At 59.8% G+C, this 97,907-nt stretch carries 82 protein-coding genes; 49 read left to right on the top strand and 33 right to left on the bottom strand.

What is annotated here, in order from left to right:
* Window positions 1-138: 138 nt before the first annotated feature.
* From PMI30_RS10890 to cpaB, 5 genes are all read right to left on the bottom strand, one after another.
* Complete coding sequence (locus PMI30_RS10890; protein ID WP_008011294.1) at window positions 139-1,029, bottom strand: type II secretion system F family protein; 891 nt, start codon at window positions 1,027-1,029, stop codon at window positions 139-141.
* On the bottom strand, window positions 1,026-1,910 hold the full coding sequence (locus tag PMI30_RS10895; protein WP_008011292.1) for a type II secretion system F family protein: 885 nt from the start codon (window positions 1,908-1,910) through the stop codon (window positions 1,026-1,028). The genes PMI30_RS10890 and PMI30_RS10895 overlap by 4 nt, the downstream gene beginning before the upstream one ends.
* Window positions 1,911-1,921: 11 nt before the next feature.
* Window positions 1,922-3,202, bottom strand: coding sequence for a CpaF family protein (locus PMI30_RS10900; RefSeq protein ID WP_008011290.1), 1,281 nt, complete (start codon window positions 3,200-3,202; stop codon window positions 1,922-1,924).
* Complete coding sequence (locus PMI30_RS10905; RefSeq protein WP_008011288.1) at window positions 3,199-4,404, bottom strand: AAA family ATPase; 1,206 nt, start codon at window positions 4,402-4,404, stop codon at window positions 3,199-3,201. Before PMI30_RS10905 ends, PMI30_RS10900 begins: the two co-directional genes overlap by 4 nt.
* Before the next feature lie 89 nt (window positions 4,405-4,493).
* Entirely contained in the window at window positions 4,494-5,423 is a 930-nt protein-coding gene (cpaB, locus tag PMI30_RS10910) for a Flp pilus assembly protein CpaB (protein WP_008011286.1), read from the bottom strand.
* Between the two features lie 324 nt (window positions 5,424-5,747).
* On the opposite strand from cpaB, the gene PMI30_RS10915 reads away from it, so the two are divergent.
* Window positions 5,748-5,945: a Flp family type IVb pilin gene (locus tag PMI30_RS10915; protein WP_007907481.1), complete on the top strand. Its 198-nt coding sequence runs from the start codon at window positions 5,748-5,750 to the stop codon at window positions 5,943-5,945.
* 84 nt (window positions 5,946-6,029) lie between these two features.
* Window positions 6,030-6,431, top strand: coding sequence for a response regulator (locus PMI30_RS10920; RefSeq protein ID WP_007907484.1), 402 nt, complete (start codon window positions 6,030-6,032; stop codon window positions 6,429-6,431).
* A gap of 126 nt (window positions 6,432-6,557) precedes the next feature.
* On the opposite strand, the gene PMI30_RS10925 is transcribed toward PMI30_RS10920, so the two are convergent.
* Both PMI30_RS10925 and PMI30_RS10930 read right to left on the bottom strand, forming a co-directional pair.
* Window positions 6,558-7,346 carry a response regulator transcription factor gene (locus PMI30_RS10925; RefSeq protein WP_008011284.1) on the bottom strand — a complete coding sequence of 263 codons (789 nt, stop codon included), beginning with the start codon at window positions 7,344-7,346 and terminating at the stop codon, window positions 6,558-6,560.
* A 124-nt stretch (window positions 7,347-7,470) separates the two neighbouring features.
* Window positions 7,471-7,941 carry a prepilin peptidase gene (locus PMI30_RS10930; protein WP_008011283.1) on the bottom strand — a complete coding sequence of 157 codons (471 nt, stop codon included), beginning with the start codon at window positions 7,939-7,941 and terminating at the stop codon, window positions 7,471-7,473.
* A gap of 75 nt (window positions 7,942-8,016) precedes the next feature.
* Between PMI30_RS10930 and PMI30_RS10935 the strand changes: the two genes are divergently transcribed.
* A complete protein-coding gene (locus PMI30_RS10935) occupies window positions 8,017-8,457 on the top strand; it encodes a TadE/TadG family type IV pilus assembly protein (RefSeq protein ID WP_008011281.1) in 441 nt (146 codons plus the stop codon).
* Entirely contained in the window at window positions 8,454-11,222 is a 2,769-nt protein-coding gene (locus PMI30_RS10940; RefSeq protein ID WP_008011280.1) for a PAS domain-containing sensor histidine kinase, read from the top strand. The genes PMI30_RS10935 and PMI30_RS10940 overlap by 4 nt, the downstream gene beginning before the upstream one ends.
* Here PMI30_RS10940 and PMI30_RS10945 read toward each other — a convergent pair.
* The 5 genes from PMI30_RS10945 to PMI30_RS10965 all read right to left on the bottom strand — a co-directional run bounded on the left by PMI30_RS10945 (window position 11,192) and on the right by PMI30_RS10965 (window position 15,741).
* Entirely contained in the window at window positions 11,192-13,174 is a 1,983-nt protein-coding gene (locus tag PMI30_RS10945) for a TadG family pilus assembly protein (protein WP_008011278.1), read from the bottom strand. The two genes, PMI30_RS10940 and PMI30_RS10945, sit on opposite strands and share 31 nt — an antisense overlap.
* Window positions 13,175-13,439: 265 nt before the next feature.
* Window positions 13,440-13,997, bottom strand: a complete 558-nt coding sequence (locus PMI30_RS10950) for a DUF4136 domain-containing protein (protein WP_008011275.1) — start codon at window positions 13,995-13,997, stop codon at window positions 13,440-13,442.
* A 53-nt stretch (window positions 13,998-14,050) separates the two neighbouring features.
* On the bottom strand, window positions 14,051-14,677 hold the full coding sequence (locus PMI30_RS10955) for a DUF4136 domain-containing protein (protein WP_008011274.1): 627 nt from the start codon (window positions 14,675-14,677) through the stop codon (window positions 14,051-14,053).
* A 12-nt stretch (window positions 14,678-14,689) separates the two neighbouring features.
* On the bottom strand, window positions 14,690-15,439 hold the full coding sequence (locus PMI30_RS10960) for a methyltransferase domain-containing protein (RefSeq protein WP_008011271.1): 750 nt from the start codon (window positions 15,437-15,439) through the stop codon (window positions 14,690-14,692).
* Entirely contained in the window at window positions 15,439-15,741 is a 303-nt protein-coding gene (locus PMI30_RS10965) for a MazG-like family protein (RefSeq protein ID WP_008011269.1), read from the bottom strand. Before PMI30_RS10965 ends, PMI30_RS10960 begins: the two co-directional genes overlap by 1 nt.
* 193 nt (window positions 15,742-15,934) lie before the next feature.
* On the opposite strand from PMI30_RS10965, the gene PMI30_RS10970 reads away from it, so the two are divergent.
* Window positions 15,935-16,228 (top strand): hypothetical protein, encoded by a 294-nt coding sequence (locus tag PMI30_RS10970; protein ID WP_008011267.1) that lies wholly within the window; start codon window positions 15,935-15,937, stop codon window positions 16,226-16,228.
* Between the two features lie 160 nt (window positions 16,229-16,388).
* Window positions 16,389-17,729 (top strand): MATE family efflux transporter, encoded by a 1,341-nt coding sequence (locus PMI30_RS10975; protein WP_008011266.1) that lies wholly within the window; start codon window positions 16,389-16,391, stop codon window positions 17,727-17,729.
* Window positions 17,730-17,753: 24 nt separating this feature from the next.
* Here PMI30_RS10975 and PMI30_RS10980 read toward each other — a convergent pair whose 3' ends face one another.
* The 6 genes from PMI30_RS10980 to PMI30_RS11005 all read right to left on the bottom strand — a co-directional run bounded on the left by PMI30_RS10980 (window position 17,754) and on the right by PMI30_RS11005 (window position 24,530).
* The gene (locus PMI30_RS10980; protein ID WP_008011259.1) at window positions 17,754-18,551 is read right to left on the bottom strand and encodes a DUF4123 domain-containing protein; all 798 of its coding nucleotides are present in this window, start codon (window positions 18,549-18,551) and stop codon (window positions 17,754-17,756) included.
* Window positions 18,548-19,870 carry a contractile injection system protein, VgrG/Pvc8 family gene (locus tag PMI30_RS10985; protein ID WP_008011257.1) on the bottom strand — a complete coding sequence of 441 codons (1,323 nt, stop codon included), beginning with the start codon at window positions 19,868-19,870 and terminating at the stop codon, window positions 18,548-18,550. The genes PMI30_RS10980 and PMI30_RS10985 overlap by 4 nt, the downstream gene beginning before the upstream one ends.
* Window positions 19,871-20,103: 233 nt before the next feature.
* Window positions 20,104-22,017: an arginine decarboxylase gene (speA, locus tag PMI30_RS10990; RefSeq protein WP_007907445.1), complete on the bottom strand. Its 1,914-nt coding sequence runs from the start codon at window positions 22,015-22,017 to the stop codon at window positions 20,104-20,106.
* A 217-nt stretch (window positions 22,018-22,234) separates the two neighbouring features.
* Entirely contained in the window at window positions 22,235-22,606 is a 372-nt protein-coding gene (locus PMI30_RS10995; protein ID WP_008011256.1) for a translation initiation factor Sui1, read from the bottom strand.
* A gap of 283 nt (window positions 22,607-22,889) precedes the next feature.
* The gene (locus tag PMI30_RS11000) at window positions 22,890-23,459 is read right to left on the bottom strand and encodes an NUDIX hydrolase (protein ID WP_007907443.1); all 570 of its coding nucleotides are present in this window, start codon (window positions 23,457-23,459) and stop codon (window positions 22,890-22,892) included.
* A 3-nt stretch (window positions 23,460-23,462) separates the two neighbouring features.
* Entirely contained in the window at window positions 23,463-24,530 is a 1,068-nt protein-coding gene (locus tag PMI30_RS11005; protein ID WP_008011254.1) for a DUF2333 family protein, read from the bottom strand.
* Between the two features lie 289 nt (window positions 24,531-24,819).
* On the opposite strand from PMI30_RS11005, the gene gcbA reads away from it, so the two are divergent.
* The 8 genes from gcbA (at window position 24,820) to accC (ending at window position 33,829) form a co-directional block, all read left to right on the top strand.
* Complete coding sequence (gene gcbA, locus PMI30_RS11010; protein WP_008011252.1) at window positions 24,820-26,490, top strand: diguanylate cyclase GcbA; 1,671 nt, start codon at window positions 24,820-24,822, stop codon at window positions 26,488-26,490.
* Between the two features lie 51 nt (window positions 26,491-26,541).
* Complete coding sequence (locus tag PMI30_RS11015; protein WP_008011249.1) at window positions 26,542-28,488, top strand: methyl-accepting chemotaxis protein; 1,947 nt, start codon at window positions 26,542-26,544, stop codon at window positions 28,486-28,488.
* A 198-nt stretch (window positions 28,489-28,686) separates the two neighbouring features.
* On the top strand, window positions 28,687-29,025 hold the full coding sequence (locus tag PMI30_RS11020; RefSeq protein ID WP_008011247.1) for a polymorphic toxin type 44 domain-containing protein: 339 nt from the start codon (window positions 28,687-28,689) through the stop codon (window positions 29,023-29,025).
* The gene (locus tag PMI30_RS11025; RefSeq protein ID WP_008011245.1) at window positions 29,003-29,461 is read left to right on the top strand and encodes a hypothetical protein; all 459 of its coding nucleotides are present in this window, start codon (window positions 29,003-29,005) and stop codon (window positions 29,459-29,461) included. The genes PMI30_RS11020 and PMI30_RS11025 overlap by 23 nt, the downstream gene beginning before the upstream one ends.
* A 156-nt stretch (window positions 29,462-29,617) precedes the next feature.
* Window positions 29,618-31,357 carry a protein-disulfide reductase DsbD gene (locus PMI30_RS11030; protein ID WP_032835688.1) on the top strand — a complete coding sequence of 580 codons (1,740 nt, stop codon included), beginning with the start codon at window positions 29,618-29,620 and terminating at the stop codon, window positions 31,355-31,357.
* Between the two features lie 132 nt (window positions 31,358-31,489).
* A complete protein-coding gene (gene aroQ / locus PMI30_RS11035) occupies window positions 31,490-31,942 on the top strand; it encodes a type II 3-dehydroquinate dehydratase (RefSeq protein WP_007907431.1) in 453 nt (150 codons plus the stop codon).
* Between the two features lie 49 nt (window positions 31,943-31,991).
* Window positions 31,992-32,453 (top strand): acetyl-CoA carboxylase biotin carboxyl carrier protein, encoded by a 462-nt coding sequence (gene accB / locus PMI30_RS11040; RefSeq protein WP_007907430.1) that lies wholly within the window; start codon window positions 31,992-31,994, stop codon window positions 32,451-32,453.
* A 17-nt stretch (window positions 32,454-32,470) separates the two neighbouring features.
* Complete coding sequence (gene accC / locus PMI30_RS11045; RefSeq protein WP_008011241.1) at window positions 32,471-33,829, top strand: acetyl-CoA carboxylase biotin carboxylase subunit; 1,359 nt, start codon at window positions 32,471-32,473, stop codon at window positions 33,827-33,829.
* Here accC and PMI30_RS31315 read toward each other — a convergent pair.
* Entirely contained in the window at window positions 33,826-34,050 is a 225-nt protein-coding gene (locus PMI30_RS31315; RefSeq protein WP_157173033.1) for a hypothetical protein, read from the bottom strand. The two genes, accC and PMI30_RS31315, sit on opposite strands and share 4 nt — an antisense overlap.
* Before the next feature lie 106 nt (window positions 34,051-34,156).
* On the opposite strand from PMI30_RS31315, the gene prmA reads away from it, so the two are divergent.
* The 7 genes from prmA (at window position 34,157) to PMI30_RS11080 (ending at window position 43,850) form a co-directional block, all read left to right on the top strand.
* Window positions 34,157-35,035, top strand: coding sequence for a 50S ribosomal protein L11 methyltransferase (gene prmA, locus PMI30_RS11050; RefSeq protein ID WP_008011239.1), 879 nt, complete (start codon window positions 34,157-34,159; stop codon window positions 35,033-35,035).
* Between the two features lie 30 nt (window positions 35,036-35,065).
* A complete protein-coding gene (locus PMI30_RS11055) occupies window positions 35,066-36,286 on the top strand; it encodes a DUF3426 domain-containing protein (RefSeq protein WP_008011237.1) in 1,221 nt (406 codons plus the stop codon).
* Window positions 36,287-36,471: 185 nt separating this feature from the next.
* A complete protein-coding gene (gene dusB, locus PMI30_RS11060; RefSeq protein WP_007907421.1) occupies window positions 36,472-37,482 on the top strand; it encodes a tRNA dihydrouridine synthase DusB in 1,011 nt (336 codons plus the stop codon).
* Complete coding sequence (gene fis, locus PMI30_RS11065; protein ID WP_007907419.1) at window positions 37,479-37,799, top strand: DNA-binding transcriptional regulator Fis; 321 nt, start codon at window positions 37,479-37,481, stop codon at window positions 37,797-37,799. Before dusB ends, fis begins: the two co-directional genes overlap by 4 nt.
* 82 nt (window positions 37,800-37,881) lie before the next feature.
* Window positions 37,882-39,489, top strand: a complete 1,608-nt coding sequence (gene purH, locus PMI30_RS11070) for a bifunctional phosphoribosylaminoimidazolecarboxamide formyltransferase/IMP cyclohydrolase (protein WP_008011234.1) — start codon at window positions 37,882-37,884, stop codon at window positions 39,487-39,489.
* Window positions 39,490-39,677: 188 nt separating this feature from the next.
* Window positions 39,678-40,973 (top strand): phosphoribosylamine--glycine ligase, encoded by a 1,296-nt coding sequence (gene purD, locus PMI30_RS11075; protein WP_008011232.1) that lies wholly within the window; start codon window positions 39,678-39,680, stop codon window positions 40,971-40,973.
* A 99-nt stretch (window positions 40,974-41,072) separates the two neighbouring features.
* On the top strand, window positions 41,073-43,850 hold the full coding sequence (locus tag PMI30_RS11080) for a hybrid sensor histidine kinase/response regulator (protein WP_008011230.1): 2,778 nt from the start codon (window positions 41,073-41,075) through the stop codon (window positions 43,848-43,850).
* 79 nt (window positions 43,851-43,929) lie between these two features.
* On the opposite strand, the gene PMI30_RS11085 is transcribed toward PMI30_RS11080, so the two are convergent.
* The 3 genes from PMI30_RS11085 to PMI30_RS11095 all read right to left on the bottom strand — a co-directional run bounded on the left by PMI30_RS11085 (window position 43,930) and on the right by PMI30_RS11095 (window position 46,337).
* Window positions 43,930-44,625: a hypothetical protein gene (locus PMI30_RS11085; RefSeq protein WP_008011229.1), complete on the bottom strand. Its 696-nt coding sequence runs from the start codon at window positions 44,623-44,625 to the stop codon at window positions 43,930-43,932.
* A gap of 56 nt (window positions 44,626-44,681) precedes the next feature.
* Window positions 44,682-45,488 carry a hypothetical protein gene (locus PMI30_RS11090; RefSeq protein WP_008011226.1) on the bottom strand — a complete coding sequence of 269 codons (807 nt, stop codon included), beginning with the start codon at window positions 45,486-45,488 and terminating at the stop codon, window positions 44,682-44,684.
* A 177-nt stretch (window positions 45,489-45,665) separates the two neighbouring features.
* Entirely contained in the window at window positions 45,666-46,337 is a 672-nt protein-coding gene (locus tag PMI30_RS11095; protein ID WP_008011225.1) for a hypothetical protein, read from the bottom strand.
* Between the two features lie 291 nt (window positions 46,338-46,628).
* Between PMI30_RS11095 and PMI30_RS11100 the strand changes: the two genes are divergently transcribed.
* Window positions 46,629-47,240, top strand: a complete 612-nt coding sequence (locus PMI30_RS11100; protein WP_008011223.1) for a MarC family protein — start codon at window positions 46,629-46,631, stop codon at window positions 47,238-47,240.
* 69 nt (window positions 47,241-47,309) lie between these two features.
* On the opposite strand, the gene PMI30_RS11105 is transcribed toward PMI30_RS11100, so the two are convergent.
* The 6 genes from PMI30_RS11105 to cobG form a co-directional block, all read right to left on the bottom strand.
* The gene (locus PMI30_RS11105; RefSeq protein WP_157173032.1) at window positions 47,310-54,338 is read right to left on the bottom strand and encodes a TcdA/TcdB pore-forming domain-containing protein; all 7,029 of its coding nucleotides are present in this window, start codon (window positions 54,336-54,338) and stop codon (window positions 47,310-47,312) included.
* Between the two features lie 126 nt (window positions 54,339-54,464).
* Window positions 54,465-61,541: a TcdA/TcdB pore-forming domain-containing protein gene (locus PMI30_RS11110; RefSeq protein WP_008011219.1), complete on the bottom strand. Its 7,077-nt coding sequence runs from the start codon at window positions 61,539-61,541 to the stop codon at window positions 54,465-54,467.
* A gap of 563 nt (window positions 61,542-62,104) precedes the next feature.
* Entirely contained in the window at window positions 62,105-63,808 is a 1,704-nt protein-coding gene (cobJ, locus tag PMI30_RS11115; RefSeq protein ID WP_008011217.1) for a precorrin-3B C(17)-methyltransferase, read from the bottom strand.
* Complete coding sequence (locus PMI30_RS11120; protein WP_030128260.1) at window positions 63,808-64,539, bottom strand: precorrin-2 C(20)-methyltransferase; 732 nt, start codon at window positions 64,537-64,539, stop codon at window positions 63,808-63,810. The genes cobJ and PMI30_RS11120 overlap by 1 nt, the downstream gene beginning before the upstream one ends.
* The gene (locus tag PMI30_RS11125) at window positions 64,539-65,165 is read right to left on the bottom strand and encodes a precorrin-8X methylmutase (RefSeq protein ID WP_008011216.1); all 627 of its coding nucleotides are present in this window, start codon (window positions 65,163-65,165) and stop codon (window positions 64,539-64,541) included. Before PMI30_RS11125 ends, PMI30_RS11120 begins: the two co-directional genes overlap by 1 nt.
* A complete protein-coding gene (cobG, locus tag PMI30_RS11130) occupies window positions 65,158-66,480 on the bottom strand; it encodes a precorrin-3B synthase (RefSeq protein WP_032835686.1) in 1,323 nt (440 codons plus the stop codon). The genes PMI30_RS11125 and cobG overlap by 8 nt, the downstream gene beginning before the upstream one ends.
* A gap of 144 nt (window positions 66,481-66,624) precedes the next feature.
* On the opposite strand from cobG, the gene PMI30_RS11135 reads away from it, so the two are divergent.
* The 26 genes from PMI30_RS11135 to ureC all read left to right on the top strand — a co-directional run bounded on the left by PMI30_RS11135 (window position 66,625) and on the right by ureC (window position 92,568).
* The gene (locus PMI30_RS11135) at window positions 66,625-67,836 is read left to right on the top strand and encodes a bifunctional cobalt-precorrin-7 (C(5))-methyltransferase/cobalt-precorrin-6B (C(15))-methyltransferase (protein ID WP_008011211.1); all 1,212 of its coding nucleotides are present in this window, start codon (window positions 66,625-66,627) and stop codon (window positions 67,834-67,836) included.
* On the top strand, window positions 67,829-68,926 hold the full coding sequence (locus PMI30_RS11140) for a cobalt-precorrin-5B (C(1))-methyltransferase (protein ID WP_008011209.1): 1,098 nt from the start codon (window positions 67,829-67,831) through the stop codon (window positions 68,924-68,926). Before PMI30_RS11135 ends, PMI30_RS11140 begins: the two co-directional genes overlap by 8 nt.
* On the top strand, window positions 68,923-69,651 hold the full coding sequence (locus tag PMI30_RS11145) for a cobalt-precorrin-6A reductase (protein WP_008011208.1): 729 nt from the start codon (window positions 68,923-68,925) through the stop codon (window positions 69,649-69,651). Before PMI30_RS11140 ends, PMI30_RS11145 begins: the two co-directional genes overlap by 4 nt.
* A gap of 194 nt (window positions 69,652-69,845) precedes the next feature.
* The gene (locus tag PMI30_RS11150; protein WP_008011206.1) at window positions 69,846-70,148 is read left to right on the top strand and encodes a type II toxin-antitoxin system RelE/ParE family toxin; all 303 of its coding nucleotides are present in this window, start codon (window positions 69,846-69,848) and stop codon (window positions 70,146-70,148) included.
* A 3-nt stretch (window positions 70,149-70,151) separates the two neighbouring features.
* Window positions 70,152-70,442: an addiction module antidote protein gene (locus PMI30_RS11155; protein WP_008011204.1), complete on the top strand. Its 291-nt coding sequence runs from the start codon at window positions 70,152-70,154 to the stop codon at window positions 70,440-70,442.
* 99 nt (window positions 70,443-70,541) lie between these two features.
* On the top strand, window positions 70,542-70,940 hold the full coding sequence (locus PMI30_RS11160; protein WP_008011202.1) for a DUF2946 domain-containing protein: 399 nt from the start codon (window positions 70,542-70,544) through the stop codon (window positions 70,938-70,940).
* 48 nt (window positions 70,941-70,988) lie between these two features.
* Window positions 70,989-71,468, top strand: coding sequence for a copper chaperone PCu(A)C (locus tag PMI30_RS11165; protein ID WP_008011201.1), 480 nt, complete (start codon window positions 70,989-70,991; stop codon window positions 71,466-71,468).
* A 21-nt stretch (window positions 71,469-71,489) separates the two neighbouring features.
* Window positions 71,490-71,927, top strand: a complete 438-nt coding sequence (locus tag PMI30_RS11170; protein WP_008011198.1) for a DUF2946 domain-containing protein — start codon at window positions 71,490-71,492, stop codon at window positions 71,925-71,927.
* Window positions 71,928-72,191: 264 nt separating this feature from the next.
* Window positions 72,192-74,309 carry a TonB-dependent copper receptor gene (locus PMI30_RS11175; protein ID WP_008011197.1) on the top strand — a complete coding sequence of 706 codons (2,118 nt, stop codon included), beginning with the start codon at window positions 72,192-72,194 and terminating at the stop codon, window positions 74,307-74,309.
* Between the two features lie 146 nt (window positions 74,310-74,455).
* Window positions 74,456-75,835 (top strand): PepSY-associated TM helix domain-containing protein, encoded by a 1,380-nt coding sequence (locus PMI30_RS11180; RefSeq protein WP_008011195.1) that lies wholly within the window; start codon window positions 74,456-74,458, stop codon window positions 75,833-75,835.
* A gap of 150 nt (window positions 75,836-75,985) precedes the next feature.
* The gene (locus tag PMI30_RS11185; protein WP_008011192.1) at window positions 75,986-78,106 is read left to right on the top strand and encodes a TonB-dependent receptor; all 2,121 of its coding nucleotides are present in this window, start codon (window positions 75,986-75,988) and stop codon (window positions 78,104-78,106) included.
* Between the two features lie 142 nt (window positions 78,107-78,248).
* Window positions 78,249-79,037: an ABC transporter ATP-binding protein gene (locus tag PMI30_RS11190; RefSeq protein ID WP_008011189.1), complete on the top strand. Its 789-nt coding sequence runs from the start codon at window positions 78,249-78,251 to the stop codon at window positions 79,035-79,037.
* Window positions 79,034-79,981, top strand: coding sequence for an ABC transporter substrate-binding protein (locus tag PMI30_RS11195; RefSeq protein ID WP_008011187.1), 948 nt, complete (start codon window positions 79,034-79,036; stop codon window positions 79,979-79,981). Before PMI30_RS11190 ends, PMI30_RS11195 begins: the two co-directional genes overlap by 4 nt.
* Window positions 79,978-80,988, top strand: a complete 1,011-nt coding sequence (locus tag PMI30_RS11200) for a FecCD family ABC transporter permease (protein ID WP_008011186.1) — start codon at window positions 79,978-79,980, stop codon at window positions 80,986-80,988. Before PMI30_RS11195 ends, PMI30_RS11200 begins: the two co-directional genes overlap by 4 nt.
* Window positions 80,989-81,490: 502 nt before the next feature.
* Entirely contained in the window at window positions 81,491-81,862 is a 372-nt protein-coding gene (locus tag PMI30_RS11205; RefSeq protein ID WP_008011184.1) for a DUF6124 family protein, read from the top strand.
* Window positions 81,863-82,266: 404 nt separating this feature from the next.
* Window positions 82,267-83,532, top strand: a complete 1,266-nt coding sequence (gene urtA / locus PMI30_RS11210) for an urea ABC transporter substrate-binding protein (RefSeq protein WP_008011182.1) — start codon at window positions 82,267-82,269, stop codon at window positions 83,530-83,532.
* Window positions 83,533-83,697: 165 nt separating this feature from the next.
* On the top strand, window positions 83,698-85,200 hold the full coding sequence (gene urtB, locus PMI30_RS11215; RefSeq protein WP_008011180.1) for an urea ABC transporter permease subunit UrtB: 1,503 nt from the start codon (window positions 83,698-83,700) through the stop codon (window positions 85,198-85,200).
* Entirely contained in the window at window positions 85,200-86,279 is a 1,080-nt protein-coding gene (urtC, locus tag PMI30_RS11220; protein ID WP_008011177.1) for an urea ABC transporter permease subunit UrtC, read from the top strand. The genes urtB and urtC overlap by 1 nt, the downstream gene beginning before the upstream one ends.
* Window positions 86,276-87,145, top strand: coding sequence for an urea ABC transporter ATP-binding protein UrtD (gene urtD, locus PMI30_RS11225; RefSeq protein ID WP_007907372.1), 870 nt, complete (start codon window positions 86,276-86,278; stop codon window positions 87,143-87,145). Before urtC ends, urtD begins: the two co-directional genes overlap by 4 nt.
* A 155-nt stretch (window positions 87,146-87,300) precedes the next feature.
* Window positions 87,301-87,999 carry an urea ABC transporter ATP-binding subunit UrtE gene (gene urtE, locus PMI30_RS11230; protein WP_007907370.1) on the top strand — a complete coding sequence of 233 codons (699 nt, stop codon included), beginning with the start codon at window positions 87,301-87,303 and terminating at the stop codon, window positions 87,997-87,999.
* 30 nt (window positions 88,000-88,029) lie between these two features.
* Window positions 88,030-88,869, top strand: a complete 840-nt coding sequence (locus PMI30_RS11235) for an urease accessory protein UreD (protein WP_008011176.1) — start codon at window positions 88,030-88,032, stop codon at window positions 88,867-88,869.
* Between the two features lie 140 nt (window positions 88,870-89,009).
* A complete protein-coding gene (gene ureA / locus PMI30_RS11240; RefSeq protein ID WP_007907366.1) occupies window positions 89,010-89,312 on the top strand; it encodes an urease subunit gamma in 303 nt (100 codons plus the stop codon).
* A 9-nt stretch (window positions 89,313-89,321) separates the two neighbouring features.
* Window positions 89,322-89,855 (top strand): GNAT family N-acetyltransferase, encoded by a 534-nt coding sequence (locus tag PMI30_RS11245; RefSeq protein WP_008011174.1) that lies wholly within the window; start codon window positions 89,322-89,324, stop codon window positions 89,853-89,855.
* 5 nt (window positions 89,856-89,860) lie between these two features.
* Entirely contained in the window at window positions 89,861-90,394 is a 534-nt protein-coding gene (locus PMI30_RS11250) for a GNAT family N-acetyltransferase (protein WP_008011173.1), read from the top strand.
* Window positions 90,394-90,702: an urease subunit beta gene (locus PMI30_RS11255; RefSeq protein WP_008011171.1), complete on the top strand. Its 309-nt coding sequence runs from the start codon at window positions 90,394-90,396 to the stop codon at window positions 90,700-90,702. The genes PMI30_RS11250 and PMI30_RS11255 overlap by 1 nt, the downstream gene beginning before the upstream one ends.
* Before the next feature lie 165 nt (window positions 90,703-90,867).
* Window positions 90,868-92,568 (top strand): urease subunit alpha, encoded by a 1,701-nt coding sequence (ureC, locus tag PMI30_RS11260; protein ID WP_008011170.1) that lies wholly within the window; start codon window positions 90,868-90,870, stop codon window positions 92,566-92,568.
* Between the two features lie 166 nt (window positions 92,569-92,734).
* Here ureC and PMI30_RS11265 read toward each other — a convergent pair whose 3' ends face one another.
* Window positions 92,735-93,040 (bottom strand): chaperone modulator CbpM, encoded by a 306-nt coding sequence (locus PMI30_RS11265; RefSeq protein ID WP_008011168.1) that lies wholly within the window; start codon window positions 93,038-93,040, stop codon window positions 92,735-92,737.
* A gap of 24 nt (window positions 93,041-93,064) precedes the next feature.
* Window positions 93,065-94,012, bottom strand: coding sequence for a DnaJ C-terminal domain-containing protein (locus PMI30_RS11270; protein WP_007907355.1), 948 nt, complete (start codon window positions 94,010-94,012; stop codon window positions 93,065-93,067).
* Window positions 94,013-94,308: 296 nt separating this feature from the next.
* Here PMI30_RS11270 and PMI30_RS11275 point away from each other — a divergent pair, with 296 nt between their 5' ends.
* Entirely contained in the window at window positions 94,309-95,583 is a 1,275-nt protein-coding gene (locus tag PMI30_RS11275) for an Hsp70 family protein (RefSeq protein ID WP_008011165.1), read from the top strand.
* Between the two features lie 136 nt (window positions 95,584-95,719).
* Here the strand turns inward: PMI30_RS11275 and PMI30_RS11280 are convergent, their stop codons facing one another.
* The 3 genes from PMI30_RS11280 to PMI30_RS11290 form a co-directional block, all read right to left on the bottom strand.
* Complete coding sequence (locus PMI30_RS11280) at window positions 95,720-96,733, bottom strand: AI-2E family transporter (protein WP_008011163.1); 1,014 nt, start codon at window positions 96,731-96,733, stop codon at window positions 95,720-95,722.
* 166 nt (window positions 96,734-96,899) lie between these two features.
* Window positions 96,900-97,205, bottom strand: coding sequence for a PsiF family protein (locus tag PMI30_RS11285; RefSeq protein WP_008011162.1), 306 nt, complete (start codon window positions 97,203-97,205; stop codon window positions 96,900-96,902).
* A gap of 72 nt (window positions 97,206-97,277) precedes the next feature.
* Window positions 97,278-97,907, bottom strand: a 630-nt coding sequence (locus PMI30_RS11290) for an AraC family transcriptional regulator (protein WP_008011160.1), incomplete at its 5' end; no start/stop codon positions are given.

The raw sequence follows: 97,907 nt of genomic DNA, 5'->3' as shown, positions 1-97,907 counted from the left end.
GGGGGCTTGCCCCCGTTGGGCTACGAAGTAGCCCCAAAATCTCTGATGTACCAAAGATCTTGTGAGTGCTACGCACTCAAACGGGGCGATGCGGCGTTCCGACAAGCCCCCTCGCCACAGGGATCGCCGCTGTGCCTTTCAATGATGAAAGGCCCGGGCCAGAGCGCTGAAGCTGGGGCCGGCCAGTACGATCAGCAACGCGGGGAAGAGAAACAACATCATCACCACAGACATTTTTGCGGACATCTTGGAGATGTATTCCTGCAAGCGTGTCAGGCGCCGGTCATCGAGCAGTAGTTTGAGCCCCAGCAGTGATTTCATGGCGCCGCCGCCCTGGTGGATCAATTGCTGAAGAATCACGCAGGTGTCGGTGAATTCGTCCACCGCCAGCAACTGGGTGGCCTTGTTCAGTTCTTCGCCCAGTTCCAGACCGGAATCGACCCGGGTCAGAATCAGGCGCAGTTCATGGGTCAGGACCGGCAGTAATTGTTTGCCTTCGATGCTCAACACTCGCAGCGACTGTTCCACCGCCATGCCGGATTCGAACAGGATGCGCAGCAGTGGAATGAAGGTCGAAATCTCGATCGCCAGTTGTCTTTGCCGACGGTACGCGGCGGCGGCCAACAAGCGTTTGGGCAGCAAATAACCGAGGGCGGTAGCGAAGGCCGGGGTGATCCAGTGGTTGTTCACCTGCGGGAAGAACACACTCTGGATCAACAGGCTCAGGAACAACGCGAGCACCGGTATGCCGATCTGGCAGGCGGCGAACAGCGAGCGTTGCCGGGCGCTGCGCCAGCCGAGGCGGTTGAGCAGCATTTGGGTTTCGTTGTCCAGTTTGACCGAGCGCTGGCCGATGCGGCTGTCGCCCAGCACTTGCAGCCAGTGACTGACGCGATGGTCGCTCAGCGGTTTGCCGTCCAGTCGTTGAGCCACCTGGCGAGCACGCCGATGTTGGTCCAGCAGCCCACTGAGCAGCAACAGCGTGGCCGCCAGAAACAACAGTGCGCTGATCAGCAGGGCTATTTTCATACGCTACGCAACATGCGCCACAGCGCCAGGCAACCCACGACCTGCAGGCCGAACGCGGTCGCGAGCATCATTTGCCCCGAGCTGCTGTTCCACATGGCGAGCAGGTATTTCGGATTGGACAGCAAGAAGTAGGCGGCAAGCCCCACGGGCATCAGGGCCAGCACTATCGCCGTGATGCGGGTTTCGCCCGTCATGGCGCGCAATTGGCGCGCAGCCTGGTCGCGTTCGCGGATCATTTTGATCAGGTTCTCAAACAGCTCACTGGCATTGCCGCCGTAGCGGTGATTGACCTTCAGGCCCAGCGCGAACAAGCGAAACTCGTCTTTCTCGTACAGTTCGGCGAAGTCCGTGACAGCGTCAGGCAGGCTGACGCCCAAGTGCACGTTGCGCTGAACCCGGCCCATGGCGTTTTTAAGTGGGTCTTCGGCGGCGTCGATGGCGACCAGCACCGCATCGGCCAGGGTGCGTCCGGACTTCAGACTGCGCACTGTGTGATCGAGCAATGGCGGCAGTTGTTCGATCATGCGCTTGAGCCGGCGCTGATAGCACCAACTGATGTAGAGCCTCAGAGCCAGAGGTGGCATCAGCAACAACACCAACAAACCGATCCAGCTTGCGAGGGCAAACCCCAGCAAAATGCCCACGGCCCAGAGCAACAGCCACAACCCCAGGCGTTCGGTGGGACGACCGAGGCCGGCGCGTAGAAAGGCTCGTTCCAGGCCAGCCCAGGATGATTTCGCCACCGCCAGTTGCGGTTGTCCCTGCATCAAGCGACCGAGGGTTCGATCGATGCCGGTCTGGCGCAAACCGTTGTAGAACAAACGGATCGACAAGCCCAGCAACGTCAGGCAAATCAGGATGAGCAGCGCCGGTTTGAGCATGCCGTGACCCTTCAGTGCGATAAGGGAGAGAGCGCCGCCTCGCGGCGTAGTTTATCGCCGGCGGGGTTGACCGCCTCGCGCAGAAAACCGAAACCGGTGCGTCGGTCAAACTTGAATAGCGTATTGGTCACATAGATGTCATCACGAATACCCACGACCTCCACCACTTCGCTGACGCAGCGGCGGCCATCAGGCAGGCGCGTCAGTTGAATCACCACGTCCAGTGCCGCACAGATCATTTGCCGCAGAGTGCGTTCGGCGATGGTGCGTCCGGTCAGGCCCACCAAGGTCTCCAGGCGCAGCAGCGCGTCCTGGGCATTGTTGGCGTGCACAGTGCTCATGGAGCCGTCGTGCCCGGTGTTCATTGCAGTGAGCACGTCGACCACTTCGACGCCGCGAATTTCGCCGAGGATGATCCGGTCCGGGCGCATCCGCAGCGCGTTGCGAATCAGGTCGCTGGCCTTCACTTCGCCGTGGCCTTCGGCATTCGGCGGTCGGGTTTCCAGGCGCACCACGTGAGGATGGCCGAGTTGCAGTTCGGCGACGTCTTCGATGGTGACCAGGCGTTCGTGAGGGGCGATCAACTGGCTGAGAATGTTCAGCAGCGTGGTCTTGCCGGTGCCGGTACCGCCGCTGACAAGGATGTTGCAACGCTTGCCCACGGCCTCCTGAATAAATTCAAAGATTGCCTGGTCGATGGTTTGCATCGCCATCAGATCGGAGCTTTTGAGCATGTCCTTGCGGAATTTTCGAATCGACAGGCACGGGCCATCGAGGGCAATGGGCGGGATGATCGCGTTGACCCGGCTGCCATCGGGCAGGCGCGCATCGACCATCGGCGACGACTCGTCGAGCCGTCGGCCCAGAGGCGCAAGAATCCGTTGCATCACCCGCTCGACGTGGTGATCGTCGATGAATCGCAGGTCACTCAGGTGCAACACACCCTCGCGTTCGACGAACACCCGGTGCGGGCCGTTGACCAGAATCTCGGTCACGGTCGAGTCACGCAGCAACACCTCCAGCGGGCCGAAACCGGTGAGCTCGTCGACGATTTCCTCAGCCAGTCGCTCCATCTCATAACGGGAAATCGCCAGGTGCAGACGGGCGATGTACTCGGCAACTTTGTCGATGACGAACTGCGACAGCATTTGCCGCGAACCTTCCAGCAGGTTTTTCCCGGACTCTTCGATGGCGTCGATGATGTAGCGATGCAGCACCAGTTTCAGGCCTTCGTGGTCGGTATTGCCGGCCGGCCCATGGGAGGGCGCACCGAAGAGTTTTTCCCCGCTCATTGCGCGCCCCTCAATCGGTCAAACCAGCCAGCCTTGGGTTTGTCCAGGTCTTCGGAGCGTTTGGCCAGTCGTTCGCCGAGGGCGCGCAGGCTTTGGGTCAGGTTTTCGCGCGGGGCCAGCTCGAACAGGCTCACCCCCTGATTCTTGGCGTTGAGCCGTACTTCCGGGCTGTAGGCAAGGACCGCCATAACCTCCATGCCAAAGCTTTTGCTCAACGTGTCGGAGTCTGGCGCGACGTTGCGCAGATAGCGGTCCACCAGCAACCTGGCGTGGTCGAGCTTGAGGCCTTTTTCGCGCCAGCGGCCGAGCACCTCAAGGTTGCGTCGGCAGTCGAGCACATTCTGATCGGTGTACCACAGCAACTTGTCGCAATGGCTGACGAAGGTGCGCAATGCTTCGCTGTCCGACTGGCCCGTGAGGTTCACCACAATGTGCTGGAAATGTTGACGCAAGGCGCTGAGCAGCATGTACAACTCGGCGGCACTGGTCTGCTCCAGCGGTTCGTCGTTGCTGGCGTAGGCGAGAATCCGCAGCCCGGCGTCACAGGTAGTGAAGGCGCTGTCGATCAGCGTCGCGTCGAGGCGCCTCAGATGTCGCAACGCATCGCCAAAATGAAACGAGCTCTCCAGCCCCAGCAACGCAAGGCTGTCGCCACGCGGCAGGCCCAGATCCAGCAACAGTGTCTGCTGACCGCTCTTTTGCACCACGTGCGCCAGGTGGTTGGCGAGCAACGCCCCGTCGGCATTGCTCTGCGCACCGTAAAGCACGGTCAGGCCACCCTGTTGATTCTGTTGCATATTCGGCGTCACGGTCGGCAGGCGTTTGCTCAGGCGTCGCACCAGCCCGGCAACTTCACTGGAACGCGAGCCGTAAGAGACGAAATCCCGCGCGCCGGCACGCATGGCGTTGAGCACGAGTTGGTTGTCCATGCCGTCGCCCAACGCAACGATCGCCAGCATCGGTTTGGCTTCCAGGGCACCCTCGATCAACGCGCTCTGGGCCACCACATGTTCACGGTCCAGACCCACGAACACCAGGCTGGCGAAGGTCACGTCCACCAGCGTCAAGAGCTCGTCGAGGTTGCCGCCACCGGCGCTGATCACTCGGCCCAAAGGGGCAAGCGCACCTTGCAACCACTCGAAGTCGGTGCTGTTACGCGTGATCGCGAGGAACGTCTGACTCAGGTTCTGGGGCTGGCTCATTGCGATAATCCACCGCATGTATCGACGCAGCCGTTGTCGAGCAAGTACTGCGTGAAACGTCTGCGCATAGAGAAGCGTCCTCGCTCGATTCAGGGCGTTTGTTGGGTGACTTCATTGCCGCGGATGACTTCCACACTCGTCTTGCGCGGTGCTGCGCCGCCGCTTATGGGTTTGGGTGTGCCGGCCAGGGCCAGTTGACTGAACTGCACCAGTTCGCGATTGGCACTGGCCAGGCTCGCCTTTGAATCGCGGTTGCCGGCCCAGTATTGGTTCAGGCGTTTTTCCTCGGCGCTGCGCACGGCCAGGCGCAAAACCCCGACCTGAGCCGCGAGCATCAGGCGACTCAAGAGGGGTTCGGGGACGGCGAGCAAAACGGTGCGGGCGCTGGCGCGCTGCTGTTCCTGCTTGAGTCTTTCTTCGTTGCTACGCGCCGGGTTGGCAGGCAGCCCATCGTTCATCAGCCCCAACTGGTCGCCGACACCGAGCACCCGCAACGCCGGAACCACGACCTGGGCCGATTGCTGGAGGTTGTTGGTGTCCATGCGCAGAAACAGCAGGACGTCGACATAGTCGCCGGGGCTCAGTTGACCGCCGACATTGACCACGTCATCCGCCGCCACGGCGAGGGCGCGCTCATCGGGGCGGATCATTCGCGCCAGCGCCCCGCCGGTTTCGAAACTTTCATCATTGAGCCAACTGCCGGCAGTCAGCGTGCGCCAAGGCATACGGCCAATGGCTTGGTCGAGACGGGACAGGCTGCCGGCCGGGGCGGCACGGAGTTTTTCCAGGGTCACGTCGGCGGCGGTGATTTGTTCGTACGGTGCTATGTCACGCAGCAACACAACCACCGGCTGGCGGGTCGGGTCGTCCGCCGGCGACAGTATTGGGGCCGATGATGTGCCAGGTTGCGCGACGGATTCGGGTGCCGGTTGGCGACTCAACACCAGCCCCCAGTAACCGGCAATGATGGCGCCTACCAGAAACAGCCCGGCCAGGCCCATGGTGACGCGACTGTTCATGAAGGCTCTCCCTTTCCTGCTGCGTAACGCCCCCCAAGAGTTCTAACGAGATGACTTCGCAATCAGGCAGCTACGAACATGGAACTATTTCGCTATTTGACGGTAGCGCAGGTAGAGCAAAAAGCCATTACAGGTCGGTAAATATCTGACAAAAGTAACGGTTTGAAGCCAAAAGCACTGTTTCATGACGTCAGTGAACGGGTTACTACTTAAGTATTAATAGGTTCTTACAGTTGTTGGTCTTGGGTTTGCCGACAATGCTGATGCTGGCATAGGGGAATCATGTTGCGGCCGTGCAACATCCGCTGTCATAGGAGACACGTCATGTCCTTTATTAAAGTTGTTCAGAAGATCAAATCCGAATTCGTTTTTTACAGAGGCCTGGCCAAAGACACTGAAGGTGCTTCGGGTATCGAGTACGCGATTATTGCGGGTATGGTGGCCGTTGCGCTGGCAGCATTTGCGACACCCATCGCCACGAGTGTCACCGCAATGTTCACCACCATTTCAGCTGCGCTTTGATTTTAAGGCTGGCTATAGGCAGTCATTTGCCAATCCCGCAAAGGGCTTCTAACGTCAAGGCTTAGTCCATTGCAGGTGTTACCCATGAACGCTCCAGCGCTCCTTCGCCAACAGCTTCTTCTGGTCGACGATGAGGAGGATGCGTTACTGGAACTGGCCGAGTTGCTGGAGGGCGAGGGCTTTACTTGTTTTACGGCAACGTCGGTCAAGCTCGCCCTTCATCATTTGACTTGTCATCCTGATATTGCGCTGGTGATTACTGATTTGCGGATGCCGGAGGAGAGTGGCATGTCGTTGATCAAGCGGTTGCGTGAGCATACGGCTCGTCAGCATTTACCGGTGATTGTGACGTCGGGGCATGCGGATATGGATGATGTGAGTGATATGTTGCGGTTGCAGGTGCTGGATTTGTTTCGCAAGCCGATTTATCACGTGCGGTTGTTGGAGACGTTGAATAATTTGTTTCCAGGGGTGGTTAGTTCCTGATCCTGGCGTGTGGTGTACATATCCGTTACCGCAGCAACGGATATGTACTCAGTCAACAAAATACAGGTCGGCTGTCAGGCCGCCTTCGCGAGCAAGCCCGCTCCCACAGTTGATCAGCGTACTCGACTAGTGCGCAGTAAGCCGCCGCCCACCAGCATTACCAGGCGACAACGCCAACGCCACTTGCGTGCGGTTATGCATATGCGTCAACCGCAACACCTGCGACACATAAAGCTTCACCGTGTTCTCGGTAATCCCCAACTCACACGCGATCTGATAATTGGTCTGCCCCTTGCCCACCAACCGCGCCACCTCCAACTGCCGCGGCGACAGCTGATTGAAAACCGCCGGCATCTCCACCCGCTCCGCCTCACTGAATGCACCGCCAGCCGAATCCGACAAAGGCTCAGAGGACGGCCCCCGACGAACCTTGTCCAGATCCTGATACAGCTCATCGATCGACTCACAAAGGTACTGCAGCTTCTGACTCAAATGCCCCAACTGCAGGTTTTTCTGCCGCTCCTGCAAGACCACTTCCTGGCGCCGCAAACCTTCGAGCAACTCATCCAGATCAATCGGTTTCTGATAGTAGTCGGCGAACCCGGCGCGCAAGGCCTTGATCACGTCCTGCTTGTCTGCGCGGCCGGTGAGCATGATCGCCTCGAATGCCCGATGCTTGCCGGACAACCGTTGTAACGTCTGAACGAGCTGAATGCCATCCATGTCAGGCATCCGCAAATCACAGAGCACCAGGCCGATATCCTCATATTCAGTGAAACGCTCGATCGCCTGCTTGCCAGACTGGCAAGGAACACAGCGATAACCATTGCGCTCGATGAACTCGCAAAGTTCTTCGACAATCAATGGTTCGTCATCGACCACAAGGACTTTTATTGCCGAGATAAGCTTGTTCACGTGTCACTCCATGCCAAGTATGGCTTGACCGTTCCTGTACCCACTACCCACAGGCTGTACAACAACTGTTTTGAAAGTAGACGCACTTTCCAACTATGTACATAGAACGAGTATTGCCCGGCGACTAATGCATCCAGACCAGAGTGAGCAACATGCCCACCAAAACGAATGGCGCAAAGGGCTGTTTTTTTGACGTTCCTGGTCCCAGGTAACGAAGACGTTCTCTAAGCCCCTGCCCCATATACAGCCAGAGTCTTGGCGCCAACAGCAGCCAGAATGCACTGGCCAATCCGGCGCCGATGAAGCCGCCGAGCAGGTGCATACCGTCCGTCGCAAGGCCCAGCGTCGCCATCAGTTTCACGTCGCCTGCCCCCAGACGTCTCAACGCATAACCGGGCAAGGTGAAGGCCAATGCCAACAACAAAGCCCAGCCGCCCTGCACCGCCTCGGCCCCCAACCATGTGGTGCCCGTCCACAACAGATACGTCAGCGCCAATACACCCACGCCAAGGGTCAGGGCATTGGCGATGTGCCGCTCTCGGACATCCTGTGCTGCGCAAAGCGTCAGCCAGATAAGTAGGACAAAGTTCTGCATCCGGTAAAAAACGTCCGTTTTGGCTGAATGATTCTATGCTGATACTACGTCGTGACGGTCAGGGTAGACGCACTCATGAAAACAGGCCTCCCCCGCAAACAAAAAGGTGCCGTGGCGATTGAGTTCGCCTTGGTGTTCATCATCTTTTTCGCCGTGTTTTATGGGCTGGTCAGTTACAGCCTGCCGCTGTTGCTGATGCAATCATTCAATCAATCGACGGCCGAAGCGGTGCGTCGCAGTGTGGCGCTGGACCCAAGCACCGCCAATTACGACACCGTCGTCAGAAACATAGCGACCACCGAACTGACCCGGCAGCTGTCCTGGATTCCTGCCGCGCTGAACTTCAATGTGGCCACCGACGCCAGTGCCACCTACATCGGTGGCGTGCTGACGGTCACCATCAACTACCCCACCAGTAAACTGAATCAGGTGCTGCCGTTCCTGGTGCTGCCGGGGATCGGCTCGGTGCCCAATCTGCCGGCGACCCTTACCGCCCGATCGAGCCTGCAATTTTGAGTTCCGGGGACAAGCTCTTCGGGCGTCTGCTCAATCGCCAACCGCCACAGCCCTCGACCAGTGCGGACACGCCGAGCGTGCAACGTGTCGGTTTGCAGCTGCACCTGAATGACGAGGGCCGAGTGATTCAGCTGACCGGCCCGCTGCGGCATCTGCTGGCGCAACATATGCCCGGCGCGCAGGCACCGCATCTGCTCGATTACCTCATGCCCCATAGCAGCCTGTCGGTCGAAGGCGCGCCTGCCGAGTGGCAGGGACAGAGCCTGGACCTGGATTTTTTCAGCCTCGGCGAACAACCGCTGCATCTGCGTGGCTGGGTGCAGCCGTTGGGCGAAAACTGGCTGTTGCAGTTGATCGACATCGGCGACTTGCTGCTCGAACGTCGACAAGCGCGCAGCCGTGAACAATGCCAGTTGCTCGCGGCGCAGGTCAGCGAACAGTTGCGCCTGTGCAGCCTGACGCGCTTGCCCGAGGTGTTGGCGGAGCAGCTGCAAGGTCTGGCCCAGCGCTTTCAGATCCCCTGCATCGCCATGGCCTTGCTCGACGAACAGGCCGAGGGGTGGCTGATTCACCAGCATTACGCGGCCTTCGATGCGCCACTGTTGTGGGAAATCGATCAACGCCTGGGCACCGGTCTCGACAGTTTGAATGGCTCCGCGCCCCAACAATTGACTCCCAGCGAACACCCGCGCCTGCAAGGCATCTTCGGCAATGCCGAAGGGTTCGCGGTGCCGTACCACAATGCCCTGGGCGTGGTGGCCTGGTTGCTCTGTGGTTTCTACCCGGTGCAAGAGCGTGCCCCCGACCTGAGCGAGCGCGACTGGTTGCAACTCACCGCCGCGCTGGCCGGCCCGCTGCTTGAGCGCTTGCGCGAGCATCAGCACCATCTGCAACTGGAGCGGCTGGAGTCTCTGCAAGCCTTGCTCGGCACCGGCTGGTGGGAGGTCTTCAGCGACACCGCCGAGGTGCAATTGGCGCCATCGCTGGCAAGCATGCTGAACCTTGCGAGTACTCGTTTGCCGCTGCACGACTGGCTCGAACAGATCCACCCCGCCGACCGTGAAGAGCTGACGATTCGCCTGCAAACCTTGCAGGATGAAGGCGCGCCGTTGCTGCTGTGCGTACGCCTGCATCGCCCCGACGCGGCGCAAACGCCGATCTGGTATCGGCTGCAAGGTCAGGCCCTGGGTATCGGCAGAAACCGGCGGCTGGTGGGTTTCATGCTCGACATCAGTGACATCAAGAATCAGCAGCAGAACGCCGCTGCCGCCCATGCCCGGCTGGACAACCTGATCGCCAGTTCACCGGCGGTGATCTACGTGCAGCGCTACGTCGAAGGTGCGCTGCAACCGACATTTTTCAGCGACAGCCTGTTGCCGCTACTCGGTTGGTCGCTCGCTGATTGCGCCGCCGGCGCGCTGGTGGAACGGGTCCACCCCGAGGACCGTGACGGCTATTTCGAGCGCACCCGGCAACTGCTGCGCGAAGGTTCGGTGCGTGCCCGTTATCGGCTGCGCGACAGTCGCGGCGATTACCACTGGCTGCTCGACGAAGCCAAACTGCTGCGCGATGACCTAGGGCTGCCGGTGGAAGCCGTGGGGCTGTGGCTGGATGTCACCGAGGCGACCCTGGCCGCCGAGCAAGTAAAACAGAGTGAAGAGCGTTATCGGATCCTGGTGGAAGATTCCCCGGCGATGATCTGCCGTTACCTTCCAGACCTGACGTTGACCTTTGGCAACCGCCCGCTGGCGACCTATCTGGAATGCCAGCCCGAGCAACTGCCGGGGGTGAACCTGGGCAGCTGGATGTCGCCGGAACAGCGCGAAGCGTTCCTCCAGCGGCTCAGTCACCTGAGCCCGGAGTTCCCGGTCAGCACCGCGGAAATCAACCTGCAACTGCCGGGACGGGAACACGCCTGGTGGGTCTGGTCGGATCGCGGGGTGTTCGACGAGCAAGGTCGTTTGCTTGAGATACAAGCCGTGGGCCGCGACAACACTGAAGTCCGGCGTGCCCAACAACAGCTCACCCAGAGCGCGAAAATGGCCACCCTCGGCGAAATGGCCACCGGGCTGGCCCATGAAATCAACCAGCCACTGAACGTGATGCGCATGGCCATCGTCAATGTGCTCAAGCGTCTGAGCAATGGCGATGCGCAAATCGATTACCTGACAGACAAGCTCAACCGCATCGACGCGCAAGTCCAGCGCGCCGCGCGGGTGGTGGATCACATGCGGGTATTCGGTCGGCGCTCGGAGATCGAGCAGCACCCGTTCAATCCGGCTCAAGCCATCGAGGGCACGCTGTCGCTGCTGTCCGAAGGCATGCGCGGCAAAGGCGTCGAGCTGCGGGTCAGCGAGACCGGATTCGAGGTGCAGGTGCGCGGTTACGTCGATCAGCTGGAACAGGTGCTGATCAATCTGATGGTCAATGCGAGGGATGCATTGTTGGGCAAGCGCGAGGCCGACCGGGAGTTCAAACCGTGGATTTCGGTGTATGCCGAACGCGATGAACACTCGGTGCGACTGTGGGTCGAGGACAACGGCGGCGGCATCGATCCACGGCTGCTGGAGCGGATTTTCGAACCGTTCTTCACCACTAAACCGGTGGGCGTCGGCACCGGGCTCGGGTTGTCGGTGAGTTACGGCATCGTCGAAAACATGGGCGGTAAGTTGAGTGTAAGAAACTCGACCGAGGGCGCGCGGTTTTGTATCGAGTTGCCGATTGCCACGGACGATCAGATCACCAGTGTCGCGCGCCCCGAGTGACAGCTGAGGTTGGCGCCGACGTCGACCTTGTTCAAATCGATCCCAAGGCTTACCAGCACGGTGTTGATCAAGCTGTCGAGCAACGGGCTGAGCACGCTGTTGATCGCGCTGATCAGCAAAGTGGTCACATTGCTCAGGATCGTCCCCAGACCGCTGACGAGACTGCCCGACGGGCCATACATGTCCACGTGAATATTAAGCGGGGTATTGAGCAGACTGCTGACGATGCTGCTGGTGGTAAACGAGTAGTAGAACGGCGGCTGATTGATTTCCGGCAGGCTGGTGGCGGGTGGTGCGGAGTAGACGTGGGAAATGTTGGCGTTCGCCGCCACGCTGGTGTCGGCAACGATATCGATGCCGCCACCGACGCCGGGCACACGCGGATCGCATGTGATGGGCAGAAAGAGAAGCCTGCGACAGGTTTTGATCCCGATATCGATCACCTTCAACGGCTGCACCGTGACCGTCGGCGGTGTGGTGTTGCTGCCGAACATGCTGGCCGCATCGATCCGGCCGATTTTCAGGTTCACCGGCGACGTACTGGTGTTGGTGGTCAGGGTTTTGTTGGTGTTACTGACGCAGCTGTAGGCCGTGACGTAACTGCTGGCGCTGGCGACCTCCAGCGCCACGTCGAGCCGTATCGGCCCCGGCAACACCTTGATGTCGGGTGTCTGGCAGGGCACGCCCAAGGCACAGGTCAGTGAGTTGAGCACCGCCACCAGATTGAGATTGAGCAACGCGTTGAGGGTGTTGGTCAGCGGTCCTGCCAGATCGGTTACCGCAGTGACCAGCGCCACGATGGCGTCGAGTGCAGGCAAGTCGATCGACAGCAATGTGCGAACCTGCGCGGTTCTCACGTAGATCCGATTGGGTCCCAGTGGATTCAGCGCCGCGTTTTTCGGATTGCCAATCGCGGAGAGTTGCGGCGCCTCCAGGACCTGCACCCGGGCCGTGATTTGCGCCAGCCCCGCCAGATTGATCGGCAGCGTCGCCACCAGACCGTTTTTCTTGTTGGCCAGTTGCACGATGCCTTCGATCAGGTTGAACACGCTCACGTTAGTCGCCAACGCCGACATGTTGCTGCCATTCTCGACGTGCAACATATTGCCCAGCACCACGGTCGTGGAGCCTGCGGCAACCTTGAGTGCTTGCAGACCGACGATGGTCGCCGTCGCGCCGAGCGTGCCGCCCGGGTCCAGCACATTGACGGCAGTCTGGATCAGCTGACTGACGGCCACCGAAGTGCCCAACACCTGGCTATACCCGGCGGCGGTGAGGCCGAGGTCGACCTTCAATCGATCGAGGTAACCGAGCAGGCTGATGTTGGTGTTCATCAAACCGTTCCAGCCCGCCACGGAGAGGTTCAGATTGCCGCCCAGCAAACCACCGAACAGTCCATTGAGGGTGGCCGACTTGCTGGTATCGATAGTCAGCACCGTACTGCGAATGGTCAGCGATGCCAGCGGAGGTGGCAACGCCGCGACGGCGGTCGCGGTCAGGTTGAGGGTCGCACCGGCTGGCGGACCGCCGAACACCGCACCAATACCACCGGCGAAACTCTGCAGGATCGAATGGCTGACGGTCACCCGAATGGCTTCGCTGCTGCTTGGATTAGCCGTAAAAACCCGAAGATTATTGGCGTCCAGAGTCAAGGCGCCACAAGCCACCGTCAGGCTGCGCGTGGGGTCAGGCAGGGTGAAATTGTTGCGGGTTGCGCTGGCGGTGGCGTAGACGGTAGCGGTGGCACCCGCGGCGCAATCACCGTTGCGTGTGGCAGCCTCCAGCGCGGCCATATCCGCCACCCGCTGCAAGCTGCGCTTTTCCAGGTACAGGCGGCCGCTGTCGACCATGATCAGCAGAAACACCAAGGCCATGCCCAAGGTCAGCACCGCCATCAAACCGATCGCTCCCCGTTGCCGGACCGGGCTACGAAACTGCAAGCAGGGAGACATGGCGCACTCCTTTGCCGGCACACTGCCGAGGGCTACCTCCATTGGTGAGGAGCAGTGTAGACAAGGGTTGGCCAGGTTGCTGGCAACTCGCCATCCACGACAACAAAAAACCGGGCTTGTTGTGGGCGTGTGTGACGACGAAGATCCTGTAGGAGCGAGGCTTGCCCGCGAAGAAAACACCGCGGTTTTTCAGTCATTCCGCGTTATCGTTCTTCGCGGGCAAGCCTCGCTCCTACAGGGGCTGTGGTGTTGGTTAGTTCAGCGTTTAGCGCGGTGGATAGTTCGCCAATATCCGCCCGACCGTCTCGTGGATTTTATTGCTACGATCCTGCGGGTTCGGTGTGCGACTAAGCGTCTGCTCGTCGCTGCCGCGCCACACCAGTTTGCCGTCCTTGCCATCGAGCAGGTCGATCTGGATGGTTGCCACCTTGTAGCTGATGTTGCGGGTTTCGTTGTACATCGGCCCGCCCCAGTAGCCGTACCATGGGCCACCATAACCGCCACCATAGTTGGTGGTCACTTGTTGCTGGCGATCTTCGACGATCAAATAAGCCTGCACCTTCAGATCCGAACTGGCGCCGGCGGCGGCCGGACGCAAGCCGCGCTGATCCAGCTGATCGGCAACGGACTGGCGGATGCGTTGTTCGGTCAGGTCACTCTTGATCCGTGGATCATCGGGACGGTATTGCACGGCGGGCTCTTTCCAGCTCCAGCTACGATAGGCGGCAAAGTCACGGCTGGCATCGAAGTCATGATTGACCTGGTTGGCGGCGCAGGCAGTGAGCAGCGCGGCCATGGCCAGTAAAGCGAGACGGCGGAACATGATTTTTCTCCGATAGAAGACATGCACCTGCGGGGGGCTTCCGGTAAAAGAAGCTAACTAGGAGGATACGCCGACATGGCCTTTTCTACAGCTTCGCGAATGGCATCGACCCGCTCGCTCTGACTGCCCTGATTGCTGGTTTCGGCACTGGCACTCCATACCGGCTGGCCGGTGCTCGCGTCGAACAGATCGACTCGCACCACCACGACTTGTACCTGATAGGTACGAATGACCGGCACCATGTTGTACATGCCGTAACCGCTGCCGTAGCGGTTGTAACCGCCATAACCACCGCCGTAGTACCCCCCGCCGTAACCATAGTCATCCTGCACCTGACGCAAGCGGGTTTCCAGATGCAGATCGGCGCTGACCAACAGGTCCGCCGGACGGTTGTCGTGCAGCGGGCGCAAGCCGCGTTGGTCAAGGGCATTACTGACCGCTTCGGCCACCTGCGCCGAGTCGGCCCAGGCCGTGCCCGGTGGCAGGTGCCCGTTGAGCCAGGCCCAACTGCGATAGCGGCCGTAATCGCGTGGCGCCGCCGGGTAGGCGCTGCGATCGAAAGTAGTGGCGGCCTGAGGCGGTGCCGGTGGCAGGGGATTGGAGGTCGCGACATAAGGGTTGCTGCCCTGACAGGCCGTCAACCCGAGACAGATCACCAGTAACCCTGAACGACTTTTCATTTCGCGCTCCGGTCAGATCGGCCGACAGATCCAGTGCAAATAGCGCCCAAGCCCGGCGAAGCTTGGGTGACGGCGGTGAGCCAGTTCCATTTCCAGCAAGTCCGGCAGCTCGACACGGCCCTGGAATTCCACCGGCATGTAGTCGTAAAAAACCCGCACCCCACTCTGGGTTTCGACCTGCCACATGCTCTCAAGTTGCGCCGCCAGTTCCCGTGGATCCAGTGGCTGCTGCGGCGTCAGGCTCTGCTTCTCGCCGGCCATGTTGTTCTTGCGCATCTTGCGGAAATGACCTTTGAGCAGGTTGCGGTAGATCAACGCATCGCGGTTGTAGAACGCCAGGGACAACCAGCCGTCCGGCTTCGTCAATTGATGCAGCACCGGCAAAATCGCATGGGGTTCGGCCAGCCATTCCAGCACGGCGTGGCACAGCACCAGGTCGTAAGGTTCAGTGAGCTGACCGAGCAGATCCTGCCACGGCGCCTGAATGAACGTCGCCGTCTGCCCCGCTTCGGCGAAGCGCTGACGGGCGCCTTCAAGCATCGGTTCGGCGGGCTCGGCGAGGGTCACCTGATGACCGCGCTCGGCCAGCCACAACGACATGTGGCCCAGGCCAGCGCCGATGTCCAGAACGCGCAACGGTCGGTCGGGCAGGGTTTCGGCCAGGTCGGCCTGCAGCACCGCGAGACGGATCGCACCTTTGGCGCCCCCGTAGATTTTTTCAGCGAAACGGGTCGCCAACTGATCGAAATGACGGTCGCTCATCAGCTGAACCGCCGTTCGCTGTCCGCGAGTTTGCTGCGCACCACTTCATTCATGTCCAACCCCAACTCGCTGCACAGCAGCAGTAGATACAGCACGATGTCGCCGATTTCCTGCCCGGCATGGGCGAGCTTGTCCGCCGGCAACTGGCGCGACTGGTCTTCGGTCAGCCACTGGAAAATCTCCACCAGCTCGGACATTTCCACGCTCGCGGCCATGGCCAGGTTTTTCGGGCTGTGAAATTGCCGCCAGTCATTGCGGTCGCGAATGGCGTGCAGGCGTTCGGTCAGTTCAACAAGGTTCATCGGGCTCTCCTGAAGGCGTATAGCTTCAGGGGGATGGCGGGTGAAGGCAAGTGACAACGTTATGCCCGCGCACTTTGCGCCATACTCCAAAAAGATCGCAGCCTTCGGCAGCTACTACGGGAACTCGGTAGCACGATCAATAGCCCAACGGTCGGATCCGGCAACCACGCCATCATTCCATCAGGACGCACACATGCAGGTAGAAAGCTTTTTCGAATGGCTCGGCCAGATAATCGGTTCGGCCATCCGGTTCATCATCGACGCCCTCAGTGGTCTGTTCAACCTGTTGAGCAACGCCGGCAGCAATTTTGTCGAAGGGTTGGCCCAGGCGCTGGGCATGGACACTTCGATCGTCAGCATCATTACGCTGATCATCGGGCTGATGCTGTTATGGGCGGCGATCCGCGCCTTCATGAACGCGTCGATCATCATGGGGATTATCTGGTTGTTGCTGGGGTTGTGGTTGCTGAGCTGGATTGTTCACTAACACCATGCCCCTGTGGGAGCGAGCCTGCTCGCGATGACGCCGGCACATTCAACATCCAAGTTGACTGTCAGTCCGCTATCGCGAGCAGGCTCGCTCCCACAATGGATCGAGGTAGATTGCGAATGTGCCGCTACAATGCAGGCGCCCCCAAGGAGCCTGCATGCCCAACCTGATTGCCGACTGGCGCGACCGTCCGACCCATCGTCGAGTCTGGGCGCTCGCCGCCCCGATGATTCTCTCGAACATTTCCGTACCCTTGGTAGCGCTGGTCGACAGTACCGTCATCGGCCATTTGCCCCATGCTCATCAACTCGGCGCTGTCGCGGTGGGCGCCAGTCTGTATACCTTTCTTGCATGGGCCATGGGCTTTCTGCGCATGGGTTCCACCGGGTTCGCCGCCCAGGCTGCCGGGCGCGGGGATGGTGCAGCGTTGCGGCAGATTTTGCTGCAAGGTCTGTTGTTGGCCATGGGCCTGGCCATTTTGTTGGGCGCAGTGGGCGTGCCGTTGAGCGGGGTCGCGTTGCACTTCATGCAACCGTCCGCGGAGCTCGATCAGCTCACCCGCCAGTTCTTCCACACGCGGCTGTTCGGCTTGCCGGCGGCGCTGGCCAGCTACGCGCTGGTGGGCTGGTTCCTCGGCACCCAGAACGCCCGGGCTCCGCTGGCGATTCTGCTGAGCACCAACCTGGTCAACATCGCGCTGAACCTGTGGTTCGTGCTCGGCCTGGAGTGGGGCGTGGTCGGCGCGGCCCGGGCCTCGGTGATCGCCGAGTGGACCGGCGCGCTGATCGGCCTGTTCATGACCCGCAAAGCCCTGCGCGCCTACCCCGGCCATATTGCCTGGGCCGCGCTGGCGTTGTGGCAGAGTTGGCGCCCGTTACTGGCGGTCAATCGCGACATCTTCATCCGCAGCCTGGCGTTACAGTCGGTGTTTTTCCTGATCACCGTGCAGGGCGCGCGGCTGGGCGATGCCACGGTCGCCGCCAATGCGTTGCTGCTCAACGGCCTGCTGCTGACCGCCCACGCGCTGGACGGTTTGGCTCATGCCGTAGAAGCCCTGTGCGGACACGCCATCGGGGCTCGCGACCGAGAGGCCCTGCGCCGCTCATTGGTGGTGGCGTGCGGTTGGTCGTTGCTGGCGAGTGCGGGGTTTGCCTTGCTGTTTCTGTTCGCCGGGCACCTGTTCATCGAGATGCAGACCGACATCCAGAGCGTGCGCGACACCGCCTTCCTTTACCTGCCTTACCTCGCGGTACTGCCGCTGATTGCCGTCTGGAGTTACCTGCTCGACGGCCTGTTCATCGGCGCCACCCGCGCCCGGGAAATGCGCAATGGCATGCTGTTGACGGTGATCCTGCTGCTGCCCTTCGCCTGGGCGCTGCAAGGCTTGGGCAACCATGGACTGTGGATAACCTTCCTGTTGTTCATGTTGCTGCGCAGCCTGACCCTTGGCGCGTTCGCCTGGTACTTGCGCAAGCACGACAGCTGGCTCAACGGATGACGAGGGTCAGGATTGTCAGCACGTTCAGGGTTGATCGTTCTGCCACAGATTGCGCAGGCTATCGAGACGCTCCTGCTGGGTGATTCCCGGCAACGACTGCCCAGGCACTGCGTTGGGGTGCTGCAAGCGCAGCCATAACCAGCCATCGAGCACCGGGCGTTCGCTGAAGCCCAGTGCCAGCCCTTCCTGCAGGCAAACCCACAAGCTGTTGTAGTCGGTGCCGGTGGATCGGCTCCAGCGCCAGGCGTGTTGTTCCAGCAGGCAGGTTTGCAAGGTGTCTCGCTGACGCAGGCTGAGGTTTTCTTCGATGGCCAGCGGCCTGACGGCAAGCCGCGGATTGAACAACTGCTGCCAGCCCTGACAACCTATGGCCCGGTCGGCCCAGGTGCCGCCGAACCAGCGCAACTCATCGATCGGACCTAACCAGCGACTCAGCTCCTGTGCATCGCAGGCATCGAAAAAATAACTCGCCGTGTTTGGGTTGTAGTAACTCAACAAGGCCCGGTGATGCAGACCCAAGGTGACTGCGAGCATGCGTCGCAAATGCTCCAGCAACTGCGATGACGATGCTTCACTGGCCAGCAGCAACCCGCTCCAGGTATGTGGCGCACTTTGGCACAGCTCGGCCAGTGCCGGGCATTCGCGAAGGTCGACCAACACCGGCCCGTGCTCATGCAATGGGTGAAATTCGGTGCCTTCGAACAGGCGGAACCATCGGGCATGAGCAAACTGTTGCCGCAAACTCGCGCCGGCCTGAGGCACACCCGGCACATCGAGCAACAGCCATTGCGGGGTCGAGTCGACCGCTTGAGCGGCGCTCATGCCGCACCGCTCTGGCCGGGCTGCATCGCCGCCCGGCAGGTGCAAAAGGACTGCGCGCAATGACTGAAACTGCCACCGCCGGGCAGCAGGCACAGGAGCACCAAGGGTTCGCTGGATTGCAGCATGCCCAACAAGCCGTCGAGCGCCGGGCTGGAATCGCTCGTCAAGGACGGTTGCAGGTCGGGTATGACTGGCTCGGCGCTCGACGCTGCGCCGGGAAGAAATCCGCTGATCAAGGGTTGATCCGGATCGCCTTCGATAAAGCTCACAAGCACCTGCGCCCCTTCACTCAACAGTAGGGTGCCAGCACCTTCCAGCTCGGGAGCCAACGGCAACCAGCAGTGGCTGGGCGCTGCGCCCTCCCCCTGGTAAAGCCAGTCAAACTGCACGGCAACCGATCTGGACAGATCCGGTTGAGGCTCATCGACCTCGACCACCCACGCCCGCTGCAGGCTGTGCATCCTCGGCTTCACGCCCGAATGAGGTGCCACGAAAGGCATTTCCTGCCCAACGGCGCGCAGTTGGTTGCTATAAGGAAGCCCCGGTTCCTGCCCCCCCTGATGCTCGACATGGGTCAGTAGCCAGAGACGATTCCAGTCCACACACGGATGGCCGGACAGCGGCATCAGTTGGCCGCTGCGCAGGGTCGCCAGATTCGTCTGGCCTTCGGCGATCTGCCCGCCGCCGTGAAGCTTGAACTGACGCACACCTGGCCGTTCGTTCTCACCCTTGAAGACGCTCTCTTCGCCACGGCTAAACTGCCCCAGACCATCACCGAACACCAGACAGTGTCCGCGTGAGCGGTGTTCGAAGTAGTAATGAAGCCGTTCCTGGGCGCACAGACGCTGGAGAAATTGCAGGTCTGATTCCCGGTACTGCGTGCAGAAATCACGGGACGGGTAATCACCTCTCAGGTCGAAGCGCCGATCCTTGCCGGCAATGCCGTGCTCCTTGAGTACTTGAGCGAGAATATCCGGCACCGAGCACTGGCTGAAGATTCGCTGATTGAAGCGCTGGGCCAGACACGCCAGCCTGGGGCCCAGACGGACACGACATAGCCTGGGCTCACCGCCATGGCCGAGCTGAACGAGGCCAAGCAACTGCCCGTGAATACCCTGCCCCAAGGGCCCGAAGTGCAAAAAGGCCGAGCGATACAGCAGGCTTGCGAGGTCCAGTGTTGGGTCACTGTTCAGCAGATCCACGTCGAACACAAAAGGCTCGCTGATGGCTTCACTACCGGTAAAGGCCAAGACCTCAAAGGGGTCAGGAAGACCCGCTATATCCAGACGAAATGACAGCTCGTTGACTGGATCGAACATCGGCGATTCTCTACAGGAGGGGCGGCCGGGGATTCTCGCTGAGAGACATGGCCGAGTAGAGTGCCGAAGTACAACTTAGGAAATGACCTACGTAAAAAGAAGACCAAATCGCTTGGATAGCCCGGTCTGTGGGTTATTTCGCTTGAAAAGAGAGAAGTGTCGCACCAGGCCATCTGAAATTTCCCCAACGTATGGAGAATTTTCAGACAGCCCGATGAGAACGGAGCCTTACCTCAAGAAGACAGGTAAGACGAACGGGTCAGGCCCAGACGCAAGGCATCGAGGAACTGGGTGCGCTCGGCGGCGCTGATGCGGGCACTGGCGCACTTGTCGCGGTAGTGGGTCATCAGCTCTTCCGGCGACAAGTGCACGTAGCGCAACATGTCTTCGATGGTGTCATGGGTTTCGATACCGGCGTGGTACACGCTGCCGTCGGCGTTCTGGTAGATGTTCACCGAGTCGGTGTCACCGAACAGGTTGTGCATGTCGCCGAGAATTTCCTGGTAGGCACCCACCAGGAAGATCCCCAGCAGATAGTCTTCACCTTCGTTCAAACCGTGCACTGGCAAACTGGTTTCGATGCTCTGCTCATCGACGTACTGCTTGATCTTGCCGTCGGAGTCGCAGGTCAGGTCTTGCAGCACCGCACGGCGCAGCGGCTCTTCGTCGAGACGGTGCAGCGGCAGGATCGGCAGGACCTGGCCGATGGCCCAGGTGTCCGGCAGGCTCTGGAATACCGAGAAGTTGCAGATGTACTTGTCGGCCAGCTTGTCGTTGAGTTCGTCGAGCACCTGACGGTGGGAACGCTGACGGGCCTTCAACGAGTTGTGCAGGCGGCGGCAAACGGCGAAGTAGCATTGCTCGGCCAGGGCTTTTTGCGCCAGGGTCAGCTTGCCATCGGCGTATTGAGTGGCCACGTCGCTCATGTAGTGCGTCGCGCGCCAGTACGTTTCGGTGACCATCTCGATGTCGGTCGGGCCGAGCAAATCAACCAGCCACTGCACGGTTTCCGGCAGCTCTTCCTTGTTATCGATCTTCGGCACGTCGTCGTTGTGTTTCTCGACGTCGGTCACCTGCACCACCAGCATGGCGTGGTGAGCGGTCAGGGAGCGGCCGCTTTCAGAGAAAATGTTCGGGTGCGGCAGGCTCTGCGCGTCGCAGAACTCCTTGAGCATCCCGACCACGACACCGGCGTAATCGTCCATGTCGTAGTTGATCGAACTGGCGTTACGCGAATGCGTACCGTCGTAGTCCACGCCCAAACCGCCGCCGACGTCGATGTGATCCACCGGCAGGCCAAGGTTACGCAGCTCGCCGTAGTAACGGATCGCTTCCTTGAAGCCGTGCTGGTAGTCCGCCAGGTTGGCGATCTGCGAACCCATGTGGAAGTGCAGCAGGCGAATGCCCTGATCCAGGCCGGCGGCGCGGAAACGCTCGACCACCGACAGCAGTTGCGCCGCCGACAGGCCGAACTTGGATTTTTCGCCACCGGTGTCTGCCCACTTGCTCGACGCCAGGGACGACAGACGCACGCGCAGGCCGACCTGCGGCTTGACCTTGAGCGACGCCGCTTCTTCTATCACCAGACCGACTTCGGACTCTTTCTCGATCACGATGAACACGTTGTGACCGAGCTTCTGGCCCATCAGCGCCAGGCGGATGAACTCGCGGTCCTTGTAACCGTTGCAGACGATGGTGCCACCCTTCGGTGCCAACGCCAGAACGGCGAGCAACTCAGGCTTGGAGCCGGCTTCCAGACCGATCGATACGTCCTGGGTAGCGATGATGTTTTCGATCACCGCTTCCTGCTGGTTGACCTTGATCGGATACAACGCCGTGTACTTGCTCTGGTATTCCAGACGCTCGATATTGGCGTCGAACGCACCGGTCAGCTGACGCACGCGGTCTTGCAGGATGTCAGGGAAACGCACCAGCAACGGCAAGGACAAACCGCTTTTGCGCAGTTGGTCGACTTGCTCGAAGAGGTCGATAGGCGAACTGGTCGGGCCGTTCGGACGAACTTCGACGCGACCGGCGTCATTGATCGCGAAATACCCGGCCCCCCAATGGCGAATCCCGTAAACACTGCGGCTGTCCGCAACTGTCCATTGGCTGCCATCGTCTTTGCGTGTGCGTCGTACGGACATCGAAGTCCCCTATAAAGAAGTCATAGAGCGTCGCCTGGGTTCAGGCCGGCGCAGTCTAAAGAATGAAAATGACGGTTCGTCAACGAGGGGGTAGACCTCGCTGACCGCAGTGAGTTTAGAAACCGGTCATGAACAGGCTCTGTGAAAACCATGGAGACGACGCCAGACCAGGATGAACAGGGCTGGATCAAGCCGCGGGTGGTTTTCACAGAGGCTGCTAGCCGCCGGACTTCTTCGCCTTGAAACCGTGTTTGATCAGCTCGGTCAAGAGTAGCTCGACATGATCGCCCTGGATTTCGATGATCCCGTCTTTCAACGCCCCACCGGTCCCGCAACGTTTCTTCAACGTAGTGGCCAGATCCTTGAGCGCGTCTTCGGCCAACGGCACACCGGTGATGGTGGTCACCGTCTTGCCGCCACGGCCCTTGCTTTCGCGACGCACGCGAGCGATGCCGTCGCCGGCCGGGATAACGGTTTGTTTGCAGATGCAGGCATCCACCGGTTGACTGCAATCCGGGCAATGACGACCTGCGTCGGTGGAAAATACCAGGCCACCAAGGGCGGCGAAGGATGCGGCTTTTTTGGCCACCGGCAATCCTCTTGGGAGGACAAAGACTGGTCGTGGCAGCTGCCATCGACCGCGAAGCCCCACTCAGGCAGGGGCAGCGCTACTGAAACGGTACAGACTTGTAGGAGCGAAGCTTGCTCGCGAAGGACGTCAACGATAACGCGTGCGCTCTGAATGTACGCGTTGTCCTTGCGATATTCGCGAGCAAGCTTCGCTCCTACATAGAGCTATGCCGTTTCAGTTTGAAAAGGTCGCGCAGTGTAACGGCAAAAACGCCGATTGCTAAGAGCCAATCGGCGCCAATTTATAGCTCTTTTGCGACGTTATTCCCCTGGGCGCGAAGATAGCGCTGCAAGGCCGCCAGAGAGTCCGGGCAATAAGGCTTCTGTGTGATTTCCAGCAGGACCTGATCGATCGGGATGAAGCGCGCTTCCAGCACTTCTTCCGGCTGCAGGATCAACGGGCCGTCCCACACCGCCGAAAACGCCGAGCACCAGAGTCGGTTACCGGTGTCCTCGAAGAAAAAGTGATCATGGGCGGTCAGTTCCACACCGCTCACGCCCAGCTCTTCTTCCAGCTCACGGGCCGCCGATTCGGCGTAAGTCTCAGTGGCCAGCACCATGCCGCCGGCCGCCACGTCCCAGTAACCGGGGTATATCGCTTTGCTCAGGGTGCGCCGGTGCACGCACAGCTCACCGGCAGAATTGAACAGCATGATGTAGGTGCCGCGCCCGATCAGCTCGCGTTCGCGCAGCTCGGAGCGGACCAGAGCGCCGAGCAGGTTGTCCTGCTCGTCGACCCAGGCGATCTGTTCGGCATCGGAAGCCGCGCGATGGGCAGCCTCACGCATGTCATCGACGGAGCTATCGACCATGACTCAACCCTGATTGAGCAATTGACGCAAATCGATCACCGCGGCGTTGGCCCGGGAGATGTAATTGGCCATGACCAGCGAGTGGTTGGCCAGCACACCAAAGCCGCTGCCGTTGAGGATCATCGGGCTCCAGACCGGTTCTTGCGAGGCTTCCAGCTCACGAATGATCTGGCGCACGCTGACCGTGGCGTTCTTCTTCGCCAGCACATCGGCGAAATCGACTTCGATGGCGCGCAGCAGATGGGACAACGCCCAGGCCTGACCGCGGGCTTCGTAGAACACATTGTCGATCTGCAGCCACGGGGTTTCGACGACTTCTTCGTCAACCTGTGGCACCTGACCGAGCGCCGGGACTTCAGTCTTCAGTGCGGTGTTGAGCTTGACCCGGCCAACACTGGCCGACAGCCGTTGCGACAGCGAACCCAGACGGGTTCCGACATCACCCAGCCAGTTGTTCAGGTTGTCGGCGCGGGCATAGAACAGCGCACTTTTCTGATCAGGACCCGACAGGCGTGCCTGATAGCGGCTCAGGGAGTTGATGCCCTCTTGGTACTCGGACTCACTGGAGGGCAGCACCCAGCTCTTGTTGTCGAAGTTGAAACGCGGCTCGGCCTTGGCCAGGTCGGCATCTTCGGCGGACTGCGACTGGGAACGGGCGAAGTCTTTACGCAGCGCACGGCTCAGGTCGCGGACCTGGACCAGCACGCCATATTCCCAACTCGGCATGTTGTCCATCCACAGCCCCGGCGGGAAACGGTCGTTGGAAATATAACCACCCGGCTTGGTCAGCAAAGTACCGGCAACGGTCTTGAGGGTTTCCACCGTGGTGTACCCGACAACCATCTGCTTGCCTTCTTTCTCGGCCGCCACTTGGGCATTCTGCTGAACCGGGAACAGCGCCGGCTCCTGGCTCCAGTACCAGCCCAGCGCGATCGCCACCAACAGGTAAAGAACAATCAGAGTAGCCAGCGCCCGGCTGAACAACAGGCCGCCAAAATAACTGCGGGTGGCCGATTTCGGTTCAGCGGCACGCTCAGGCGCGCTGCCTGTGCGGTTCTTCCAGTCCAGCATGGCGATATCCTTTCAATCACTTGAGTTCATCGGTTCGACCACAACCCTACGCCATCGTGCGTCATTTGCCGCGCATTAAATCCTGCGCGTCACAGCGAGCCACACAATGACTGCAATCGAGCTGCCACTATAAATGAAGCACTGCGCTGAGCCTATGCGACCAGTCGGTCAGAAACTGAATGAAGTCGCTTTGCAGATTATTGACGTACGACACTCATGCAATTGAAAAGAGGTGCTAGCATAGAGCCACCAGTCGATCTCAGCATGCACCCTAACTAGTAGTCAGGATATGACCGAGCCAGAAGACCCCAGCCGTGAGCGCCTCAAGCACCACTTTGCCCAGCGGGTAATTCATCAGGCACGTCAGATTCTTGAGATATGGCAACGTCTGCAGCGCAACGAATGGTCCACCACCGACTTGTCGGAGTTGAGTGAGGCCAATCTGCGCTTGCTGCGCTTTGCCGAACGTTTCGAACAACCGGAACACACCCAGCTGGCGCGCCACATCGGCCAGTCGCTGGAAGCGGTGGACGCCAACCGCGGACGCCTGAGCAGCGGACTGATCACCGACCTCAATCGCCTGATGCAGCGCCTGTCCCGCACCGGCCTGCGCCATGGTGATCAGTTCGAACACACCTTTCTGCCGCCACTGCGCAAACCGATCTACGTGATGCTGCAGGATCACGACCGGGCCGAGCGGCTGGCCAAGCAACTTGAATTCTTCGGGCTCAGCGCTCAATCCCTCGACAGTGTCGCCGCGTTCCGCTCCTCGATGGTCGAGCGTTTGCCGGCGGCGATTGTCATGGACGTCGACTTCAGTGGCGCCGGCATCGGCCTGAAACTGGCGGCCGAAGCCCAGGAAGGCCTCGATCAACCCTTGCCGCTGTTGTTTTTCAGTCTGCACGAAACCGATACCCCGACCCGCCTCGCCGCCGTGCGCGCCGGTGGCCAGGAGTTCCTCACCGGCACCCTCGAAGCCTCGAGCCTGCTGGAAAAGATCGAAGTCCTGACCTGCGTCGCCCAGTACGAACCTTATAAAGTGCTGATCATCGACGACTCCCGCGCTCAGGCCTTGCACACAGAACGCCTGCTCAATAGCGCCGGGATCGTCACGCGGACTCTGATCGAGCCGATCCAGGCCATGGCCGAACTGGCGGATTTCCAGCCGGACCTGATCATCCTCGACATGTACATGCCGGCCTGCACCGGTACTGAACTGGCCAAGGTGATCCGGCATAACGACCGCTATGTCAGCGTGCCGATCATTTATCTATCGGCCGAAGATGACCTGGACAAGCAACTCGACGCCATGAGCGAAGGCGGCGACGACTTCCTGACCAAACCGATCAAACCACGGCACCTGATCACTACCGTGCGCAATCGCGCGGCGCGGGCGCGCAATCTGAAGGCGCGGATGGTGCGCGACAGCCTGACCGGCTTGTACAACCACACCCACATTCTGCAATTGCTCGAAGACTGTTCATTCCGCGCTCGTCGCGAAAGCAAACCGCTGAGCTTTGCGATGCTCGACATCGACCACTTCAAACGGGTCAACGACAGTCACGGCCATCCCATGGGCGACCGGGTGATCAAGAGCCTGGCGCTGTTTCTCAAGCAACGGTTGCGCAAGACCGATTTCATCGGTCGTTACGGTGGTGAAGAGTTCGCCATCGTGATGCCAGACACTGATATCGAATCGGCCTACAAGGTGCTCGATGAAATTCGTCAGCGCTTTGCCGAAATTCACTACCCCGCTCAGCCGCAGGACCTCTGGTGCACCTTCAGCGCCGGCGTCGTCGAATTGCGCGAAGACTCTGACAGCCTGCTGATGGCCAGCCAGGCTGACGAAGCGCTGTACCGTGCGAAGAACGCCGGGCGTAACCGCGTACAAGCCGCGCGGGAATCAAAGCAAAGTGCCACTTTTTCATCAGAATCGACCCATTCGGTCATAACTCTGTAACAGAAACGCAATAACTTCAGGCACTTACCATTCTGCCGTTGGTAGACCACGATGCGCCTGAAGCTGCTGACCAATCTCAATACCCTCCTGTTGGTCGCCGTGTGCGTGGCCCTTGGCGCCACGCTCTGGTGGTCGCAAAAAGCTCTGGAACGCCCCTATCTATTGATGGAGCGTTATCTGGGACTGTCTCAGCAGTTTCAAAATGAAGTTGCACGTAACGTCGAGGATTACCTGGCCAGCGGCGATGCCCTGCGCCTGAGCAGCGCCAGCCAGGCCATCGACGCCTTGCAAAAGGAACTCGGTGAGTTGCCACCGGCATTGGCCGACACCTTGCGTCCGAACCTGTCGAACCTGACTGAATTCAGCAAAACCGACCTGCTGGCCGCTGGCAAACTCGCAGGCGACCCGCAAGCACTGCTGCTGCAAGCCGAACGCGAACTCGGCGCCAGCCTGGATCAACTCAGCCAATACGCCAGCGGTAATGCGGCGTACTTGACGCCGTTGCTGGTCGCCTCCCAGCACGTGGGCAAACTGTCCCTGGCTCGGGACAAACTGGTCAGCAGTGGTCGCAGTGAACTGGCCGCCGATGTCGAACGCGAAGTTGCCAACATCCGCACTCAAGCCGAGCAACTGGACGCTTTGCCGCTACTTGGCGTGACCGCCAGCACCGAATCGAACACCGATGATTTCGCCGCGATGATGGGTTTGGAGAACACCGAGAAAACCGTCGCCGAAGATGCTGGCGTCGGCCTCAAACGCGAACTCAACAGCCTGCTCACCCGCTACCCCTCGGAACTGGCGCGCACTCGCGAACAGATCCAGAAACGCACCGACCTCAGCACCGCGACGCACTTGAAAATCGCCGCCGTGCAACAGTCCATCGCCGGGCTGGAACCCGTGGTGCGCGCCCAACACGGGCAGATCCAGAGCGAAGTACGGTTGATGCAAGGGGTGATGATCGGGTTGATCCTGCTGATCGCATTGCTCATCGACACCTTGCAGCGACGCCTGGCCCGAACCCTGACCAACCTCGCCCCGGCGCTGTCGACCTGGGCCGAAGGTGACTTCAGCCGCGACATTCAACTGGGCGCGACCAACCGTGAACTGCATGACATTCAAGCCTCGCTCAATCGCTTGCGCGCCTATCTGGTCGACCTGGTAGGCACCATTCGCCTCAACGCCGAGCAAGTCGCCGGCAGCAGCCGAACGTTGGCCGAATTGAGCAATGACCTGCACAGTGGCGCCGAGCATCAGGCCGGCGACACCGCACTGATCCGCGATTCTCTCGGGGAGCTCGAGGCGACGATTCAACAAGTCGCCGGTGACGCCAGCCAGGCTGCCGATGCCAGTCGTCATGCAGGGCTTGCAGTGGAACACGGTCAGAAAGTGATCGGCCTGAGCCTCACAGGGCTGCATGCGCTGGTGGGCGAAGTGCAAGGCAACGCGCAGATGATCGAGCATCTGGCCGAGGAGTCGGCGACCATCGGCGGTGTGCTGACGGTGATCCGCTCGATTGCCGACCAGACCAACCTGCTGGCCCTGAACGCAGCCATCGAAGCGGCCCGCGCCGGAGAAATGGGCCGAGGATTTGCGGTAGTGGCCGAAGAGGTTCGCTCACTGGCGCAACGCACTGCCGGAGCCACGGCCGAGATCCAGACGTTGATCGCCGGCCTGCAAACCGCCGCGCGGCAATCGGTCGAAGGCATGCGCGCTCAGGTCGAACATGCCGAAGCCACGGCCAATCAGGCTCAGGCGGCCGATGGCGCGCTGGATAAAATCGTCGGGGCGATCCAGACCATTTCCGACACCGCCGTGCGCATCGCCGATGTCACCGCCCAGCAGAGCGGCGCTGTCAGCGAAATCCGCGATCACAGTGAGCGGATTCACCAATTGGGTGGGGATAACTTGCTGAGGATTGGTGAGGGGCGTGAGCAAGGGGTGAATTTGTTGGTGCTGGGCGGACGACTGCATACAGCCGTTCAGGCCTTCCGGGTCTAAAGGCTGCAGGCCTGAACCCAACTAACGATCTGGACTGTCACCACCTAAGCTCTTGTATGAAAACTCTTATTTATCCATGCAGTGGTTTTTAGTCGTCGTTTTGATGCTAGGGTTTAGCGCTTCAATTAATCGTGCGCGCAACAGGAGTGCCCCGTGATAGTCCCACCTTCGCCCCCAGGCGTATCTGTGGAGGAAAACATGGCAGTTGCCTTCCATAAGAAAAAAGTTTTGAAAGAGGGATCCGCATTCATTTATTCCTGGTTCTATACCCAGGTCAGAAATCGCGGCCCTTGGGATTACAAAAAACTGTCTCCGGCCTATGAAGCTTTCGGTAATTTCAATTATGGCGCGGCCGGGATTGCTGCGGGGTTTTCCGAAAATGTCCTGTTACGCGCAGCCGGTCTTGCCCAGACGCAGGCAAAAACGACAAAAGTAGAATTTGGAAGCTGGTGGAGTGAGGCTCCTTTTGGCGATGATCCAGCGGATCAGGAATGGATCAAAAAAGGAGTCAGGTATGCCCGGTTCAGGAACTACTAAAAAAACCGCATACACAATAGTCACCACCTGCCTGCTGGCTGTATGCCTGGTTTACATCGGCTGGACATGGCTTATGTCTCCCAACACCCCGGTGCTGACCGATGTGGTACTCAAACTACCCCTTGGCGAAAATGGCTTCATTTACGGTGTCAAGGATGATCGAGGCGGAGCAACAGTGCCGTTCAGCTATCGATACTATGTCTATCGCGAACTGCCATCCGACGAACAAATAGCGTCTGAACTCAGGACTGCCGGTCCGTTTCTCGTCACCCGAGATCCAGCCATAAAGGTCGATATCCAAGGCTCGGTCATCAATGTGTCGACCAACCAGGAAGTCTATGAGTATCACAGCAGCACGCTGTTTCGACATACCGACAACACCCACTACACGCCTGTAACAATCAACCTGTGCAACCACTCCAGCGGATTACCGTAGGAGCGAGGCTTGCCCGCGAAGAACGATTACACGGTCTCCCTGTTAAACCGCATTATCGTTCTTCGCGGGCAAGCCTCGCTCCTACAGATCCGGGTTACGAGGCAACACACGCTTGCGTCCGCTATCATGCCCACACTTTCGATACGCGAGATTGTCATGCGCCGTTTGCTTTGCCTGCTGTTATTAGTGCTCGCCCTGCCGGCCTCCGCCGCCGGGTTGCTGGAGAGTCGGCCCAGTTCCACCCTGGGCTCGATCAACAACAGCGCCGATTTCCTGCCGGTGCGCGAAGCCTTTCAGTTGAGCCTGGTAGAAAGCACGCCGCAATCGATCAAGCTGCGTTTCGTCGCCACCGAGGGTTACTACCTCTATCGCCATCGCTTCCAGTTTCGCGCCGATCAAGCCGATGTTGGCCTCGGCGCGGCGCAATTGCCCAAGGGCGAACAAAAGCACGATGAGTACTTCGGCGATGTCGAGGTTTACCACGGCATTCTCGATGTAGAACTGCCGCGCACCGATTCCCGCGCCTTTACGCTGGCCGTGACCTATCAGGGCTGCGCCGACAAAGGCCTGTGCTACCCGCCCGAGACCGAGCGCCTGAGTATTGATGGCAGCGGCGGCGCAACCACAGCCTGGAGCTGGCGCGAACTGGCGTTGTTTTTCCTCGCAGGTGTTGGCCTGACCTTCACCCCCTGCGTGCTGCCGATGCTGCCGATCCTCTCCGGCGTGGTCCTGCGCGGGCAGGTCGGTGGTTTACGTGGATTCAACCTGTCGCTGGCTTACGTGCTCCCGATGGCCGCCTGTTTCGCCCTGCTGGGGGCCTTGATGGGAATGTTCGGTGCGCAGCTGAATCTTCAGGCGCGCCTGCAATCGGCCTGGGTGCTGGTGCCATTCGCGCTGTTTTTTGCGGTGTTTGCCCTGGCCATGTTTGGCGTATTCGAACTGAAACTGCCCCACGCCATCAGCAGCCGCCTGGACCGGATCGCCGGGCGCACCGAAGGTGGCTCACTGTGGGGCGCGGCGGTGCTGGGTGTGGTGTCGAGTCTGCTGGTTTCGCCGTGCGTATCGGCACCACTGGCCGGCGCGCTGCTGTACATCAGCGCCAGCGGCGATGCTCTGGGCGGCGGATTGAAATTGTTCATGCTTGGCCTGGGCATGGGCGCGCCGCTGTTGCTGGTGGCAACCGGCGGCGCGGCCTGGCTGCCTAAAAGCGGTCCGTGGCTGATCTACGTGAAAAACGCGATTGGGGTGCTGCTACTGGGGCTGGCGATCGCTTTGCTCAGCCGGGTATTGCCGGGCCAGATCACCTTGCTGCTGATCGGCCTGCTCGCCGGTGGCGTCGGGTTGTTTATGGGCGCGCTGGAATTTGTCTATAAGCCACCCAGAAAACGCTTGGGGCAATTGCTCGGGATGCTCCTGCTGTTTTACGCACTGGCCTGTTGGTACGGCGCATTCAGCGGCCAGACCGATCCGCTCAACCCTATTGGCCAACCGCGTATTGTCGCGGGCAACGGTCAACCGCAAATAGTCGGCGACTGGCAAACCGTTACCACTCCAGCCGAACTGGACCGCGTCCTCGCCGAAGCAAAAACCTCCGGCACGCCGCTGCTGCTCGACTGGTACGCCGACTGGTGCATCAGTTGCAAAGTCATCGAACACGAGGTCCTCAACGATGCCAAGGTCATCGAACGCCTCAAGGGCTATCGATTGATCCGTTTCGACATCACCGCCAGCAACGCCGAACAACGCGCCCTGCTCGACCGCTACAAGCTATTTGGTCCTCCAGCGCTGATGTTTTTTGGCAAAGATGGTGTCGAACGTGCCGATGTGCGGGTGATCGGCGAGATCAACGCGAAAAACTTCGCCGAACGTGTTGCGAAAGCAAATGACCGGATTTAATTAGCCGGTCACATATTTCGCGTAAACATCGGCCATCGTGCTGGCTATTGCATAGAACTGGACAGTCACAAAGGCTTTGCGGCATAGTCGCCGGGTTCTGACAATTGCACACAGATGACAAAGGAGCAGCAGATGGCGACCTTATTGGTTTTACACGGCCCCAACCTGAACTTGCTCGGCACCCGGGAACCGGGCGTCTACGGTGCCACCACCCTGGCGCAAATCAACCAGGATCTGGAACAGCGGGCGCGCAATGCCGGCCACCATTTGCTCTATCTGCAAAGCAACGCCGAGTACGAATTGATCGATCGCATCCACGCTGCTCGCGGCGAAGGCGTGGACTTCATTCTGATCAATCCAGCAGCTTTTACGCATACAAGTGTCGCATTACGTGACGCGCTGCTGGCAGTGAGCATCCCATTCATCGAAGTGCATTTGTCTAACGTGCACAAACGCGAACCTTTCCGCCATCACTCTTACTTCTCCGACGTTGCGGTGGGAGTGATCTGCGGCCTTGGCGCCAGCGGTTATCGACTGGCCCTGGAGGCCGCCCTAGAGCAGCTTGAAAAACAGGCAACAGCTTGAACAACAAGCGTTAAACGCCCCCTGACCGACCTTTGGGAGTTGATGATTCATGGATATCCGTAAAGTTAAGAAATTGATCGAATTGCTGGAAGAATCCGGTATCGACGAGCTCGAGATCAAGGAAGGCGAAGAGTCCGTACGCATCAGCCGTCACAGCAAGACGCCGGCTCAGCAGTACTACGCTCCCGCTCCGATGCATGCCCCGGCGCCTGCGCCTGTTGCTGCTGCTCCGGTTGCCGCCGCTGCTCCTGCAGCTCCGGCTGCCCCAACGCTGAACGGCAACGTTGCCCGTTCGCCGATGGTCGGTACTTTCTATCGCAAATCCTCGCCGTCCTCGCCGTCCTTCGTTGAAGTCGGCCAGACCGTGAAGAAAGGCGACACTCTGTGCATCGTCGAAGCCATGAAGATGATGAACCACATCGAAGCTGAAGCCAGCGGTGTGATCGAATCCATCCTCGTCGAAGACGGCCAGCCGGTTGAGTACGACCAACCGCTGTTCACCATCGTTTGAACCGCGGAGAAACTTTGATGACTGCGAAGTTGGAAAAAGTTCTGATCGCCAACCGCGGTGAGATTGCCCTGCGGATTCTGCGTGCCTGCAAAGAGATGGGCATCAAGACTGTCGCCGTTTACTCCAAGGCCGACAAAGAGCTGATGCACCTGGGTCTGGCAGACGAATCCGTCTGCATCGGCCCGGCCTCGGCCGCGCACTCTTACCTGCACATTCCGGCCATCATCGCCGCCGCTGAAGTGACTGGCGCTACCGCCATCCACCCAGGCTACGGTTTCCTTGCGGAAAACGCCGACTTTGCCGAACAGGTCGAGAACTCCGGCTTCGCGTTCATTGGCCCGAAAGCCGAGACCATTCGCCTGATGGGCGACAAGGTATCGGCCAAGCACGCCATGATCGCCGCCGGCGTTCCAACCGTTCCGGGTTCCGACGGCCCACTGCCTGAAGACGAAGAAACCGCTCTGCGCATCGGTCGCGAAGTCGGTTATCCGGTGATCATCAAAGCCGCTGGCGGCGGTGGTGGTCGCGGCATGCGCGTGGTGCACAAAGAAGAAGACCTGATCTCTTCGGCGAAACTGACCCGCTCCGAAGCGGGCGCAGCGTTCGGCAACCCGATGGTCTATCTGGAAAAATTCCTGACCAACCCACGTCACGTGGAAGTTCAGGTACTTTCCGACGGCCAGGGCCACGCCATCCATCTGGGTGACCGCGATTGCTCGCTGCAACGTCGCCACCAGAAGGTTCTTGAAGAAGCGCCGGCACCGGGCATCGACGAGAACGCGCGCGAGGAAGTCCTCGCCCGCTGCGTCAAGGCTTGCATCGACATCGGCTACCGTGGCGCGGGCACTTTCGAGTTCCTGTACGAGAACGGCCACTTCTACTTCATCGAGATGAACACTCGTGTCCAGGTAGAGCACCCGGTATCGGAAATGGTCACCGGCATCGACATCGTCAAGGAGATGCTCAGCATCGCCGCCGGCAACAAGCTGTCGTTCACCCAGGATGACGTAGTCATTCGCGGTCACGCGCTGGAATGCCGGATCAACGCCGAAGACCCGAAAACCTTCATGCCTAGCCCAGGCACGGTCAAGCATTTCCACGCACCAGGCGGCAACGGCGTTCGCGTCGATTCGCACTTGTACAGTGGCTATGCTGTCCCGCCGAACTACGATTCGTTGATCGGCAAGCTGATCACCTACGGCGCAACCCGTGACGAAGCCATGGCGCGCATGCGCAATGCACTGGACGAAATCGTTGTCGACGGGATCAAGACCAACATCCCGCTGCACCGCGATCTGGTCCGTGATGAAGGCTTCTGCAAAGGTGGAATCAACATCCACTACCTGGAACACAAGCTTGCTGGCGAAAAGCATTAAGCTGTGATCCATACCAACAAGGCCGCTTTCGAGCGGCTTTGTTGTTTCTGGAGATTGCTGAACGCAAAACCCTTGTGGCGAGGGGGCTTGCCCCCGTTCGGCTGCGCAGCAGACGCAAAACCATTCAACCGCGCAGCATCAGGAAAATCCGGATCGACGGTTTTGGGACCGCTTCGCAGTCCAACGGGGGCAAGCCCCCTCGCCACAGGTGATTTGTTCACACCTGATCCTTGGCTACCCGGTCGTCTTCTGCCTCGCGCTCGCGTAAACTTGCGCGCTTCTCGCAGCCCGCTAGGCTGCAATCAATATTTTTCAAAGGTGCCCGCCATGCCTTGGCTGCAAGTCCGTCTCGCCATCAGCCCAGAACAAGCCGAAACCTACGAAGACGCTTTCCTTGAAGTGGGCGCCGTGTCGGTGACCTTCATGGACGCCGAAGATCAGCCGATCTTCGAGCCGGAACTCAACACCACCCCGCTGTGGTCGCACACTCACTTGTTGGCCTTGTTCGAAGGCGGCACCGAGGCTGCCAGCGTGCTGGCTCACCTTGAGTTGCTGACTGGCAGCCCGCTGCCCGAGCATCACAGCGAAGTCATCGAAGACCAGGATTGGGAGCGCAGCTGGATGGACGGTTTCCAGCCAATGCGTTTCGGTCAGCGCCTGTGGATCGTTCCGAGCTGGCACGCAGCCCCTGAGCCAGACGCCGTGAACCTGCTGCTGGACCCGGGCCTGGCGTTCGGCACCGGTACTCACCCGACCACCGCGCTATGCCTGGAATGGCTCGACGGTCAGGACCTGAAAGGTTGCAACGTGCTCGACTTCGGTTGCGGTTCGGGGATTCTGGCGATTGCCGCCCTGTTGCTGGGCGCCAAGCAAGCCGTCGGTACCGACATCGACGTGCAGGCGCTGGAAGCCTCCCGTGACAATGCCGGTCGCAACAACATTGCCGACGAAGTCTTCCCGCTGTATTTGCCGCAAGACCTGCCACAGGTTCAGGCCGACGTGCTGGTCGCCAATATTCTTGCCGGCCCGCTGGTTTCGCTGGCGCCGCAACTGTCCAGCCTGGTCAAGCCGGGCGGTCGTTTGGCGCTGTCGGGCATCCTCGCCGAACAAGGTGAAGAAGTCGCCGCCGCCTACGCTCAGGACTTCGATCTGGACCCGATTGCCAATCGCGATGGCTGGGTGCGCATCACTGGCCGTCGGCGCTAGAATGAGCACCTGCATAAACCGGATTGCCGCATGACCGACAGCTTCGTCACCCAGTGCCCGCATTGCCAAACCAGCTTCCGCGTCAGCCATGCTCAGTTGAGCGTGGCCCGTGGAGTGGTTCGTTGCGGCTCGTGCTTGCAGGTGTTCAATGCCGCCAAGCAGTTACTCGAGCAGCGGGCCGGCAAGGAGACGGTCAAACCGGTTGCACCGGCGTCCGTCGAACCGCCCGTGCAGCGAGCCATCAGCCAAAAGCAATGGACCGCTGCAGAAATGGATCTGGACAGCCTGGATCTGGACGAAGAGCTCGCCCGGCTTGAACAGCGGGAAATCCAGCCAACAACGGAATTCACTCGGCCCCGCGAAGACAGCCTCAGCGCTCGCCGCGATACCACCGAGCACGATCAGGAGCCCTGGTCCGACAGCCTCTTCAGTGAATCGGCCGCCGATCGCGCACAAACTCTCGACGCACCCGCACCAGAACCGACGATCGAGCCAAGCAAACCCTCGCGCACCGAGCCTTCGCTGTCGCTTGCGCCCGCGGATCTGGACGACGAACCCGAAATCCAACAACTGCGCCTGCACGACCCGCTCGACGCCCCGATCCCCTTTGGGGGGCTGTCGGCGACCACCGATGAGATCGACGACGATCTGCCCTCGGTCGAGCCCCTGCGCAAGCGACGCGAACGCAGCGGACCGGCCCTGCGCGCGGAAGAGCTGGAGGACCTGACCGACGATCCGTTGCAACTGGATTGGCAAAAACGTCGCTCACCCTGGGGCCGGCGCTTTTTCTGGCTACTGCTGATCCTGCTCGGCACCGCCGGCCTCGCTGGCCAATACATCGCCTATCACTTCGACGAACTGGCACGCCAGGACCAGTACCGTCCGTGGTTCCAGCAACTGTGCCCGCACATCGGCTGCACCGTGCCGTCCAAAGTCGACATCGCAAAAGTCAAAAGCAGCAATCTGGTGGTCCGCAGCCACCCGGATTTCAACGGCGCCCTGGTGGTGGATGCCATCATCTACAACCGTGCGCCCTTCTCCCAGCCCTTCCCGCTACTGGAGCTGCGTTTTGCCGACCTCAACGGCCACCTGATCGCCAGCCGTCGCTTCAAGCCCGGCGAGTACCTCAACGGTGACCTCGAAGGCCTGGCGGAAATGCCACCACAAACGCCAATCCACATCGCGCTGGACATTCTCGACCCCGGCCCCAAAGCGGTGAACTACAGCCTGAGCTTTCATTCCCCTGAGTGAAACGCTCAAGTGTTGCAGGCTTGACGGCAGTTTTCTGACTTTGATCGCTCGTACCAAACCGCTGGCGATAACAAAATTACTGTTCAGATTTTGTTCAATTCAGCCTTTATCCAGTCATCGAGAGCGGGTATCATGCCAACCCTTTTTCGAACTCTCATGATCCGGCCCCACAACAGGGAAGTCCTATGTCGGCGGTACGCATCGGTCCATATACATTGCACAACGGCTTGATTCTCGCCCCCATGGCGGGTGTCACCGACCAGCCCTTTCGTCAGCTGTGCAAGCGACTGGGCGCGGGCCTTGTAGTCTCGGAAATGGTCACCAGCGACATGAGCTTGTGGAACACCCGCAAATCGCGGATGCGCATGATCCACGAAGGCGATCCCGAGCCCCGCTCGGTACAGATCGCCGGTGGCGATGCGCAGATGCTGGCGGATGCAGCCCGGGCCAACGTCGAACTGGGCGCACAGATTATTGATATCAACATGGGCTGTCCGGCGAAGAAGGTCTGCAATAAGGCCGCCGGCTCCGCGCTGTTGAAAGATGAAGCATTGGTGACCGAGATCCTGCAGGCCGTGGTGGCCGCAGTCGATGTGCCGGTCACCCTGAAGATCCGCACCGGCTGGGACCGGGCGAACAAGAACGGCCTGACCGTGGCGAAAATCGCCGAACAGGCAGGCATTACGGCGTTGGCGGTGCATGGCCGCACCCGTGCCGATCTGTACACCGGTGAAGCCGAGTACGACACCATTGCCGCGATCAAGCAGGCGGTGTCGATTCCGGTCTTCGCCAACGGCGATATCGATTCGCCCGAGAAGGCCCGATACGTGCTCGACGCGACCGGTGCCGATGGCCTGTTGGTGGGTCGGGCTGCCCAGGGGCAGCCATGGATTTTTCGTGAAATCGACCATTATCTGCGTACCGGCGAAAAGCTCCCGGCACCGGAACTGATCGAGGTGGAACGTATTCTGCTTGAGCATCTGGCCGCGCTGCATGCCTTCTATGGCGACGTCATGGGCGTGCGCATAGCTCGCAAGCATGTGGGCTGGTATCTCGCAACCTTGCCGGGCGCCAGGGAGTTCCGCGCCCACTTCAATCGTTTGGAAGATACGGAAGCACAATGCGCCTACGTTCGGGCCTTCTTCGCCGAACGCTACAAGAGCCTGACAGGGGACGGAGAAGGGGTGGCTGCATGACGATGATGACCGAGACTTTAGTGAGTGGAACAACACCCGTGAGCGACAACGTGAATTTGAAACAGCACCTCAATACGCCGAGCGAAGAAGGCCAGACCCTTCGCGGGAGTGTCGAGAAGGCGCTGCACAATTATTTCGCCCACCTTGAGGGCGCTGCCGTCACGGATGTGTACAACCTGGTGCTCTCCGAAGTCGAGGCTCCCCTGCTCGAATGCGTGATGAACTACGTCAAGGGCAACCAGACCAAGGCCAGTGAGCTGCTCGGGCTGAACCGGGGCACCCTGCGCAAGAAACTCAAGCAGTACGATTTGCTGTAAGCATTCAATCAAACCAGAAAGGCGCCCGCGTAAAACCGGTCGCCTTTTTTGCTGACTTCCCTTGCTTTTGATGGAAATTGAAATGACCGACCAGACTACCCGCCTGCCGATCCGCCGCGCTTTGATCAGCGTTTCCGACAAGACCGGGATCCTTGAATTCGCCAAGGAGCTCGAAGCCCTGGGCGTCGAGATCCTCTCCACCGGCGGAACGTTCAAGCTGCTGCGCGACAACGGCGTTGCCGCAGTGGAAGTCGCGGATTACACCGGTTTCGCAGAAATGATGGACGGTCGGGTGAAAACCCTGCACCCGAAAATCCACGGAGGGATCCTCGGTCGTCGCGGTATCGACGACGCCATCATGAACGAGCACGGCATCAAGCCGATCGATCTGGTTGCGGTCAACCTGTACCCGTTCGAAGCCACCATCAACAAGCCAGGCTGCGACCTGCCAACCGCGATCGAGAACATCGATATCGGCGGCCCGACCATGGTTCGCTCGGCAGCCAAGAACCACAAAGACGTAGCCATCGTGGTGAATGCCAGCGATTACGCCAACGTCCTGGAAAGCCTCAAGGCCGGCGGCCTGACCTACGCTCAGCGTTTCGACCTGATGCTCAAGGCCTTCGAACACACCGCCGCCTACGACGGCATGATCGCCAACTACATGGGCACCGTGAACCAGGCGGCTGAAACCCTCAGCACCGAAGGTCGCAGCGAATTCCCGCGCACCTTCAACAGCCAGTTCGTCAAGGCTCAGGAAATGCGCTACGGCGAGAACCCGCACCAGAGCGCGGCGTTCTACGTTGAAGCCAAGCCAGCCGAAGTGGGCATTGCTACCGCGACCCAACTGCAAGGCAAAGAGCTGTCGTTCAACAACGTGGCCGACACCGACGCCGCGCTGGAATGCGTGAAGAGCTTCGTCAAACCGGCCTGCGTGATCGTCAAGCATGCCAACCCGTGCGGCGTGGCCGTGAGCCCGGACGCCGAAGGCGGCATCCGTCAGGCTTACGAACTGGCCTACGCCACCGACACCGAATCGGCGTTCGGCGGCATCATCGCGTTCAACCGTGAGCTGGATGCTGAAACCGCCAAGGCCATCGTCGAGCGTCAGTTCGTCGAAGTGATTATCGCCCCGTCCGTCAGTGAAGAAGCTCGCGCCATCGTTGCTGCGAAAGCCAACGTACGCCTGCTGGCCTGTGGCGAGTGGTCGGCTGACCGAGCTCCGGCTTGGGACTACAAGCGCGTTAACGGTGGTTTGCTGGTGCAGAGCCGCGATATCGGCATGATTGGCAGCGAAGACCTGAAAGTGGTGACCAAGCGCGCGCCGACCGAACAGGAAATCAACGACCTGATCTTCGCCTGGAAAGTCGCCAAGTACGTGAAGTCCAACGCCATCGTCTACGCCAAGAACCGTCAGACCATCGGTGTCGGCGCCGGCCAGATGAGCCGCGTGAACTCCGCGCGCATTGCTGCGATCAAGGCTGAACATGCTGGTTTGCAAGTGGCAGGCTCGGTGATGGCCTCCGACGCGTTCTTCCCATTCCGCGACGGCCTGGACAACGCGGCCAAGGTTGGTATCACTGCGGTGATCCAGCCAGGCGGCTCGATGCGTGATAACGAAGTGATTGCTGCTGCTGATGAAGCCGGCATCGCCATGGTCTTTACTGGCATGCGCCACTTCCGTCACTGATTTCTTGCTCTTGTAGGAGCGAGGCTTGCCCGCGAAGGCCTCACCTCGGTCTGGCTGATGCACCGCGGCGATCCCTTCGCGGGCAAGCCTCGCTCCTACAGGTTTGGTGCAGCGGCGGATGCCGCGTACCGTTAGCCAGGCAGCCCAGGCTGCCCCCACAGAATTAGCGTCATCCGAGGTTTTTTGAAATGAATGTTTTGATCATTGGCAGCGGTGGCCGTGAACACGCCCTAGCCTGGAAAGTGGCTCAGGATCCGCGCGTGCAGAAAGTTTTCGTTGCCCCGGGCAACGCCGGCACCGCCATTGAAGCCAAGTGCGAGAACGTCGCTATCGACGTGTTGGCGCTTGAACAACTGGCTGACTTTGCCGAGAAGAACGTTTCCCTGACCATCGTCGGCCCGGAAGTGCCGCTGGTCGCCGGTGTCGTCGATCTGTTCCGCTCCCGTGGCCTGGATTGCTTCGGCCCGACCGCGGGCGCTGCTCAGCTGGAAGGTTCGAAAGCCTTCACCAAGGACTTCCTGGCGCGCCACAAGATCCCGACCGCCGACTACCAGAACTTTACCGAGATCGAGCCAGCACTGGCTTATCTGCGTGAAAAAGGCGCACCGATCGTGATCAAGGCCGATGGCCTGGCCGCCGGTAAAGGCGTGATCGTCGCCATGACCCTGGGCGAAGCCGAAGACGCGGTGCGCGACATGCTCGCAGGCAACGCGTTTGGCGACGCCGGCTCTCGCGTGGTGATCGAAGAATTCCTGGACGGCGAAGAAGCCAGCTTCATCGTCATGGTCGACGGCAAGAACGTATTGCCGATGGCCACCAGCCAGGACCACAAACGCGTCGGCGACGGCGATACCGGCCCGAACACCGGCGGCATGGGCGCTTACTCCCCGGCCCCGGTCGTCACGGCCGAAGTCCATCAGCGGGTCATGGACCTGGTGATCTGGCCGACCGTGCGTGGCATGGCCGAGGAAGGGAACATTTACACCGGTTTCCTCTATGCCGGCCTGATGATCGACAAGGCTGGTAACCCAAAAGTCATCGAGTTCAATTGCCGTTTCGGCGATCCTGAGACCCAACCGGTGATGCTGCGTTTGCAGTCGAGCCTGGTGTTGCTGGTCGAAGCGGCGCTGGCGCAAGCTCTGGACAAGGTCGAAGCGCAATGGGATCCACGTCCGAGCGTCGGCATCGTACTGGCCGCTGGCGGTTACCCGGGTGACTACGTCAAAGGCGTTGCCATCAACGGCCTGGATGCAGCCGCGACACTGGAAGGCAAAGTCTTCCACGCCGGCACTGCGCTCAAGGACGGTCAGGTGGTGACTGCCGGTGGTCGGGTGCTGTGCGCAACCGCCATGGGCACCAGCGTCGACGCAGCCCAGCAGCAGGCTTACAAACTGGCGGCTAAAATCGACTGGGAAGGCTGCTTCTACCGCAAGGACATTGGCTACCGCGCCATTGCCCGCGAGCGTGGCGAAAATCAGGAATAAGCCATCCATTCGGCCAGGCAAGGGCTTGCGGCCCTTGCCTGACTATTCCGGCGCCGCGCATAGTTATACTCTGGCATCAACCTACGAAGGGATTTCGCCGTGCGCTGGCTCAGGATTGCCATAGGCTTCACCGTCACTCTGCTGACCTTGCTCTGCATGCTCCCGGCCCAAGCCGCGCAAGGCAGTGGCTGGGCAGTATTGCTCGACGAACAGGGCGACCTGCAGCTAAGCGACATCCGCTCCAGCCGCTACACCAATCAATTCAGCCCCATCGAACTCGACCGCCTCACCGCGGCCGCGCCCGACGGTGCACTATGGCTGCGCTTCAGGCTCGCGCCCGGCAAACACGAACAGTTGCTGCGAGTGTTCGCACCGGACCTGTCGCACCTCAATCTGTATGTGCTCGACGGCGACGAACTGATTGATCAATTGAATACCGGTACCGGGCAGCTCCAGACCAGGCGCCCACTCCCCAGCAGCGACTTCATGTTGCCGTTGCCACAAAGCGACAAAACCCTCGACGTCTACTTGCGGCTGGTCTCCGAACACCAGTTGCGGCCTTACATCACCCTGCAATCGGCGGTCATGACCGCGGCCACTCAGAACCTGACGCTGATCTACGGGCTGCTCTTTGGCTGCATCGCAATGCTGATCCTGCATAACCTGACCCGTTATGCCTATACCCGCTCTCGCAGCTGCCTCTGGCTGGCGGCGTGCGAAGTATTGTTGCTGCTCAGCCTGGTGTTGCTGCTGAATCTGGCCGGCCCATGGTTACCGAACTGGCACGCCGTGCAGACACCCGGAGCCTACCTCGCCCTGTTGCTGACCGCACCTTGCGGCCTGATGTTCGCCTACCGTTTCTTCGCCCCGCTCGGCCCACACCCACTGAACAAGCTGCTGCTGGGCGACATCTTGTTCATCGTGGTCTGCGGTCTGCTGTTGTTGTTCGTCAACACGCTGCCGCTGAACCTCATCACGTACGTGCTGGTTGCCCTGGCTGGCCTGAGTATGTTGTTCGTCAGTGTCCATCACTGGCAAAAAGGTTATCGCCCGGCGCGCCTGTTCGTGGCGGCCATGGTGGTATTCAACCTCGGCACACTGATTATCCTGCCGGCGCTGCAGGGGCTGACCCTTGTCGCGCCGCAAGGCCTGATCATCATTCTGCTGGTGTTTATCTGTATCAGCGGCCTGTTGATGAGTGTTGCCTTGGGCGAGCGACAGCGCAGCATCACCGAAGACCGTTTCAGCGTCAGTCGCGACCTGGCCGCCAGCAACGCCGAGATCAACGCCAAAGCCGAATTTCTGGCAAAAATCAGCCACGAAATCCGCACCCCGATGAATGGCGTGCTGGGCATGACCGAACTGCTGCTGGGCACACCGCTGTCGGTCAAGCAACGCGACTATGTACAGACCATCCACAGCGCCGGCAACGAGCTGCTGACCCTGATCAACGAAATTCTCGACATCTCCAAACTCGAGTCCGGGCAGATCGAACTGGACGACGTGCAGTTCGACCTCAACGCCCTGATTGAAGACTGCCTGAGCATCTTCCGCGCCAAGGCCGAACAGCAGAACGTCGAGCTGATCAGCTTTATCCAGCCACAGGTACCACGCGTCATCAGCGGAGATCCAACGCGCCTGCGCCAGACCCTGCTGAGCCTGCTGGAAAACGCTCTGAAGAAGACCGACGAAGGCGAGATCCTGATCGTTGTCGCCCTGGATGAACGCAGCGCCAAACCGCGGCTGCGCATCGCTGTGCAAGACAGCGGCCAGCCCATGGAGGCGGAAGAACGTGACGCGTTGATGCATGCCGAACTGCACAGCAAGCACTTTCTCTCGGCCACCAGCCTGGGGGGTAATCTTGGGCTGGTCATCGCCCGTCAGCTGATCCGTTTGATGCAGGGTGAATTCGGCATCAAAAGCGGCGCCAACCAGGGCAGCACATTATGGCTGACCCTGCCACTGGACCCGGACCGTCTCGAACATCCGACCTCGGACCTGGACGGCCCGCTGCAAGGCGCACGCGTACTGGTCGTGGACGACAACGACACCTGTCGCAAGGTGCTGGTGCAGCAGTGCAGCGCCTGGGGCATGAACGTCAGTGCCGTACCATCCGGCAAGGAGGCCCTGGCGCTGCTGCGCACCAAGGCCCACTTGCGCGATTACTTCGACGTGGTCCTGCTGGACCAGAACATGCCCGGCATGACCGGCATGCAACTGGCCGCCAAGATCAAGGAAGACCCGAGCCTGAACCATGACATTCTATTGATCATGCTCACCGGTATCAGCAATGCCCCGAGCAAGATCATCGCGCGTAATTGCGGGATCAAGCGCATTCTCGCCAAACCGGTGGCCGGCTATACCCTCAAGACCACGCTGGCGGACGAGCTGAACCAGCGCAACAAAGGCCTGCCCGTCTCGCAGCACCTGCCTACCGGCCCGACCCTTCCGGTCAAGGTACCCAGCGATTTCCGCATCCTGGTAGCCGAAGACAACAACATCTCGACCAAGGTCATACGCGGCATGCTGGGCAAGCTCAACCTGCAACCGGACACCGCCAGCAATGGCGAAGAAGCGCTGATGGCGATGAAGGCCCAGCGCTACGACCTGGTGCTGATGGACTGTGAAATGCCGATCCTCGACGGTTTCTCCGCCACCCAGCAACTGCGTGCCTGGGAAGTTGGCAATCAGCGGATACGCACCCCCGTGGTGGCGTTGACCGCACACATCCTTGCCGAGCACAAAGAGCGCGCGCGCCAGGCCGGCATGGACGGGCACATGGCCAAACCGGTCGAGTTGTCACAGCTGCGCGACCTGATCGAGCATTGGGTTGCCCAGCGCGATCAGCAGAATCGCGCCACGACTCAACCGTCGTGAATCGACAGATATTGGTTTGCGCCTAGACAGCGCAGATCATTTTTGCAGGTATCAGGGATTGAACACCCAAAACAACTGCCTACTCATTGGTTTTTAGCGATTGCACGGCCTTTACAAGCTCCTCACGAGCAGGTGCAACTGCCATAGCAATTCTCTTGCGCCACGGCTCAAAGGCCGTCGAATCCAGCACCGAAATACAACCGTTGAACTCGATCTCACCGACGATATCGTTTGTTCGAAAGATGTGCTCAATGATTGAGTTCGGGAGCGTTTCACGGGTTTCGAAACTGAAGGTCAAACAGATTAACCGCGTACCCGCCAGGACAATACTGACCTGCAATCGGACTCTGGTCAGCTTCGAGGCCTGATCCTCAGCGACCGAATACTGGCGCAGTTGAGTGCGCACCGCACTCTGTGGCGGTAGTCTGGACAATTCGACCAGCGCACGGTCAATGGCGTCGACATAAGGACTGGAAAGATAAAGACTGACTTTGGATGCCACTATTTTACTTATCGTCTGGCACGGCTGCTTTGAATCAGGTTTGAACGAACCGCCGAAATCCTGAAGACGCGCCCAGCCAAACTGATTAAGTTGCGAGCGATACAGCCCCCACCACTGCACATACTCGGTCAATGAAGGAAGCTTGGCCGCCGAGGCAAGTTGCATATATAAAGTCGAATCGAGCACATCACCCCGTACGCTCTGATTCAGTTCATGCGACAGCAACAAAATGCTTCCGCCAATAACAAACATGTCGTAGTTTAAATTCAACATAAGCGTTACTTCTTGGGCTCAAAAAAAACCGGAGGCAAATGCCTCCGGCTCCATTATTACTTACCGGCTAAAATGGCCTGGAACGCTCGCTCATCCAGTTCATCCAGGTAGGCGTTTACCATCTCCTCCCTTTTCGCGGGATAATCTTCCTCATGGATGACCATGTACGCAGTGTCCTGGTAGACTTTGATTTCAGAACTTTTCCATTCAAAGAACAGCACGCCACCGTCCTTGCCAGGCTCCGAGGAGTAATTGACAGCCGCAACAGCCATGTTTACGTAACCTTCCTTGTCTTGTACGCCGGAGGCTATTCCAAAACGGCGCCCCTTGTCTTTCTCTACAGAACGATTGAAAAGGGTGAGCGCTTTTTCGTCCTTGTTGAGAGAGCCAAGGGTATCGGAAACCAGAGAGGGGATACCGACTCCTCCGGCGACGCCCTTGACGATACTGCCAACAATATCGACTACTACATTCGCCATGGTCAGACTTTGCGTTTTCTTTTCATACTCCTTGGAAACCTGGACAATTTTGGTCCACTTCAACGATGTAAGAACTTGCACCAAAAACTGAAATCGCTCCTCCATCTGGTTTTTTTCAGGGTACCGGTTGGTGGCCATGATCTCGGCAAACCGATAAGTATTGAGCGTAACTTTTTTGTTGCGGCGAGTCATGCCTTCCAACAAACTGACAATATTAGGCCCATCGACCACCGTTTGAATATTGTCCAGGTCAATCAGGCTCGACCCCGACTTCGCCGAAAAATTCGCCATACGCGATTTTGCCTGAGAGGCAGGATATTGCTTGATCAGGCCAGTAATTAGTTCCGACTGCTCCGCATCATTTAAAACAGCAACTTGATTCATTCTTCAACATTCCTTTGTTATTAATATGAGCCAACCCGACTCAGAAACAATACTATCAAGACCAACTTAAAAACCTCAAACAACGAACACATACAAATAATTACAACGCACAAACAAACAATTAAACACCCCTACCACACGTCACCTAGTGGGTGGCACCGGGCAGGCTCAGCTTGATCAGTTGCGCGATATCAGATCGATAAAATCCTGATCTTCCAACTCATCCAGTGCGTCCTGCAATGCCTGGCGTTTTTTTTCGATGTCTCGTTGCCGAATAGTAAACTCTCGCACCCTGATATCCAGTTGTGCCATCGAGAGTCCGACACTCCAAAAACCAGTAGACCAGTCAAGTTTAAGAAGACGTACATGACTCAAGAATATTCCCAACGTGCCATCCGGGTTAAGCTCGACGGGCAAAATCTCAAGCTCACCGGACTCTTTCACTCTTGCGGCGAAGGAATCTTTCAACACATCGTCGTGCCCCAGCATATTTAAAGCGTTTGCAAGGGTCGCAGCCTTATGACGCCCGACCTTCTTGGACATGACATCCAGATACGCCTCCGTGACACTTCCGGAAAATTTCCTGTCGATTACTTCCACCAGTGGCCGATCAAGCCCCCAACCGATAGACCAGAGTACTCCTGAGTAATATTCGAACCAGTCAGCAGCCTGTTTGACGCTATTGTATTTTTTGTTCGCGCGGGCTTTTGCATATCTAACACTGTTTTTTATGAACTGTTTATCCATTTCGGAAAGTTCACCACCAAAACCCAACAAACTGTTATCTAAAACCGAGGCACTGTTATTCGGCGCAATCGTTTCGGTATTTCCTTTCAACTCATAGTCCATTTAAAACTCCTGCCTACCTGGCATTTTTTGATTTCTTGATATGCTCAATCTTGTCCACAGAAGACTTCTTGATCCAACACACTAACAAGAAAAAATCAGACCACTCAATTGATGAAGAACAACATTTGATGTCCGCCCGCATTGATGCAAGAGTGGCCGCGCGGTCATGCCGGTGTGCATTAATTGAAAGGCGCCCGGCAGCACGGCGAGGACGGGCACGAATTGAGCGAGCCGACAGACCTTGTAGCGCCTGATAGACTCCCCACGACTTCCCTCGCCAGTGAGCTTGCCATGCTCCACGTGTTGTTCAGCGTTTACCTGAAGATGCTGGTGCTCTACAGCCCATTCTTCGTATTGTCCTGCTTCATCAGCCTGACCCGCGGCTATTCACGTAAAGAGCAGCGACGCCTGGCCTGGAAAGTGGCAACCGCCACGCTGGTTTCCAGCGTCTTGCTGTACCTGTTCGGACGGGTCATTTTCAGTGTTTTCGGCATCACCGTGGACGCGTTTCGCATCGGTGCAGGCAGTGTGCTGTTCATCTCGGCGCTGGGCATGGCCCAGGGCAAGTCAGCGGTACAGACCGACAATGTGCAGCAGGACGTGACCATTGTCCCGCTGACCATTCCGCTTACCGTCGGTCCCGGCACTATCGGTGCTCTGCTGGTGATGGGCGTCAGCCAACCGCATTGGGACGACAAACTCACCGCAATCCTCAGCATTGCGCTGGCCAGTTTCACGGTCGGCGTGGTGCTTTATCTGTCCAACCGGATAGAACGGATTCTGGGCGATCAAGGCCTGCAGATCGTCAGCCGTTTGATGGGATTGTTTGTCTGCGCACTGGCGGCGCAGATTATTTTTACCGGGGTGAAGGGCTATCTCGTACCTGGCGCCAGTGCCTCATGAAAAAGGCTGCGGGGGATCAATCCCGCAGCCTGCCGTAGCCCCTTGGAGACAGATTGTCCGCTTACGGGACTACGTCTTGAGTGCCTTCTCCAGCAGTTTCACCAGATCAAGACTGACACCCTGCTCCAGGTCCAGCATCAGCTCCTCAAGGGTGACGAACAGCTGATCGCCGGAAACATTGATCAGCAGATTAAACGTCTCCCGCGATACCGCTCCAGCGGATTCGACATTTCGAAAAATCAGGCTGCGCCCGTCATCTGGATCGGTCAGCAACAGATGCCCCTCGGCCAACGTGATCCGCCAGTGATCCATAGGCGGCAGTTGCACGAGCAATTGACGCTGTCGGGACGCTGACTGATGGAAGTCGATAATCAGGCAGTCGAGCCGTAACCAGGCGGCTTCTGAGATCTGGCATGTCATCTGGCCTTCGAGTCCCAGCACCAGTGTGGTGACACCGTCCGGAATCAGCATCAGCAAGTCCTCGATGTTGTCCCGGGTCTGGATCGTCATCACCTGGGCCGTTCGACTCACCATGCCTGCATGCATCCAGACATCATGGTCCGGCACCAGCCACGCACCGTTTCTGTTACTGAACACTTCACGCGTGACGGTATTGTGCAGTAGCGCAATTTCGCCATCGCGCGCGCCCAGATAAGCAGGCCAATGCCCATTGGTCTGTACGGTCGAGTAGTAGAGGCGCTTGGCACCTGTGTCATACCAGGCAAAGAGATCATCGAATCTGCCCGCGGTCAAAACGGGCGCGCAGGAGCGGCCGGCAATCAACTGGAGCAGCTTGTTTTCCCGCTCCTGCCGGGTGCCAAGACCAAAGAAGAAATCGCTTTCCACACCGACGATACGAGGCGCGTCACCTTCAAACAGCTCGACCCACACATGCTCTCGGGTCAAGCCACGCAATCCCGCGCCTTCGGGTGCGATCCGGGTGAAAGACCATTGCGCAGCCACCCGCTGCATTGCCGGCAACCGGTCTCGATGCAACAGGCGCGTGCCATTGGCAAAGGCCGCCGTAAACGCTTCGGGCTCCATGAAGGGCTGGCGATAGACCTGCCCCGAGGCCGGATCCCATAACCATGCAGCCTTTTTGTCTGGGGTCTGCGCCAATAGCTGTACGGATTGACCCGCACTCATATCGGCAATCAACATGCGTCGCTCCAGGCACCAGACACGCAGGAACGCATTGCCGGGGACATTCAGCACACCAGACACTTCAAAACCGTCGGTAGCCGTCTCTTCGGCAAGTGCCACAACGCTCGTGTGCCATTCAAAACCGTCACCGGCGGCCGATGCAGCCTGTGCCAGCCAATCCTTGTTCAGCGCAACCAGCTGCGACTCATCAGTCCTGCTCAGTTGATACAGCATCCCGTTCCGGGTGAGCGCAATGTGACGCTGCTCCTGGAAAAACACCTCGACCACCTCGTGAGGCAGAATCTTTGCTGCTGGCGCGGATGGCTCGTCGTTCTGCGTCGTCACCCGCTGTCGGTAGAGACTGCGATGGAGCTGATCAAAGAACAGGAACGTATCGCCGTCGGCGTCCTGGGTGTTAAGTAAAGTCAGATTGCCTGAGCCCGCCTCCACGTTCGGCCGAATCACGAGCCCGTCATCGCGTCGCAACCAGAGATTGATGGGATTGCGAGAATCGTCATGCCAATAGGTGATCGAAGTCAGCGGGGCGCATTGATAATCCACGACACTCACTGCATCGAAAGGCGCGAGTTTCTCGTCGCGTACCATCAATTCGTAATCCCAGAAGAAATACGCAAGAGAGACCGTGTTCTTGCGTTGCAGCAATGCCTTCTGGCCCTCGGTCAGTGGGCCAATGACCGAAAACAGCGAGAGGTCATTTGCGCCGAGCAGGTAAGTCATCTTCATGTCACGACCGTTACGCAGCACGACTTTCTGAACGATCCGTATCAATCCTCCCTCCAGTTCCTGGAAGGCCGAAATCCTTGAGCCCGGCACTGGATCCATCAACCGGTAAATCCGGTTGACCTGCCCGGTGGCCACATCCGTGCGCCAGATCAGAACTTCGTCGGGGACATAGTAGTATGCGTACTTGTCGACAATGGCGCCCAGGCAAGCGGCTTTCTGATAGGCCGGATCCAGGCCACGGACAAACAGGAAACGGTCTTCGTTGCGGTCGTATTGGGCCGTGGTGTAAACCGGTTCGAGGGGATCGCTGTAGGGGACAGGAAAATCCCGGACACCCGTATAGCGACCAGCCAGACGCAGGGAACGCGCGTGCTCGCGGAGGGACGCCTGTGCAGCGGAAGCATTATCGCCCGAGCCGATCGATATCTCGGAGATGAGCAGGCTCCCCCGCTCCCAGTCCACTTGATACGACTGCTTGTCCAGTTGCACAAGTAAAGGCGACTTGTCAGGGACATGGACCTGGATCGCGCCCAACTGCACACGAGCCCCTTCAATTTTCACGTCGCTCTCAGCCAGCCAGGTTGCACTCAATGCCCAGGACATCGACGGCGCATCATCGTGCTTTATCAGCGTGATCGCCCGCACACCTTCGGCCAGCATTACCGTGCATTGCCCTCCCTGCCCCAGAATTTCGTAGGACAGAAAATTGTGCAGCTCTCTTGGCAATTTCGGCACGTGGAGAAAACGGTTTCTGCGATCCAGTACTACGTTGATCAACGTCTGCGAATAATTGGGTACCAGTTGATGCAGCACATACTCGGTCGGAAACCTGTAGAAACTGAACCAGAACTGGCGCTCCCCTGCACTGTCGTTCTCGAGTTTCAGCGCCGTTTCAAAATGCTCCCTGCGGGTGGTCGAAAACGGCGATGCCTTATAGTCGAATCCGAAGTAGCAATGCGGCATGCACGGGAGCACGACGACATCAAAGTCTGCGGCATCGGGAATCGCACTTTCGTATGCATAGCCGAGTGACTCACGGATGCTGATCGACAATGACCGATCCGGGTTGCCCTGCGGCGGATGCAATGCATGGGGGATGGCCGCGTAAATGTTCAGCATGCCGCCGTAACGCAGTAGCCGTGCGTCAAGGTCCAGATGTGTGACGACGACATAGGGGCTGATACACAGCGCATCGTCAATCCGCGAAAACCCGCCGCTGCGATAACCCTGCTCAATCAGATTCAAATATTGGCCGACCTGACGGGCCCGCTCCAGTATTCCGCTGAAACCTTCGACCAACGCGCCGATGCCGACCGCCAGCCCCCCCAGGATGACACTCGCCCCGCCCAGAAACGCAGCCGCAGTACCGGCACCGACCAGGGAGGCGCCAAGCCCGCCAAGCCCCGCCACCAGGCCTGCGGAATCGAACGCCAGCTGGGTTGCGAACTGGGCAATCTGAGCCTCATTCTCGGCATTGGCCAGCAGATAAATATCGAAGCCGACCGCCGCCAGTTGAAGAATATTGCCCACCCCCTCATTGGCCACATGCCCCAGGGCATTGATCACCACCGAGGAGGTGGTTCTGGCGACCAATAGACTGTCGGTGAACGCGATACGCACCAGATTGATCAGTTCCACAACATCCACCACGAGGCCATGGGTCAGTTGTGCATAGGACAGATAGCCATGCAGGCGCACCGCAGACGTCAATGCCGTCGTCCCACCGTCGGCGGACTCCCGATCCTTCAGAGCGAACAACAGGGCTTGAATGGCGAATCCGGCGTTGAGCGTATGAACGGCCCCCACATCGGTCGGATCAACCACACCAGGGCGGGGCGCTTTAACCGACAGCGTCCGGTAAATGTCTGTCAGGTGAGACTTGATGGTGTCCAGAAGCAGGTCATTGGTCACGACTCTGCGGGTCTGACCGGCGTCCCTGGCATTGACCAGGGTAATTTCACGCTGGCCTGTCGCACCGGTCTTCAATGACTCAAAGACCGGCACAAAGTCACGACTCAACTGATGCTCTGCCTGCAAGCGAATGGTGGCGCTTTCGATCTGCCGCGCCCAACCCCGGGCGTCCAGCCGAGCCAGGCCATCACCCAGCCGGGCATTTTCCGACAATGAACGGGCACGTAATGCCGCGTGATGCTGCCAAGGCTCGATTGACCGTCCGCCGGCCATCTGCTTGCGCCTCAGTAAATCGCCGACAGTCACCCGCGAAGGCAAAGTCTTCTCGGCAATGCTCGAACCATTGAGGTCGATCACATCGAAAGCCGGATTCGACATCTCGCCGAGGCCATAATCCCTGGCAATATCTTTATCCTGCAAATAGTTGTTGATGCCTTGCTGCAAATCCTCTGCCCGCCTGAAGGCACACAGGCCGAAATTGGGGTCATAAAATCGATAGGATGTCTCCCCCTGCTCCACGACCTTGCTCACCAGCATCGAGTGATTGCCAGTGTTGAGCATCAAGCTGGCGGTGGAGGTTTTCGCTTCCAGTGCCTGCATGATCGCGCTCAAATTCACAGCCGCCGTTTTTTCGCCGAATTGCGACATGGGAATGCCGCGCAACTCATCCAGAACATGAAACAACGCATGGGTTTCAGCGGCGTCAGGCGCGAGGTTGGCAATGGCCAGTTTACCGACCAACGCCCGCTCTGCCGTGTTGCCACTTTCAAGCGCCGCGGCCATGACCAACGCCAGGGGATAACAATGCCGGCCCGGATCACCACTTCCGCGTACCAGCAGCTCCTGCGGCAACTGTTTGACAGCGTCGGCCCCGGCCTGGAAAAACCGTTCGCGGACTAAATGCCCTTCCTGCAGAATCTTCGCCCGGTATTCGTTCCTGGTCGCCGTTTCGATCCTCTGGACGTGCTCCCCCCACTGCCGCACACTCAACGGTTCAGCAAGAGCCCGTACCTTCAATATCTGCGAGTTTTCTAGCACCTGCCCGGACAGAGGTGAGGCATTGTGCCCGGCTTCGAACATCGCCGGTCGCCGATTGAACAGGGTCTGCTCGATCAATTCGTAACGTGCGAAAAGCCCGCGATCCTGAGTGCTTTCGGCTAGGGCGACCGTCTCCTTCCAGGCAGGTGCGAACCCCTCCTGATCCAGAGTGGATGCACCGAACAGGCCGCCAAACACGACACGGTGCAGCGGGTTCAACTGCTCCGCAGACAACTTGCCGCCAGCGATACGCTCCAATGCCTCGTTCATGTTGCCAAGCGACTCGGCGTCTATTGATTCAGGAAGTGTGCTGGCAGGTTGCGCCAGGATTTGCTGCCGCGTCTCAAAGTCGAGGGCGATGCGATCTTTGAACGTGATGTCGCCGATAAACTTTTTATTCATCGCGCGCATGAAGGGTTCGCCCAGATCATCAAGCAGCTGTTGCAGCACCGATGTCAGCAACACGGGTTTGCCTTCGATCACCGGCCAGCCTTGGTTGAAGGTCAGGGTCTGCCCCTTCAGCAAATCCGCAAGATTGCCGGTGTATCGGGCCTTGTATTTGCCATCGCGCCAGTTCTGCTGTTCTTTCGATACCCACTCATCTAGTTCTGTGACATTGTCGACCCACCCGCTAATGGTCTCTTCTTCCGTTGCACGGTTGTATCCGGTGTCGAGTTTCAGCTGATCTTTCAGCTGCGCCATAGTGTCCGGAACGCAGTGGGCTTGTATAAAATCGTCCATCCCCCAAATGGCAGCGCCGGGCCCGGTCAAGAGAATCGTCCCACCGGCCTGGGGATAGATTCCGTCGCGATGGTAATTACCTATGGCGTCGAGCAGTTTGGGGATGTTCGGATTCGTATAGTCCAGGGGACGGTGTGTCAGCTCACTTTCCCGCTGAAGTATTTCTTGAGCGAACTGCCCGGCCAAACCGCTATCCCAATGACCACCAGTGTTGATGATTTTCTGTTCCACATCGAGCAGCAAGTCGTAATTGCTACGGATGCGCTTCATGATCGAATGAATCATCCCGGACTCAGGATGGGCCATGATGAAAGCGTTCATCTCTTTGTTGCCCAACGCCGTTCCCAAACGAACACCTTCTTGTGGAACGGTCAGTCCCTTAGTCGCGGCAAAAATATCAAGCACGCCAGGACTGCTTTCTGAAAACTTGACTAAAGCTTCCCGATCTTCGACGGGTATTGACCCTATCTGACTCTTGTACCGATTTTTGTCACGTTTGGGCATCAAGGCAGGATTACCATTGAGCAACAATTGCAAGACACCCAACTTTTGACTGAAGGAATACTTGCTGATGTCTACACCGCCCAACTCTTCTACCAATGGCGGCAGATAGTCCAGGTCACTGTAAGTGCCGCCCTCCAGGGTTTCCGCCTGAAGTCGAATCACATCCGAAGCGGCGGCCAGATTCCCGCGAAACGACACTTCACGCTCATAGACGTCCCACAGAAAGTGAGAGCTGAATGCCGCGCGGGCATCGCGTACCCGAACGTGCTCCCCCGCCATCGCCAAGTGACTCTCCAGGTATCGTGCCCTCGCGCCTTCAAGCGTGACCCGATCCTGCCCATAGGCGTTGACCAGCAAATCTATGCGCGCATCGTCACCTTTGCCACCACGTTGTTGAACGGCGTTGACGTGCTCGAACATTTGCCGTCGCAAGACCACCACACGACTTTCGACGAGTTCAAATAGATCCTTGAGCCGGGTCAGGTCCGCCCCGCCCGACTCCATCGCATGCGCCTTGGCAGCCTGAGTAATGATCCGGTTGGTATCAAAAGCCATCAGCGCGTCAGGGTCATACCAAAGATTCAAGGTATGTCCGTCTTTGCTCAACACTTGCTTCCAGATATTGAAGTAGTCGCGCTGGTTATCCCCGAACAGAGCGCCACCCACCCAGACGAAATGCATGTTTTTCGGCACCGGCGGATGGACTTTGGCAAGTATTGCTACCGTCTTTTCGATCCTGGCCACATAAGCTTTAGTGTCGGCATTGGCTTTGCGAAGCGTGTCGGTCATCGACCCGGTTTTTTGCCGGATCAGCGAGGCAAGCGTTTCCAGGAACAACTTTGCCGGCGCCAATTGATCAGACAGCCGATCACTTTCACTCGCAGCCTTGTAATACCGGTTGAGTGCGGCGTGTTCTCCACTGCCTGCAAACTCACCGAGGTCACCGGAGAATCCGGATAGACCGACAGCCGTGACAAAATCTTTCCCGGTATCGGGCAACTGCATCAATTCACTCATAATTCATAATGTCCCTATTGGATTAACTCTTGAAACTCAGGCACACGCGCCCCCCTCAAGTAACTTCAGTTTCTTGAGGGGTACATCGCCCAATCGCTTTTTCAAATCGCAGACAACAGCCGGTGATCAACCCACCAGGCTGTTTTCCAACTCAACATTCGATACCGTTAGAAGTTCACCCAGCGTTGCACTGTCATGCAGGCTCTGCCGAGCGACCAGCCTCTGCACCAGTGTCGAAACGCTATAAGGTCGATGCCCTTCGAACCCGAGCAAGACTTCGCCGCGCAAGTTGAAATCCGTCGCATACACTTCACGAAAGATCACACTGTGCCCGCTGTCCGGGTCAATGATCACCAGGTGTTCCTGAACGATGCTCAGCAACAGCTTTTCAGGATTTTCCAGCTCCCAGATCAATTTGCCGGGAATCGTTTGCGCATTGCCCAGCGAATGCCGGCAATCGAGAATGACCGACTCAAGCCTCAGCCAGGCAGCCTTCGACAACCGGTAACTTACCGCACCTTGCCCCACGCGCAGGATCAGGGTCGTGACATCGTCCGGCATCAACGGCAGAACATCGTCGACTTTCATCTGGCCTTCAATAACCATGACTTCGGCATTACGCCGGACATAACCGAGTGGTCCCGCATGCCCCATGTCCGGGTAGGTCAGCAACATTCCATCCTTGTCTTCATGAAGCAATACGTTGGTCTGCTGTTGCGTTCCCAACAGTTCGAAGGACTCCGGAATCGCGGCCTTTGGCACCCGAATCACACGTGCGGTATCGACTACGAACCACATCAGACTGCCGGCGTCCTCTACCGACAGCAGCGCGGCATGAGGTTGGCTGTCCGTCAATTGTTTGAGGCCTTGGTACGGTCGCTCCCCCTGAGTCATGACCCATTCATGGGTGACGCCGGTGATCAATGCCGGTTCTTGATCACGTAGCTCGAACACCACGCCTTCAAGTGTGGTACCTCGCAGTCCGGCGTCCTCAACCGTCACCTCGGCAAACTGCCAGGGCGCCCATGCACGCTCGGCGGCGGGTAGCGCGTCGGCCACCAGCAATCGCGAGCCTTGGCCGAACGCAGGCTCCAGCCTCTGCGGGTCGATGAACGCCTGACGATAGACTTCGCCGTTCGAAACATCGAATAACCAGGCCGCCTCGCTATCAGGGGTAACGCTGAGCAGGCGCACTTCTTTTCCATGGCCCAGATCAGCCAGCAACAATCGATTGCCGACGTACCAGGCGCACAACCTCGCGTCGCCGCTGAAGTTGCTCAGGCCGACCAGGGCAAAACGCTCGGCTGCGTGTTGCCGGGCAAGCGGTTCCAATGCGGACCACCAGTGCATCCGATCCTTGAACCACGACTCGCCAAGGCCACCCAGCTCCAGATACCCCTGGGGCGTCAGGTTGAAAAACAGCCCCTGCGACGTCAGCGCCAGGTACCCGCCTTCGACAGCCACGACATTCTCCAGCTCCCTGGGCTGTTCCCACGTATGGGACCAATGCCCTTTGCCTGCCACCAAGGTACGTTGTTTGCGGCACAGCTGCTGCTTGAGCCTGTCGTAGATGACAAACACATCGCTGCCGTCCGCCGGTGTGAGCAATGTCAGATCAGTCATGTTCTTGATCGAATCGGCCCAGCCGCGCCCACGATGAAGCCATGGAGAAGGACGGATGATCAGGTGGTCACTGTGACGAACCCAAGCCATGTCCCGTGTGTTCGCTTCGAACGTCCAGCAGACCGAAACAAAGGGTGCCGGCTGCCAGTCGACAGTGACAGAGGTGTGATCGGCAGTGACAGGCGTAAAGGTGTAATAGCGGCCCAGTACCTGCGACCAGTCGGCCAGTGTGTCGCTGGCACTGAAAACCGATTCCAGCGCCGGATCCATGTCGCGGGTGACCGAACTCAGCAGCAGTTGCCCGTCATGGATCACGTAGACCAGTACATCGCTGCCCTGATTCTCGCGAGCGATTTCCTGTACGACGTGAATCACCCCCTGCGCATCGGCCTCGACACTCGTGATGGTGGCTGCCGTGTTTTTGAGCAGCAACCGATAACGGTGACTGAGCAGCCCGGTTACCGCGTCGACTTGCCATATTTCGTAATTCTGCGGTTCGTAGAAATAGGCGTAGCCGCTTGCCACCGTCCCCAGCAGTGCTTCATCGGCGGCTCCTACCTCCTCGCTACGGATGTACAGGAAACGATCCTCCTTCGCGTCGTACCAGGCCGTCGTGTACCGGGGCTCGTCCGGTTTCTCGAACGGAATCAGATAGTGATGAACCGGCGTATACGGCATCACCAAACGATGTTCTCGAGCCAGAACCTTGAAATGCTCCTGCAACGCCTGCCGACCCATGCCCAATGGCACATCCTGCTCGACGAGGCTCATCTGCTGTTTCCCGCGTGCAAGCTGGAACAGCTGATTGTTGGCGATCCGGATCAGGACATCGTGAAGACCTCTGCCTGTGAACTCCACCTTGACGGTGCCGATCTGCAGGCCTGCCGCCCCCCCCAGAACAACGTCTTGCTCGCTGGCCCAGGACGCCTCCAGCACCCATCGCGAGGTGCCGCTGGCTGAATCGAGTGTCAGGCTCACCCCAGGATTGAGCGCCAATGCGCATTGTTTACCGGCTCCCCGGATCTGATAGGTGACTTTTCCGTGCCAGATCGGGGGCAGAACAGGCACTACCAGTGAGCGCTCGACAGCATCGAGCAGCACATTGATCACTGTTGGTCGATAGACCGGGAACAGGCGATAGAGGATGTACTCGCTGGGAAATGAATAGAAGGAAAACAGAAACAGACGATCGCCATCCGCTTTCCTTTTCTCCAGGCGTCGGGCCGTGTCGAACCCGGTGTCATGGCGCAGCGTAGCGAAGGGCAGCGCCTTGTACTCATAGCCATAACAGGTTTGCGGTGTGCAGGGCAGCACAATGACCTGCCCGGCGGATGGAGTGAATGTTATGTGACCGGGCAGACCCAGTTCTCGACGAATATTGATCGCCCGCTCGTAATCGCCATCAAAGGTCGGCACCCCGAAATGATCGCGAAGCGGGTATAGCTTGGGGCTGTCGAGCAGCAGTTTGCCGGCGACCAGATCCAGCGTCTGAACGATCAACGACGAGCGCGTTATCCACGCGTCCAAAGCGCTGTCGAATCGACAGGCTTGGCGATGGGCCTTCTCGATTTCATCGAAAAACAGCCCGACCTGTTTGGCTTCTTCGGCAATGACAGCAAAACCCTGAGCCAGTGCCGCCACCCCCACCGCCAACCCTGCCAGAATCACCGCAGCCCCGCCCAGAAACGCCCCAGCGGTTGTGACACCGACAGCATAAGCGCCCACCGACAACACCAGACTGGCCGAGTCGAAAGTCAGTTGCGTCCCGAACCGGGCACGTTCGACATCGCTTTGCGCAGTCGCCAACTGGTAGATGTCAAACCCGACATTCGCCAGCTGCAACAGTCCCCCTGTCGCTTCGCCCACGCTCGGCCCCACAGCCGCTCTGACCACTGGCGCGACGGTATGGGCGATCAGTTTCTCTTCAGCCAGTGCCTGCCGAACCAGGCTTACCAGACCCGCTACATCGACCACATTGCCATGCACCAGTTGCGCGTAATTGACATAGGCGTGTAACCGGACTGCCAGGGTCAGCGGCCGGTCAGGCCCTTCCTGCCCTCTCAATGCGTTCATCAGCGCTTGTATGGCGAAGCCGGCGTTCAGGGTGTGGACGCTACCAACATCGGTGGGATCGACAGGATCGCCCGGGGCGGACGATTTGTTGGCCAAGGCTGAAAAACGTTCCGAGAGGTAATTCTTAATACGTAAGAGTCGATGGTCCTCAGTGATGACTCGTACCACATGCTCAGGATTTGCAGGGTCGATCAGGCTCATCCGGTACATCCCGTCCGGCGTGATTTCCAGGGTTTCGAACAGCGGCACAAGCTGTGGTGCCAGCTGATTCTGCTGCCGGAGGTGGGTCGTCACTTGCGCGATCTGTTGCGCCCACCAATGACTGTCCAGCGCCAGCAGACAACTGCCCAGGCGAGGGTTACTCATCAATGATTGTCCGCGGGCACTGGCCAGACGCTGCCTGACAGGGCGTTGCGACTGTCCCGCCAAGGTGCCGGGTTGCAGCAGTTCCGAGACCGGAGTTGCGCCAGGCAATGCCACTCCCGACACCCGCGCGCCTTCCAGTTCGATCAGATCGAAGGTCGGACGCGCCGCATCGCCATAGGCCGCGTAATGCCTGGCCATCCCCTGTCGGAGGAAGAACTGTTCCAACGCCTGTCTGAACTGGGTCGGATGTTCGAACTCGAATACGCCAAAATTCGGATCGTAGAAGTGATAAGTGCTGCGTTCGCCCTCGATGGTTTTGGCCACCAGCATGGCGTGATTATCGGAGTTGAGCATCAGCGTACTGGTAGCGGTTCTGGCTTGCAGAATGTCCACGACCTGATTCAGATCCGAACGCGCCAGCGCGTTGCCCACCTCGCTGATCTGCACACCGCGCAACGCCTCCAGGCTGTGCAAAAAGATCGCTGAATCACTCCCTTGCGGCTCGATAACCCCCAGATAGAATCGCTCGCGCAGAATGTTGGCCGCGGCCTTCCCCTCCGACAAGGCTGCCGCCATCACCAGGGCCAGTGGATAACAACGCCCCCCCACCCTGTCACCGGCGCCCTGAAGCAGTAAATCCTGCGGGACAAGCTTGATGGTGCCCGCTTCAAAACCGTCCAGAACAATACCGAGGCGCTCGACAATCTGGTCACGGTATTCGAGTTTCGCCACCTGCTGGATTCGGGCCACATGCTTGCCCCACAGGCGCAGCGTCAAAGGTTGCTCAAGCGCGTTTTTCTTCAGCCCCAATGCGGTCTCGGAAAGCGCTGGCGGATGATCGACAGGGCTGGCAAGCCCGGCCAGAAACCCGGGAGCCTGGCGTTGATACAGTGCGTGTTCGATCGTCGCGTAGCGGCCCGCCGCGCCTAGTTCGCTGAAGCTGTTGGCCAGGTTATCCAGCTGCGGACGAACCGTGTCGAAGCTGCGATTATCCAATGCCTGCACACCGGTCAAGGCGCCGAGCAGCAGACGCTGCAAGGGGCTCAACTGAGCGACTTCGAGGCTACCCTTGGCGAGTCGGCTCAAGAGTTCATCGATAGGCAACTGTTGTGTCTGCGGATCGCTCAATGATACAGGCGGCAGCGCACCGGTGCTTTGAGCGAGGATCGACTGGCGGTCATCGAAGCTCAGGGGTACAGCCTTGTCGAAGGTCACCGCACCGTCATGGCTACGATTCATCGTCCGCATGAACGGCTCGCCCAGCTCATCGGCCAGATGCTGCAACAGCTCGGTGGACAGCACATGGCGGCCCTCGATTACCGGCCAGCCTTCCTCGAAATCAATGCTCTGGTGCTTGAGCAATTGAGCCATGTTTCCTGTGTAACGGGCTTTCAGTTCGCCGTCGGTCCAGCGTTTCTTTTCCGCTTCGAACCAGACCTCCGCATTTTCAGCGTTTTCTTTCCACGAGTGATCTCTATCCTCCTCCGTAGCGTTGTTGAACCCGGTGTGCAACCGTACGGCTTCCCGAGATGCATCAGCCCCCCTTGGGGTCAAGAGCTGACTTTCGAAGTCCGACAAACCAGCGCGCACAGCCCCCGGTCCTGTCAAGAATATCGAGCCCTCGGCGTTGGGGCGGATGCCGTCACTGAAGTAATCGGCGACCCCCTTACACAAGTTACTGGCCCGATAATCATCGCTGCCGGCTTTTTGGTCGAAGATATCGAATTTGTCCCTGAGTACTTCCTCCGTTAGCTCATAAATGCCATTGGCATCGTAGAGTTTGATTTTGCGCTTGTCGGCCTCGAGTTCAACCGCTAGCAGTACATGCAGGTGGATCTCGAAGCGCTCGATAATGGCTTCCAGCGCCGCCGACCCCGGATGGCTAATAATCAGTGCATTGGACTCGCCATTGTCGATCATCGCCAACCGCAAACTGTCGGGCCGAACATTGCGATTCTCGAATGGAACAAACACCTGTTCTAACGAAGGTGCGCTTTTGGCAAATCTTTCCAGCGCATCGCGATGCGCCGCCGGGATTTGCCCAGAGTAGTCGGTGTAACGACTGCGCAGCGTCTGGCGACCTGGCATCCAGTGAGGATTGTGGTCCAGCAACAGTTGCAAGACACCTAGCTGTGCGTCGAACTTTAGTTGGTTAACGTCAATACCAGCCAGGTTCCGAGCAAGCGGCGGCAAGAAATCCACGTCGTTGTAGATGCCGCCCTCGCCATGTTCCACCAGCACCCGCACAATGTCCGAAGCGGCGGCGAGATTGCCGCGCAAGGACATTTCACGGTTATAGAAATCCTCCAGTCGCGAAAATGCCCGGAGTTCATGAACATCGCGCAACCGCATACCCTCTTCATTGAGGTTGGCCATGAGTTGAGCGTTTTTATCCCTCAACGCACGCAGGGTTACCTCGTCCTGACCGTAGCCGCGAACCAGCAAGTCCATTCGCGCCTCATCAGCACTTTTACCGCGTTCGGTCGCCTGATTGATGTGCCTGTACATCTGGCGCTTCAACGCAGTGGCTCGCTCTTCATACCGATCGGCCAAATCATGGCCGGAGGCAACCCGTCCTTCGCCGGACAGCACATCAGCCTTTGCTGCCTCGACAATGATTCGATTGGTTTCGTGAACCAGTAACCCATCGCTGTCATACCAGACATTCAGCCCGTAGCCTTCCTTGGCCATCACCTGCTTCCAAATGTTGATGTAGTCGCGCTGAATCGCCCCGACGCCGCCGCCAAGCCAGACAAAATGCAGATTTTTCGGTACTTCGGTGGCAGGTGTCTTCCGTTGCTCAAGGCTGTTGTGCAGGCGCGCTTCGAATCCCTCTACTTTGTTGTAGATTTGCGCCAAATCATCAGCCTCGGCACCACCATTCAAGGGTGGCTCCGACTCTGCCGCACGGCGCCGGCGGCTACCTCCCTCCAAAGCCCCCAATGCTTGTTTTAGCAGCCCTAACGGCTCCAACAGTTGTGGAGAACCCAGTGAATCGATACAACCCAAGTAATAGCGAAACACCGCGTCATATTGATCAGTGCCCTTGTGCGATATTAATGCCTGTTCAAGATCCACCCGTTGGAACAAATCCACAAAATTGACATAGCCACCCGCAAACAAAAACTTAGATTCACTCATAAACAACACTTCCATTTATTGTGTGCAAATAGCCGGGATCGACTCTAGACAATGATGACGCCTCAAGTGCACGTACCACTCGGGCCTTTACCTGATTTAAACAGAATCAACGAAAGTAGCTATCCGACCAAGCGCCAGCTATCACTAAAGCGCTGCATAATTCCTCAACAACCAACTAACACCAACAAATCACAATTAAAACTAACCCGCCGCCCGATGCGACTCAAGCAACAAGGAATTCAATTAATTACAAAACAAACACTACACTCCGCGTTACAGATTTATGCACTTTTATTCGTTTACCCATGACATACAAGTCAGAACTCCGGAAAACCCTTTATAGCCCCGACCTTATAACAACCGCCTGAAATCATGATTCGTCACACCCTGAAAAATCCTGGCATCAAAGTAGAACTTCCGACAAGGCAGAATAAAAATTCTTCGTGGCAGACGACAAAATCCCACTCAAACAACCGAATAGGCTTACACACACAAATGCCGAAACAATCGAGGGGAATAAACGGACTGAGGTGATGGAGGCGGCCCGAGCGGGCCGCCAGGGTTCAGCAGAGGGGTTTGTTGCCATACCAGCGCGGTGTGTACACCCAGTCGCCGCCTTCAGCGCGGGGGAACACACATGTGGTGGACGAGCCGATCAGCACCATGGTGCGCATGTCCACTTGCTCCGGCGTGAGCGCTCCGAGGGTAGTGACCCGCAGCGTCTGGCCGGGCCGACCGATATCACGGCCCAGAACCACCGGGGTTTGCGGCGTACGGTGCTGTGCGACGATTTCCAGAGCACGGCCCAACTGCCACGGCCGAGAACGGGATATCGGGTTATAGAAAGCCAGCGCCAGATCAGCTTCGGCGGCCAGGTCCAGACGCTTCTCGATGATCGACCACGGCTTGAGGTTGTCCGACAGCGACATCACGCAGAAGTCATGCCCCAACGGCGCACCGGCCTGAGCAGCCGTCGCCAGCGAAGCGGAAACCCCCGGCAGAATCTCCAGATCGACGCTGTGCCAGGCCGGGTCACTCGACTCATGCAAGGCTTCCAACACCGCGGCCGCCATGGCGAACACGCCGGGGTCACCGGACGAGACCACAATCACCGACCGCCCCTGGGCTGCCAGTTCGAAGGCGTGACGGGCACGCTGCATTTCTTCGCGGTTGTCGGTGCAGTGCAGCACTTGATCCGGGCGAAACGGGCCGGCCATGCGCACATAGGTTTCATAACCGAGCACATCAGTGGCTCTGGCCAGTTCGGCCTTCACCGCAGGCACCATCAGTTCGGCAGCGCCCGGACCCAGCCCGATTACCGCCAGTCGCCCGCGTGGCTGGCCGATCTGCGCGACGTCCAGAGGCTGTTTGGCGATGGCCAGCGCCAGGTTCGCGTCGACCGGAACAATCGTCGCACCGGGAACTGCCCCACGGGCCAACTCGCTGGCATCGCTGGCGGGTGACGCAAAGCGCAGCGGCACACCCAACTCAAGCGCCGCTTCGCGCAACGTCGAGTTGGCCATATCAGTGACCGGCGCCAGCAAGCACGCCAGCGATTGAACGGCGACTCGCGCCTGACGTAGTGCCGCGCGAATCGCCTGGGGCAAATCCGCCACACTGGCGCTGACCGCCAACAACACACTGCGCGGGTAGATCAACAGTTCATTGGTGGCTGGCGTTCGTTCCGCGCTGCCGACATGGATCGACAAATGAGCCTCGGGATCTTGCGGTAACTGTGCTTGCGCCAACCAGGGCGCCGCGCCTTCGATGCGCACGTGTTCGCCAGCCAGCAAGTCCGAGACAAAGCGCTTGCCCAGCTCCAGATCGCCCAAGGCATAGCCGCTGGGTGGATTGAGCAGGCACGTGCCGAAACGCAGCTCACCGCTGGTGGTAATCGCCGCCGCGACGTCGAGGCCGGCGGCAATCTCGCGCGCCATGACATTCACCCCACCGAGGCCGCCGAGCAGCGGCACCACGGCGCTGCCGTCTTCGGCCACGGCCAGCACCGGTGGCTCGGCACCTTTTTCCAGCAGCAACGGCGCCAGGGTGCGGATCACAATCCCGGCGGCGCACAGCGCGATGATTGGCGTGTCCTGTTGATAAAGTTCGCGCAGGGTTGCGCCGAACTCGTGATAAACACGGTCCGCGCCGTCGACCCGTTCGGCCAACCCATGGATCAGCGCGCCCGGATACACCTGTTGAATCTTGCGCGCGGTGGCGAGGCTACCATTGCCGAGAATGACAATCGCCGGAGCGGAGTGGGCCATCAGCCTTGCCACCTTTCACCGGGAACGATGATCAGCGAGAAATACGGCGAGGACATCGGCTCGACCTGATCCAGCGGCACGATTTTCTGATTGGCCATGGTCGCGCGCTCGACGTACAGCGCACGCTCCGCCAGACCGAGTTCTTCCAATACCTGACGGACCTTGGGGAAGTTGCGCCCCAGTTTCATGATCACCGCCGCATCGGCATCGGCCAGTCGCCGCTTGAGGTCTTCGTGGGGCAACACGCCCGACAACACCGACAGGCTCTGATTGCGATACACCAGCGGTGCGCCGAGTACCGACGCACCGCCGAGCATCGAGCAGACGCCCGGCACGACTTCGGCTTCATAGCGTTCGGCCAGGCGATCGTGCAGATACATGTAGGAGCCGTAGAAGAACGGATCGCCTTCGCAGATCACCGCCACGTCACGGCCGGCGTCCAGATGCGCGGCGAGTTGTTCGCCAGCCGCATCGTAGAAATCGCTGATCACTTGTTCGTACGACAACGGCGCCGGCAGCGCTTCGGTGGTCACCGGATAAACCAGCGGCAGCAGGGTTTGTGCGTCCTGCAAATGCGCTTCGATAATGCCGAAGGCGTTGCCTTTCTTGCCCTTGGCGACGAAGTACGCCACCACCGGCGATTCGCGCAGCAGGCGCAAGGCTTTGACGGTAATCAGTTCCGGATCACCGGGGCCGACGCCCAGGCCAATCAAACGTCCAGGTTGCTGCATCATTCGATCTCCGTGGTGAGGGCGTTGACGGCGGCGGCGGCCATGGCGCTACCGCCCAGCCGGCCTTGCATGATGACGAAAGGCACGCCACGGCTGTCCGCCGCGAGCATCGCCTTGGATTCGGCGGCGCCGACGAAGCCCACCGGGAAGCCAAGGATCAGCGCCGGTTTCGGGGCGCCGGCGTCGAGCATTTCCAGCAGATAAAACAGTGCGGTCGGCGCATTACCGATCACCACCACGCTGCCTTCCAGATGCGGGCGCCACAGTTCCAGCGCGGCGGCGGAACGGGTGTTGCCCAACTCACGGGCAAGCTCCGGGACGCTGTCGTCGCGCAGGGTGCAAATCACCGGATTGTTGGCAGGCAAACGCGCACGGGTCACGCCTTCGCTGACCATCCGCGCGTCGCACAGAATCGGCGCGCCAGCTGCCAGCGCATCACGCCCGGCCTTGCCGGCGCCTTCGGAAAATTGCAGCCCGTCGATGGCCTCGACCATGCCGCAAGCGTGGATCACCCGCACCGCGAGTTTTTCCAGATCAGCCGGGATGCGCGAAAGGTTGGCCTCGCTGCGAATGATCGCGAAGGAGTTGCGATAGATCTCCTGACCGTCGCGGATGTAATCAAGCATCAAGGGGGCTCCGTGAGCGGGCGTCGAGCAAGGCTGCGACCGCTTCAATAGTAAGATTGCGTGCGTGCAGCGCGCCGAAGCCCGGCTGCGCCGCATCGCGAAAATAGAGGTCGTAGTGACCAGGTGAGACTGCCAGCAAAGTCGCTGGCGTGATGTGTGCCGCCGCGCAGGAACGCGCGCAGCCAGACAAATGCACATCTAAGACTTGGCCGTGACGTTGCAACAACGTCGCCAGTTGCAGCGCATCGCCTTTGGTGTCGGACAGGCCTTTGCCGCAACCCGCCGAACCGGTGCAGGCAATCAGATGCGCCAAGGCATCGTCTGCTGAACAGCGCAGGCCCAAATTTTCCAGGCTGTGGATAACTTGAGCGGCGTCGTCTTCGTGGATATCTGGCAGCAACAGGCTTTGCCAAGGTGTGAAACGCAGGCTGCCGTCACCTCGTTCGCGAGCCAGTTGTGCGGCACCCCGGAGCATGGCGCAATCGAGTCGGCCCAGAGGCGGTGTCGCGCCGACATAGACACGGCCGGTTTCACGCTGAGGATGAGCGCCAATGTGTAGAACGCTCGAGTGCAGAACGCTCGAGTTCGTAACGCGCAACCCGCTCACGATGGACAGTAGCGGCACACGTTCGGCCACTTGAGCGACAAACCCCACAACCGGGTATTCGGTCAGCAGGTGACGCATGCGCGTATGGTCCGGACGCGCCAGGTCGAGGAATAGCTCCAGCACCGCGATCACCAGCGCATGGCCGTCCTCCAGTCGCACCGCGCCCGACGGAGTCTGGGTCGGGCAACCCGCCAGACCGAAGGCCAGCACACACTCGCCCTCTTGCTCAACGGCGCTCAACCAAAGGTCGTGAGGATGCTCGAGCATTGCCAAGCCTTCGCCGCCGTCGAGTTGCACGGCAAACTTGGCGCTCAACTGGTGAAAACGTTCGTGGCTTTGCAGGCTGGTGAGGATCTGTTCCGCCAGCGCACGCGTGTCAAAGAGCATGTGCCGATCAATCCCGGCGCTTGGGCTGAGCATCAGGTTGCGTACATCGTCGCCCGCCATGGTACGCGGGCCCAATCCTGCTGCGAGCAGGCTGTCGATCAGTGCCGTCTGTTCGCTGCCGATCCCGCGAATCTGCAGGTTGGCCCGATTGGTCGCCTCGATCACGCCCCCGGCAAACCGTTCGGCCGCGCTGGCCACCGCTTCAGCTTGGGCAGCGCTGATCGAGCCGCCGTTCAATTTGATCCGACAGATGCCGCCATCCAGCGCCGGGACGATACGCAGCAACCCCGGGCAGGCCGAGGGGCGTAAGGCGGTAGACATCGGGCGTTCGTTCAAAGGGGCGACCGGCTGTGTGGGAAAGGCGCTTCGCGGGCGAAGGCGCGGTATTATGCCTGCTTTGTCCGACGGCATGAAAAGCCTGCCCGTCGGAACAGTCCGTTTGTGGACTTTTTTTGAGGACGGCAGATGTCACCCTGGCTGACAGTAGTAGGTATCGGTGAAGACGGCTTCAAGGGCCTGGGCAAAAACGCCCGGCGCGCCCTGCTGGGCGCCTCGCGGATCTTCGGCGGCCAGCGGCAACTGGATTTGTTGCCCGTGTGCATTCGCGGCGAACGCCAGCTCTGGCCTAGTCCGTTTTCCCTTGAACCATTGCTGGCACTGCGTGGCGAGCCGATCTGTGTGCTGGCCAGCGGCGACCCGATGTTCTTTGGCGTCGGCGCCAGCCTGGCGCGGCAACTGCCCGGCGCGGAAATGCTGATCCTGCCCGCCCCCTCTTCCGTGTCGCTGGCGGCCGCTCGCCTGGGTTGGCCGCTGCAGGATGTGGTGACTCTGTCGGTGGTCGCCCGCCCCGTCGCCGCGCTCAACGCCCATCTGTTCAGTGGAGTGCGCTTGCTGGTATTGAGCAACGACGGCCAGAGTCCGGCGGCCATCGCGGCGCTGCTGCGTGAACGTGGTTTCGGGCCGAGTCGCCTCACCGTGCTGGGACATCTGGGCGGCGAAGCCGAACGACGCATCGAGGGCGTCGCCAACGACTGGAACGACCCGCTGATTGCCGATCTGAACCTGATCGCCATCGAATGCATCGCCGAACCAAACACGCCGCGCCTGTCCCGATTGGCGGGCCTGCCAGACTCAGCCTTCCAGCATGACGGCCAACTGACCAAGCGCGATGTGCGCGCCATCACCCTTGCGCGCCTCGCCCCGGTCCCCGGGGAACTGCTGTGGGACGTCGGCGCTGGCAGCGGTTCGATCGGCATCGAGTGGATGCGCGCTCATCCGAGTTGCCGGGCGCTGGCCATTGAAGCAGATGAAGGGCGGCAGTTGTTGATCGAACACAACCGCGATGCCTTGGGCGTACCCGGTCTGCAATTGATTCGCGGCAGCGCGCCCCAAGCCCTGACCGGACTCGAACGCCCGGACGCCATTTTCATCGGTGGCGGCGTCACCCGCGACGGCGTACTCGATACTTGTTGGGCGCAACTCAAACCCGGCGGTCGACTGGTGGCCAACGCCGTCACCCTGCAAAGCGAAGTGACCCTGATGGCCTGGCGCGAACAGCATGGCGGTGAACTGACCCGCATCCACGTCGCTCAGGCGCAACCGCTGGGCGAGTTCGACACCTGGCGTCAGGCGCTGCCGATTACTTTGCTGGACGTGACGAAGCCCCTCGATGCGTGACGAAACCGCCGAACAACCCGCACCACTGCGCAGCGGCCTGACCACTGGCAGCTGCGCCACCGCCACCAGCCTCGCCGCGGCACGCCTGCTGCTCAGTGGTGTCGAAGCGGACGCCGTCGAGATCATTCTGCCCAAAGGCAAACGGGTGCAGATGCGCCTGGAATTCTGTCGGTTGATGAACGACGGCGCCGAAGCCGGAACGATCAAAGACGCCGGCGACGACCCGGACGTGACCCACGGCGCCCTGCTCTTTTCCCAGGTGCGCTTGCACAGTGAGCCGGGCATTCGCTTCAACGCCGGCCGTGGCGTTGGCACCGTCACCCGGCCCGGGCTGGTGCTGAACGTCGGCGAACCGGCGATCAACCCGGTGCCGCGCAAGATGATCACCGACCACCTGACGCTGCTGGCCGAGGAGCTTGATTACACGGGCGGCTTCGAGGTCACGGTGAACGTCGAGGACGGTGAAGCGCTGGCGCTGAAAACCATGAACCCGCGACTGGGGATTCTCGGCGGCTTGTCGATTCTCGGCACCAGCGGCATCGTCCGCCCCTTCTCCTGCGCGGCCTACATCGCCTCGATCCACCAAGGCATCGACGTCGCCAAAACCAATGGCTACCTGCATATCGCCGCGTGCACCGGCAACGCCAGCGAAGACACCATGCGCCGGGTCTACGACTTGCCGGAAATCGCCCTGATCGAAATGGGCGACTTCGTCGGCGCGGTGCTCAAGCACTTGCGCAAAGTGCCTGTGGATAAACTCAGCCTGTGCGGCGGCTTCGGCAAAATCAGCAAACTGGCGGCCGGGCACATGGATCTGCACAGTCGGCATTCCAGCATCGACCTGCCGCAACTGGCCGAATGGGCGGCTGCGGTTGGCGCCGATGAGACGTTGCAACAGGCGATCCGCCAAGCCAATACCAGTCAGCAGGCGTTGGCCATGGCCAGCGCTGCCGGGATCGCCCTCGGCGACGCGGTGTGCCAGCACGCCCTGGACTTTGCCCGCAGCGTGGTACCGGCGCAGGTTCAGGTCGAAGTATTCGCCATCGATCGCCAGGGCGGGATTGTCGGCCATGCAGGAGTTTTTCCATGAAGCGCGTGTTGTTACTCGGCGGCGTCACGGAGGCCCTGGCCATCGCCCGAACCCTGGGGCCGGAACACATCTATAGCCTGGCCGGTGTCGGTCGCGTGCCGACGGACCTGAACTGCCAGGTTCGGGTTGGCGGCTATGGCGGCGCTGAAGGTCTGGCGCAATTCATTCGCGATGAAGGCATCGACCTGCTGCTGGATGCGACCCATCCCTACGCAGCGCAAATCAGCCAGAACGCCGCCACCGCTGCGAAGTTGAGCGGCATTGCGTGCTGGGCTTTGCGACGCCCGGCCTGGCAACCACAAACCGGGGATGACTGGCGCGAAGTCAGCGACTGGGCCGAGTTGATCGAAGCGCTGAAACCCTTCCGCCGCCCGCTGTTCACCCTTGGTCGCGAGCCATTGCAGCACCTGCACGAAATCCCGCCGGAGCAATTCTGGACGTTGCGTGCGTTGGATGTTTATCCCGGGAATGAGCGCTGCGAAGTGATCGGCGCGCGTGGGCCGTTTCTGATCGAGGATGAACGCGAACTGTTCGAGCGTCGGCAGATTGATGTGCTGATCAGCAAGAACAGCGGCAGCACCGCCACCGAGCCGAAACTGGAAGTGGCGCGGGAGCGTGGAGTACCGGTGCTGGTGTTGAAGCGGCCGGTGTTGCCGGGGGTTGAGCGGGAGTTTGGGGCGGTGGATGACGTCTTGGCGGCTTTGTCAGTGTCAGACATTTCCTGAGCCTGCACGAGCTTGCGACTTTGCCGACAACTTTCCAGGAGAGGACCGACTGTTCCCGGCAAGCGCTTCAACTCTATATTCGATTCCCCTGATCCTGGCTAGCAACACCACCCATGCCACTCATGGGTAAGGCCTCCCATTGGGCCGAGAAAAGTGTGGCTTGCCAACTTGTATCCCAAGGAATACGATCCAATATGATCGACTTCGAACGATCTCGTGCGTTTGCCGATTGGCTCGACTCGCTGAGAGACATCATCGGTAAAGCTCGCATTATCGCCAGGCTCCGAGCTGCCGAACACGGTAATTTCGGTGATTGTGAACCCATAGGCGAGGCTGTTTATGAAATGCGTGTTCATTACGGCCCCGGCTACAGGATGTATTTCACTCGTCGAGGGGCAGTGGTCTATCTGCTGCTGGTGGGCGGTGACAAGTCGACTCAAAAACGAGATATCAAGCGCGCTCTTCAAATGGCGCAAAACATCGGTAATGAGGAGTAAGTCATGGCCGAACAATTCACCCGATTCGACGCCGCCGAGTTTCTCAAAACACCAGAAGAAATGGCCGCTTACCTGGACGCCTGCTTTGAAGAAGATACAGGTGACGGAGTTCTCATACGTGCCGCACTCAACGACATAGCGCGTGCAAAAGGCATGACACAGATTGCCCGTGATGCCGGGCTAGGTCGTGAGAGTCTCTACAAAGCATTGGGCAGCACTGGCAACCCGGAATTCGCGACTATCATGAAAGTGATGAAAGCATTAGGCCTGCGGTTGCATGCCAGCGCTCTCTGATTGCACTGCGACACCACACCGCACGCGGTCTTTTTACTTATCGCCCCTGATCAGGCTAAATAGCCGCGCCTGATCGCCCACTCAACCGGATCTGTCCTCATGTCCCGACAACGGCTCGCATTTGCCTGGATCGCCTGCTTTGCAGTGCTGTTCAACATGCTCGCCATGCCGATGTCCGGAGCGATGGCGCAGACGGCGAAATCGCCTGTAGATCAATTGTTGTGGGGCAGTTTCTGCTCTTCCAACGGCACCAGGCTGGTGGCGATTTCCCTGGGCGATATCGAGCAGAAAGCTCCGCAGAGCGACGATCATTCCAACATGCAGCATTGCTGGTGCTGCTCGGGCTCTGCGCCATTGGTGGCGTTGCCGGGGCATGTGCCGCAGTTGTATTTCGCGCGTTTCGACGCCAATCGAAGCCTGCCGCCTGCCACGCTCGACATTCCGACACCGCGCCAGCAATGGCCGAGTCTCAACCCCCGCGCGTCCCCTCTGGTGTGATTCCTTCTCGCAATTGACCTGCGTTTTGAATCGTTCTGGAGAACTGCCATGTTGAACAAACTCATCGTTCTGGCTGTATTGCTGCTGCCTGCCTGTTTTGCCAATGCTCACGAATACAAGGCTGACGAGCTTGAGATCGCCCATCCATGGTCGCAAGAGTTGCCGCCCAACGCGCCCACCGTCGCGGCGTATTTCGTGATTCACAACAAGGGCAAAACCGCCGACCGACTGTTGAGCGTCGACTCGCCGATCGCAGGCGTTGCCGAGTTGCACGAGCACGTGATGCAAAACGATCTGATGAAAATGCAGCAAGTGCCAAGCGTCGAAATTCCGGCTGGCGGCGAAGCCACTTTCGCCCCGATGGCGTATCACGTGATGCTGCTGGAGCTGAAAGACCGCAGCCTGTTGAGCGACGGCAAGCGCTTCCCGCTGACGATGCACTTCGAAAATTCCGGTGATGTGACAGTCGATGTCACGGTGCAGAAAAAGGCGCCGGACGGCATGCATGAGCATATGCACGCCCAGTAATCGCCGACGTTGAAAACGCCCATGCGCCCGCTTGGCACCCGGTCATCCGTGCACCGCCGTCAGCCAATGAGCCTGACGCGTGGCAGCTGGATCAGCCTGTTCGCCATGCTGATGATCTTTATCGGCCCGCTGATTTCTCAGTCGATGCCGATGGATCAACGCGCCTCAATGTCCATGAGCATGTCGATGGACATGCCCATGGACATGTCGGCCATGGAGCATGGCGCGCAAGCCGCCGCCGAGCACTGCCCACCCAAAGCCGACCATCACGCACTCTGGGAAAAATGCGGCTATTGCAGCTTGCTATTCAATTGCCCGGCGCTCACCGGCGGCCAGTCCTTCGTTGCATTCGACAGTCCACAGACAACCACCTTCACCACTCTCGCCACTCGCTTGGGCCACGCCCGGCAAACCTTCTTCCCCGGCGCCCGCACCCGCGCACCGCCCATCGTCGCGTAAACACCCACCTCCGATCTCACACGGTCCGCAAGATGGCCATAGCAACCTGTGGGAGCGAGCTGTGTGGTGAGAGGGCTTGCCCCCGGTCGGCTGCGTAGCAGTCGTAAAACGTTGCACGCCGTGTACCTGATACACGGCGATCGCAGGTTTTAGGGCCGCTTCGCGGCCCAACGGGGGCGAGCCCCCTCACCACAGAGGTTCGATCCCACAGAGATTGCGCAGGCTGCCGGCCGTGTCGTTTACGACTGTTCGATGGAAATTGTCATGTCCAGGTTTTCTGCTGACACACGTTTGGGCGCTGCCCAGGCTTCTTTTGCCCTGAACGAATCTCGCGTTCGTTTCAGGCACGCCACGGCCGTTCTTTGCGGCTTGTTGCTGGCACCGATGGTGCTGGCCGATGAACACGCCGACCACACCGAAGAACTGAGCCCGACGGTGATCACCGCCATTGCGCCGAGTTCGCCGCTGACCATCGTCACCAACCCCAAGGACCCGCGCCAACCGGTGCCGGCCAGCGACGGTGGCGACTATCTGAAAACCATCCCCGGCTTCGCGCTGGTGCGCAACGGTGGCACCAACGGCGATCCGGTGCTGCGCGGCATGTTCGGCTCGCGACTGAATATTCTCACCAACGGCAGCATGATGCTCGGCGCCTGCCCCGGTCGGATGGACGCGCCGACCTCGTATATCTCACCGGAAACCTACGACAAACTCACCGTCATCAAAGGCCCGCAAACCGTGCTCTGGGGCCCCGGCGCATCGGCCGGCACCATCCTGTTCGACCGTGAGCCGGAAAGCTTCGGCGAACTCGGCACCCGGGTGAACGCCAGCGTTCTGGCCGGTTCCAACGGCCGCTTCGACAAAGTGGTGGACGCCGCTGCCGGTGGGCCGCTGGGTTACGTGCGCGTGATCGGCAACACCGCGCATTCCGACGATTACAAGGACGGCAACAACGACACCGTGCCCTCGCGCTATGACAAGTGGAACGGTGACGTCGCTGTCGGCTGGACCCCGAGCGCCGACACGCTGCTGGAACTGACCGCCGGCAAGGGCGATGGCGAAGCCCGTTACGCCGGGCGCGGCATGGACGGTTCGCAGTTCTTGCGCGAAAGCCTGGGCCTGCGCTTCGAGCAGTCAAACATCGGTGAGGTATTGGATAAGGTCGAGGCGCAGGTCTACTACAACTACGCCGACCACGTGATGGACAACTACACCCTGCGCACGCCGTCCGGTACCGGGATGATGGCCGGCCCCATGGCCTCCAACGTCGACCGTCGAACCCTCGGCGCGCGGATCAAAGCCACTTGGCGTTGGGCCGATGTGCAGCTGATCAGTGGCCTGGATGCGCAGACCAACGAACACCGCCAACGCAGCGCGATGGGCGTCGACGCCTACAAGGATGTGCCGCGCAACAAGGACGCCGACTTCCACAACTACGGCGTGTTCAGCGAACTGACCTGGTACGCCGCCGACCGTGATCGGTTGATCACCGGTGCACGCCTGGATCGCGCGTCGGCCAAGGATTATCGGCAGACCATTGGCTCCGGGATGATGGCCCGCCCGAACCCGACCGCCGACGACACCCGCGCCGACACCTTGCCCAGCGGTTTCGTCCGTTACGAGCATGACCTGGCCGACAGCCCGACCACGTTGTATGCGGGCCTCGGTCACGCCCAGCGTTTCCCGGATTACTGGGAGCTGTTTTCGCCCAAGTCCGGCCCCGCCGGTTCGGTGAATGCGTTCGACTCGATCAAACCGGAGAAAACCACCCAGCTCGACTTCGGCCTGCAATACAAGACCGAAGACCTCGAAGCCTGGGCCTCGGGTTACGTCGGGCAGGTGCGTGACTACATCCTGTTCAACTATACGCCGGGAATGATGGGCATGACCTCGCAAGCCGAGAACATCGACGCGCGAATCATGGGCGGCGAACTCGGTGCGGCCTACAAGCTGACGGCCAACTGGAAAGCCGACGCGACCCTGGCCTACGCCTGGGGCAAGAACAGCAGCGACGGCAGCGCCCTGCCGCAGATGCCACCGCTGGATGCCCGTCTCGGCCTGACCTACAGCGAAGACAACTGGAGCGCTGGCGCCTTGTGGCGGGTGGTTGCGGCGCAAAACCGCATCGACCAGAACAAGGGCAACGTGGTTGGCAAAGACTTCGACACGAGCTCTGGATTCGGCGTGTTCTCGCTCAACGGTGCGTACCGGATCAACAAGAACTGGAAGGTCAGCAGTGGCGTCGACAACCTCTTTAACAAGGCTTACGCCGAACACTTGAACCTGGCCGGCAACGCCGGTTTCGGCTTCCCGGCCAATGATCCGCAAGCCATCAACGAACCGGGGCGCACGCTCTGGACCAAGGTGGATATGAGCTTTTAAGAGCTTCGCGGGCAAGCCTCGCTCCTACAGGGATCGCGTCGTTTAATTGATCGACACAAAACCTGTAGGAGCGAGGCTTGCCCGCGAACGACTGCGCAGCAGTCACCAGACAACAACAAAAGACCCAAGCCTAGCGGAGCACACAAATGAAACACCCCAAACCGAATTTCTACAACCTGGCCTGGCGCTGGCATTTCTATGCCGGTCTGTTCGTCGCGCCTTTCATGGTGATGCTGGCCCTGACCGGCATCATCTACCTGTTCAAACCGCAACTCGATCCGTTGATGTACGGCAGCCTGCTGAACGTCCCGGCCGCTCATCACAAAGTCTCCGCCGATGACCTGCTCAAGCGCGTGAAAGAAGCGTATCCACAGGGTCAGATCAAACAATACCTGCCACCGGCCAACGCCGAACGCAGTGCGCAATTTGTCGTCATCGATAAGGGTCATGAACTGAACGTGTTCATTGATCCATACCACGGCGACATCCTTGGCGAGCAAGACGCGAAGAAGAATCTGCAAGCGATTGCGCGCTCGATTCATGGCGAATTGATGATCGGCACCGTCGGTGATCGGCTGGTGGAATTGGCCGCCGGTTGGGGCGTGGTGCTGGTGGTCTCCGGGGTATTTTTGTGGTGGCCGCGCGGCCAGTCCGCCGGGATCCTCTGGCCACGCTTGAACAGTCGTGGCCGGGTGCTCTGGCGTGACCTGCACGCGGTGACCGGGTTCTGGGGCGCGGCATTGCTGCTGGTGATGCTGCTCAGCGGCATGACCTGGACCGGGTTCTGGGGCAAGCAATACGCCGATCTCTGGAACCGCTTCCCGGTAGCCATGTGGAATGACGTGCCGAAGTCCGACGTCGAGGCCCGCAGCCTCAACAGCGCCACACGCCAGACCGTGCCGTGGGCCATGGAAAACACGCCAATGCCGATGTCCGGCGACCACGCCGAACACATGGCTCACACCGGCACAAAAGCCGGCCCGGCCGCGCCGACCATCAGCCTGCAAGATGTGCAAAACATCGCCGTGCAGCGCAAGGTCGAACCCGGCTACAGCATCACCTTCCCCACCACGGCCACCGGCGTGTTCACCATCGCCTTGTTCGCCGACGACCCGCGCAACGACGCCACCCTGCACGTGGATCAGTACACCGGCGACGTCCTCGCCGACGTGCGCTGGACGCATTACAGCAATGTCGCCCGGGCCACGGAAGTCGGCGTGATGCTGCACGAAGGCAAAATGTTCGGCCCGTTCAATCAGATCGTCGTGCTGCTGATCTGCCTGATGATTTTGCTCAGCGCCGTCAGCGGCGTAGTGATCTGGTGGAAGCGCCGGCCACAGGGCAAGTTTGGTGTACCACCGTTGCGCCACGACCTGCCGAAATGGAAAACCGCGATGGTCATCATGTTCGGGCTGGCGGTGATGTTTCCGTTGGTGGGGGCTTCGCTGGTGGTTGTGTGGGTGCTGGATCGAGTGTTGCTGTCGCGCTTGAGCCGGCAAACTGAATCCACCTCACCTTCATCATGAAACAGGCGAGATGCGCAGGATAGAGGGATCTGTAGACTTCCGGCGCTTATCTCACGGTCATTTTTAGTGTTACTGTATAACGCAAATGTACCGCCTTGCCCGCAGCCGGATGCTGCGGGTTTTCTTTTGAAGAAGTGACTCACCGCCTCGATGAACAAGTACCTCTTGTCCGGCCTCTGCCTGCTCGCGATGAATAACAGCGCCCAAGCGCAGCCGCTGACTCTGCCGACCGGCACCATCACCGCACCGGCCTTTGACGACGACACCGTCAGCCTGAACACCCCGACCACCGCCGGTTCGCGCCTTGATCTGACGTCGCTGGAAACCCCGGCCAGTGTCGAAAGCCTGACCGGCGAGCAGGTCCGCTCGCGTGGTGATCGCAGCGTCCAGGATGCGGTGTCGCGCAGCACCGGGATCAGCCGCACCGGTACGCCCGGCGATGGCGGCACGTCGTTGTCGGCGCGGGGTTTTACCGGGCAGGGTTCGGTGATGCAGTTGTTCGACGGCAACCGGATGTACAGCGGCATGGGCACCGTGACCTTCCCGGTCGACACCTGGTCGGTGGAGCGGGTCGATGTGCTGCGCGGCCCGGCGTCGGTGCTGTATGGCGAAGGCGCGACTGGCGCAGTGGTCAATGTGATCCCGAAAAAGCCCTTTGAAGGCGAGATCGAAAACCACGTTCGCCTCGGTTACGGTTCCTACGACAGCCAGCAGCAGGCCTTCGACAGTGGCGGTTCGTTGAGCGATACGTTGAGCTACCGCTTGAACCTCAATCGCCTGCGCAGCAACGGTTGGGTCGACCGTGGAGATTCATCCAGCGACTTCATCAGTGCCGCCCTGCGCTGGCAGGCGACGGATGATCTGGCCTTCACCCTGGCCCATGATTACGGCGATCAGAAGCCGATGAATTATTTCGGCACGCCGCTGATCAACGGGCGCTTCAAAGAGAGCCTGCGAGACAAGAACTACAACGTCAGCAACGACAAGCAGCACTACAACGATCAATGGACGCGTCTGACCAGCGACTGGCAGATTTGCGAGAACATCAGTTCGAGCAACGAACTCTATTACCTCAAGGCCCAACGTCGCTGGCAGAACGCGGAGAACTACAACTTCGACCGCGACACCCAACAACTCAGCCGTAGCGGGTATTTCGGCATCGGCCATCAGCAGGAACAGGTCGGCGACCGTCAGACCTTCACCTTCAAACACTCGCTGTTCGGCCTCGACAGCCAGACCGTGACCGGCGTCGATTACAACCGCATCCGCTTCCAGCTCGACAGCAACTCGCCATTCACTGACGTCTTGCCCGATGGCCAACCGGTCGACCTGTATCACCCGCAACGCAGCAACTTTGAAAGTGCCGACCCGTACCGCGATCAGTTCCAGTCCACCACCAGGCAAATGTCGGCCTTCGCCGAGAACCGCACACAGCTGAGCGATCGCTGGTCCCTGGTGACCGGTGTGCGCCGCGACTATGTGCATGTGGACCGCGACAACCTGGTCGATGGCAGCCAGAGCGACAAGACCTTGACCGGCAACAACTGGAAGGCAGGCCTGGTGTTTGCCGTGACCCCGGACACTTCGCTCTACGGCCAGTACGCCACCAGCACCGATGGTGTCGGCGGTTTGATTTCCCTGAGCCCGAGCCAGCAGCAATATGACCTGGCCACCGCCAGGCAGACCGAAATCGGTGTGAAGCAGATGTTCTGGGACCAACGCGGCGAATGGACCCTGGCGGCCTATCGCATTGTCAAAAAGAAACTGCTGACCGATGACCCGGGCAATCCGACGCTCAAGCAACAGGTCGGCCAGCAATCGTCCAACGGGCTGGAAGCCAGCCTCGATCTGCAACTGCCGCACGCCTGGCAGTTACAGGCCAACGCCGCCATCGTCAAAGCCAAATACGATGACTTCGAAGAGGTGGTCAGTGGTGTGTCAGTGTCGCGCAACGGCAATCGCCCGGTGGACGTGCCACGGCGCACGGCGAATCTGTGGCTGAGCAAAGCGATCAACGATGACCTGAAAGCTGGAGCCGGTGTGCGCTATGTCGATGCGCGTTACGCAGACATGGCCAACCAGAATGAGCTGCCGAGCTACACCGTGGTCGATGCCACGTTGTCATGGAAGGTGCTGCGAAATACGACGCTGGGGTTGCAGGTGAATAATCTGTTTGACCGCCAGTACGCGCAAAGCCAATACAATGAGGGGCAGCAATGGATCCTCGGCGAACCGCGATCGTTTTTTGTCACGGCTGACTATCAGTTTTGAAGCATCGGGCCTCTTCGCGGGCAAGCCTCGCTCCTACAAGGTTTGTGTCGATCACAAATATTGCGTACGACACAAACCCTGTAGGAGCGAGGCTTGCCCGCGAAGGCGTCATCAGCCACACCAAAAATCTCAAGAGAACCGCATGACCTCGCTGAACCTCACGAACCTCGCCTGGACACCCCTGGGCCACGGCCATTGCCATCACCAGTTCCAGCTGCGTGACGCATCGCTGCACGTGGCCGCCGGCGAGTTCGTCGGGTTGATCGGCCCCAACGGCAGCGGCAAAACCAGCCTGCTGCGGTGCGCCTATCGTTTCAGCAAACCGGAAAGCGGTGAGGTCAAACTCGACCACAACAACGTCTGGAAGCAATCCTCACGCTGGTGCGCGCAACGCATCGCCGTAGTGTTGCAGGAGTTTCCCGACGCCTTCGGCCTGACCGTGGATGAAGTGGTCGCCATGGGCCGCACGCCGCACAAAGGCCTGTTTGATGGCGACACCCTCGAGGATCGAAACTTCGCGAGCCTGGCCCTGGAATCGGTCGGCCTCAAGGGCTTCGAAGACCACGCCTTCGCCACCCTTTCAGGTGGTGAAAAACAGCGGGTAATCCTCGCCCGCGCTCTGGCCCAGCAACCGCAATTGCTGATCCTCGACGAACCGACCAATCACCTCGACCCGCGCTATCAGCTGGAGCTGTTGCAACTGGTCAAGCGTCTGCAGATCGGCACGCTGGCGAGCATCCATGACCTCAATCTGGCGGCGGCCTTCTGTGATCGGCTGTACGTGATCAATCACGGTCGCATCGTCGCCAGCGGCACACCCAAAGAAGTCCTGACCACACAACTGCTGCACAACGTGTTCGGCGTCGACGCCCTGATCGATGACCACCCTTTGCACGGCTACCCACGAATCACCTGGATAACCCAACCATGACTTTGCGTTCCCTACTGTGCGTCGCTCTGTTGCTGGGCAGTGCCCAAGCCTTCGCCGAAGCCACGAAATACCCGCTGACCGTCCAGAGCTGCAACCGCGAAGTGACGTTCAAGCAAGCACCAAAACACGCGGTCAGCCACGACATCAGCATGACCCAGATGATGCTCGCCCTCGGACTCAAACCGCAGATGGCCGGCTACAGCGGCGTGACCGGCTGGAAGTCGGTGACACCCGAGATGCAGACTATCCTCGACGGCTTGCCGGAGTTGGCGGCCAAGTACCCATCGGTGGAAACCCTGCTCAACGCCAACGTCGATTTCTTCTTCGCCGGTTGGGATTACGGTATGCGCGTCGGCGGCGATCTCACGCCGCAAACCCTGCAACCGCTGGGCATCAACGTCTACGAGTTGACCGAGTCCTGCGCGTTTGTGATGAAGCGTCCATCGGCCAGCCTGGAAGATACCTACAACGACCTGCGCAACCTCGGGAAAATTTTCGACGTGCAGGATCGCGCCAATGCCGTGATCGCCCAGATGCAGGCGCAAGTCGCCGAAGTGCGCAAGGATCTGCCGGCGGACAAGCCTCGGGTGTTTCTCTACGACAGTGGTGAGGATAGGGCCATGACGTCCGGGCGACTCGGCATGCCTCAGGCGCTGATCGACGCTGCCGGTGGGCGCAATATTCTCGACGACGTCGAGGCGAGTTGGACGCGGGTCAATTGGGAGAACGTGGTCGAGCGCAATCCGCAGGTGATCGTGATCGTCGACTATGGCGAAGTCACCGCCGAGCAGAAGGAACAGTTCCTGCTCAACAACAAGGCGCTGCAATCGGTGGACGCGATCAAGAACCAGCGCTTCATCGTCATCCCTTACGTGCAGGCCACGCCGGGGATCGATAACGTACTGGCGGTCGAAACCCTGGCCAAGGGTTTCCACGGCGAATGATCGATCGTCGCTACGCCTTGTTGCTGATTGCCCTCGGCGCGCTGTTGCTGGTGTCGTGCGTGGTGTCGCTTGGTTTCGGCCCGGCGCGGGTGCCGGTGGATGTGGTGTGGCGAATATTGCTGCACAAGATTTTTGGTTTCGGTATTCCGGACTGGACGGCCGGGCAGGAACACATCGTCTGGCTGATCCGCGTGCCGCGCATGTTGCTCGGTGCACTGGTGGGCGCCGGCCTGGCGTTGATTGGCGCGGTGCTGCAAGCGGTGACGCGCAATCCGCTGGCTGATCCGCACCTGCTCGGGGTGACGTCCGGTGCCACCCTCGGTGCGGTGATCGTGGTGCTGCATGTCGGTGAAATCGTCGGGCTGCTGACCTTGCCGATTGCGGCGTTTATCGGCGCGTTGTTGAGCATGTTGATCGTGCTGATGATCGCCAACCGTCATGGGCGGCTGGACAGTGATCGGCTGCTGTTATGCGGCGTGGCGGTGTCGTTCGTGATGATGGCGATTGCCAATTTGCTGTTGTTTCTTGGCGACCATCGCGCCAGTTCGGCGGTGATGTTCTGGATGCTCGGCGGCCTTGGCCTGGCGCGTTGGGAATTGCTCGCGGTGCCGGCGGCCAGCGTGTTGCTGGGGCTGGTTTTGCTGCTGGGCATGGCTCGACCGTTGAATGCGCTGATGGCCGGTGAACAGACTGCCGTGACCCTGGGCTTGAATGCTCGCACCGTGCGGTTGCGGGTGTTTTTGATTGCGTCGTTGATGACCGGGGTGTTGGTGTCGATCAGCGGCTCGATTGGTTTTGTCGGGTTGATGGTGCCGCACATTGCGCGGCGGTTGGTCGGGGCGGAACACCGGCGACTGCTGCCCGTGTGTGTCCTGTTGGGCAGTCTGTTCCTCGTCTGGGTCGACGTCGCCGCCCGCACCATGATCGCCCCCGAAGACCTGCCCATCGGCGTTGCCACTGCCGCGATTGGTGGCTTGTTCTTCATCGGCCTGATGCGCCGCCGCTGATCCATTGTGGGAGCGAGCCTGCTCGCGATAGCGGCGGCACATTCAACATCACCTCGGCTGACCCACCGCTATCGCGAGCAGGCTCGCTCCCACAGGGATTGCAACTCTGCGTCTGTTTGATCGTTCCCACGCTCTGCGTGGGAATGCCGCCAGGGACGCTCCGCGTTGCGCTTTTGAATGTTTAACGGATGTGTCGAAACCGGGAAGTTTCCCACGGGGTTTTCAGGTTGTTCGTCGGACGTGGGCCCTCTAGTCTTGGGCTGTCGCTGACAACTCAGCGATCGGGTGTGAGAACCCGGTTAACACTATTAATCCAACATCAGTACCACCATAATTGCCGCCAGCTTATCCGCTGCCCGCAATGCACTATGGCGGCTGTGTGCGGGCGGACTTCGGTCCGGCCGGGTTTGGGTGTTGACCGGTTTCTCACTCCGCACATAGCTGCCACCCCTTCGTCGCGTGAGAACGACAAAGGATGGCTCCAATTAAGAGACAACACCCAATGAGCAAGAAGATAGTTCCCGATCCACCCATCGACATCACCACTCCCGAAGCAGAAAAATCGCGCGACGACGACCTACTCAAAGATCGCGAAGCCATAAAGCGCGCCCTCGACTACTACCTCGATCCCCCAGCGCAATACTCCGAAAAACCCCGTCGCCCCAGCACCCTGTTCCTGGTTGCCCCGGATGCCGGCACCGAAAGCCTGCTGGCCCACGCCTGTGAATCGTTGGCCTCGGCGAGTGTCCTGGCCAGCGATTTCGCCAACAATCTGATCGGCCCGCAGCGCCATACGGCGATGGCGATTCAGCAGGTCATCATGCTGGCAGAGCTGGCGGTGAACCGGGCGCTGGATAACGTCGATCCGGCGTAGACCGCGTTATCGTTCATCGCGAGCAGGCTCGCTCCCACAGGGGCCATCGTCGTTCATAGACTTGGTGTACGCCACCAATCAACTGTGGGAGCGAGCCTGCTCGCGATGACGGCGGCACATCCAATATTCTTGTGACTGACCCACCGCCATCGCGGGCAAGCCCGCTCCCACAGGATTTGTGTCGTTCACAGATTCGGCGCACGACACCTGCGCCCCAATGTGGCGCATCTGGTTGCACCCATGCGCCAAACGCGGTCCTTCATGGTGCGTCACCCAAACCCCGCAACCGCTTTAATACGACATTTCCTTGCCCTTCCCCGACCGGGCACAGCCCTTGCTAAAGACCCTTCAGTCGTCCGCATCTGCCAACCATAAAAAACTTTAACGTTCATGGAGATCGCACAATGAAGCGTCGCAGTTTGATCAAGGCTTTCACACTATCGGCAAGCATTGCCGCGATGGGCATGGCCTGGACTGTCCAGGCCGCCGAGACCATCAAGGTCGGTATTCTGCATTCGTTGTCCGGCACCATGGCGATCTCCGAAACCTCGCTCAAAGACATGGCGTTGATGACCATCGACGAAATCAACGCCAAGGGCGGCGTCAACGGCAAGATGCTTGAACCGGTGGTGGTTGACCCTGCATCGAACTGGCCGCTGTTCGCCGAAAAGGGCCGGCAGTTGCTGACTCAGGACAAAGTCGCCGTGGTGTTCGGTTGCTGGACGTCGGTGTCGCGTAAATCGGTGCTGCCGGTGTTCGAAGAGCTCAATGGCTTGCTGTTCTACCCGGTGCAGTACGAAGGCGAAGAGATGTCGCCGAACGTGTTCTACACCGGCGCCGCGCCGAACCAGCAGGCGATCCCGGCGGTGGAATACCTGATGAGCGAAGAAGGCGGCAGCGCCAAGCGTTACTTCCTGCTCGGCACCGACTACGTCTACCCGCGCACCACCAACAAGATCCTGCGCTCGTTCCTGCACTCCAAAGGTGTGGCGGACAAGGACATCGAAGAGGCCTACACCCCGTTCGGTCATAGCGATTACCAGACCATCGTCGCCAACATCAAAAAATTCTCCGCCGGTGGCAAGACCGCCGTCATCTCCACCGTCAATGGCGACTCCAACGTGCCGTTCTATAAAGAACTGGCCAACCAGGGCCTGAAAGCCACCGACGTTCCGGTCGTGGCGTTCTCCGTGGGCGAAGAAGAACTGCGCGGCATCGACACCAAACCGCTGGTGGGCAACCTCGCGGCGTGGAACTACTTCGAGTCGGTCGAGAACCCGCAGAACAAGAAGTTCGTCGCCGACTGGAAAGCCTACGCCAAGAAACACAACCTGCCGGGCGCCGACAAAGCGGTGACCAACGACCCGATGGAAGCCACCTATGTCGGTATCCATATGTGGGCGCAAGCGGCGGAGAAAGCCAAGTCCACCGACGTCAACAAAGTCCGCGAAGCCCTGGCCGGCCAGACCTTCGCCGCGCCGTCCGGCTACACCCTGACCATGGACAAGACCAACCACCACCTGCACAAGCCGGTGATGATCGGCGAGATTCAGGCCGACGGTCAGTTCAACGTGGTGTGGCAGACCGAAGGACCGATCCGCGCCCAGCCGTGGAGCCCGTTCATTCAGGGTAACGACAAGAAGCCGGACTATGCGGTGAAGAGTAACTAAAGCCACTGGATGTCGGCCTCGGGCACCAACCCCGAGGCCAACACAAATCCCTGTGGGAGCGAGCCTGCTCGCGATGAGGCCACGACAGTCGACATTGATGGTGAATGTCAGACCGCTATCGCGAGCAGGCTCGCTCCCACATTTAGTCTGTGCAAGGCCATGCATATGCCCACTGCCCTTTACCGCTTGATCCTCGCCCTCGCGCTGTTATTGCCGATGGCCACCCACGCCGGAGACGCCGAAGACTTCGTCGCGGCCAATCCCGTGCAGCAAGCCAAACTCCTGGAAGCCTGGGCCGCGCAGCCCGATCCGGCCCGTATCGAATTGATCAACGCCTTGCAACAAGGCGAGTTGACCATCGATGGCCAACCAAAAATCCTGCGCCTGAACAACCGCCTGCGCGGTCTGATCGATACCGCGCTGGCCAGCCACCAATTGCTCGCCGCCGACGCCAAAATCCGTCTGGCCGCCGCGCAGCAATTGCAGAAAAGCGCCAAACCGGCGCAGCTGAAATTCCTCGACCAGCAACTGGCTGGCGAAAAAGACGAAACCGTCCATAGCGCCCTGAGCCTGGCACTGGCCAACCTGCAATTGGTCGACACCGACCCGGCCGTGCGCCTCGCCGCTGTGCGCTTGCTCGGCGAAACCGGCGACCCGCTGGCCCGCACCCGCCTCGAAGGGTTGCTCGAACCCGGCGTCGAAGCCGATGCCAATGTGCGCACCGCCGCCGAAACCAGCCTGGCCCAGGTCAAACGCAAACTGCTGATCGGCGAGATGCTCGGGCAGGCGTTCAGTGGTATGTCCCTCGGTTCGATCCTGCTACTCGCGGCGTTGGGACTGGCGATCACCTTCGGCCTGCTCGGCGTGATCAACATGGCCCACGGCGAGATGCTGATGCTCGGTGCCTACTCGACTTACGTGGTGCAGCTGATGTTCCAGCGCTTCGCGCCGCAAGCCATCGAGTTCTATCCGCTGATTGCTTTGCCGGTAGCGTTTTTTGTCACCGCCGGGATCGGCATGGCGCTGGAACGCACGGTGATTCGTCACCTCTACGGCCGCCCATTGGAAACCCTGCTGGCGACGTGGGGCATCAGCCTGATGCTGATTCAGTTGGTGCGTTTGGTGTTCGGCGCGCAAAACGTCGAAGTGGCCAACCCGGCGTGGTTGTCGGGCGGGATTCAGGTGTTGCCGAATCTGGTGCTGCCGTACAACCGCATTGTGATCATCGCGTTCGCCTTGTTTGTGGTGGTGCTGACCTGGCTGCTGCTGAACAGGACTCGCCTCGGTTTGAACGTGCGCGCCGTCACCCAGAACCGCAACATGGCCGCCTGCTGCGGCGTACCGACCGGGCGCGTCGACATGCTCGCTTTCGGCCTCGGCTCCGGCATCGCCGGCCTCGGCGGTGTGGCGCTGAGCCAGATCGGCAACGTCGGCCCGGACCTCGGTCAGAGCTACATCATCGACTCGTTCCTGGTGGTGGTGCTCGGCGGTGTCGGTCAACTGGCCGGTAGCGTATTGGCCGCCTTCGGCCTGGGCATCGCCAACAAAATTCTCGAACCGCAGATCGGTGCGGTGCTCGGCAAAATCCTGATCCTCGCGCTGATCATTCTGTTCATTCAGAAACGTCCGCAAGGCCTCTTCGCACTGAAAGGACGGGTGATCGACTGATGAATCAGCCCCTACTGCTCACGGCCACACAAAAGGCCGGCCCAAAAGTCACCCTCGCTGTTGGCGCGGTAATCCTTGTTTTGCTGCTGGCGTTGCCGCTGCTGTCGCTGTTATCGCCCATCAGTGTTTTTCACGTCTCGGCCTACACCCTGACGTTGGTGGGCAAAATCCTTTGCTACGCCATCGTTGCCCTGGCCCTCGATCTGGTCTGGGGTTACGCCGGCCTGTTGTCGCTGGGTCACGGTCTGTTCTTCGCCCTCGGCGGTTACGCCATGGGCATGTACCTGATGCGCCAGGCCTCGGGCGACGGCTTGCCGGCGTTCATGACGTTCCTGTCGTGGACCGAATTGCCGTGGTACTGGACCGGCACCAGCAGCTTCCTCTGGGCCATGTGTCTTGTTGTATTAGCGCCGGGCCTGCTGGCGCTGGTGTTCGGTTTCTTCGCCTTCCGTTCGCGGATCAAAGGCGTGTATTTCTCGATCATGACCCAGGCCCTGACCTTCGCCGGGATGCTGCTGTTTTTCCGCAACGAAACCGGGTTTGGCGGCAACAACGGCTTCACCAATTTCCGCACCATTCTCGGGTTTGGCATCACCGAACCGGGGACGCGTGCGGTGTTGTTTTTCGCCACGGTGTTGCTGCTGGTGGCGAGCCTGTTCATCGGCTGGCGGTTGGCGCAAAGCAAGTTCGGCCGGGTGCTGACCGCGTTGCGCGATGCGGAAAATCGCTTGATGTTCTGCGGCTACGATCCACGCGGTTTCAAGTTGTTTGTCTGGGTGTTGAGTGCAGTGCTGTGCGGCTTGGCCGGTGCGCTGTATGTGCCGCAAGTCGGGATCATCAATCCGAGTGAAATGTCGCCGACCAACTCCATCGAGGCCGCCGTTTGGGTCGCACTGGGTGGGCGCGGCACGCTGATCGGCCCGCTGCTCGGCGCGGGTGTAGTCAACGGGATGAAGAGCTGGTTCACCGTGGCGTTTCCGGAGTACTGGCTGTTCTTCCTCGGTGCGCTGTTCATCGTCGTGACTTTGTACCTGCCCAAAGGCGTGATCGGGTTGCTGAAGAAAAGGGGTGAGCAATGAGAGTGACTGCAACGGCTGAATTCATGCTCGAACCGGCGTTTTTCCCCGTAGAGCCCAACAAGGATGCAGGTAGCAGCCGCGACGCCATCGGCCTCGGCCAACGCGTCGGCCCCGGCCTGAATACCCGCCACGGCACCATCCTGACCCTGGAAGACATCAGCGTCAGCTTCGATGGTTTCAAGGCGCTGAACGATCTGAACCTGTACATCGGCGTCGGCGAATTGCGCTGCATCATCGGCCCCAACGGCGCGGGCAAGACCACGCTGATGGACGTGATCACCGGCAAGACTCGCCCAAGTCATGGCAAAGCCTGGTTCGGTGAAACCCTGGACCTGACGCAGATGAGTGAAGTGCAGATTGCCCAGGCCGGCATCGGTCGCAAGTTCCAGAAGCCGACGGTGTTCGAGGCCTTGAGCGTGTTCGAAAACCTGGAACTGGCGCAGAAAACCGACAAGTCGGTGTGGGCCAGCCTGCGGGCTCGTCTCAGTGGCGAGCAGAAAGATCGCATCAGCGAAGTGCTGGAAACCATCCGCCTGACGGCCTCGGTCAATCGCCCGGCGGGCTTGTTATCCCACGGTCAGAAGCAGTTTCTGGAAATCGGCATGCTGCTGATGCAAGACCCGCAACTGCTGTTGCTCGACGAACCGGTGGCGGGCATGACCGACGCCGAAACCGAATTCACTGCCGAACTGTTCAAGAGCCTGGCGGGCAAGCATTCACTGATGGTGGTGGAACACGACATGGGCTTCGTCGGCTCGATTGCCGACCACGTCACCGTGTTGCATCAAGGCAGCGTGCTGGCCGAAGGGTCGCTGGAGCAGGTGCAGGACAATGAGCGGGTGATCGAGGTGTACCTCGGCCGATGATTCTCGCGCTTCTGTAGGAGCGAGGCTTGCCCGCGAAAGGGACGCCTCGGTTCACCTGCGAGACCGCGTCATCGTTCTTCGCGGGCAAGCCTCGCTCCTACAAGGGCAGAGGTGTGTCTCAAGTGGAGCCCGTGTCACACAGAAGGAATTTGAACATGCTGCAAGTCGATAAGCTGCACCAGTACTACGGCGGTAGCCACATCCTGCGGGGCCTGACGTTTGAGGTGAAGGTCGGCGAAGTCACCTGCCTGCTCGGGCGCAATGGCGTGGGCAAGACCACCCTGCTCAAATGCCTGATGGGTTTGCTGCCAGCCAAAGAAGGCGCGGTGAACTGGGAAGGCAAACCGATCACCACGTTCAAGCCGCACCAACGGGTGCATGCCGGCATCGCTTACGTGCCTCAGGGCCGGGAAATATTCGGCCGACTGACCGTGGAAGAAAACCTGCTGATGGGCCTCTCGCGGTTTCCCGGCTCTGAAGCGAAGGAAGTCCCGGCGTTCATCTACGAGCTGTTCCCGGTGCTGCTGCAAATGAAGCAACGGCGCGGTGGTGATTTGTCTGGTGGTCAACAACAGCAACTGGCGATCGGCAGAGCATTGGCCAGCCGTCCACGGTTGCTGATTCTCGACGAACCCACCGAAGGCATCCAGCCGTCGGTGATCAAGGAAATCGGCGCGGTGATCAAGCAGCTCGCGGCTCGCGGTGACATGGCGATTCTGCTGGTGGAGCAGTTCTATGATTTCGCCGCCGAACTGGCCGATCAGTACCTGGTCATGTCCCGGGGCGAGATCGTGCAACAAGGGCGCGGCGAAAATATGGAAGCCGAAGGTGTCCGTGGACTGGTTACGATCTAACCTGCAGCCTCCTGACGATAATTAGAAATCATGAATTTACCTGCCCCCATCACGCTGTTCACCCCCAGCTGGCATGCCGAGCTGGAACTCGGCTACGCCCGCTTCGGCGAGAGCACACGCCCGGTGCAGCGTCGCCACAAAGGCCCGCTGCGGGTGCAGAAGCATCTGTACGCCGAAGGCCCCGAGGTGTGCCAGCACATCATCGTCCACCCGCCGGGCGGGATTGCCGGTGGTGATCGACTGGACATCTCGGCCAGCGTCGGCACAAACGCCTGGGCGCAAATCACCAGCCCCGGCGCCGCCAAGTGGTATCGCGCGGCCGGGCCGGCTTATCAGAAACTCGACCTGCGCGTGGCCGCCGGTGCTACGTTGGAGTGGCTGTCGCAAGAGACGATTATCTTCAGCGATGCTCAGGCGGAACTCAGCACCCGCATCGACCTTGAGGGCGATGCGCGGTTGTTCTACTGGGATGTGGTGGCGCTGGGACGCCCGGCCAGCGGTGAGCGTTTCGATCTCGGGCACTTTCAGGCGCATCTGGATATCCGTCGCGACGGCCAGTTGCTCTGGCACGAACGCCAGCGCATTGTCGGGAATGATGGCTTGCTGGATTCGCCGATAGGGCTGGACGGCCAACCGGTGTTTGCGACGTTGCTGGTGACGGGTGACATTGATAGCGAATTGCTGGAGAAGTGCCGCTTGCTGCCCAATGACGTACGCGGAGATCTGACGCAATTGCCGGGGCTTTTGGTGGCTCGATGCCTGGCCAGTGAAGCGCTGTTGGCACGTGGCTGGCTGATCGATGTGTGGCGATTGCTCAGGCCTGCGTTGCTTGGCCGAGAAGCCGTCCCACCACGAATATGGAGTACCTGAACACGATCCCCTGTAGGAGCGAGGCTTGCCCGCGAAAGGAACGCCTCGGTTTAACGCAAGACCGCGTTATCGTTCTTCGCGGGCAAGCCTCGCTCCTACAGGTTGAGTAATTTTTTAACTGCCGATTATGGATTTCTACGATGGACCTGACCCCACGCGAAAAAGACAAGCTGCTGATCTTCACCGCCGGCCTCGTGGCTGAGCGGCGTTTGGCTCGCGGCGTGAAACTCAATTACCCGGAGGCCATGGCCTACATTTCCGCGGCGTTGCTCGAAGGCGCGCGTGACGGCCAGACCGTGGCCGAGCTGATGCATTTCGGCACCACCCTGCTCAGCCGCGAACAAGTGATGGAAGGCATCCCGGAAATGATCCCGGAGATCCAGGTCGAAGCGACGTTTCCCGACGGCACCAAACTGGTCACCGTTCACCAACCGATCGCCTGAGGCCGCGCCATGACTTACCACATCCGCGATGCGCTGCACGCCGATCTGCCAGCGATCCGCGACATCTACAACGACGCCGTGCTCAACACCACGGCGATCTGGAACGAACAAGCCGTGGACCTGGGCAACCGCCAGGCCTGGTTCAGCGCCCGGCAAGATCAGGGTTATCCGATCCTGGTGATCGTCGACGGCGACAACAGCGTACTCGGCTACGCTTCATTCGGTGACTGGCGCCCGTTCGACGGGTTCCGCCACACGGTCGAGCACTCGGTGTACGTGCGCAACGACCAGCGGGGCAATGGCCTCGGGCCGCGACTGATGGAAGCACTGATCGAACGCGCCAAAGGCTGCAACAAACACGTGATGGTCGCCGCCATCGAAAGCGGTAACGGCGCCTCGATCCGGCTGCACGAGCGGGCCGGTTTTGTCGTCACCGGCCAAATGCCGCAGGTGGGTACCAAGTTCGGCCGCTGGCTGGACCTGACCTTCATGCAACTGATTCTCGACCCGGGCGCAATGCCACCCGGTCCCCACAAGGAGTGATACCCATGAACGCCGCCCAACTGCGCCGCGTCAACGTTGAAAGCTTTGCGCACTATCGTCAGGGTTTGATTGATTTGCTGCTCGACGCCGTCGGCTATGGCGCCAGTGTCGGGTTCATGGCGGATCTGGACGCCACCCAGGCCCGAGCCTATTTCGATGAAGTCCAGGAGAACCTGAACAAAGACAACGTGCTGCTCTGGGTGGTGGTCAAGGACGAACAGGTGCAGGCCAGCGTGCAATTGACGTTGTGCCAGAAAGCCAATGGGCTGAATCGTGCCGAAGTGCAGAAACTGCTGGTGCGTGAACACGCCCGTCGTCGCGGCCTGGGCCAACAGATGATGCATGCCGTTGAGCTCGCGGCACGCCAGCACAAGCGCGGCATGCTCTACCTCGACACCGAAGCCGGCTCCCCCGCCGAAGACTTCTACAAGGCCCTGGGTTACACCCGCGCCGGCGAAATCCCCGATTACGCCTGCGACCCGAACGGCCAGTACAAACCGACCGCCCTTTACTACAAGATTCTCCAAGGAGCCCATTGATGATTCCCGGTGAATACCAGATCCAGCCCGGCGACATCGAACTCAACGTTGGCCGCCGCACCCTCAGCCTGAAGGTGGCCAACAGCGGCGATCGGCCGATTCAGGTCGGCTCGCACTATCACTTCTTCGAAACCAACGACGCCCTGACCTTCGACCGCGCCGCCAGCCGCGGCATGCGCCTGAACATCCCCGCCGGCACCGCCGTGCGCTTCGAGCCGGGGCAGAGCCGCGAGGTCGAGCTGGTGGACCTGGCCGGGCATCGCCGGGTGTTCGGGTTTGCCGGCAGGATCATGGGTGACCTGGATTGACACCAATCCCTGTGGCGAGGGGGCTTGCCCCCGTTCGGCCGCGCAGCGGTCGTAAAACCTGCCACCTCGGTTTATCCGGTAGAACACATCAACCGATTTGCGAGCGCTTCGCACTCGAACGGGGGCAAGCCCCCTCGCCACAATAGATTTGTGCAAGGAATTCCAATGAAGATTTCCCGTCAAGCCTACGCCGACATGTTCGGCCCCACCGTCGGTGACAAGGTCCGTCTGGCCGACACCGAACTGTGGATCGAAGTGGAACAGGACTTCACCACCTACGGCGAAGAAGTGAAATTCGGTGGCGGCAAAGTCATTCGCGACGGCCAGGGCCAGAGCCAGTTATTGGCCGCAGAGGTCGTCGACACCCTGATCACCAACGCGCTGATCATCGACCACTGGGGCATCGTCAAGGCGGACGTCGGCCTCAAGGACGGGCGCATCGCCGCCATCGGCAAGGCCGGCAACCCGGACATCCAGCCGAACGTCACCATCGCGGTCGGCGCCAGCACCGAAGTCATCGCCGGTGAAGGCATGATCCTCACCGCCGGCGGCATCGACACCCACATCCATTTCATCTGCCCGCAGCAGATCGAAGAAGCGCTGATGAGCGGCGTCACTACCATGATCGGCGGCGGCACCGGACCGGCCACTGGCACCAATGCCACCACTTGCACCTCCGGGCCATGGCACCTGGCGCGTATGCTTCAGGCCGCCGATGCATTCCCGATGAACATCGGCTTCACCGGCAAGGGCAACGCCAGCCTGCCGGAGCCGTTGATCGAGCAGGTCAAGGCCGGCGCCATCGGCCTCAAGCTGCACGAAGACTGGGGCACCACCCCGGCGAGCATCGACAACTGCCTGAACGTGGCCGATCAGTACGACGTGCAGGTGGCGATCCATACCGACACCCTCAACGAGTCGGGCTTCGTCGAAACCACTCTCGCCGCCTTCAAGGGCCGCACCATCCACACCTACCACACCGAAGGTGCCGGCGGCGGCCACGCCCCGGACATCATCAAGGCCTGCGGTTTCACCAACGTGCTGCCGAGTTCGACCAACCCGACCCGGCCGTTCACCCGCAACACCATCGATGAACACCTCGACATGCTGATGGTCTGCCACCACCTGGACCCGAGCATTGCCGAAGACGTGGCCTTCGCCGAAAGCCGCATCCGCCGCGAGACGATTGCCGCCGAAGACATCCTCCACGACCTCGGCGCGTTCTCGATGATCAGCTCCGACAGCCAGGCCATGGGCCGCGTCGGTGAAGTCATCACGCGCACCTGGCAGACCGCCGACAAAATGAAGAAGCAGCGCGGCCCGCTGCCCGGTGATGGCGAAGGCAACGACAACTTCCGCGCCAAACGCTACATCGCCAAGTACACCATCAACCCGGCGATCACCCACGGCATCAGCCATGAAGTGGGTTCGGTGGAAGTGGGTAAATGGGCGGATCTGGTGCTGTGGCGCCCGGCGTTCTTTGGCGTAAAACCGACGCTGATCCTCAAGGGCGGTGCGATTGCGGCCAGCCTGATGGGTGACGCCAACGCTTCGATCCCGACGCCGCAACCGGTGCACTACCGCCCGATGTTCGCCAGTTACGGCGGCTCGTTGCACGCCACCAGCCTGACGTTTATCAGCCAGGCAGCGCAGGAAGCAGGCTTGCCCGAAGCTCTGGGCCTGAAGAAGAAAATCGCCGTGGTCAAAGGCTGTCGCGACGTGCAGAAAACCGACCTGATCCACAACGATTATCTGCCGAAGATCGACGTCGATCCTCAAACCTATCAGGTCAAGGCCGACGGCGTGTTGCTCTGGTGTGAACCGGCGGATGTGTTGCCGATGGCGCAGCGCTACTTCCTGTTCTGAGTTTTCTCCAGAGGCGAGAAGACCGCGTTATCGTTCATCGCGAGCAGGCTCGCTCCCACAGGGATTGTTGGTGTTCACAAATTCCGTGTTCACCGCAAATCAGAAATGTGGGAGCGAGCCTGCTCGCGATGGCAGTCTGACAGACAACACAAAAACACCAGAACGATTACTCGACCAGCAACCGCCCCAACCGCTGCCTGAGCATGCGGTTCTCTGCCCGCAGTTGCTGGACTTCTTCCAGCAGGTCTAGCGCCAGGGCGACGCCTTCCCACTCCAGCTCCAGGTCGCGCCGCAGCTTGGCAGCGCGCTTGGCCAGTGCCAGTTCATAATCGGTGAAGCGCCAATCCTTGGGCTGTGCTCCCTGAGGTTCGAGGATGCCGTGCTCGACGATCTCGATCACATGCACGTCCGACAGTTCGGTCGCCTCGCAGAATTCCGCCAGGTCCAATAGAACGATCACGGGGTCGCTCATGATTGGCTACTCCTTATCTCGAAATCAAAAGTTCTCTCGCGGATCGAAAGCGGCTTTTTTTGCCAGCTCCTCCCACAATTCTTTGACGTCATGGTCCAGTTTTTTCGGCATCACTGCCTTGAGCTGCACGAACAGGTAGCCACGGTGACCGGCCTTGTGCAGCAGGCCGTGGCCCTTGGCGCGCATGCGCTGGCCATTCTGGCTGCCGGCCGGAACCTTGAGGTTGATCTTGCCGGTCAGGGTCGGCACCGCGACTTCGGTCCCCAGCGCCAGCTCCCACGGTGCCAGCGGCAAGGTGATGATCAGGTTCTCGCCTTCGACGTCGAATTTGGGGTGCGGCGCAAAACGGATGGTCAGGTACAGATCGCCATTGGCTCCACCACCGACGCCCGGCGCCCCTTGGCCCTTGAGGCGGATGCGCTCGCCATCGGTCACGCCAGCGGGGATCTTCACGTTCAGGCTTTTGCTGGTGTTGCTGACATGCTGGCCGGCAGCGTTGTAATGCGGCACCTGGAAGCTGACCTTCTTCGATTCGGTCGAGAGGGTTTCTTCCAGAAAAACCGGTAATTCCATTTCCACGTCTTGTCCTCGACGTCCGGCGCTATGGCCCGACCGTCCACCACCACCGAAACCCGGACCACGGTTGCCGAAGATCGAACTGAAAAAGTCCGAAAAATCGCCCGTGTCCTGACCACCACCCCCGAAACCACCGCGGCTCTGCCAACCCGGTGGGCCCTGAAAGGGCTGACCGTGGTGGCCGTATTTACGCAAGTCGTCGTATTCGGCGCGCTTGTCGGCGCTTTTCAGCGCTTCATAGGCTTCCGAAGCGTCCTTGAATTTAGCCTCGGCGTCCTTTTCCTTGCTGACGTCGGGGTGGTATTTGCGCGCCAGCTTTCGATAGGCGGCTTTGATCGCCTTATCGTCCGCGGTCGGCTCCACACCGAGAATCTTGTAATAGTCTTTGAAGTCCATCGAGGGAATCACCATCCATTATCGAAATCGCGCAGCACGGCACAGCATGCTCTTGTTTGCAGCATCTGGATTGACCGATCTCAACATTGTGACCGGGCAGCGCATCAGAAGTTTATCGGCAGCGGGCGCGGTTCTTGCAGTCGCCTTGAGGGCTGCCAAGCCTATGCAGTGGAGTTTGGGGGTGTTGGACCATCTTTCAAGCGCTGATCGCTGCGATTTAACGGATAGTCGGCCTTCGAATCTTCGCCGCACTGACATACACTGCGCGGCCGTTTTTTAACCGGAACTTGAAAGACATGAAAAACGCATCTCCAGCCCGTGCCTGTGGTATCGACTTCGGCACGTCCAACTCCACCGTCGGCTGGCTGCGCCCCGGCATGGAAACGCTGATCGCGCTGGAGGACGACAAGATCACTTTGCCCTCGGTGGTCTTCTTCAATATGGAAGAACGCCGCCCGGTGTACGGCCGGCTGGCGCTGCACGAGTACCTGGAAGGCTACGAAGGCCGGTTGATGCGCTCGCTCAAGAGCCTGCTGGGTTCCAAACTGATCAAGCACGACACCAGCGTCCTCGGCACTGCGATGCCGTTCAAGGACCTGCTCGGGTTGTTCATCGGCCAATTGAAGAAGCGCGCCGAAACCGCCGCCGGTCGAGAGTTCGAGGAAGTGGTGCTGGGCCGTCCGGTATTTTTCGTCGATGACGACGAGTTGGCCGACCAGGAAGCGGAAAACACCCTGGTGGATGTGGCCCGCGCCATTGGTTTCAAGGACGTCTCGTTCCAGTACGAGCCGATTGCGGCGGCATTCGACTATGAGTCGACCATCGAAAAAGAAGAGCTTGTCCTGATTGTGGACATCGGCGGTGGTACGTCGGACTTCTCGCTGGTGCGCCTGTCCCCTGAGCGCCGTAATCACGACAACCGCCACGACGACATCCTCGCCACCGGCGGCGTGCACATCGGCGGGACCGATTTCGACAAGCAGCTGAGCCTGCAAGGCCTGATGCCGCTGTTTGGCTACGGCAGCCGGATGAAGAGCGGCGCTTACATGCCGACCAGCCACCACATGAACCTGGCGACCTGGCACACCATCAACTCGGTGTACTCGCAGAAGTCGACGCTGGCGCTGGGCAGCATGCGTTACGACATCGAAGACACAGGCGGCATCGATCGCCTGTTCAAGCTGATCGACCAGCGCGCCGGGCATTGGCTGGCCATGGAAGTGGAAGAAACCAAGATCCAGCTGACCCACGCCGACAGCCGCCATGTGCCACTGGATCGCATCGAACCGGGTTTGAGCGTGGAACTGAGCCGTGCACTGTTCGAATCAGCCATCGACAACCTGCTGGAGCGGGTGCGCAACAGCGTGACCCAGTTGCTGAACGACGCCAACGTGCGGGTCGATCAGGTGGACACCGTGTTCTTCACCGGGGGTTCGAGCGGGATTCCGGCGCTGCGCAACAGCGTCTCGGCCATGTTGCCGAATGCGCGGCATGTGGAAGGGAACATCTTCGGCAGCATCGGCAGTGGGTTGGCGATCGAAGCGGCCAAGCGTTACGGCCCGATGGATTGACCTGAAAGACCGCGGCGCCTGCTTCGCGGGCAAGCCTCGCTCCTACAGGTCATGCGGCGTTTTCGCGGCACACACCCAACCTGTAGGAGCGAGGCTTGCCCGCGAAGGCATCAGACCAGGCAATGCATCTGCGGGATCAAACCATCCCCACCTGCTTCAACTCACTCTTCAGATACGCGTAATAAATCGGCCCCGCCACCACCCCCGGCAGGCCGAACGCGGCTTCGAACACCAGCATTGCCAGCAGCAACTCCCACGACTTGGCACTGATCTGCCCGCCGACGATGCGCGCGTTGAGGAAGTATTCGAGCTTGTGGATAACGATCAGGTAACCCAGCGCCGCCACCGCCACCCAGATCGACAGCGACAAGCCGACGATGGTGATCAAGGTGTTCGACATCAGGTTGCCGATCACCGGCAACAGGCCGAGCAGGAAGGTCAGCACGATCAGGGTTTTGGTCAGCGGCAGCTTGATCCCGAACATCGGCAGGACCACCGCGAGGAAAATCCCGGTGAAGAAGGTGTTGAGCAAGGAAATCTTGATCTGGGCGAAAACGATGTTGCGAAACGCCTGGACCAACAGGTGCAAGCGGTCAAACAGCGCCGCGGCCAAGGGCTTGCGCTTGGTCACGTCCGGCGCTCGCTGCAAGGCGATGATCGCCCCCAGCACCATGCCGATCAGCAGCGTTACGAACATGTGCGCCGCGTCCTTGCCCACCAGTTGCAAGTCGCTGAGGTGCTTGCTCATCCACTCGCCGATCGCCACGCGGAACTCGGCGGCGCTGGCCGGTAGATAAGCGTCGATGAACGGCGGCAACTGCCCGCGTGCGCGGTCGACCACGACCATGAATTTGTCGAGAGAAGCGCCAGGGTTTTCCGCCTCGTGCAGCAGAAAGCTGATCGCGCCGGCAAAGATCAGCGCCAGCACGCTGACCACCAATGTCCCCAGCAACGCCACCGCCAGCCAGCGCGCACGGCGACCTTCGATCAGCCGCTGCAATTGCGGCGTGAGCATGTTGACCAGTTCGAACACCAACAACCCGGCCAACAGGCTGGGCAGCAATCGCAGAGGAAGCACCAGCAGCAAACCACCAAAAATGATGACCCAGCTGATGAACAACAAGACCTGACGCTGAGAAAACGCTGACATACAGCCTCAAAACGAACGACGTAAAAGGATTGGCAGTCTGCCAGCGTTCCGGCGCCGAAGCGAGCAAACACGAACCTGTGGGAGCGAGCCTGCTCGCGATGGCATCAACGCGGTCCTGTGTGATACCGAGTCGCCTGCATCGCGAGCAGGCTCGCTCCCACACTGTTTATTTTTTCTTCAGGCAATCGCTCATGAAGGCTTTGCGCGCATCGCCCTTGAGCGCCTGGGTCGTGGCGTCGGCGTTGCAGGTTTTCATCTTCTCTTGCTGAGGGGTCATGGGCTTGGCGGCATCGGCGGCCGGCGCGGCTTTGAGGCAAGTGCTCATGAAGGCTTTGCGCTCGTCGCCCTTGAGGCTTTTTGCGGTAGCGTCGGCATTGCAGGTGGTCATTTTGTTCTGCTGGGCAGTGGCGGCAAAACCCTGCGAGCAGAGCAGCAAACCGATCATCAACAACGGGGCACGCAACATCTTCATGGAGTGTTCTCCTTGTTACCGCACCGATGGATGCGGCCTTGTTTCGGAGTGTAGACAAAGCCTGTTACACGTTCACCTGCTATCGAGGTGGCTGCGTCGATATTGCTCAGGCGTGCACCCGGCCTGACGCTGAAACATCGCGATGAATGCCGAGCCGGTGCTGTACCCCATGTCGAAGGCGATTTCCTGAATGCTGCGTTGGCTATCGAGCGCTTCGATCGCCGCCAGAAACCGCAACCGTTGCCGCCACTCCCCGAAACTCATGCCCAACTCGCGGACAAACTGCCGCGCCAACGTGCGTTCACTGACATGAATGTTCGCAGCCCAATCCGCCAATGGTCGGTTATCCCCAGGCTCGGCCTGCAGGGTTTCCAGAATGCCGAGCAACCCGGAGCTGCTGGCGTAAGGCAAATAACATTCATGCATCGGCGCCTGTTGCAGTTGGTCCACCAGCACTTGAGCCAGACGCTTGTCTGCGTCGTGCTCGGGAATTTTCACATCGCGGGCGGCGAAGTCTTTCAGGATCGCCTTGAGAATGTCGCTGATCGCCAGGGTGCAAGCCTGCTGCGGCAGATCACGGCACAGCGCCGGCGCAAGGCAGACCGCGCGATAGTTGATCGGCTGATTGCTATAGAAACTGTGCTCGGCCCCGGGCGGCACCCACACCGCGTATTGCGGCGGCGACATGAAGCGGCGGCTGCC

It is taken from the genome of Pseudomonas sp. GM50, assembly GCF_000282375.1.
In the GTDB taxonomy this organism is placed as follows: Bacteria; Pseudomonadota; Gammaproteobacteria; order Pseudomonadales; family Pseudomonadaceae; genus Aquipseudomonas.
The sequence above is the reverse complement of the archived record's forward strand: the minus strand, read 5'-3'. Positions and strand labels throughout refer to the sequence as shown.

What these genes read in the sequence shown, in the direction of transcription:
- PMI30_RS11145 (WP_008011208.1), top strand. Translation starts at nt 68,923, where the DNA reads ATGAAGCGCGTGTTGTTACTCGGCGGCGTCACGGAGGCCCTGGCCATC.
- PMI30_RS10915 (WP_007907481.1), top strand. Translation starts at nt 5,748, where the DNA reads ATGTCCTTTATTAAAGTTGTTCAGAAGATCAAATCCGAATTCGTTTTT.
- PMI30_RS11100 (WP_008011223.1), top strand. Translation starts at nt 46,629, where the DNA reads ATGCTCCACGTGTTGTTCAGCGTTTACCTGAAGATGCTGGTGCTCTAC.
- urtD (WP_007907372.1), top strand. Translation starts at nt 86,276, where the DNA reads ATGAGAGTGACTGCAACGGCTGAATTCATGCTCGAACCGGCGTTTTTC.
- PMI30_RS11110 (WP_008011219.1), bottom strand. Translation starts at nt 61,541, where the DNA reads ATGAGTGAATCTAAGTTTTTGTTTGCGGGTGGCTATGTCAATTTTGTG.
- urtA (WP_008011182.1), top strand. Translation starts at nt 82,267, where the DNA reads ATGAAGCGTCGCAGTTTGATCAAGGCTTTCACACTATCGGCAAGCATT.
- PMI30_RS10980 (WP_008011259.1), bottom strand. Translation starts at nt 18,551, where the DNA reads ATGAGCGCCGCTCAAGCGGTCGACTCGACCCCGCAATGGCTGTTGCTC.
- PMI30_RS11265 (WP_008011168.1), bottom strand. Translation starts at nt 93,040, where the DNA reads ATGAGCGACCCCGTGATCGTTCTATTGGACCTGGCGGAATTCTGCGAG.
- PMI30_RS11160 (WP_008011202.1), top strand. Translation starts at nt 70,542, where the DNA reads ATGTCCCGACAACGGCTCGCATTTGCCTGGATCGCCTGCTTTGCAGTG.
- PMI30_RS11175 (WP_008011197.1), top strand. Translation starts at nt 72,192, where the DNA reads ATGTCCAGGTTTTCTGCTGACACACGTTTGGGCGCTGCCCAGGCTTCT.
- PMI30_RS11250 (WP_008011173.1), top strand. Translation starts at nt 89,861, where the DNA reads ATGAACGCCGCCCAACTGCGCCGCGTCAACGTTGAAAGCTTTGCGCAC.
- PMI30_RS11165 (WP_008011201.1), top strand. Translation starts at nt 70,989, where the DNA reads ATGTTGAACAAACTCATCGTTCTGGCTGTATTGCTGCTGCCTGCCTGT.
- PMI30_RS10930 (WP_008011283.1), bottom strand. Translation starts at nt 7,941, where the DNA reads ATGCAGAACTTTGTCCTACTTATCTGGCTGACGCTTTGCGCAGCACAG.
- PMI30_RS10960 (WP_008011271.1), bottom strand. Translation starts at nt 15,439, where the DNA reads ATGAGCGACCGTCATTTCGATCAGTTGGCGACCCGTTTCGCTGAAAAA.
- PMI30_RS11190 (WP_008011189.1), top strand. Translation starts at nt 78,249, where the DNA reads ATGACCTCGCTGAACCTCACGAACCTCGCCTGGACACCCCTGGGCCAC.
- PMI30_RS11150 (WP_008011206.1), top strand. Translation starts at nt 69,846, where the DNA reads ATGATCGACTTCGAACGATCTCGTGCGTTTGCCGATTGGCTCGACTCG.
- prmA (WP_008011239.1), top strand. Translation starts at nt 34,157, where the DNA reads ATGCCTTGGCTGCAAGTCCGTCTCGCCATCAGCCCAGAACAAGCCGAA.
- PMI30_RS11015 (WP_008011249.1), top strand. Translation starts at nt 26,542, where the DNA reads ATGCGCCTGAAGCTGCTGACCAATCTCAATACCCTCCTGTTGGTCGCC.
- PMI30_RS11205 (WP_008011184.1), top strand. Translation starts at nt 81,491, where the DNA reads ATGAGCAAGAAGATAGTTCCCGATCCACCCATCGACATCACCACTCCC.
- PMI30_RS11245 (WP_008011174.1), top strand. Translation starts at nt 89,322, where the DNA reads ATGACTTACCACATCCGCGATGCGCTGCACGCCGATCTGCCAGCGATC.
- PMI30_RS10950 (WP_008011275.1), bottom strand. Translation starts at nt 13,997, where the DNA reads ATGTTCCGCCGTCTCGCTTTACTGGCCATGGCCGCGCTGCTCACTGCC.
- PMI30_RS10975 (WP_008011266.1), top strand. Translation starts at nt 16,389, where the DNA reads ATGCCCAACCTGATTGCCGACTGGCGCGACCGTCCGACCCATCGTCGA.
- PMI30_RS10900 (WP_008011290.1), bottom strand. Translation starts at nt 3,202, where the DNA reads ATGAGCGGGGAAAAACTCTTCGGTGCGCCCTCCCATGGGCCGGCCGGC.
- PMI30_RS11185 (WP_008011192.1), top strand. Translation starts at nt 75,986, where the DNA reads ATGAACAAGTACCTCTTGTCCGGCCTCTGCCTGCTCGCGATGAATAAC.
- PMI30_RS10905 (WP_008011288.1), bottom strand. Translation starts at nt 4,404, where the DNA reads ATGAGCCAGCCCCAGAACCTGAGTCAGACGTTCCTCGCGATCACGCGT.
- accB (WP_007907430.1), top strand. Translation starts at nt 31,992, where the DNA reads ATGGATATCCGTAAAGTTAAGAAATTGATCGAATTGCTGGAAGAATCC.
- PMI30_RS11255 (WP_008011171.1), top strand. Translation starts at nt 90,394, where the DNA reads ATGATTCCCGGTGAATACCAGATCCAGCCCGGCGACATCGAACTCAAC.
- ureA (WP_007907366.1), top strand. Translation starts at nt 89,010, where the DNA reads ATGGACCTGACCCCACGCGAAAAAGACAAGCTGCTGATCTTCACCGCC.
- purH (WP_008011234.1), top strand. Translation starts at nt 37,882, where the DNA reads ATGACCGACCAGACTACCCGCCTGCCGATCCGCCGCGCTTTGATCAGC.
- PMI30_RS11005 (WP_008011254.1), bottom strand. Translation starts at nt 24,530, where the DNA reads ATGCTGGACTGGAAGAACCGCACAGGCAGCGCGCCTGAGCGTGCCGCT.
- PMI30_RS10920 (WP_007907484.1), top strand. Translation starts at nt 6,030, where the DNA reads ATGAACGCTCCAGCGCTCCTTCGCCAACAGCTTCTTCTGGTCGACGAT.
- PMI30_RS11030 (WP_032835688.1), top strand. Translation starts at nt 29,618, where the DNA reads ATGCGCCGTTTGCTTTGCCTGCTGTTATTAGTGCTCGCCCTGCCGGCC.
- dusB (WP_007907421.1), top strand. Translation starts at nt 36,472, where the DNA reads ATGTCGGCGGTACGCATCGGTCCATATACATTGCACAACGGCTTGATT.
- PMI30_RS10945 (WP_008011278.1), bottom strand. Translation starts at nt 13,174, where the DNA reads ATGTCTCCCTGCTTGCAGTTTCGTAGCCCGGTCCGGCAACGGGGAGCG.
- aroQ (WP_007907431.1), top strand. Translation starts at nt 31,490, where the DNA reads ATGGCGACCTTATTGGTTTTACACGGCCCCAACCTGAACTTGCTCGGC.
- PMI30_RS10955 (WP_008011274.1), bottom strand. Translation starts at nt 14,677, where the DNA reads ATGAAAAGTCGTTCAGGGTTACTGGTGATCTGTCTCGGGTTGACGGCC.
- purD (WP_008011232.1), top strand. Translation starts at nt 39,678, where the DNA reads ATGAATGTTTTGATCATTGGCAGCGGTGGCCGTGAACACGCCCTAGCC.
- cobJ (WP_008011217.1), bottom strand. Translation starts at nt 63,808, where the DNA reads ATGGCCCACTCCGCTCCGGCGATTGTCATTCTCGGCAATGGTAGCCTC.
- PMI30_RS11170 (WP_008011198.1), top strand. Translation starts at nt 71,490, where the DNA reads ATGCGCCCGCTTGGCACCCGGTCATCCGTGCACCGCCGTCAGCCAATG.
- PMI30_RS11285 (WP_008011162.1), bottom strand. Translation starts at nt 97,205, where the DNA reads ATGAAGATGTTGCGTGCCCCGTTGTTGATGATCGGTTTGCTGCTCTGC.
- PMI30_RS11095 (WP_008011225.1), bottom strand. Translation starts at nt 46,337, where the DNA reads ATGGACTATGAGTTGAAAGGAAATACCGAAACGATTGCGCCGAATAAC.
- ureC (WP_008011170.1), top strand. Translation starts at nt 90,868, where the DNA reads ATGAAGATTTCCCGTCAAGCCTACGCCGACATGTTCGGCCCCACCGTC.
- PMI30_RS11090 (WP_008011226.1), bottom strand. Translation starts at nt 45,488, where the DNA reads ATGAATCAAGTTGCTGTTTTAAATGATGCGGAGCAGTCGGAACTAATT.
- PMI30_RS11125 (WP_008011216.1), bottom strand. Translation starts at nt 65,165, where the DNA reads ATGCTTGATTACATCCGCGACGGTCAGGAGATCTATCGCAACTCCTTC.
- PMI30_RS11280 (WP_008011163.1), bottom strand. Translation starts at nt 96,733, where the DNA reads ATGTCAGCGTTTTCTCAGCGTCAGGTCTTGTTGTTCATCAGCTGGGTC.
- PMI30_RS11025 (WP_008011245.1), top strand. Translation starts at nt 29,003, where the DNA reads ATGCCCGGTTCAGGAACTACTAAAAAAACCGCATACACAATAGTCACC.
- PMI30_RS11200 (WP_008011186.1), top strand. Translation starts at nt 79,978, where the DNA reads ATGATCGATCGTCGCTACGCCTTGTTGCTGATTGCCCTCGGCGCGCTG.
- PMI30_RS10935 (WP_008011281.1), top strand. Translation starts at nt 8,017, where the DNA reads ATGAAAACAGGCCTCCCCCGCAAACAAAAAGGTGCCGTGGCGATTGAG.
- PMI30_RS10970 (WP_008011267.1), top strand. Translation starts at nt 15,935, where the DNA reads ATGCAGGTAGAAAGCTTTTTCGAATGGCTCGGCCAGATAATCGGTTCG.
- cpaB (WP_008011286.1), bottom strand. Translation starts at nt 5,423, where the DNA reads ATGAACAGTCGCGTCACCATGGGCCTGGCCGGGCTGTTTCTGGTAGGC.
- PMI30_RS11085 (WP_008011229.1), bottom strand. Translation starts at nt 44,625, where the DNA reads ATGTTGAATTTAAACTACGACATGTTTGTTATTGGCGGAAGCATTTTG.
- PMI30_RS11195 (WP_008011187.1), top strand. Translation starts at nt 79,034, where the DNA reads ATGACTTTGCGTTCCCTACTGTGCGTCGCTCTGTTGCTGGGCAGTGCC.
- PMI30_RS10890 (WP_008011294.1), bottom strand. Translation starts at nt 1,029, where the DNA reads ATGAAAATAGCCCTGCTGATCAGCGCACTGTTGTTTCTGGCGGCCACG.
- PMI30_RS11140 (WP_008011209.1), top strand. Translation starts at nt 67,829, where the DNA reads ATGCGTGACGAAACCGCCGAACAACCCGCACCACTGCGCAGCGGCCTG.
- PMI30_RS10895 (WP_008011292.1), bottom strand. Translation starts at nt 1,910, where the DNA reads ATGCTCAAACCGGCGCTGCTCATCCTGATTTGCCTGACGTTGCTGGGC.
- speA (WP_007907445.1), bottom strand. Translation starts at nt 22,017, where the DNA reads ATGTCCGTACGACGCACACGCAAAGACGATGGCAGCCAATGGACAGTT.
- PMI30_RS11105 (WP_157173032.1), bottom strand. Translation starts at nt 54,338, where the DNA reads ATGAGTGAATTGATGCAGTTGCCCGATACCGGGAAAGATTTTGTCACG.
- urtC (WP_008011177.1), top strand. Translation starts at nt 85,200, where the DNA reads ATGAATCAGCCCCTACTGCTCACGGCCACACAAAAGGCCGGCCCAAAA.
- PMI30_RS11135 (WP_008011211.1), top strand. Translation starts at nt 66,625, where the DNA reads ATGTCACCCTGGCTGACAGTAGTAGGTATCGGTGAAGACGGCTTCAAG.
- PMI30_RS11270 (WP_007907355.1), bottom strand. Translation starts at nt 94,012, where the DNA reads ATGGACTTCAAAGACTATTACAAGATTCTCGGTGTGGAGCCGACCGCG.
- PMI30_RS10985 (WP_008011257.1), bottom strand. Translation starts at nt 19,870, where the DNA reads ATGTTCGATCCAGTCAACGAGCTGTCATTTCGTCTGGATATAGCGGGT.
- urtE (WP_007907370.1), top strand. Translation starts at nt 87,301, where the DNA reads ATGCTGCAAGTCGATAAGCTGCACCAGTACTACGGCGGTAGCCACATC.
- PMI30_RS11055 (WP_008011237.1), top strand. Translation starts at nt 35,066, where the DNA reads ATGACCGACAGCTTCGTCACCCAGTGCCCGCATTGCCAAACCAGCTTC.
- gcbA (WP_008011252.1), top strand. Translation starts at nt 24,820, where the DNA reads ATGACCGAGCCAGAAGACCCCAGCCGTGAGCGCCTCAAGCACCACTTT.
- fis (WP_007907419.1), top strand. Translation starts at nt 37,479, where the DNA reads ATGACGATGATGACCGAGACTTTAGTGAGTGGAACAACACCCGTGAGC.
- accC (WP_008011241.1), top strand. Translation starts at nt 32,471, where the DNA reads ATGACTGCGAAGTTGGAAAAAGTTCTGATCGCCAACCGCGGTGAGATT.
- cobG (WP_032835686.1), bottom strand. Translation starts at nt 66,480, where the DNA reads ATGTCTACCGCCTTACGCCCCTCGGCCTGCCCGGGGTTGCTGCGTATC.
- PMI30_RS11180 (WP_008011195.1), top strand. Translation starts at nt 74,456, where the DNA reads ATGAAACACCCCAAACCGAATTTCTACAACCTGGCCTGGCGCTGGCAT.
- PMI30_RS11155 (WP_008011204.1), top strand. Translation starts at nt 70,152, where the DNA reads ATGGCCGAACAATTCACCCGATTCGACGCCGCCGAGTTTCTCAAAACA.
- PMI30_RS11120 (WP_030128260.1), bottom strand. Translation starts at nt 64,539, where the DNA reads ATGCAGCAACCTGGACGTTTGATTGGCCTGGGCGTCGGCCCCGGTGAT.
- PMI30_RS11235 (WP_008011176.1), top strand. Translation starts at nt 88,030, where the DNA reads ATGAATTTACCTGCCCCCATCACGCTGTTCACCCCCAGCTGGCATGCC.
- PMI30_RS11020 (WP_008011247.1), top strand. Translation starts at nt 28,687, where the DNA reads ATGGCAGTTGCCTTCCATAAGAAAAAAGTTTTGAAAGAGGGATCCGCA.
- PMI30_RS10965 (WP_008011269.1), bottom strand. Translation starts at nt 15,741, where the DNA reads ATGAACCTTGTTGAACTGACCGAACGCCTGCACGCCATTCGCGACCGC.
- PMI30_RS11000 (WP_007907443.1), bottom strand. Translation starts at nt 23,459, where the DNA reads ATGGTCGATAGCTCCGTCGATGACATGCGTGAGGCTGCCCATCGCGCG.
- urtB (WP_008011180.1), top strand. Translation starts at nt 83,698, where the DNA reads ATGCCCACTGCCCTTTACCGCTTGATCCTCGCCCTCGCGCTGTTATTG.
- PMI30_RS11275 (WP_008011165.1), top strand. Translation starts at nt 94,309, where the DNA reads ATGAAAAACGCATCTCCAGCCCGTGCCTGTGGTATCGACTTCGGCACG.